Annotated in this window: 110 protein-coding genes and 1 pseudogene (2 of these 111 cut by a window edge); 49 read left to right on the forward strand and 62 right to left on the reverse strand. The window is 57.2% G+C overall.

Features of this window, described 5'->3' with window-relative positions; translation table 11 throughout:
- Window positions 1–263: the beginning of a cation:proton antiporter gene (locus tag VSQ83_RS23645; protein WP_219261967.1), read on the reverse strand. It extends 1,498 nt beyond the left edge of the window; the window shows 263 of its 1,761 coding nt (coding positions 1–263); the start codon lies at window positions 261–263; the stop codon falls past the left edge of the window.
- A gap of 287 nt (window positions 264–550) precedes the next feature.
- On the opposite strand from VSQ83_RS23645, the gene VSQ83_RS23650 reads away from it, so the two are divergent.
- Window positions 551–1,036 carry an acyl-CoA thioesterase gene (locus VSQ83_RS23650; RefSeq protein ID WP_019826917.1) on the forward strand — a complete coding sequence of 162 codons (486 nt, stop codon included), beginning with the start codon at window positions 551–553 and terminating at the stop codon, window positions 1,034–1,036.
- A 46-nt stretch (window positions 1,037–1,082) separates the two neighbouring features.
- Here VSQ83_RS23650 and pdxY read toward each other — a convergent pair whose 3' ends face one another.
- Window positions 1,083–1,955, reverse strand: coding sequence for a pyridoxal kinase PdxY (gene pdxY / locus VSQ83_RS23655; protein ID WP_133074923.1), 873 nt, complete (start codon window positions 1,953–1,955; stop codon window positions 1,083–1,085).
- A gap of 113 nt (window positions 1,956–2,068) precedes the next feature.
- Here pdxY and VSQ83_RS23660 point away from each other — a divergent pair, with 113 nt between their 5' ends.
- Window positions 2,069–2,470 (forward strand): DUF3301 domain-containing protein, encoded by a 402-nt coding sequence (locus VSQ83_RS23660; protein WP_019826913.1) that lies wholly within the window; start codon window positions 2,069–2,071, stop codon window positions 2,468–2,470.
- A gap of 198 nt (window positions 2,471–2,668) precedes the next feature.
- Here VSQ83_RS23660 and VSQ83_RS23665 read toward each other — a convergent pair whose 3' ends face one another.
- Genes VSQ83_RS23665 through zigA form a run of 3 tightly spaced genes read right to left on the reverse strand, consistent with a single transcriptional unit; the run spans window position 2,669 to window position 5,541 of the window.
- Entirely contained in the window at window positions 2,669–3,643 is a 975-nt protein-coding gene (locus VSQ83_RS23665; RefSeq protein WP_133074924.1) for a CobW family GTP-binding protein, read from the reverse strand.
- Between the two features lie 39 nt (window positions 3,644–3,682).
- Entirely contained in the window at window positions 3,683–4,336 is a 654-nt protein-coding gene (locus tag VSQ83_RS23670) for a DUF1826 domain-containing protein (RefSeq protein ID WP_326427633.1), read from the reverse strand.
- On the reverse strand, window positions 4,333–5,541 hold the full coding sequence (gene zigA, locus VSQ83_RS23675; protein ID WP_133074926.1) for a zinc metallochaperone GTPase ZigA: 1,209 nt from the start codon (window positions 5,539–5,541) through the stop codon (window positions 4,333–4,335). The genes VSQ83_RS23670 and zigA overlap by 4 nt, the downstream gene beginning before the upstream one ends.
- Before the next feature lie 148 nt (window positions 5,542–5,689).
- Here zigA and folE2 point away from each other — a divergent pair, with 148 nt between their 5' ends.
- Both folE2 and VSQ83_RS23685 read left to right on the forward strand, forming a co-directional pair.
- Window positions 5,690–6,586 (forward strand): GTP cyclohydrolase FolE2, encoded by an 897-nt coding sequence (folE2, locus tag VSQ83_RS23680; protein ID WP_133074927.1) that lies wholly within the window; start codon window positions 5,690–5,692, stop codon window positions 6,584–6,586.
- Window positions 6,583–7,143 carry a gamma carbonic anhydrase family protein gene (locus VSQ83_RS23685; protein WP_133074928.1) on the forward strand — a complete coding sequence of 187 codons (561 nt, stop codon included), beginning with the start codon at window positions 6,583–6,585 and terminating at the stop codon, window positions 7,141–7,143. The genes folE2 and VSQ83_RS23685 overlap by 4 nt, the downstream gene beginning before the upstream one ends.
- Here the strand turns inward: VSQ83_RS23685 and VSQ83_RS23690 are convergent, their stop codons facing one another.
- Complete coding sequence (locus tag VSQ83_RS23690) at window positions 7,144–7,662, reverse strand: DUF3617 domain-containing protein (RefSeq protein WP_133074929.1); 519 nt, start codon at window positions 7,660–7,662, stop codon at window positions 7,144–7,146. It lies immediately after the preceding gene.
- A gap of 135 nt (window positions 7,663–7,797) precedes the next feature.
- Here VSQ83_RS23690 and cls point away from each other — a divergent pair, with 135 nt between their 5' ends.
- Together cls and VSQ83_RS23700 are read left to right on the forward strand one after the other, a co-directional pair.
- Window positions 7,798–9,237, forward strand: coding sequence for a cardiolipin synthase (gene cls / locus VSQ83_RS23695; protein WP_219261970.1), 1,440 nt, complete (start codon window positions 7,798–7,800; stop codon window positions 9,235–9,237).
- Between the two features lie 108 nt (window positions 9,238–9,345).
- Entirely contained in the window at window positions 9,346–9,837 is a 492-nt protein-coding gene (locus tag VSQ83_RS23700; RefSeq protein WP_133074931.1) for a hypothetical protein, read from the forward strand.
- Here the strand turns inward: VSQ83_RS23700 and cfaB are convergent.
- Both cfaB and VSQ83_RS23710 read right to left on the reverse strand, forming a co-directional pair.
- Window positions 9,828–11,012, reverse strand: coding sequence for a C17 cyclopropane fatty acid synthase CfaB (cfaB, locus tag VSQ83_RS23705; protein ID WP_133074932.1), 1,185 nt, complete (start codon window positions 11,010–11,012; stop codon window positions 9,828–9,830). The genes VSQ83_RS23700 and cfaB overlap by 10 nt on opposite strands.
- A 125-nt stretch (window positions 11,013–11,137) precedes the next feature.
- The gene (locus tag VSQ83_RS23710) at window positions 11,138–12,472 is read right to left on the reverse strand and encodes a serine hydrolase domain-containing protein (RefSeq protein WP_326427634.1); all 1,335 of its coding nucleotides are present in this window, start codon (window positions 12,470–12,472) and stop codon (window positions 11,138–11,140) included.
- Window positions 12,473–12,768: 296 nt separating this feature from the next.
- Here VSQ83_RS23710 and VSQ83_RS23715 point away from each other — a divergent pair, with 296 nt between their 5' ends.
- Window positions 12,769–13,719 carry a bifunctional GNAT family N-acetyltransferase/nucleoside diphosphate kinase regulator gene (locus tag VSQ83_RS23715; RefSeq protein WP_326427635.1) on the forward strand — a complete coding sequence of 317 codons (951 nt, stop codon included), beginning with the start codon at window positions 12,769–12,771 and terminating at the stop codon, window positions 13,717–13,719.
- Window positions 13,720–13,916: 197 nt separating this feature from the next.
- Here VSQ83_RS23715 and glmS read toward each other — a convergent pair whose 3' ends face one another.
- The 22 genes from glmS to rpmH all read right to left on the reverse strand — a co-directional run bounded on the left by glmS (window position 13,917) and on the right by rpmH (window position 36,034).
- Complete coding sequence (gene glmS, locus VSQ83_RS23720; protein ID WP_219261972.1) at window positions 13,917–15,752, reverse strand: glutamine--fructose-6-phosphate transaminase (isomerizing); 1,836 nt, start codon at window positions 15,750–15,752, stop codon at window positions 13,917–13,919.
- A 9-nt stretch (window positions 15,753–15,761) separates the two neighbouring features.
- Window positions 15,762–16,529: a DeoR/GlpR family DNA-binding transcription regulator gene (locus VSQ83_RS23725; protein WP_019828670.1), complete on the reverse strand. Its 768-nt coding sequence runs from the start codon at window positions 16,527–16,529 to the stop codon at window positions 15,762–15,764.
- Between the two features lie 266 nt (window positions 16,530–16,795).
- Entirely contained in the window at window positions 16,796–18,163 is a 1,368-nt protein-coding gene (gene glmU, locus VSQ83_RS23730) for a bifunctional UDP-N-acetylglucosamine diphosphorylase/glucosamine-1-phosphate N-acetyltransferase GlmU (protein ID WP_326427636.1), read from the reverse strand.
- A gap of 115 nt (window positions 18,164–18,278) precedes the next feature.
- Window positions 18,279–18,698 (reverse strand): F0F1 ATP synthase subunit epsilon, encoded by a 420-nt coding sequence (locus VSQ83_RS23735; protein ID WP_133075339.1) that lies wholly within the window; start codon window positions 18,696–18,698, stop codon window positions 18,279–18,281.
- Window positions 18,699–18,754: 56 nt separating this feature from the next.
- Complete coding sequence (gene atpD, locus VSQ83_RS23740) at window positions 18,755–20,134, reverse strand: F0F1 ATP synthase subunit beta (RefSeq protein ID WP_016782877.1); 1,380 nt, start codon at window positions 20,132–20,134, stop codon at window positions 18,755–18,757.
- 27 nt (window positions 20,135–20,161) lie between these two features.
- Window positions 20,162–21,022, reverse strand: a complete 861-nt coding sequence (gene atpG / locus VSQ83_RS23745; RefSeq protein WP_133074937.1) for a F0F1 ATP synthase subunit gamma — start codon at window positions 21,020–21,022, stop codon at window positions 20,162–20,164.
- A gap of 50 nt (window positions 21,023–21,072) precedes the next feature.
- Window positions 21,073–22,617, reverse strand: a complete 1,545-nt coding sequence (gene atpA / locus VSQ83_RS23750; protein ID WP_326427637.1) for a F0F1 ATP synthase subunit alpha — start codon at window positions 22,615–22,617, stop codon at window positions 21,073–21,075.
- 21 nt (window positions 22,618–22,638) lie between these two features.
- Complete coding sequence (locus tag VSQ83_RS23755) at window positions 22,639–23,175, reverse strand: F0F1 ATP synthase subunit delta (RefSeq protein ID WP_046809499.1); 537 nt, start codon at window positions 23,173–23,175, stop codon at window positions 22,639–22,641.
- A 12-nt stretch (window positions 23,176–23,187) separates the two neighbouring features.
- Window positions 23,188–23,658 carry a F0F1 ATP synthase subunit B gene (locus VSQ83_RS23760; RefSeq protein WP_016782874.1) on the reverse strand — a complete coding sequence of 157 codons (471 nt, stop codon included), beginning with the start codon at window positions 23,656–23,658 and terminating at the stop codon, window positions 23,188–23,190.
- Window positions 23,659–23,715: 57 nt separating this feature from the next.
- The gene (gene atpE, locus VSQ83_RS23765; protein WP_002555987.1) at window positions 23,716–23,973 is read right to left on the reverse strand and encodes a F0F1 ATP synthase subunit C; all 258 of its coding nucleotides are present in this window, start codon (window positions 23,971–23,973) and stop codon (window positions 23,716–23,718) included.
- Window positions 23,974–24,095: 122 nt separating this feature from the next.
- Window positions 24,096–24,965, reverse strand: a complete 870-nt coding sequence (atpB, locus tag VSQ83_RS23770; protein WP_095036260.1) for a F0F1 ATP synthase subunit A — start codon at window positions 24,963–24,965, stop codon at window positions 24,096–24,098.
- Between the two features lie 16 nt (window positions 24,966–24,981).
- Window positions 24,982–25,389, reverse strand: coding sequence for a F0F1 ATP synthase subunit I (locus VSQ83_RS23775; RefSeq protein ID WP_003437994.1), 408 nt, complete (start codon window positions 25,387–25,389; stop codon window positions 24,982–24,984).
- A 148-nt stretch (window positions 25,390–25,537) separates the two neighbouring features.
- Window positions 25,538–26,410, reverse strand: a complete 873-nt coding sequence (locus tag VSQ83_RS23780) for a ParB/RepB/Spo0J family partition protein (protein ID WP_133074938.1) — start codon at window positions 26,408–26,410, stop codon at window positions 25,538–25,540.
- Window positions 26,411–26,419: 9 nt separating this feature from the next.
- On the reverse strand, window positions 26,420–27,211 hold the full coding sequence (locus VSQ83_RS23785; RefSeq protein ID WP_046809500.1) for a ParA family protein: 792 nt from the start codon (window positions 27,209–27,211) through the stop codon (window positions 26,420–26,422).
- Window positions 27,212–27,229: 18 nt separating this feature from the next.
- Entirely contained in the window at window positions 27,230–27,874 is a 645-nt protein-coding gene (rsmG, locus tag VSQ83_RS23790) for a 16S rRNA (guanine(527)-N(7))-methyltransferase RsmG (protein ID WP_326427638.1), read from the reverse strand.
- Window positions 27,871–29,763 (reverse strand): tRNA uridine-5-carboxymethylaminomethyl(34) synthesis enzyme MnmG, encoded by a 1,893-nt coding sequence (gene mnmG / locus VSQ83_RS23795; RefSeq protein ID WP_326427639.1) that lies wholly within the window; start codon window positions 29,761–29,763, stop codon window positions 27,871–27,873. The genes rsmG and mnmG overlap by 4 nt, the downstream gene beginning before the upstream one ends.
- 504 nt (window positions 29,764–30,267) lie before the next feature.
- Window positions 30,268–31,884: an ABC-F family ATP-binding cassette domain-containing protein gene (locus VSQ83_RS23800; RefSeq protein ID WP_326427640.1), complete on the reverse strand. Its 1,617-nt coding sequence runs from the start codon at window positions 31,882–31,884 to the stop codon at window positions 30,268–30,270.
- A gap of 224 nt (window positions 31,885–32,108) precedes the next feature.
- Window positions 32,109–33,476 (reverse strand): tRNA uridine-5-carboxymethylaminomethyl(34) synthesis GTPase MnmE, encoded by a 1,368-nt coding sequence (mnmE, locus tag VSQ83_RS23805; RefSeq protein WP_133074942.1) that lies wholly within the window; start codon window positions 33,474–33,476, stop codon window positions 32,109–32,111.
- Between the two features lie 80 nt (window positions 33,477–33,556).
- Entirely contained in the window at window positions 33,557–35,242 is a 1,686-nt protein-coding gene (gene yidC / locus VSQ83_RS23810; RefSeq protein ID WP_326427641.1) for a membrane protein insertase YidC, read from the reverse strand.
- 13 nt (window positions 35,243–35,255) lie between these two features.
- Entirely contained in the window at window positions 35,256–35,489 is a 234-nt protein-coding gene (gene yidD, locus VSQ83_RS23815; RefSeq protein ID WP_019828647.1) for a membrane protein insertion efficiency factor YidD, read from the reverse strand.
- On the reverse strand, window positions 35,482–35,883 hold the full coding sequence (rnpA, locus tag VSQ83_RS23820; protein ID WP_019828646.1) for a ribonuclease P protein component: 402 nt from the start codon (window positions 35,881–35,883) through the stop codon (window positions 35,482–35,484). Before rnpA ends, yidD begins: the two co-directional genes overlap by 8 nt.
- 16 nt (window positions 35,884–35,899) lie before the next feature.
- A complete protein-coding gene (gene rpmH / locus VSQ83_RS23825) occupies window positions 35,900–36,034 on the reverse strand; it encodes a 50S ribosomal protein L34 (RefSeq protein ID WP_003213577.1) in 135 nt (44 codons plus the stop codon).
- Between the two features lie 563 nt (window positions 36,035–36,597).
- Between rpmH and dnaA the strand changes: the two genes are divergently transcribed.
- From dnaA to gyrB, 4 genes are read left to right on the forward strand one after another with little or no spacing between them, the layout of a single operon-like run.
- On the forward strand, window positions 36,598–38,106 hold the full coding sequence (gene dnaA, locus VSQ83_RS23830; RefSeq protein ID WP_133074944.1) for a chromosomal replication initiator protein DnaA: 1,509 nt from the start codon (window positions 36,598–36,600) through the stop codon (window positions 38,104–38,106).
- A gap of 38 nt (window positions 38,107–38,144) precedes the next feature.
- Window positions 38,145–39,248, forward strand: coding sequence for a DNA polymerase III subunit beta (dnaN, locus tag VSQ83_RS23835; RefSeq protein ID WP_133074945.1), 1,104 nt, complete (start codon window positions 38,145–38,147; stop codon window positions 39,246–39,248).
- Window positions 39,249–39,268: 20 nt separating this feature from the next.
- Complete coding sequence (gene recF / locus VSQ83_RS23840) at window positions 39,269–40,372, forward strand: DNA replication/repair protein RecF (RefSeq protein ID WP_019828642.1); 1,104 nt, start codon at window positions 39,269–39,271, stop codon at window positions 40,370–40,372.
- Between the two features lie 5 nt (window positions 40,373–40,377).
- On the forward strand, window positions 40,378–42,795 hold the full coding sequence (gene gyrB / locus VSQ83_RS23845) for a DNA topoisomerase (ATP-hydrolyzing) subunit B (RefSeq protein WP_219261977.1): 2,418 nt from the start codon (window positions 40,378–40,380) through the stop codon (window positions 42,793–42,795).
- A 63-nt stretch (window positions 42,796–42,858) separates the two neighbouring features.
- On the opposite strand, the gene VSQ83_RS23850 is transcribed toward gyrB, so the two are convergent.
- Window positions 42,859–43,746 (reverse strand): LysR family transcriptional regulator, encoded by an 888-nt coding sequence (locus tag VSQ83_RS23850; RefSeq protein WP_326427643.1) that lies wholly within the window; start codon window positions 43,744–43,746, stop codon window positions 42,859–42,861.
- A gap of 130 nt (window positions 43,747–43,876) precedes the next feature.
- Here VSQ83_RS23850 and VSQ83_RS23855 point away from each other — a divergent pair, with 130 nt between their 5' ends.
- Window positions 43,877–45,538 (forward strand): GMC family oxidoreductase, encoded by a 1,662-nt coding sequence (locus tag VSQ83_RS23855; RefSeq protein WP_219261979.1) that lies wholly within the window; start codon window positions 43,877–43,879, stop codon window positions 45,536–45,538.
- 91 nt (window positions 45,539–45,629) lie between these two features.
- A complete protein-coding gene (locus VSQ83_RS23860) occupies window positions 45,630–47,252 on the forward strand; it encodes an MFS transporter (protein ID WP_133074950.1) in 1,623 nt (540 codons plus the stop codon).
- Between the two features lie 253 nt (window positions 47,253–47,505).
- Here VSQ83_RS23860 and VSQ83_RS23865 read toward each other — a convergent pair whose 3' ends face one another.
- From VSQ83_RS23865 to glyQ, 4 genes are all read right to left on the reverse strand, one after another.
- Window positions 47,506–48,279: a lysophospholipid acyltransferase family protein gene (locus VSQ83_RS23865; protein ID WP_133074951.1), complete on the reverse strand. Its 774-nt coding sequence runs from the start codon at window positions 48,277–48,279 to the stop codon at window positions 47,506–47,508.
- Window positions 48,280–48,356: 77 nt separating this feature from the next.
- Window positions 48,357–48,890 carry a D-glycero-beta-D-manno-heptose 1,7-bisphosphate 7-phosphatase gene (gene gmhB, locus VSQ83_RS23870; protein ID WP_133074952.1) on the reverse strand — a complete coding sequence of 178 codons (534 nt, stop codon included), beginning with the start codon at window positions 48,888–48,890 and terminating at the stop codon, window positions 48,357–48,359.
- A gap of 10 nt (window positions 48,891–48,900) precedes the next feature.
- A complete protein-coding gene (gene glyS, locus VSQ83_RS23875; protein WP_219261980.1) occupies window positions 48,901–50,955 on the reverse strand; it encodes a glycine--tRNA ligase subunit beta in 2,055 nt (684 codons plus the stop codon).
- Window positions 50,952–51,905: a glycine--tRNA ligase subunit alpha gene (gene glyQ, locus VSQ83_RS23880; RefSeq protein WP_326427644.1), complete on the reverse strand. Its 954-nt coding sequence runs from the start codon at window positions 51,903–51,905 to the stop codon at window positions 50,952–50,954. The genes glyS and glyQ overlap by 4 nt, the downstream gene beginning before the upstream one ends.
- Before the next feature lie 81 nt (window positions 51,906–51,986).
- Between glyQ and VSQ83_RS23885 the strand changes: the two genes are divergently transcribed.
- Together VSQ83_RS23885 and VSQ83_RS23890 are read left to right on the forward strand one after the other, a co-directional pair.
- A complete protein-coding gene (locus VSQ83_RS23885; RefSeq protein WP_133074954.1) occupies window positions 51,987–52,544 on the forward strand; it encodes a DNA-3-methyladenine glycosylase I in 558 nt (185 codons plus the stop codon).
- Window positions 52,545–52,697: 153 nt separating this feature from the next.
- Window positions 52,698–53,585: a lysophospholipid acyltransferase gene (locus VSQ83_RS23890; protein ID WP_219261981.1), complete on the forward strand. Its 888-nt coding sequence runs from the start codon at window positions 52,698–52,700 to the stop codon at window positions 53,583–53,585.
- Window positions 53,586–53,699: 114 nt separating this feature from the next.
- Here the strand turns inward: VSQ83_RS23890 and VSQ83_RS23895 are convergent, their stop codons facing one another.
- The 5 genes from VSQ83_RS23895 to def all read right to left on the reverse strand — a co-directional run bounded on the left by VSQ83_RS23895 (window position 53,700) and on the right by def (window position 58,406).
- The gene (locus VSQ83_RS23895) at window positions 53,700–54,011 is read right to left on the reverse strand and encodes a tetratricopeptide repeat protein (RefSeq protein WP_133074955.1); all 312 of its coding nucleotides are present in this window, start codon (window positions 54,009–54,011) and stop codon (window positions 53,700–53,702) included.
- Window positions 54,012–54,021: 10 nt separating this feature from the next.
- Window positions 54,022–55,398: a Trk system potassium transporter TrkA gene (trkA, locus tag VSQ83_RS23900; protein WP_133074956.1), complete on the reverse strand. Its 1,377-nt coding sequence runs from the start codon at window positions 55,396–55,398 to the stop codon at window positions 54,022–54,024.
- Window positions 55,399–55,417: 19 nt separating this feature from the next.
- Entirely contained in the window at window positions 55,418–56,728 is a 1,311-nt protein-coding gene (gene rsmB / locus VSQ83_RS23905; protein WP_326427645.1) for a 16S rRNA (cytosine(967)-C(5))-methyltransferase RsmB, read from the reverse strand.
- Complete coding sequence (fmt, locus tag VSQ83_RS23910; RefSeq protein WP_133074958.1) at window positions 56,725–57,684, reverse strand: methionyl-tRNA formyltransferase; 960 nt, start codon at window positions 57,682–57,684, stop codon at window positions 56,725–56,727. Before fmt ends, rsmB begins: the two co-directional genes overlap by 4 nt.
- Before the next feature lie 215 nt (window positions 57,685–57,899).
- Window positions 57,900–58,406, reverse strand: coding sequence for a peptide deformylase (def, locus tag VSQ83_RS23915; protein ID WP_019828628.1), 507 nt, complete (start codon window positions 58,404–58,406; stop codon window positions 57,900–57,902).
- Between the two features lie 392 nt (window positions 58,407–58,798).
- On the opposite strand from def, the gene dprA reads away from it, so the two are divergent.
- Window positions 58,799–59,896 (forward strand): DNA-processing protein DprA, encoded by a 1,098-nt coding sequence (dprA, locus tag VSQ83_RS23920; RefSeq protein WP_326427647.1) that lies wholly within the window; start codon window positions 58,799–58,801, stop codon window positions 59,894–59,896.
- Window positions 59,897–59,931: 35 nt separating this feature from the next.
- Entirely contained in the window at window positions 59,932–60,489 is a 558-nt protein-coding gene (locus tag VSQ83_RS23925; protein WP_133074960.1) for an L-threonylcarbamoyladenylate synthase, read from the forward strand.
- A gap of 123 nt (window positions 60,490–60,612) precedes the next feature.
- Here the strand turns inward: VSQ83_RS23925 and VSQ83_RS23930 are convergent, their stop codons facing one another.
- Window positions 60,613–61,590: an NADPH:quinone reductase gene (locus VSQ83_RS23930; RefSeq protein ID WP_133074961.1), complete on the reverse strand. Its 978-nt coding sequence runs from the start codon at window positions 61,588–61,590 to the stop codon at window positions 60,613–60,615.
- Window positions 61,591–61,752: 162 nt separating this feature from the next.
- Here VSQ83_RS23930 and hemF point away from each other — a divergent pair, with 162 nt between their 5' ends.
- The 4 genes from hemF (at window position 61,753) to betT (ending at window position 66,252) form a co-directional block, all read left to right on the forward strand.
- The gene (gene hemF, locus VSQ83_RS23935) at window positions 61,753–62,667 is read left to right on the forward strand and encodes an oxygen-dependent coproporphyrinogen oxidase (protein ID WP_133074962.1); all 915 of its coding nucleotides are present in this window, start codon (window positions 61,753–61,755) and stop codon (window positions 62,665–62,667) included.
- 22 nt (window positions 62,668–62,689) lie between these two features.
- A complete protein-coding gene (gene aroE, locus VSQ83_RS23940) occupies window positions 62,690–63,511 on the forward strand; it encodes a shikimate dehydrogenase (RefSeq protein WP_326427648.1) in 822 nt (273 codons plus the stop codon).
- A gap of 105 nt (window positions 63,512–63,616) precedes the next feature.
- Complete coding sequence (locus tag VSQ83_RS23945) at window positions 63,617–63,943, forward strand: DOPA 4,5-dioxygenase family protein (protein WP_133074964.1); 327 nt, start codon at window positions 63,617–63,619, stop codon at window positions 63,941–63,943.
- A 350-nt stretch (window positions 63,944–64,293) separates the two neighbouring features.
- Window positions 64,294–66,252 (forward strand): choline transporter BetT, encoded by a 1,959-nt coding sequence (betT, locus tag VSQ83_RS23950; protein WP_219262037.1) that lies wholly within the window; start codon window positions 64,294–64,296, stop codon window positions 66,250–66,252.
- A 72-nt stretch (window positions 66,253–66,324) separates the two neighbouring features.
- On the opposite strand, the gene VSQ83_RS23955 is transcribed toward betT, so the two are convergent.
- The 11 genes and pseudogenes from VSQ83_RS23955 to VSQ83_RS24005 form a co-directional block, all read right to left on the reverse strand.
- Window positions 66,325–66,453: a hypothetical protein gene (locus VSQ83_RS23955; protein ID WP_257622897.1), complete on the reverse strand. Its 129-nt coding sequence runs from the start codon at window positions 66,451–66,453 to the stop codon at window positions 66,325–66,327.
- Window positions 66,450–66,719, reverse strand: a pseudogene (locus tag VSQ83_RS23960) (type II toxin-antitoxin system RelE/ParE family toxin). The gene VSQ83_RS23955 and the pseudogene VSQ83_RS23960 overlap by 4 nt, the downstream one beginning before the upstream one ends.
- Window positions 66,709–66,900, reverse strand: a complete 192-nt coding sequence (gene relB, locus VSQ83_RS23965; protein WP_326398884.1) for a type II toxin-antitoxin system RelB family antitoxin — start codon at window positions 66,898–66,900, stop codon at window positions 66,709–66,711. The pseudogene VSQ83_RS23960 and the gene relB overlap by 11 nt, the downstream one beginning before the upstream one ends.
- 149 nt (window positions 66,901–67,049) lie before the next feature.
- Window positions 67,050–67,265, reverse strand: coding sequence for a TOBE domain-containing protein (locus VSQ83_RS23970; protein ID WP_003444581.1), 216 nt, complete (start codon window positions 67,263–67,265; stop codon window positions 67,050–67,052).
- Window positions 67,266–67,299: 34 nt separating this feature from the next.
- Window positions 67,300–68,106, reverse strand: coding sequence for an aliphatic sulfonates ABC transporter ATP-binding protein (ssuB, locus tag VSQ83_RS23975; RefSeq protein WP_019828605.1), 807 nt, complete (start codon window positions 68,104–68,106; stop codon window positions 67,300–67,302).
- On the reverse strand, window positions 68,103–68,909 hold the full coding sequence (gene ssuC, locus VSQ83_RS23980; RefSeq protein ID WP_133074967.1) for an aliphatic sulfonate ABC transporter permease SsuC: 807 nt from the start codon (window positions 68,907–68,909) through the stop codon (window positions 68,103–68,105). Before ssuC ends, ssuB begins: the two co-directional genes overlap by 4 nt.
- Before the next feature lie 7 nt (window positions 68,910–68,916).
- The gene (ssuD, locus tag VSQ83_RS23985; RefSeq protein ID WP_019828602.1) at window positions 68,917–70,065 is read right to left on the reverse strand and encodes an FMNH2-dependent alkanesulfonate monooxygenase; all 1,149 of its coding nucleotides are present in this window, start codon (window positions 70,063–70,065) and stop codon (window positions 68,917–68,919) included.
- 31 nt (window positions 70,066–70,096) lie between these two features.
- On the reverse strand, window positions 70,097–71,062 hold the full coding sequence (locus VSQ83_RS23990) for a sulfonate ABC transporter substrate-binding protein (protein ID WP_133074968.1): 966 nt from the start codon (window positions 71,060–71,062) through the stop codon (window positions 70,097–70,099).
- 100 nt (window positions 71,063–71,162) lie between these two features.
- Complete coding sequence (gene ssuE / locus VSQ83_RS23995) at window positions 71,163–71,756, reverse strand: NADPH-dependent FMN reductase (RefSeq protein ID WP_133074969.1); 594 nt, start codon at window positions 71,754–71,756, stop codon at window positions 71,163–71,165.
- A gap of 305 nt (window positions 71,757–72,061) precedes the next feature.
- On the reverse strand, window positions 72,062–72,700 hold the full coding sequence (locus VSQ83_RS24000; protein WP_095027738.1) for a peroxiredoxin: 639 nt from the start codon (window positions 72,698–72,700) through the stop codon (window positions 72,062–72,064).
- A 293-nt stretch (window positions 72,701–72,993) separates the two neighbouring features.
- A complete protein-coding gene (locus VSQ83_RS24005) occupies window positions 72,994–74,352 on the reverse strand; it encodes an OprD family porin (protein WP_133074970.1) in 1,359 nt (452 codons plus the stop codon).
- A gap of 498 nt (window positions 74,353–74,850) precedes the next feature.
- Here VSQ83_RS24005 and tauA point away from each other — a divergent pair, with 498 nt between their 5' ends.
- From tauA to tauD, 4 genes are read left to right on the forward strand one after another with little or no spacing between them, the layout of a single operon-like run.
- The gene (tauA, locus tag VSQ83_RS24010; RefSeq protein WP_019828597.1) at window positions 74,851–75,834 is read left to right on the forward strand and encodes a taurine ABC transporter substrate-binding protein; all 984 of its coding nucleotides are present in this window, start codon (window positions 74,851–74,853) and stop codon (window positions 75,832–75,834) included.
- Between the two features lie 26 nt (window positions 75,835–75,860).
- On the forward strand, window positions 75,861–76,655 hold the full coding sequence (gene tauB / locus VSQ83_RS24015) for a taurine ABC transporter ATP-binding subunit (protein ID WP_133074971.1): 795 nt from the start codon (window positions 75,861–75,863) through the stop codon (window positions 76,653–76,655).
- Window positions 76,652–77,488 carry a taurine ABC transporter permease TauC gene (tauC, locus tag VSQ83_RS24020; RefSeq protein ID WP_019828595.1) on the forward strand — a complete coding sequence of 279 codons (837 nt, stop codon included), beginning with the start codon at window positions 76,652–76,654 and terminating at the stop codon, window positions 77,486–77,488. Before tauB ends, tauC begins: the two co-directional genes overlap by 4 nt.
- Before the next feature lie 50 nt (window positions 77,489–77,538).
- Window positions 77,539–78,372 (forward strand): taurine dioxygenase, encoded by an 834-nt coding sequence (gene tauD / locus VSQ83_RS24025; RefSeq protein ID WP_133074972.1) that lies wholly within the window; start codon window positions 77,539–77,541, stop codon window positions 78,370–78,372.
- Between the two features lie 157 nt (window positions 78,373–78,529).
- On the opposite strand, the gene VSQ83_RS24030 is transcribed toward tauD, so the two are convergent.
- The 3 genes from VSQ83_RS24030 to VSQ83_RS24040 all read right to left on the reverse strand — a co-directional run bounded on the left by VSQ83_RS24030 (window position 78,530) and on the right by VSQ83_RS24040 (window position 81,553).
- Window positions 78,530–79,177, reverse strand: coding sequence for a TetR/AcrR family transcriptional regulator (locus tag VSQ83_RS24030; RefSeq protein WP_133074973.1), 648 nt, complete (start codon window positions 79,175–79,177; stop codon window positions 78,530–78,532).
- Window positions 79,178–79,244: 67 nt separating this feature from the next.
- Window positions 79,245–79,988 (reverse strand): carbonic anhydrase, encoded by a 744-nt coding sequence (locus VSQ83_RS24035; protein ID WP_219261986.1) that lies wholly within the window; start codon window positions 79,986–79,988, stop codon window positions 79,245–79,247.
- A gap of 188 nt (window positions 79,989–80,176) precedes the next feature.
- A complete protein-coding gene (locus VSQ83_RS24040; protein WP_019828592.1) occupies window positions 80,177–81,553 on the reverse strand; it encodes a glutamine synthetase family protein in 1,377 nt (458 codons plus the stop codon).
- Between the two features lie 278 nt (window positions 81,554–81,831).
- On the opposite strand from VSQ83_RS24040, the gene VSQ83_RS24045 reads away from it, so the two are divergent.
- From VSQ83_RS24045 to VSQ83_RS24080, 8 genes are all read left to right on the forward strand, one after another.
- Window positions 81,832–82,608: a gamma-glutamyl-gamma-aminobutyrate hydrolase family protein gene (locus VSQ83_RS24045; RefSeq protein ID WP_326427649.1), complete on the forward strand. Its 777-nt coding sequence runs from the start codon at window positions 81,832–81,834 to the stop codon at window positions 82,606–82,608.
- A gap of 36 nt (window positions 82,609–82,644) precedes the next feature.
- Window positions 82,645–84,003: a glutamine synthetase family protein gene (locus tag VSQ83_RS24050; RefSeq protein ID WP_133074976.1), complete on the forward strand. Its 1,359-nt coding sequence runs from the start codon at window positions 82,645–82,647 to the stop codon at window positions 84,001–84,003.
- A 61-nt stretch (window positions 84,004–84,064) separates the two neighbouring features.
- Window positions 84,065–85,429 (forward strand): aspartate aminotransferase family protein, encoded by a 1,365-nt coding sequence (locus VSQ83_RS24055; protein ID WP_133074977.1) that lies wholly within the window; start codon window positions 84,065–84,067, stop codon window positions 85,427–85,429.
- 184 nt (window positions 85,430–85,613) lie between these two features.
- Window positions 85,614–86,726, forward strand: a complete 1,113-nt coding sequence (locus VSQ83_RS24060; RefSeq protein WP_133074978.1) for a polyamine ABC transporter substrate-binding protein — start codon at window positions 85,614–85,616, stop codon at window positions 86,724–86,726.
- 267 nt (window positions 86,727–86,993) lie between these two features.
- Window positions 86,994–88,088, forward strand: a complete 1,095-nt coding sequence (locus VSQ83_RS24065; protein ID WP_219261988.1) for a polyamine ABC transporter substrate-binding protein — start codon at window positions 86,994–86,996, stop codon at window positions 88,086–88,088.
- Window positions 88,089–88,157: 69 nt separating this feature from the next.
- Entirely contained in the window at window positions 88,158–89,300 is a 1,143-nt protein-coding gene (gene potA / locus VSQ83_RS24070) for a polyamine ABC transporter ATP-binding protein (protein WP_046808802.1), read from the forward strand.
- The gene (locus VSQ83_RS24075) at window positions 89,297–90,217 is read left to right on the forward strand and encodes an ABC transporter permease subunit (RefSeq protein ID WP_133074980.1); all 921 of its coding nucleotides are present in this window, start codon (window positions 89,297–89,299) and stop codon (window positions 90,215–90,217) included. Before potA ends, VSQ83_RS24075 begins: the two co-directional genes overlap by 4 nt.
- Window positions 90,214–91,104 (forward strand): ABC transporter permease subunit, encoded by an 891-nt coding sequence (locus VSQ83_RS24080; protein WP_133074981.1) that lies wholly within the window; start codon window positions 90,214–90,216, stop codon window positions 91,102–91,104. The genes VSQ83_RS24075 and VSQ83_RS24080 overlap by 4 nt, the downstream gene beginning before the upstream one ends.
- 82 nt (window positions 91,105–91,186) lie before the next feature.
- Here VSQ83_RS24080 and VSQ83_RS24085 read toward each other — a convergent pair whose 3' ends face one another.
- Window positions 91,187–91,567 (reverse strand): COG4315 family predicted lipoprotein, encoded by a 381-nt coding sequence (locus VSQ83_RS24085; RefSeq protein WP_326427651.1) that lies wholly within the window; start codon window positions 91,565–91,567, stop codon window positions 91,187–91,189.
- Between the two features lie 152 nt (window positions 91,568–91,719).
- Here VSQ83_RS24085 and phoB point away from each other — a divergent pair, with 152 nt between their 5' ends.
- From phoB to epsC, 7 genes are all read left to right on the forward strand, one after another.
- Window positions 91,720–92,412 (forward strand): phosphate regulon transcriptional regulator PhoB, encoded by a 693-nt coding sequence (phoB, locus tag VSQ83_RS24090; protein ID WP_016782809.1) that lies wholly within the window; start codon window positions 91,720–91,722, stop codon window positions 92,410–92,412.
- 44 nt (window positions 92,413–92,456) lie between these two features.
- A complete protein-coding gene (gene phoR / locus VSQ83_RS24095) occupies window positions 92,457–93,779 on the forward strand; it encodes a phosphate regulon sensor histidine kinase PhoR (protein ID WP_133074983.1) in 1,323 nt (440 codons plus the stop codon).
- Window positions 93,780–93,878: 99 nt separating this feature from the next.
- Entirely contained in the window at window positions 93,879–95,219 is a 1,341-nt protein-coding gene (locus VSQ83_RS24100; RefSeq protein WP_219261989.1) for a hemolysin family protein, read from the forward strand.
- Between the two features lie 266 nt (window positions 95,220–95,485).
- Entirely contained in the window at window positions 95,486–96,793 is a 1,308-nt protein-coding gene (locus tag VSQ83_RS24105; RefSeq protein WP_133074985.1) for a CitMHS family transporter, read from the forward strand.
- Window positions 96,794–97,038: 245 nt separating this feature from the next.
- A complete protein-coding gene (locus tag VSQ83_RS24110) occupies window positions 97,039–98,697 on the forward strand; it encodes a Na/Pi cotransporter family protein (RefSeq protein ID WP_133074986.1) in 1,659 nt (552 codons plus the stop codon).
- An 83-nt stretch (window positions 98,698–98,780) separates the two neighbouring features.
- Window positions 98,781–100,157, forward strand: a complete 1,377-nt coding sequence (locus VSQ83_RS24115) for a M16 family metallopeptidase (protein WP_326427652.1) — start codon at window positions 98,781–98,783, stop codon at window positions 100,155–100,157.
- A gap of 96 nt (window positions 100,158–100,253) precedes the next feature.
- Window positions 100,254–101,180 (forward strand): serine O-acetyltransferase EpsC, encoded by a 927-nt coding sequence (gene epsC / locus VSQ83_RS24120; RefSeq protein WP_133074988.1) that lies wholly within the window; start codon window positions 100,254–100,256, stop codon window positions 101,178–101,180.
- A gap of 67 nt (window positions 101,181–101,247) precedes the next feature.
- On the opposite strand, the gene trpA is transcribed toward epsC, so the two are convergent.
- The gene (trpA, locus tag VSQ83_RS24125) at window positions 101,248–102,054 is read right to left on the reverse strand and encodes a tryptophan synthase subunit alpha (RefSeq protein WP_219261991.1); all 807 of its coding nucleotides are present in this window, start codon (window positions 102,052–102,054) and stop codon (window positions 101,248–101,250) included.
- The gene (trpB, locus tag VSQ83_RS24130) at window positions 102,054–103,274 is read right to left on the reverse strand and encodes a tryptophan synthase subunit beta (protein ID WP_326427653.1); all 1,221 of its coding nucleotides are present in this window, start codon (window positions 103,272–103,274) and stop codon (window positions 102,054–102,056) included. Before trpB ends, trpA begins: the two co-directional genes overlap by 1 nt.
- A gap of 113 nt (window positions 103,275–103,387) precedes the next feature.
- Here trpB and VSQ83_RS24135 point away from each other — a divergent pair, with 113 nt between their 5' ends.
- Window positions 103,388–104,284 (forward strand): LysR family transcriptional regulator, encoded by an 897-nt coding sequence (locus tag VSQ83_RS24135; protein WP_326427654.1) that lies wholly within the window; start codon window positions 103,388–103,390, stop codon window positions 104,282–104,284.
- Here the strand turns inward: VSQ83_RS24135 and VSQ83_RS24140 are convergent.
- Window positions 104,281–104,607, reverse strand: a complete 327-nt coding sequence (locus VSQ83_RS24140; RefSeq protein WP_133074992.1) for a DUF883 family protein — start codon at window positions 104,605–104,607, stop codon at window positions 104,281–104,283. The two genes, VSQ83_RS24135 and VSQ83_RS24140, sit on opposite strands and share 4 nt — an antisense overlap.
- Window positions 104,608–104,761: 154 nt before the next feature.
- On the opposite strand from VSQ83_RS24140, the gene VSQ83_RS24145 reads away from it, so the two are divergent.
- Window positions 104,762–104,977: a dodecin gene (locus tag VSQ83_RS24145; protein ID WP_133074993.1), complete on the forward strand. Its 216-nt coding sequence runs from the start codon at window positions 104,762–104,764 to the stop codon at window positions 104,975–104,977.
- 121 nt (window positions 104,978–105,098) lie between these two features.
- On the forward strand, window positions 105,099–105,323 hold the full coding sequence (locus VSQ83_RS24150; protein WP_095027717.1) for a DUF1161 domain-containing protein: 225 nt from the start codon (window positions 105,099–105,101) through the stop codon (window positions 105,321–105,323).
- A 120-nt stretch (window positions 105,324–105,443) separates the two neighbouring features.
- On the opposite strand, the gene VSQ83_RS24155 is transcribed toward VSQ83_RS24150, so the two are convergent.
- Window positions 105,444–106,448 carry an LLM class flavin-dependent oxidoreductase gene (locus VSQ83_RS24155; protein ID WP_133074994.1) on the reverse strand — a complete coding sequence of 335 codons (1,005 nt, stop codon included), beginning with the start codon at window positions 106,446–106,448 and terminating at the stop codon, window positions 105,444–105,446.
- 215 nt (window positions 106,449–106,663) lie between these two features.
- Between VSQ83_RS24155 and VSQ83_RS24160 the strand changes: the two genes are divergently transcribed.
- Together VSQ83_RS24160 and VSQ83_RS24165 are read left to right on the forward strand one after the other, a co-directional pair.
- A complete protein-coding gene (locus tag VSQ83_RS24160) occupies window positions 106,664–107,095 on the forward strand; it encodes an OsmC family protein (RefSeq protein ID WP_133074995.1) in 432 nt (143 codons plus the stop codon).
- A 147-nt stretch (window positions 107,096–107,242) separates the two neighbouring features.
- Window positions 107,243–107,488, forward strand: coding sequence for a DUF1161 domain-containing protein (locus tag VSQ83_RS24165; protein ID WP_133074996.1), 246 nt, complete (start codon window positions 107,243–107,245; stop codon window positions 107,486–107,488).
- Here VSQ83_RS24165 and VSQ83_RS24170 read toward each other — a convergent pair.
- Complete coding sequence (locus VSQ83_RS24170) at window positions 107,480–107,896, reverse strand: PA0061/PA0062 family lipoprotein (protein ID WP_133074997.1); 417 nt, start codon at window positions 107,894–107,896, stop codon at window positions 107,480–107,482. The two genes, VSQ83_RS24165 and VSQ83_RS24170, sit on opposite strands and share 9 nt — an antisense overlap.
- A gap of 169 nt (window positions 107,897–108,065) precedes the next feature.
- Here VSQ83_RS24170 and VSQ83_RS24175 point away from each other — a divergent pair, with 169 nt between their 5' ends.
- The gene (locus VSQ83_RS24175; RefSeq protein WP_326427656.1) at window positions 108,066–109,115 is read left to right on the forward strand and encodes an aminopeptidase; all 1,050 of its coding nucleotides are present in this window, start codon (window positions 108,066–108,068) and stop codon (window positions 109,113–109,115) included.
- On the opposite strand, the gene VSQ83_RS24180 is transcribed toward VSQ83_RS24175, so the two are convergent.
- Window positions 109,116–109,751, reverse strand: a complete 636-nt coding sequence (locus VSQ83_RS24180) for a dual specificity protein phosphatase family protein (protein ID WP_219261993.1) — start codon at window positions 109,749–109,751, stop codon at window positions 109,116–109,118.
- Window positions 109,752–110,040: 289 nt separating this feature from the next.
- On the opposite strand from VSQ83_RS24180, the gene VSQ83_RS24185 reads away from it, so the two are divergent.
- The 3 genes in view from VSQ83_RS24185 to VSQ83_RS24195 are tightly spaced (at most 12 nt apart) and all read left to right on the forward strand, a layout consistent with a single transcriptional unit that may run on beyond the window.
- Window positions 110,041–110,778: a gluconate 2-dehydrogenase subunit 3 family protein gene (locus VSQ83_RS24185; RefSeq protein ID WP_326427657.1), complete on the forward strand. Its 738-nt coding sequence runs from the start codon at window positions 110,041–110,043 to the stop codon at window positions 110,776–110,778.
- A 2-nt stretch (window positions 110,779–110,780) separates the two neighbouring features.
- Window positions 110,781–112,565 (forward strand): GMC family oxidoreductase, encoded by a 1,785-nt coding sequence (locus VSQ83_RS24190; protein WP_326427658.1) that lies wholly within the window; start codon window positions 110,781–110,783, stop codon window positions 112,563–112,565.
- 12 nt (window positions 112,566–112,577) lie between these two features.
- Window positions 112,578–112,914: the 5' end (the start) of a c-type cytochrome gene (locus tag VSQ83_RS24195; protein ID WP_133075002.1), read on the forward strand. The gene runs 920 nt beyond the window's last position; 337 of the gene's 1,257 nt are visible here — the first part of the coding sequence; the start codon lies at window positions 112,578–112,580; the stop codon falls past the right edge of the window.

The raw sequence follows: 112,914 nt of genomic DNA on the forward strand, positions 1-112,914 counted from the left end.
GTGGCCCCGACCTTGAACAACTTGCGCAGGCTGAACTCCAGTCCCAGGCAGAACATCAAAAAAATAACCCCCAGCTCGGCCAGGGTTTTGATCGTTTCTTCATCGTGGATCAGGCCAAACGGCGGGGTGTGCGGGCCAATGATAAAACCCGCAACGATATAGCCCAGCACCACGGGTTGCTTGAACCTGTGGAAAAGAATCGTCACCACACCTGCGACCAGCATGATGACTGCCAGATCCTGGATAAAACTGATGGCATGCATGGCGTGGCGCTCCTTGTTTAATTTTCAACAGGCAACAAGACGACAGACGCCGCCTGACTGGCTGTGCGTATCGACCGTTCTAAATGTAGGAATTACCCGACTAACGGGCTTTTGCAGGTTAACACCGCGACTTCCAGCATAAAGGCGGTGCAATATATGGAAACAGATGGATATAAGCGTGACGGCAGTCAAAACGGCAACGTCCCGTTAATTACTGTTTCAAAAATCGACAAGTATCCACAGAGATACCCATTTCACTGCTGCAACACAACCACGAGCCTGCTGCTATGGAACCCGGAAACGCCCAACTGTCGATGACGGTCCTGATGACCCCGGACATGGCCAATTTTTCTGGCAATGTTCACGGCGGAACCCTGCTCAAGTACCTGGATGAAGTCGCTTACGCCTGCGCCAGCCGCTATGCGGGGCGTTATGTAGTCACCTTGTCGGTGGATCAGGTTATTTTTCGCGAACCGATTCATGTCGGTGAGCTGGTGACTTTCCTGGCATCGGTCAACTACACCGGCAACACCTCAATGGAAGTCGGCATCAAGGTCGTCACCGAAAATATCCGTGAACGCTCGGTGCGCCACACCAATAGCTGTTTCTTCACGATGGTCGCCGTGGACGACGACCGTAAACCGGCCGCTGTTCCGCCGCTGCAGCCGTTGAACAGTGAAGACAAGCGTCGTTTTATTCAGGGCAAGCAACGTCGCCAGATCCGTCAGGAACTGGAGCAGCGTTATCGCGAGCTGAAAGACGAGACGGTGTAAATGACCTGTGGGAGCAAGCTTGCTCCCACAAGGTTTTCAAGTTTGCTTACAAACTGATCGGCACGGCTTCAAACCGCACACGCGGATGAGCAATGCGGTCCTGGGCCCGGATCAACTGCAATTCGTAGCTGGTGCAGGCCTGGGTTTCCAGCAGCACCTCGTGCACCGCCGCAGCGGTGAACTCAAAAGCGGCCACCAGGCTGTCGCCCAGCAATACCCGCGCTAAAAACAGGCCTGAAGTCAGATCGCCCACACCCACAGGCTGACGCGGGAAAGCCAACAGTGGACGGCGCAAGTGCCAGTTCCCTTCTGCTGTTACCAGCAGCATCTCGAAACTTTCTGCCGGCTTGCCTGGATAAGACAAATGCTTGACCAGCACCGCTTTCGGGCCGCGGGCCAGCAAGCTGCGGGCCATCGCCAGGCAGTCGAACAACGATTGCGGATGGCGACCGCAAAAACTGTCCAGCTCCAGCTGATTGGGACACAAAAAGTCGGCCATCGCGGCCGCTTCTTCGAGCAGGAAATCACTCACTTCCTGGGGGACGATGCAGCCTTTCTCCGGGTGACCCATTACCGGGTCGCACAGATACAACGCATGGGGGTTTACGGCCTTGATACGCGCCACGCCACTCAAGATTGCCCGCCCCTGAGCCGCACTGCCCAGGTAACCGGACAAGACCGCATCACAGTTGCCCAGCTCACCGATGGCGGCAATTCCGTCAACAAGCGAAGGAATTTGCTCGGGAGCCAACACTTCGCCTGTCCACTGACCATACTGAGTGTGGTTGGAGAACTGCACCGTGTTCAGAGGCCAGACATTCACCCCCACGCGCTGCATAGGAAAAACGGCTGCGCTGTTGCCGGCATGGCCGAAAACCACGTGGGATTGGATGGCGAGTAAATGAGGTGTACGTTTCATGCCGGATTCCAGACTACGGGTGGATTCAAGCCACGCAGTATGCGACGAAACGCGGCCTGTACGACAGGTTGAAGACGCAGTTAAGCTGAGCACAATCTGTTGGAGCACATGTAATGCTGACCCTAGGAAATATGTTTGTGCTGATGCTGCTGGCCACTGGCGCAGCCTGGCTGTGGCACAACCACGGTTTGCGCGAGCGGGCGCTGGAACGCGTCAAACAGCACTGCAAAAATCTCGATATCGAGTTGCTGGATGAAAACGTGGCACTCAAAAAAATCGGCCTGATCCCCGATGCCAATGGCAACAAACGCCTGGCCCGTGTGTATAACTTCGAGTTCACGGTTACGGGAGATCAACGCCATACCGGGACCATCACCCAGTTCGGTGCCCATAGCGCAAAAATCGAACTGCCGCCCTATCCCTTCCAGACCGAGCCTGAGCCCAGCGAAATTCCCAGCGCTCAAGTGATTGAACTCAGCCAATGGCGCCAGGAACACAGCAAGACCCGCCACTGAGCCCTTCTCGCACCTTTCTGCAACGTACCTGTGGATAACTTCCCCGCATAACAGGCTAAAACCATTGAGATAGACACTTCTCTTGGTTTTTGGCCGGTGTAAATCAATGGGCACACTTAATATTGTAGGACAATTTTACCAGCACAGAATCAAGTAAAACGCCCTGTTTTCTTGCTCGCGCCCCATGCCCGCCCCCCCCTAAAAAACGTCCTCGTGCAGGCAGTTTTCCAGCCCCGAGCGAAGCACATCCAGGTCTTGCGGCTGATCAAAGATTAATTCGAGGCGTGAATCCGTACGCCACTCACTCGGCACCCACGCTGCGACTGAGTTATCCACAGAATTACTTGAAAACCAGCCTTCCGGGCCATGAATAACCACCTTCGCACGGCGCCAATTGAGGCTTTCCAGCCACTGGCGCAGCAACCCCAAGTCAAATTGCCTTGAGGCATGCCAACGCCAACCCACACTCCAGGCCTGAGGCTGAAGCTGAGTCATCACAATAGGTGTACATGGGTCTGAAAACACGCTGCCTATTTGATTAAATTCCTTACAAATCAACGAGTTATCCACAGCATGAGAGATATTCATGTCGGCTGCAGGCAGCGTATTTAAAGGGATCCGGCCATATTCGACCCATACAATCGGGCACTTTGGCAGGCTGTATGCAATCTGCTCACGTTGCTCATTCGGGACACTATTAGATTTATTCATGACCACTAAACCGGCACTTTTCAAGGCTTCTTGCTGGGCTTCAGGCAAGGGTTTGCCCTGGGCCAAGGCTTGCGCATCAAGCACCACGACGCACGGCTGCAGGGCCAGAACACCACGCCAGGGTGCCTCACTCAGCTGCTTTAAAATCTGTGCGGGATGGCCCAAGCCTGAGGGCTCAATCAATAATCGGTCGGGGCGGGCCTTGCGTAAAAGACGGCTCAAACCAATCTGGAAAGGAGCGCCATTGACGCAGCACACACAACCGCCAGCCACTTCGGCAATCGCAATTGCATCGTTCCCCTGACTCATCAGAGCCGCATCCAGACCTATTTGACCGAATTCATTCACCAATACTGCCCAGCGCTCATGGGCGGGCTTGTGCGTCATCAGGTGCTGAATCAGACTGGTTTTGCCGGCGCCAAGTGGCCCGGCAATCACGTGGGTGGGTATGTTTTGCAGCATGATCGCCAGCTTCTATGTTGATCAAAGCAGCAATATGCCTCAGGCCTGCCAATCGAGGGTCAAAATCAATCGACGCTCGCCCGGCTCCAGAGCCGGAGAACGATGGATCAAGCCCGCCCCCTCATTGCCTTGCCACTTTTCTCCCTTGAGCAAGGCCACCTCACCGGCATTCACCTGCTGAATCAACGAGCCACGGGTTGGCTCGGCCTGCGGCTGGCCCAACTGAGAACGCTCCATCACCCCTTCTTCCAGCCATTGGCTACCCACTCCCGCATAAGTGGTAATGAGTCGCACAGGTACGTGGTCCACATGAAACCGTGGGCACATGGCCTTATCCAGCGCCCTGAGACGCAGCCCAACGCGTTTTGCGCCCAACAGGCACACATAGGCGCTCACCAGCCAGGAAACGTCGGCAATGAAGCCTGCATAGCCCTCCAGATCATTAAACCTGGCGGCCAAGCCAGCCAAATTGGGCTGAGCCTTTTCGTTGGGCATATCTATCACGATGGCGTCAGCCAATGGCTCGTCTAACGCGAGTAATAAAGCCCCGAAATCGACGATATGCACAGGTAACTGACGCTGCCAGATAGCCAAGTTGACGTCTTCATCCAGAATCCGCGTCATGATTTCAGGCGTTTGCCCACGAACCTGATCGATCAACGGCTGAGCGATAAAGGTAAATGCATTCTTCATGCGGCTACCTCTTCATACCAATCACCAAAGGGATCGTTCAGTCGTTTCCAGCTTGCTTCACCCAATTCCATTTCGGCATCGCTGAGCAAACAGGCATCAAGCTCATGGGCGAGAAGTGAAAAGTCGATGTGCTGACCTATAAACACCAATTCCTGACGGCAATCTGCGGTGTCTGGCTGCCATTTTTGAAGAATTTCCGCCCTGGTTTCCGGATCTTGTGGCCATTGGTCGCTCGGCACAAAACGCCACCAGCGCCCGGCAAACCCATAGCGCATCAAGCCGCCTGCCTGGGACCAACTGCCCGCCTCCTGATATTTACTGGCCAGCCAGAAAAAGCCTTTGGAACGCAGCAATTTGCCGTTGGTCCAGGGACGCTCGATGAAATTAAAAAAACGTTCGGGATGAAACGGACGGCGAGCGCGATAGGCGCTGGAGGCGATGCCGTATTCTTCGGTTTCAGGTACATGCTCACCGCGCAGCTCTTGCAACCAGCCAGGTGCTTGGGCCGCACGCTCAAAATCAAAACGCCCGGTATCGAGAATTTTATTTAGCGGGACTTCCCCCATGACCATGGGGATTATTTCTGCATGTGTATTCAGACGCTGCAAAATGGCCATTAATTCTTGTCGGTCGGCACTGCTGATGAGGTCAATTTTGCTGATCAAGATGACGTCCGCGAACTCGACTTGCTCAATCAACAAATCGGTTATTGACCGTTCGTCTGATTCATCAAGGATTTCTCCTCGCGAATCCAGGCTCTCTGCCGCTTGATAATCCTGCAAGAAATTAAGGCCATCCACCACCGTGACCATAGTATCCAGACGGGCACTATCTGCCAGGCTCTGCCCTGCGTCATCGCGAAAAGTGAAGGTTTCTGCCACGGGAAGAGGTTCTGAAATACCCGTTGATTCGATTAATAAATAATCAAATCGACCGTCCTTCGCCAATGCACTGACCTCCTCCAGCAAATCTTCACGCAGGGTGCAGCAGATGCAGCCATTGCTCATTTCGACCAGTTTTTCTTCAGCACGATTCAAGGTCACGTCACGCTGAACTGCACCGCCATCAATATTTATTTCGCTCATGTCGTTAACGATCACCGCTACACGCAAGTTGTCGCGGTTACGCAAAATGTAATTGAGCAGAGTGCTTTTTCCCGCTCCGAGAAATCCGGACAGCACTGTCACCGGCAGACGTTTAGGCATGGGAGCTCCTCATCAGGATAGGCAGGTCAAAGCGCCCGCTTGTTGGCTCGATCATTTTTGATCGCCGATAATGATACATTATAACAATACAAAGCATTAGAATTGTTATTAAGTAACAAAACGCCAACTCCCTCGATGGAAGCCTTTTATGAATGCCCTAACCCTTCCCGACATAGCGTCACAAAACGCTCGACAAGCTATCCCACTTGAATGGGTTGGAATGTGCGGTATTGCGCTGCCAGTCTTGATTGACGGCCAGCGGCTCGCAGCAACAGCTGATGCAGGTGTAAGTCTGGATGACGGTGAAGCCCGCGGGATTCATATGTCACGACTTTATCTAGCGCTAGAAGTGCTCGAGTCGCAGGACCTGAACCCTCTCGTTTTTAAAAAAGTTTTGCAGCAATTTCTAGACAGTCATGACGATTTATCGATCTGTGCCTACCTACGAATTCACACCCACGTGCTGCTAAAACGTCCCGCTTTAGTAAGCCCACTGAGTGGCTGGAAGAGCTATCCGGTGAGTATCGATGCGTCTCTGAAAAACGGAATGTTCCACGTGGAACTAAAAATCGAGGTGGATTACTCATCGACTTGCCCATGCTCAGCTGCCTTGGCCCGTCAGTTAATCCAGCAACAATTCGTCAATGACTTCGCGAACAAGCCACTGCAGCACGCCGAAGTTTTAACCTGGCTTGGTAGTTCTCAGGGCATTGTTGCAACGCCCCATAGCCAACGAAGCACCGCCTACTTGCAGACTCGCCTCAGCACTGAGGTGCAGCAGTTTCCGATCAACCTGCTTATCGATGAAGCAGAGGGAGCATTGGGTACCGCCGTACAAACCGCAGTCAAGCGAGCAGATGAGCAAGCCTTCGCATTAGCCAACGGTCAAAACCTGATGTTCTGTGAGGATGCGGTACGCCGACTGAATGTCGCATTAAAGGTTGTACCGGGAGTGAAAGGCTTCAACCTCAAAGTGGTACACGCTGAAAGTTTGCACAGCCATGACGCGGTAGCCCAAAGCTGCTGGAACTGGAGACCACTATGATCCGTAAAAATCCGTCCGGTGATCTGCCGAAGATCGCCGAGTCAGCCTACGTTGATAGAACCGCGATTATTTGCGGCAAGGTAGTGATTGGCGAGAATGTATTTGTCGGGCCATATGCCGTGATACGCGCCGATGAAATAGACAGTGAGGGTGGCATGCTCCCGATTACTATCGGAGCCAATTCCAATATCCAGGACGGTGTGGTGATTCACTCGAAGTCCGGGGCTGCAGTCACTATTGGTGAAAACACCTCGATTGCGCACCGGTCCATCGTTCACGGACCCTGCCGTATTGGTGATCGAGTGTTTATCGGATTCAACAGTGTGCTGTTCAATTGCGAACTCGGGGACGGGTGTGTGGTGCGGCATAACTCGGTCGTCGATGGCCGCGACCTGCCGGATAAATTCTACGTACCCTCCACAACGCGTATCGGGCCAAACACTGACCTGAGCCAGTTTGCCCCGGTCAGTGTCAGCGCATCGGAGTTTTCAGAGGATGTAGCGCGCACCAATGTCGATCTGGTACGCGGCTACAAGGCGCTACAAAACGAGTTCTAATCAAGTGCGGGGTTTGACTGTTCCACAGTTTTGCCCCAACCAGACAGCACGGGTGTCCATGCTGCCCTTCTGCTGAATCCCGGTCGCGTTAAAGGTGCCATTAACCTGGGTGGTGAATTCACGATCACTGGCAAAAGTTGCCACACCTGCGCCCTGAGCTTTTGGACAACTAAAGCGAAACTTCCACTTATTTCCACTACGCTCAGTGATCTGCTGGTTACATCCCGACTTGGGATCAGTCAGCGGGATGTCATCTGTTTTCACTTGATCAGGGGTGAGGCAGACCCGAACACCTTTGCCTGCCATGGTCAGCCCTTGGCTTTCCAATTGGGCTTTTTGTTCCGGGGTCAGCATATTTTGCAATTGGCCTAACATTACCTGCAGTTCAGGTAATTGTTGGCCGTCTACCTGCATATTGCTGGAGCTCAGTTCCCAAAGCCCCGGCTGCAGCATTTGGGCCTGAGCCACCGGGATCGACAAACCACAGGCCATGAACAACCCAAGCAGACGAACATTCATCAAGTAACTCCTACGCTATTGTCAGCGTTAGACGTCAAAAAAGGGCGAGTGTTGCAACGCACCCAAATGGGGACATTCACTACAGAACGTGGTCTGTCAGTAATTGACATTGAACATTGAGGAGCAAGGATACGCATGGATTATCTAGGCCCGCACATATTTGGTTATCTGATTCTATTAATCCACAGCTTAGGCTTGATTGCTGCCGTACATGCGGTTTTAACCGTCAGGACGGCGCAAGGCTCGATCGCCTGGGCCATGTCATTATTCTTCATTCCTTACATCACACTGATCCCGTACCTGATCTTTGGCCGCAGCACATTTGACGATTACATTCGGGCCCGGCGCGATGCCAATCAGGAGATGCGAGAAGCCATTACTCACCTGAGCTGGCGGCCATGGGTAGAAGAAGCCCTCGCAGCACGCAACTCAAATGCCTATGCATCACTGCGAGCGATGCCCCGGTTAGGGCGCATGCCTTGCCTGGCAAACAACACCGTACGATTGCTGATCAATGGCACCGCTACTTTCGACGCTATTTTCGACGCCATCCGTGCAGCAAAAGAAGTCGTGCTGGTCCAGTTTTTTATCGTTCACGACGATGACCTCGGCATGAAGCTGCATGCATTGCTCCTGGAAAAAGCCGCACAAGGGGTCGCAGTGCATCTGCTCTATGACAGCATCGGCAGCCATGCACTGCCCAGTATTTACGCCGAGACCTTGCGCGCAGGCGGTGTTCAAACTTATGCGTTTGCCACACATGGCGGATGGATCAGTCGCTTCCAGGTGAACTTTCGTAACCACCGAAAAGTGGTAGTGGTAGACGGCGTGCGGGGCTTTGTTGGGGGGCACAACGTTGGGGATGAATACCTGGGCGCCAAACCGCCGCTGTCTCCGTGGCGCGATACCCACGTCGAAGTCACCGGCCCTGTGGTGGCCTGCCTGCAGGAGTCCTTTGCTGAAGACTGGTTCTGGGCCACACGCAAACTGCCCCCCCTGCTCCTGCCCCAGAGTTATCCGGACGGCGGCGTGCTCTGCCAGTTTCTGGCCAGCGGTCCAGCAGACCCGTATGAAACCTGCTCGCTGTTTTTTGTTGAAGCCATCCATGCCGCCAACCGCAGGGTGTGGATTACGACCCCCTACTTTGTTCCCGATGAGGCAGTGTTCTCCGCTTTAAGGCTGGCCGTACTGCGCGGTGTGGATGTTCGAATCCTGATACCGTCCCGCCCGGACCACAAGATTGTGTATGCCGCGTCCAGCCTGTATGCCTTTGAAGCAGTACGCGCAGGCGTGCGGATCTTCCGTTATCAACCGGGGTTTTTGCATCAAAAAGTGGTATTGGTCGACGACGAAATCAGCGCCATTGGCAGCGCCAATATGGACAACCGATCGTTCCGTCTCAACTTTGAAGTGATGTTGCTTACCGTCGACGAAGCGTTCGCCAGACAGGTTGAACATATGCTGCTCGATGACTTCGCCCTGGCCCGTGAAATCACCGAAACGGATATCAAGGCAACCCACCGTTTACAGCAGTTGGGCATGCGGGTGGCCCGGCTGGTTTCACCTGTTTTATAGGCTGTAGGAAGGGTCTGAATTACGCGGTGCAGTCAAAAGAGTCATACAAGATTGCATAAACTGAGCGGCCCGGATAACCCGGGCCGTTCAGCATAAGGAATAAAAACAATGAAATTCTCGCTCCTGGGTTTGCTCTTCAGTATCAGTACATTAGCTTCAGCTCAAGCCAAAACACCTGCTCCGGCACCCGCGCCACCATTTATCAATGTGCAAATCGGTCAACCTACGTATATCCACCGACTGCACTACAAGAAGATGTACAGCGAAAAACCTTTTGAAGAAGCCGTGCTTTATTACTACGACAACGGTCTCTACAAAATTATTTCCCCGGGCGAAAACCACTACGGCGTGTATGTGGTTGAAGGGGACTTCACTGACGACCAATACCGTATCAGCTACATCTCCCTTCCTTCTCCTGACTGGGGCGGCAACGTTGCCCGCCACGATCTTGTATTCAAAAAAGGGTCACTGACTTTCGAGCAGAAAGCTTTGGCACAGGTAGATCAAAATATTGGCCTCCAGGATGGTCGCTACGTTCTGGACAACAACCCGGTACAAGACCCGATGCCCATCACCTGGGAAAACCACACTCAGCGATAAATGTCCGCACGGGTTGGTGGCAGCTCCAACGAACCATCCGCATGGGGCTTGGTCGCTAAAATTTGATCAATGTTGATCCATCCATGAGCAAAGGCGTAAGCACACCCCGCCAGATACAGCCGCCAAATTCGCAGGGCCTGTTCCGGCACCTGCCTGGCGGCAGCCTCAAGGCTGTGCTCCAGTCGCTGGCTCCAATGCTCCAGCGTGCGCGCGTAATGCAGACGCAAACTTTCGACATCTACCACTTCCAGTCCTGCTTCGCTGATTTCGGCAGTCATCATCGACAGATGCGGCAACTCCCCGTTGGGGAATACATAACGATCGATAAAATCACCCGCCCCCCGGCCTACCTGACGACCATCGGTGTGCTTGGAGGTAATCCCGTGATTCATCACCAACCCGCCCTCACGCACAGCCCTGGACAGGATCTCGCAATACTCACGCAGGTTGGCGTGCCCCACGTGCTCGAACATCCCGACGCTGACGATTTTATCGAACCGCCCATCTTGAGGCAGGTCACGATAGTCCAGCAGTTGCAGATCAACCTTGTCTTGCAGGCCTTCGGCGTTGACCCGCTCGCGAGCAAGTGTGAGTTGCTCTTTGCTCAGGGTGATCCCGAACACCTTGACCCCGTATTCCTTCGCGGCAAAACGCGCCAGCCCACCCCAGCCACAACCAACATCCAATAAATATTCACCGGGTTTGAGTCGCAGCTTGCGACACAGCAAACGAAACTTGGCTTGCTGTGCCTCATCCAGGCTCTCTTCTCCGGTTTCAAAATATCCACAGGAGTAGGCCATGTCGCGGTCGAGCCACAACTGATAGAAGTCGTTGGACAGGTCATAGTGATAGGAAATGGACTCGGCATCTGTGGCCTTGTCGTGATGCACGCGAGGTGGCGTGGTGTCTTCATCATCGTCCAGCAATGCCTGACTCAACTCATCGCACACACGAATGGCTTCGCTGATCGAGCCTTCAAGTTCAAGTCGACCCTCAACAAAAGCGCTGCCCAAAAGGTCCAGACTGGGATGAGTAAACTGAGCCACCAGGGTCGGGTCCTTGACCACAATCGTGACGCTGGGGCTCGGGCCAAAATTGAACTCATGCCCGTCCCACAGCCTTAGCCGTAATGGAAGTTGAAGTTTCTGTAAGGCCGGCGGAAGTTGCGCGAGCATCTGTGTTCCTCCTTCAGTTCAGATCTCAAAACTATAGGTTAGACGAATAACGAACACTGTCAGTTTCGTGGACCAGAGGTGCACACAGATCGTGCGCAACCCGCTAGTGCCGCTTTAGGGTGTAATCACTCCGGGTGAGCGATCAGTTGCTTGGCCAGGGCCTCGAACGCCGGAATGGTCACCGGATCATTCGCCGAGTTGCTGGCAATCGGGTTGGAGGCATAGCGCACAATCACCATCTCGGCTTTCGGGTCGATGTAGGTGCGCTGCCCATAAACACCGCGAGCCATAAAGGCACCATCGGCGTTATGCGTTACCCACCACATGTCACGATAGCTGCTGCCTTTGAGAAGGTCATAACCGGCCTTGGCAAAAGCCGCTTTGTCGCCACCACCACGAATATCATCGATAACCGTTTTGGGCACGATTTGCTGCCCAAGGTACTGTCCGTTATTACGGATCATCTCGCCAAATCGGGCCATGTCCCGCAGCCCGGTATTCAAGCCACCGCCTGCGAACGGAGTGCCGATTGAGTCGACGGTAAAATAAGCAGCCTGTTCTGCGCCAATGCGTTGCCAGATTTTTTCGGAGAGTAACTGTGCAACGTTGCGCCCTGTCACCCGTGCAATCACCCAGCCCAGTACATCGGTGTTAACTGTTTTATAGGCGAATGCCTGGCCGTGCTCACCTTCTGGCTCAACTGTCTGCAAATATTCCATATAGGTTTGCGGGCCGGTGTAGCCCTTGGGTTTTGGCAGCGGGTTACCGGCCTGGGCATGCTTCCAGACTTCAGCATTGGGGTCGGCATAATCCTCGCTGTATTTGAGCCCCGTGGTCATGTCCAGCACCTGACGCAAGGTGGCGTTGCCAAAAGCCGACTTGGCCAGCTCCGGCACATACTCTGCAATTTTTTTATTGGCATCCAGCGTGCCGTCAGCCACCAGCATGGCACCCATGGTGCCAACCACCGATTTGGTCATCGACATTGCGCCGTGCTGACCTTCGGGGTTCAGGACGCCAAAGTAGCGCTCATAAATTATTTTTCCGCGATGCAATACAACAATGCCGTCGGTGTAGTTCGCCGCCAGAGATTGCTCCCAGGTCATCGGTTGCTCGCTGCCCAGTGGCACAAAGGTCAACCCGTCGATATCCGTGCGCAAGGCTTGAGCCAGCGGTACCGGTGCGCCCAGACCACGTGAAACATTGGTGGTGGGCATCAATTGGCGAAAGTTGGAAACACTCCAGCGCATGGCCGGAAACTGGAAATAACTGCCATCGGCAAACCGCACAATGCGATCAGGCGGTGGCGGCGCGCCGACCATCCAGCCCATTTTCGCCGGGTCGCTGGCGGCAGCATCCGGGTAAGTGGTTTTTTCAGTGGCACAGGCAATAGAGGCAGCCAGGCAAGACAGTAAAAAAACTGCGCCGGTACGGGCAGGTTTAAAAAATTGTTTAAACATCGAATATTCCTTTTCAGTTCAAGGCCGCACACCACCTTGCGATAGAAGTGACTGATCTGTATAGCTCATATCCCTCTTATCCACAGCCCGAAAACAACTCGACCCGCAGCGCGGGTCGAGTTGTTGCTACAGAATTTAGAGCATTAAAACTGTTGCAGCTGCTAATGACACGACATCCACGTACGGTCGGATAAAGGGGAAAAAACGGTGGTTTCCTCGAAAATTCCAGGCTATTCGGCATTAGTCGCGTTATGTCTTAAAATAGCCGGTTGCCGAAGAACCGTCATGACCCTGCCATGAAGGGCTTCCATTCTTTACAAATAAGTGTGGTCAAGATGAACAAGCCTTTCATTTCGCTGTGCCCTGAAATTACTCGTGCACACGCGCTGACGTTGATGGATTGGTTGGAGGATGAACGCGTTACCTGCTATCTGAGCGATTCACGTCATGTCTCCCGCTCCATTGAGCAAGCCATTGATCGGACTCAATTGCCGATCCTGACCCATCTATTCAACCAGGGTGGCCGGTTCTTCATGGCCTTTGATAGGCATGACGCCCCAGTGGGTTTTGTCCGTCTAATCAAAACCGGCTCAAATTGCGAGATCGTTCTGGTCATCGGAGACAGCGACAAATGGGGCCGAAACCTTGGTGCCCGCACGATCCGCGAAGGCATGAAACTGGCCTTCCTCGACATGCGGGCCAAGAAGCTCATCGCCAAGATCCACCCGGACAACGCGCGCTCGCTGAAAGCCTTTCTACGCAGCGGCTTTGTGCTTGAGAGCGAATCGCCGACATTGAAGTCATTTTCCATGACGGCGGGGCGCTATCTCAAGCTCTTGCGAGAAGGTGCCGTTGGCGACTCCACCAGGATCTACATCACCGAAATCGACAAGGCCAGGCTCGAGAGTCTGATCGCGCTCGAGCAAGGCCCGGTCGTTGTTGAACTCGAACATGAGCTTGAGCGTGCCATTGTCGTCAAGCCGCAACAGGTGGCGTGCAATGTCGTCACGATGAACTCCAGGGCCTTGCTGCAACTGGACGACGAAGAGATCGAAGTGGCCTTGGTCTACCCTGAAGATGCGGACAGCAACGCAGGAAAGCATTCCGTGTATTCCGACATCGGCGCCGCCATTCTGGGCTATCAGGAGGGGGATACTATCGACTGGCGAATTTCTGATCGGACCCGCCGGATTGAGATCAGGAAAGTGCTTTACCAGCCGGAGGCTGCAGGTCACTTCCACCTGTAATTGAGCCGTTGGCTCAGTGTGCGTCTATCAGCGCGAGGATCCCGGACGGGGCCTCGCATTCCGTGCCTGAACGGCCCGTTGGATGGTCAAGGGTAAGAGCGGAGCCAGATACGAAAGCAGGAGGCGGTAGGACAGACCTGGCCGGCTCCTGCGACAGTTTTAGTTTTCTAAAACACTGCCTGTTATCGCACTGCCACTTATTCCACAGTCACGGATTTAGCCAGGTTACGTGGCTGGTCGACGTCAGTGCCTTTAAGCACGGCCACGTAGTACGACAGCAATTGCAGCGGGATGGTGTAGAGGATCGGTGCCAGCACATCATGGATATGCGGCATGTTGATCACATGGGTGCCTTCGCCATTGGTCATGCCTGCCTGTTCATCTGCAAACACGATCAGCTCACCACCACGGGCACGAACTTCTTGAAGGTTGGATTTCAGTTTTTCCAACAATTCATTGTTCGGTGCAACAGTCACTACCGGCATGTCGTTATCCACAAGCGCCAGAGGGCCGTGCTTCAACTCGCCCGCTGGATACGCTTCAGCGTGGATGTACGAAATTTCCTTGAGCTTGAGTGCACCTTCCATTGCCACCGGGAACTGAGCGCCACGACCCAGGAACAGGGTGTGGTGTTTGTCGGCGAACAATTCAGCCACTTTTTCGACAACCGAGTCCATCGCCAGGGCTTCGCCCAAACGTGCCGGCAAACGACGCAATTCTTCAACCAGCTGAGCTTCAACGCCCGCTTCCAGGGTGCCGCGCACTTGACCTAGTGACAGCGTCAACAGCAACAGGCCTACAAGCTGGGTGGTAAAGGCTTTCGTGGAAGCCACGCCAATTTCACGACCTGCTTGGGTCAGCAGCGTCAGATCAGACTCACGCACCAGCGAGCTGATACCTACGTTGCAAATCGCCAGGCTGCCAAGGAAGCCCAGTTCTTTTGCATTACGCAGAGCGGCCAGGGTGTCTGCGGTTTCGCCCGACTGAGAGATCGAAACAAACAAGGTATCTGGCTGCACCACGACTTTGCGATAACGGAATTCGCTCGCCACTTCGACTTGGCAAGGAATACCGGCCAGGCTTTCAAGCCAGTAACGAGCCACCATCCCGGCGTGGTAGCTGGTGCCACAGGCTACGATCTGAACATTGCGTACTTTGGCGAACAATTCCTTGGCCTGTGGACCGAAGGCTTGTACCAGCACATGGTCCTGACCCAAGCGGTTTTCCAGGGTGCGCTGCACCACTGCTGGCTGCTCGTGGATTTCCTTGAGCATGTAGTGGCGGTATTCACCCTTGTCAGCCGCTTCAGCGCCATCGCTGTACTGCACGGTTTCACGCTGAACGCTGTGGCCATCTATATCCCAGATCTGAACGCTGTCACGATGAATTTCAGCGATATCGCCTTCTTCCAGGTACATGAAGCGGTCAGTTACCTGGCGCAATGCCAATTGGTCGGAAGCCAGGAAGTTTTCACCCAGACCCAGGCCGATCACCAGCGGGCTACCGCTGCGGGCAGCAACCAGACGATCCGGTTGTTTGGCGCTGATCACGGCCAGACCGTACGCACCGTGCAACTCTTTAACAGTGGCTTTGAGGGCAGCAGTCAGGTCGTTGTGGTCTTTGAGTTTGTGCTCAAGCAGGTGGGCAATGACTTCAGTATCAGTGTCCGAAGTAAAAACGTAACCCAGGCCTTTAAGTTGCTCGCGCAAGGCTTCATGGTTTTCGATGATACCGTTATGAACCACAGCCAGATCGGAACCGGAGAAATGCGGGTGAGCGTTACGCTCGCAAGGCGCGCCGTGAGTTGCCCAACGGGTGTGAGCGATGCCCAGTCGCCCTGCCAGTGGTTCACCGGCCAGCGCTTGCTCAAGCTCAGCAACTTTACCGTTGCGGCGCATGCGTTCCAGGGTGCCGTTGTTGGTGAAAACAGCAACACCTGCACTGTCGTAGCCACGGTATTCAAGTCGTTTCAGGCCTTCAAGCAAAATGGCCGTGATGTTGCGTTCAGCGACTGCGCCTACAATTCCGCACATAAAATTCTCCTAGCTTAGGGCCGCGCATAACAGTGTTATGCCCCGGGCCTGAATCTGTTCGCGTGCCTCCAGCGGCAGGCGATCATCGGTAATAAGGGTGTGGACGCTGCTCCAGGGCAGTTCCAGGTTGGGTATCTTGCGACCAATCTTGTCCGACTCGACCATTACGATCACTTCTCGCGCGACGTCAGCCATGACCCGGCTCAGACCCAACAACTCGTTAAAAGTTGTCGTGCCGCGCTGCAGGTCTATGCCGTCAGCACCGATGAATAGTTGATCGAAGTCGTAGGATCGCAACACCTGTTCGGCAACCTGCCCCTGAAAGGATTCAGAGTGCGGATCCCAGGTGCCCCCGGTCATCAGCAACACAGGCTCGTGTTCAAGTTCACTGAGTGCATTGGCGACGTGCAGGGAGTTGGTCATCACCACCAGGCCCGGCTGCAGGCCCAATTGTGGAATCATCGCAGCCGTGGTGCTGCCGCTGTCGATGATGATGCGCGCATGCTCTTTAATCAGGCCAACCGCCGCGCGGGCAATGGCTTGCTTATAAAGTGAAACCGGTTGGGGAACATCACTGACCAGTTCTTGCGGCATGGTGATAGCACCACCGTAACGACGTAAAAGCAGACCGTTACTTTCGAGTGCAGCCAAATCCTTGCGGATCGTAACCTCGGAGGTTTCGAAGCGCTTGGCCAGCTCATCCACACTGACTTCGCCTTGCTCTGCAAGCATGGCCAGGATGTTGTGTCTGCGTTGTGGTGTATTGCGTTTGGACATAACGGCTTAAGTTTCGTTTCGAAAGATAACGAAAGCAATGAAACCTTATCTCGAAATCCCCGTCAAGAAAATGTTGCAGGTTTTTTCTGTGAATAACTCAATGTCGCCCTGTATTAATGGGACCTATCGTTATTCAAAGCGGATAAAAATAAAGCCTTATCCACAGGATGTAGATAAAGCTTTAGGTAACTTATTGATTTTAAACAGTTATAGGATGACTTGTTGATAACCACAGATCGCCAAGCCGATCTGTGGATAAGTTGACATCAAGCCTTTGGCTGCTTAACCGGACGCTTCCAGCCGTCAATATTTCGCTGGCGCGCACGACCGACTGCCAGTTGCTCAGGGGCAACATCCTGGCTGATGGTTGAGCCCGCTGCGGTGGTTGCACCGTTGGAGATATCCACAGGCGCTACCAGAGAGTTGTTCGAACCGATAAACACATCGGCCCCCAACACGGTTTTCCACTTGTTGGCGCCATCGTAGTTACAGGTAATCGTGCCCGCGCCAATGTTGGTGCGTGGCCCGACCTCGGCATCCCCCAGGTAAGTCAGATGGCCGCACTTGGCATCTTCACCCAGGTGGGCATTTTTCAATTCGACAAAGTTACCCACATGGGCACGGGCATCCAGCACGCTACCCGGGCGCAAACGAGCGAATGGGCCGGCATCGCTGTTTTCACCCATCACGGCGCCGTCGATATGGCTGTTGGCTTTAACTACCACGCCTTTGCGCAAGGTGCTGTCTTTGATCACGCAATTGGGGCCAATCACCACGTCATCTTCGATGACCACACGGCCTTCCAGAATCACGTTGATATCGATCAGCACGTCACGACCCACCGTCACTTCACCGCGCACATCGAAACGGGCCGGGTCACGCAAGGTCACACCCAATGCCATCAAGCGTCGGGCTTCGCGTAGCTGGTAATGACGCTCCAGCTCACTGAGTTGCTTGCGATCATTGGCGCCCTGCACTTCCATCGGGTCGTGTGCATGTTCGGTAGCCACGACCAGACCATCATTCACTGCCATCGCAATCACGTCGGTCAGGTAATACTCGCCCTGGACGTTATTGTTCGAAAGGCGGCTCATCCAGTCACCCAGGTGCTGGGTCGGCAACGCCAAAATCCCGGTGTTTCCTTCACTGATGGCACGTTCGGCTTCGGTCGCATCCTTATGCTCAACGATGGCACTGACGTTGCCGTTGGCGTCACGCACGATCCGGCCATAACCGGTCGGGTCGGCCAGGTTCACAGTCAGCAGACCCAATTGCTCAGGGCCGACTTGCTTGAGCAAACGCTGCAAGGTCTCAACTTCGATCAGCGGCACATCCCCATAAAGGATCAGCACATTTTGAGCTGTCAAAAATGGCAATGCCTGGGCCACGGCATGGCCAGTCCCCAATTGCTTGTCTTGCAGCACAAAGTTCAGATCATCAGCTGCCAAACGCTCGCGGACCAGTTCGGCACCGTGCCCGATAACGACGTGGATGCCGGTCGGCATGAGCTGGCGAGCGCTGTGGATAACATGGCCGAGCATGGAGTTACCTGCCACGGGATGCAGAACCTTTGGCACGGATGAACGCATGCGGGTGCCCTGACCTGCAGCGAGAATAACGATATCGAGAGACATGACTGGCTACCAATCCTGGGTGGTCAGCGGTTGCGACCAAAAAGTATTTCGCGGAAAAAGAAAAAGGGTAGCCGAGGCTACCCTTTTTAATCAATCACACAATGAAGCAGGAGGCTTAGCCGCCAAACTTTTTGCGGATTTGCTGAACGGTGCGCAGCTGAGCTGCAGCCTCGGCCAGTCGTGCAGCAGCAGATCCGTAATCGAATTCTGCGCCTCTTTCGTTCAGGGCCTTCTCGGCAGCCTTGACGGCTTCCTGAGCGGAGGCTTCATCCAGGTCGGCAGCACGTTGCACGGTGTCGGCAAGAACCTTGACCATGTTCGGCTGAACCTCGAGGTAACCACCGGAGATGTAAAACACCTCGGCTTCACCACCCAATTTGATCAGGCGGATCGGACCTGGCTTGAGTTCAGTGATCAGCGGAGCATGACCCAGAGCGATACCAAGATCACCCAGGCTGCCGTGCGCAATCACCATCTCGACCTGACCGGAAAAGATTTCTCCTTCCGCACTGACGATATCGCAATGGACTGTCATCATATTAGCCATCTGATTGCCTCAACCTGATTAGCGCCCGTTGCCGGGCGCCGGAATTACAGTTTCTTGGCTTTCTCGATCGCTTCTTCGATGCCGCCGACCATGTAGAACGCTTGTTCTGGCAGGTGGTCGTAGTCACCGTTGAGGATGCCTTTGAAGCCAGCAATGGTGTCTTTCAGGGAAACGTATTTACCCGAAGCGCCAGTGAAGACCTCTGCCACGAAGAACGGCTGAGACAAGAAACGCTGGATCTTACGAGCGCGGGATACCAACTGCTTGTCGGTTTCCGACAGCTCGTCCATACCCAGGATCGCAATGATGTCCTTCAGTTCTTTGTAACGCTGCAACACGTACTGAACGCCGCGAGCGGTGTCGTAGTGTTCCTGGCCGATAACGTTCGGATCCAGCTGGCGCGAAGTCGAATCCAGTGGATCTACTGCTGGGTAGATACCCAGGGAAGCGATGTCACGGGACAGAACGACGGTAGCGTCCAAGTGGGCAAACGTGGTCGCAGGCGACGGGTCAGTCAAGTCATCCGCAGGTACGTATACCGCTTGGATCGAAGTGATCGAACCGTTCTTGGTCGAAGTGATGCGCTCTTGCAGAGTACCCATCTCTTCAGCCAGAGTCGGCTGGTAACCTACTGCCGAAGGCATACGGCCCAGCAGTGCGGATACTTCAGTACCGGCCAAGGTGTAACGGTAGATGTTGTCAACGAACAACAGTACGTCGTTACCTTCGTCACGGAACTTCTCGGCCATGGTCAGGCCAGTCAGTGCCACGCGCAGACGGTTACCCGGCGGCTCGTTCATCTGACCGTAAACCAGTGCCACTTTGTCCAGTACGCTGGAATCCTTCATCTCGTGGTAGAAGTCGTTACCCTCACGGGTACGCTCGCCCACACCAGCAAACACAGAGTAACCGCTGTGTTCCATGGCGATGTTACGGATCAGTTCCATCATGTTTACGGTTTTGCCTACACCGGCACCACCGAACAGACCAACCTTACCGCCTTTAGCAAACGGGCAGATCAGGTCGATAACCTTGATGCCTGTTTCCAGAAGGTCGTTGCCGCCAGCTTGCTCAGCGAAGGACGGTGCTGGGCGGTGAATGCCCCAACGCTCTTCGGTGTCAATCGGGCCAGCTTCGTCGATCGGGTTGCCCAGAACGTCCATGATCCGGCCCAGAGTCGCTTTACCGACTGGAACGGAAATGGCTGCGCCAGAGTCGGTGACTTCCAGACCGCGCTTCAAGCCCTCGGTGGAACCCATCGCAATGGTACGAACCACGCCGTCGCCCAGCTGTTGCTGAACTTCCAGAGTGGTTCCGGCCGCGCTTTGTACTTTCAGCGCGTTGTAGATGCTCGGTACGTTTTCGCGTGGAAATTCCACGTCGATCACGGCGCCGATGATTTGAACGATACGTCCGCTACTCATAGCTGGATCCTCTGAATATTTGAACCGTTAAACCGCGGCAGCGCCGCCGACGATTTCCGAGATCTCTTGGGTGATCGCAGCCTGACGCGCCTTGTTGTAGATCAGCTGCAAATCGCTGATCAAGTCACCGGCGTTATCAGTGGCGTTCTTCATTGCGATCATCCGCGCAGCTTGTTCAGCTGCACTGTTCTCGACCACCGCCTGGTACACCTGCGACTCCACGTAACGCACCATCAAGCCGTCTAGCAGCTCTTTGGCATCCGGTTCGTAGAGATAGTCCCAGTGGTGCTTGAGTTTTTGATCCGGGGTCGCCACCAGTGGAATCAACTGCTCCACAGTAGGCTGTTGCGTCATGGTGTTGACGAACTTGTTGGATACCACGGACAGGCGGTCAATACGGCCTTCCAGGTAAGCATCCAGCATCACCTTAACGCTGCCGATCAAGTCATTGATCGACGGTTCTTCACCCAGATGGCTGATAGCAGCGACGACGTTACCGCCGAAGTTACGGAAAAATGCCGCACCTTTGCTGCCGACCACGCACAGATCAATCTCGACGCCGTTTTCACGGTTTACCGCCATGTCCTTGACCAAAGCCTTGAACAGGTTGGTATTCAAACCACCGCACAAACCACGGTCACTGCTCACAACCACATAACCCACACGCTTAACTTCGCGGTCGATCATGAATGGGTGGCGGTATTCCGGGTTGGCGTTAGCCAAATGCCCAATAACCTGGCGAATACGCTCCGCATAAGGACGGCTAGCAGCCATGCGCATTTGTGCCTTGCGCATTTTGCTGACCGCCACTTTTTCCATGGCGCTGGTAATCTTTTGCGTGCTTTTGATGCTCGCAATCTTACTGCGAATCTCTTTTGCGCCTGCCATGTAACACCTATCAGGTTAGCAAGCGGGAGCCTTGCGGCTCCCGCTGCGGCTTACCAGGTTTGGGTGGCCTTGAACTTCTCGATACCGGCTTTGATGCCAGAATCGATTTCGTCATTGAAGTCACCTTTAACGTTGATCTTCGCCATTAGTTCGGCGTGATCGCGGTTGAAGTAAGCAATCAGCGCTTGTTCAAAGCTACCGACCTTGGTGATTTCGACGTCAGTCAGGAACCCACGCTCAGCGGCATACAGCGACAGCGCCATGTCAGCGATCGACATTGGTGCGTATTGCTTCTGCTTCATCAGCTCGGTAACGCGCTGACCATGCTCAAGTTGCTTACGGGTCGCTTCGTCCAGGTCAGATGCGAACTGGGCAAATGCTGCCAGTTCACGGTACTGAGCCAGAGCGGTACGGATACCACCGGACAGCTTCTTGATGATCTTGGTCTGAGCGGCACCACCCACACGGGATACCGAAACACCGGCGTTCACTGCAGGACGGATCCCGGAGTTGAACATGGCCGATTCCAGGAAGATCTGACCGTCGGTGATGGAAATCACGTTGGTCGGAACGAACGCGGAAACGTCGCCAGCCTGGGTTTCGATGATCGGCAGTGCGGTCAGGGAACCGGTTTTGCCGGTCACTGCGCCGTTGGTGAACTTCTCTACGTACTCTTCGGATACGCGGGATGCGCGCTCCAGAAGACGAGAGTGGAGATAGAACACGTCGCCTGGGTAAGCTTCACGGCCTGGTGGACGGCGCAGCAGCAGGGAAATCTGGCGGTAAGCCACTGCTTGCTTGGACAGATCGTCATAAACGATCAGTGCGTCTTCACCGCGGTCGCGGAAGTATTCGCCCATGGTGCAACCGGAGTACGGTGCCAGGAACTGCAGCGCTGCGGATTCGGAAGCACTGGCAGCAACGACGATGGTGTTAGCCAACGCGCCGTTTTCTTCCAGCTTGCGAACCACGTTGGCGATAGTCGATTGCTTCTGACCGATCGCTACGTATACACAGAAAATGCCGCTGTTCTTCTGGTTGATGATCGCGTCGATCGCCAGAGCGGTTTTACCGATCTGACGGTCACCGATGATCAGCTCACGCTGGCCACGGCCGACAGGGATCATGGCATCGACAGCCTTGTAGCCAGTCTGTACAGGCTGGTCTACCGACTTACGCCAGATCACGCCTGGAGCAACTTTCTCGACTGCATCAGTCTCGGTGTTGCCCAGTGGACCTTTGCCATCAACTGGGTTACCCAGTGCGTCGACAACGCGACCCAGCAGTTCCTTACCAACCGGAACTTCCAGGATGCGGCCAGTGCACTTGGCGCTCATGCCTTCAGCCAGAGTCGTGTATGCGCCCAATACTACGGCACCTACAGAGTCTTGCTCCAGGTTGAGAGCCATACCGAAGACGCTGCCCGGAAACTCGATCATCTCGCCGTACATTACGTCGGCCAGACCGTGAATCCGCACAATACCGTCAGATACGCTGACGACAGTGCCTTCGTTACGGGCTTGGGAGGTCACATCGAATTTTTCGATGCGGCCCTTGATAATTTCACTTATTTCGGAAGGATTGAGTTGCTGCATTGCTCTGCTGCCCCTTCAAACTCAAGATTTCAATGCTTCGGCAAGGCTTGCGAGTTTTCCGCGAACCGAGCCATCGATAACCAGGTCGCCGGCGCGGATGATGACACCACCTATAAGGCTGGCATCCTCCGCAACTTGCAGGCGCACTTCCCGGTTGAGTCGTGCACTGAGAACCTTGGCGAGTTTGTCTTGCTGTTCTTGGTCCAATGTAAAAGCGCTGGTCACTTCTACGTCTACCGACTTCTCTTGTTCAGCCTTGTACAGGTCAAACAGAGCGGCGATCTCCGGCAATAGCGGGAGACGGTCGTTTTCGGCAACGACGTTGATGAAGTTCTGTGCTTCTACAGTGAACTTGTCGCCGCACACGTCAATAAACGTGGCGGCCTTTTCTGCGCTCGTCAGTCGCGGGGCCTTGAGCACGCGCTGCATAGTGTCGTCTTGCGACACTGCTGCAGCCAGGCCGAGCATGGCTGACCAAGAGGCCAGTTGCTGGTGGGCCTGGGCGTGCTCGAAGGCTGCCTTAGCGTAAGGTCGGGCCAACGTGGTCAATTCTGCCATGATCGCCCTCGCTTAAATTTCAGCAGCCAGTTTAGTAACCAGCTCCGCGTGCGCGTTTTGATCGATTGTGGCACCCAGGATCTTCTCTGCGCCTTCAACAGCCAAGCTACCCAATTGGGCACGCAGGGCGTCTTTAACGCTGTTCAGTTCCTGTTCGATCTCGGCCTGAGCCTGAGCCTTCACACGGTCAGCTTCAACGCGAGCCTGTTCACGGGCTTCGTCTACGATCTGAGTACCGCGTTTCTTGGCTTGCTCAATGATTTCAGCTGCTTGAGCCTTAGCTTCGCGCAGTTGTTGACCCGCTTTATCTTGGGCCAACTCCAGGTCGCGAGCTGCTCGGTTAGCAGCGTCCAGTCCAGCCGCAATCTTCTTCTGACGTTCTTGCAATGCCGCGATGACCGGAGGCCACACGAACTTCATGCAAAACAGTACAAAAATGAAGAACGCAACGGACTGGCCAATCAGGGTTGCATTAATGTTCACGCCAACACCTCGCTCGTTCGTTGTCCATCACTCTAATCAACTCGAAAATTCGAGTGATTAGCCAGCGAGTTGACCAACGAAGGGGTTCGCGAAGGTGAAGAACAGTGCGATACCAACACCGATCATGGTTACGGCGTCGAGCAGACCGGCAACGATGAACATTTTAACTTGCAGCATTGGAACCATTTCTGGTTGACGCGCTGCGCCTTCCAGGAACTTGCCACCCAACAGGCCGAAACCAATTGCGGTACCCAGTGCGCCCAGGCCGATCAACAGTGCAACAGCGATAGCGGTTAGACCAACTACAGTTTCCATCTTTCCTCCCGACTTTTACGTCGTATGGTTTAGGTTTTTAGATTAAAGCGGTAAAACAAAATCATTTTGCGACGCCCTCTCACCCGAAGGTGAGAGGAGCACCAGACTCGCCGAAGCGGATCTTAGTGGTTATCTTCGTGTGCCATCGACAGATAGACGATGGTCAACATCATGAAGATGAACGCTTGCAAGGTGATGATCAGGATGTGGAATACAGCCCACGCCCATTGCAGCACCACGCCCAGACCGCTAAGCCAAAGCAGGCCGCTGCCGAACATCACGGCGATCAGGATAAACACCAGTTCGCCAGCGTACATGTTGCCGAACAGACGCAGAGCCAACGAAATAGGCTTGGCAATCAACGTCACGAATTCGAGCAGGAAGTTCACCGGAATCAGCAGCGCTTGAACAAAAATGTTCTTGCTGCCAAACGGGTGCAGGGTCAGTTCGCCGATAAAACCGCCGATGCCCTTGATTTTGATGCTGTAGAAGATGATCAGCGCGAATACCGACAGGGCCATGCCCATGGTCGCGTTTGGATCAGTCGTCGGTACGGCACGGAACGGGAAGTGCTCATCGCCAGTGATCAGGATCGCCAACTGAGGAATCCAGTCAACCGGAACCAGGTCGATGGCGTTCATCAGGAACACCCACACGAAAATGGTCAGCGCCAGCGGTGCGATAACTGCACTGCGACCGTGGAAACTGTCTTTTACGCTGCCATCGACGAATTCCACCAGTACTTCAACGAAGTTCTGCAGTGCGCCTGGTTGACCGGAAGTTGCCTTCTTGGCCGCCATGCGGAATACGAGGATGAAGATCAGACCTACAAAAAGCGACCAGCCGAGGGTATCGACGTGGAAAGCCCAAAAACCCATTGCTTTAGCTTCTGCAACGGTGTGAGCAAAGCCCCAGCCGCCATCAGGTAGCTGCCCAAAGGTCAGGTTCTGTAAGTGGTGCTGGATATAGCCCGAAGCGGTTGTTTCTGCCATGGTTGCCTCAAACGCCCTAAGGTCTCGAAAGTGTTGTTCTCATTAGCAGGGGAGCGAACCAGCTGACCAGTTGGGTCAACACGAAGACGCCGAATACTGCTAACGGCGCCAATGGCTTCACACCTGCAAACGTCAGCGCGAACAGCACTGCCGTCAAAATTAACTTGCCCGCCTCGCCAGCGTAAAACGACCGGACGATGGCTTGCGCTGCTCGGGCGCCGGAAAACCGAAAAGCCCTGTGAGCAAAATACACATTGGGTAGCAAAGCTATCAGGCCTCCGCAGAGTCCTGAATATCCGGCGACGACTCCATGCCATTGCCAGAGCCCCAGAGCAGCCAGCAATAAAACGACAAATTGAGCCAGCAAAACCGGAAAAACCGCCAAGCGATGGAACGGCAAGCGGTTTGGCGTGCGGGTTTCCATCACAACTGCTCCTCAAAGGTCGGCTACCAAAAACAGAAAACTTGGCATAATTTGTGCCGACAAAATGCGCGCAGAGTATAGGGGCGCTTAAGCCCCTATTCAACTGTCAGGTAGTGATTTCCGACTGCACGCTACATGGGGAATTGTTTCAGCGGATGTGAGCAAGCACTCCTTGAAGCTCATCCAGAGAATTGTAACCAATCACTAACTGGCCTTTTCCCTTCTTTCCGTGGCGAATCTGCACCGCAGAGCCTAGGCGCTCTGCCAGACGCTGTTCGAGCCTGGCAATGTCCGGATCTGGTTTAACCGGTTCAGCAGGCTCTTGTTTGCCACTCAACCACTGGCGAACAAGTGCTTCGGTCTGACGTACTGTCAGACCTCGTGCGACAACGTGTCGCGCCCCTTCAACCTGCTGAGTTTCAGGCAAACCGAGCAATGCCCGCGCATGACCCATTTCAAGGTCACCGTGGGACAGCATGGTTTTGATGACTTCCGGCAAGGAAATCAATCGCAACAAGTTAGCCACAGACACCCGGGACTTACCCACAGCGTCGGCAACTTGCTGCTGAGTCAGCTGGAACTCTTGCTGCAAGCGTTGCAAGGCAACGGCTTCTTCAATCGGATTGAGATCTTCGCGCTGAATGTTTTCGATCAGCGCCATCGCGATGGCGGTTTCATCCGGCACATCTCGCACCATCGCCGGGATGGTGTCCTTGCCTGCCTGTTGGCTGGCGCGCCAGCGACGTTCACCGGCGATGATCTCAAAGCGGTTGCCATCAATCGGGCGAACCACGATTGGCTGCATCACGCCTTGGGTCCTGATCGAGCTGGCCAGCTCTTCAAGCGCCTGGGGATCCATGTCGCGACGAGGCTGATACTTGCCGCGCTGGATCAGGTCCAGTGGCAAGTGTTGCAGTTCGCTTTGATCAACCTTGACCGCTTGCTCTTCCAGCGAGCTGACCGTTGGACCACTAAGGAGTGCATCCAGTCCGCGTCCGAGACCTCGTTTCTTGACGGCCATGGAATTTCCTTAAGTTGGCTGAGGCGTGCGGGTGGTACGACGTTGACGACGAACCAGCTCGCCCGCCAGGGCAAGGTAAGCAATCGCGCCACGGGAATTTTTGTCATACGCCAGCGCCGGCATGCCGTAACTCGGCGCTTCGGCCAAGCGGATGTTGCGCGGAATCACCGTGTCGTAGAGCTGCTCGCCGAAGTGTTCCTTGAGCTGAGCCGATACATCGTTCATCAGGCTCAGACGCGGGTCGTACATGGTCCGCAGCAGGCCTTCGATCTTCAGGTTCGGGTTCAGGAGTTCGGCAATGCGCTTGATGTTATCCACAAGATCGCTCAAGCCTTCGAGTGCGAAGTACTCACACTGCATGGGGATAATGACCCCATCGGCAGCAACCAGAGCGTTCAGGGTCAGCATCGACAGAGACGGCGGGCAATCGATCAGAATGTAATCGTAGCTCTCGCGAACCGGCGCCAGTGCAGTACGCAGTCGGCTTTCTTTCATCTGCATTTCGAGCAATACAACTTCAGCTGCCGTCAAATCACGGTTTGCAGGCAGAAGCTGGTACCCACCGTGTTCGGAGATGTGCATGGCCTGGGCCAGATCACATTCACCGATCAACAGGTCGTAGACCGAATTCTCGAGACCATGTTTATCCACACCGCTACCCATGGTGGCGTTGCCTTGTGGATCGAGGTCGATCAGAAGCACGCGGCGCTTGGTCGCGACCAGCGATGCTGCGAGGTTGATACAGGTGGTGGTTTTACCCACACCACCCTTTTGGTTCGCTATTGCGAATACCTTAGCCATTCTTGCTTGCGTTCCCAATCATGCCGTGCGGCGCAGTATCAGCAGATGGCGTTGGCCTTGGCAACCTGGAACAGTCAAGGCGTGTTCGCTATCTAGACGAAAATCAGACGGCAATGCTACCAGCTCATCAGCCGGATGAACGCCCTTCATTGCCAACCAGCGCGTTTCACTGTTGCCCAGATGACGTGTCCAGTTGCTGAAGTTCTCCATGCTGCTGAAAGCCCTGGAAACAATTCCATTGAATGGCAGCTCTGGCTGAAACTCTTCAACGCGATTGTGGATAACTTGCAAGTTATCCAGCTTGAGCTCGAGTTTCACCTGGGTCAGAAAACGGGTTTTCTTGCCGTTGCTGTCCAAGCAGGTCACTTGGGACTCGGGAAACAGGATCGCCAGGGGAATGCCCGGCATGCCGCCGCCGCTGCCCACATCCAGCCAACGGCCATTTTCGATGAAGGGCATCACGCTGAGGCTGTCGAGCAAATGGCGCGAAACCATTTCGTCCGGGTTACGCACAGCCGTGAGGTTGTAGGCCTTGTTCCATTTGATCAACAGGGCCAAATAACCCAGCAATAGCTGATGCTGGTTTTCGGACAGTGCTACGCCCAATTGGCGTGCACCTGTGGATAACTCTTCGGCGTGTTGCGCGGTAACCAGCGAACTCAAGCGTTTTGCTCCAACGTGCGGCCAGCGCCGCGCTTTTTCAGGTGAATCATCAACAGGGAAATCGCCGCAGGCGTCACACCTGGAATACGCGAAGCCTGCCCCAAGGTCTCGGGACGGGTTGCGCCCAGCTTGCTCTGGATCTCTTTCGACAGCCCGGAGATGATCGTGTAATCGATATCCACAGGCAGTTTGGTGTTCTCACTGGCGCGCAGACGGGCAATTTCGTCTTGTTGACGATCGATATAACCGGCGTACTTGGTTTTGATCTCAACCTGCTCGGCGACCAACGGATCCTCTGCGCCTTGTCCGGTCACTTCAACCAGACCGGCGTAGTCAATTTCGGGGCGTGTCAGCAGGTTCAGCAAATTGTATTCATGGGTCAGCGGCGTGCCGAATTTTGCTGCAATGGCATCGCCCTGCTCAGTGCCCGGGCGAACCCAAGTGCTTTTCAGGCGCTGTTCTTCTTGCGCGATGCTTTCACGCTTGGTGCAGAAAGCGGCCCAACGGGCATCATCGACCAGGCCCAATTCGCGACCTTTTTCGGTCAAGCGCATGTCGGCGTTGTCTTCGCGCAGGATCAGCCGGTATTCGGCACGGGATGTAAACATCCGGTACGGCTCTTGAGTACCCAAGGTAATCAGGTCGTCGACCAATACTCCGATGTACGCCTCGTCGCGACGCGGGCACCAGCTTTCCTTGCCCTGTGCGAGCAATGCCGCGTTGGCGCCAGCCAGCAAACCTTGGGCCCCGGCTTCTTCGTAACCGGTAGTGCCGTTGATTTGCCCTGCGAAGAACAAGCCGCCGATTACCTTGGTTTCAAGGCTGTATTTCAGGTCCCGCGGATCGAAGTAGTCGTATTCGATGGCATAGCCGGGCCGCACGATATGGGCGTTTTCCATGCCGCGAATCGATTGCACGATCTGGATTTGCACGTCGAACGGCAAGGATGTGGAGATCCCGTTCGGGTACAGCTCGTGAGTGGTCAAACCTTCCGGCTCGATGAAAACCTGATGGCTTTCCTTATCGGCAAAGCGGTGAATCTTGTCTTCGATCGACGGGCAGTAACGCGGGCCAATCCCTTCGATTACGCCCGAGTACATCGGTGAGCGGTCGAGGTTGGACGCGATGATTTCGTGAGTACGGGCGTTGGTATGGGTAATCCAGCAACTGACCTGAGCCGGATGCTGTTCTTTGTTGCCCATGAACGACATCACTGGAATCGGTGTATCGCCTGGTTGCTCGGTCATGACCGAGAAATCTACAGAGCGGCCATCGATACGCGGTGGTGTACCGGTTTTCAGGCGACCAACTCGCAGGGGCAGTTCACGCAGGCGGTGTGCCAGGGCGATCGAAGGAGGATCACCGGCTCGGCCACCCGAGTAATTCTGCATCCCGATGTGGATAAGTCCACCGAGGAAAGTACCTGTGGTCAAAACCACAGCATCAGCCATAAAACGCAGACCCATTTGGGTCACTACGCCACGCACTTGATCCTGTTCAACGATCAGGTCATCAGCAGCCTGTTGAAATATCCACAGGTTGGGCTGGTTTTCCAGCGTTTCGCGAATTGCCGCCTTGTACAGAATGCGGTCGGCCTGTGCACGGGTTGCCCGTACTGCCGGGCCTTTACGCCCATTAAGTACACGGAACTGGATGCCGCCTTTATCGGTAGCCATTGCCATCGCGCCGCCCAGGGCGTCGATTTCTTTAACCAGATGGCTTTTACCAATCCCGCCAATCGCAGGATTGCAGCTCATTTGCCCGAGGGTTTCCACGTTGTGGGTCAACAGCAGGGTTTTTACGCCCATGCGTGCTGAAGCAAGTGCAGCCTCGGTTCCGGCGTGACCGCCGCCGATGACGATCACTGCAAAACGGGAAGGGAAATTCACCACGCACCTCGTGCCTGTTACTAGGGGGTTTTTGGATAGACCGCGAAGTATAGGGACTTCGCCCTTCTTAAAGAACCCTTTGCACAAAATTTAACCAGCTGTGGATAAAGGCAAGATAGATAAATAAATAGAGAAGAAATTTATAAAGCTTTGTTTTTATGTTTATTTCTACTGAGCCACCTTTCTGTGGATAGATTGCTACAAGCTATATTCTACGTACTGTACAGAGATTCAAAAGTCTGTGGTTATGCACCGATGAGGGGTTGGGATAAGTGCTTTAAGCCTGTGGGTAAAACAGGTGCTTATCCACAGGGGTGGTTATCTTCAGTTTTCAGGCCTACTTACCCACTGACCTGAGGGCCAGTTATACACAGAGCTTATTCAACGATTTATGCGGTTTTTGGCCAATAAACAGGCAGCCGAAAACCGCTGGAATGGCTAATCCATCAAGCGGTCGTACAATCGGTGAGTCATAAAAGTGATAAACGGTACAAGCCTGTCTCATCAGACGGGCTGGTTCAGCCACCCTGTGGGTGATGCCTGCAGTCTGTGGGTAACCCCGATTGCAGCCAAAAACACCTCATTGTGTGAGGTGACAATCAGAGTTCCCGAATACTGCTCAAGCATGTCCTGCAGGGCCAGAACCGAAGGCAGATCCAGGTGATTGGCCGGTTCATCGAGCAATAGCAGGTGCGGCGGTGAAGCGGCATAGAACACGCAAGCCATGGCGGCTTTCAGGCGCTCACCGCCACTCAGTCGATGGCATGGCTGGTTGACTCGATCGGCATTGAGACCCAATTGCGCCAGTCGGGTGCGTAATTCTCCTGCATTGAGCTGCCGATTTTGAGACAGCAATTGCTCAAGTACGGACTGCTCAGGTTTTAACAGCCCCAGATCCTGGTCGAGATAAGCAGTGGTTACGAAGGTCCTGGCCTGGCCTGAAATGACCGACAGTTGACCGGCCAGTACCTTGAGCAGAGTCGACTTGCCGCAGCCATTCGCCCCCACCAGGGCAATACGCTGGCCACGAGTCAGTGTGAGATTGATCGTGCGTAAATGCTCAGCCCCCTGGGGCAGACGAGCATCGATCAACTCAGCTATTTGCAACGGTGCGCTTTGGCAAGCATGGGGCGGATAAACAAAGATGGGCTGTTGTTCTTCTACCTGACTCGCAGCCTGGCGTACCAGGGCAGACAAATGTTCCCGTGCAGCGTCTTGTTGTACTCGCTGCTTGCCGCTACTAGCCTGGCTGCGCTCCTTTTGCCGGCCCAGCAAAATGTTAGCCTGATTGGCATCACTGGCCTGTTTGTGGCCGCGGGATTGGCTGCGTTCAAGGCGTTCTTTGTGTTCACGCATGGCGTGTTCCTGACGCTTGCGCTCTAGCTTGGCTGACGCCAGTTGTTGCTGCGCCGCTTGTAGTTGCTCGGCTTTTGCCTGTGCATAAAACGAAAAACCACCGCCATAACTGATGAGCCCTTGGGATGACAATTCAACAATACGCTCCATGTGTTCCAACAAATCGCGGTCATGGCTGATCACGAGCAAACCGTTGGGCCAGTTCTGCAACTGCTCATGGAGCGCATCACGGTGCTGGCGATCCAGATGATTGGTGGGCTCATCCAGTATCAACAGGTCAGCTTGAGACAAGAAGGCCCCCATCAGGGCCACGCGCATGGCTTCGCCTCCGCTGAGGGCTGAGGTGGGGGTAGAAGGCGTCAAGTGTGCAAGGTTGTTCTGGGCCAACTGGTCGAGTAATTGCTGACGGATACCCCAGCGTTCGCCGATGCAGTCGAAGTCTGCTTGCTCAGTGCTGCCCTGCTCGATGTGCTCAAGGGCCCTGATGATGTGCTGTACGCCGGCAAGGTCTGCAACGGTGTGACCGGGGTCGGGGCTGACATACTGGGCCAGGTAATACACCGTGCCGTTTCGGGTGCAATGGCCTGTTGAAGGGAAGATATCCCCGGTTATCAGGCGTGCCAAAACGCTTTTACCTGCACCATTGCGCCCCACCAGAGCAGTACGTCGCTGGTCGAGATGCAGATCAAGGTCCGAGAAGAGAGCACTGCCATCGGGCAGGTGAAAAGAAACGCCTTTGAGCGTTACAGAGGTAACGAGAGTCATACGCACTCCAGAGATGCACAGATCTACCCCCTGTTGCAGGGGAATCAAGAACTGGCCGCAAACATCGCGGCGGCATCAATGGCGCATTGGACTAACACCTCGTATGAATGTGAATAACTGTAGCAGTGTGACACGTTGTAGTCGCTGCCGAGGAACGAAGGCTGCGAGCGGTTTGCAGGTTATCGCAGCCTTCGTTCCTCGGCAGCGACTACAGACGTGTGCTGTTACTTGCCGATGCAGAAGCTGGAGAAGATCCGTCCCAGCAGATCATCAGAGCTGAATGCGCCGGTAATCTCACCAAGGGAATGCTGCGCCTGACGCAAGTCCTCAGCCAGCAACTCCCCTGCGCCCGCCAGGGTCAGTTGCGCCCTGCCGTGCTCAAGTGCCCGGCTGGCGTGCTGCAACGCCTCCAGGTGCCGACGGCGTGCGCTGAAGCTGCTTTCAGACGTTTGCTCGTATCCCATGCAAGCCTTGAGGTGTTCACGCAGCAGGTCCAGCCCATCCGTTGATCTGGCGCTAAGGCTAATCGTCACGTGGCCATCGTCACACACCTGCAGGGCAATATTCTCGCCGCTCAGATCTGCCTTGTTACGGATCAAGGTCACTTTCGAAGGATCTGGACGCTGCTCAAGAAACTCTGGCCATAGCGCAAACGGGTCATCCGCTTCCGGAGCCGTGGCATCGACCACCAAGAGCACCCGATCGGCTTCGCCAATGGCCTTGAGTGCCCGTTGTACACCGATTTTTTCCACATGGTCGTCTGTATCACGCAGACCCGCGGTGTCGACCACATGCAACGGCATGCCATCGATGTGGATATGTTCACGCAATACGTCCCGGGTGGTACCGGCAATTTCGGTCACGATGGCCGCTTCGCGCCCGGCCAGGGCATTGAGCAAACTCGACTTGCCGGCGTTTGGACGGCCCGCGATAACCACGGTCATGCCATCGCGCAGCAAAGCACCCTGCCCGGCCTCGCGTTGAACGGTGGATAACTCTTCGCGAACCTTATCCAGCATGCCAAGCACATGGCCATCGGCCAAAAAGTCGATTTCTTCTTCCGGGAAATCAATCGCCGCTTCGACATAGATACGCAAACTGATCAATTGCTCAGTCAAGTTATGCACACGCTGTGAGAAAGCGCCTTGCAAGGAACGCAATGCGTTACGTGCAGCTTGTGCAGAACTTGCCTCGATCAGGTCGGCAATTGCCTCGGCTTGCGCCAGGTCGAGTTTGTCATTCAAAAATGCCCGCTCGCTGAATTCCCCCGGACGAGCCAGGCGGCAACCTAGCTGGATGCAGCGCTGGAGCAGCATATCGAGAACAATCGGGCCACCGTGGCCTTGAAGTTCCAGTACGTCTTCGCCGGTAAAGGAGTTGGGGCCGGGGAAGTACAGCGCAATCCCCTCATCCAGCACTTCACGGTTTTCGCCGTAAAAAGGGCCGTAATGGGCGTAGCGCGGTTTCAGCTCGCGTTCGCTGAACGCTTGCGCCGCAACACTGGCAAGCGGGCCGGAAATACGCACGATTCCCACACCACCTCGGCCTTGGGCGGTCGCTACTGCGGCAATGGTCTCAGCCGGAACACTCATAAAACAGGCCTCAAAACAAAAGTGACGGATAGCAAAACGCCCCACTAGGGGGCGTTTTGAGTGGTGCTCACCAGAGTAGGTTACTCGGCTGCTTTTTTGGTAGCAGCTTCAACTTTACGGGTGATGTACCACTGTTGAGCGATGGACAGGCAGTTGTTCACAACCCAGTACAGCACCAGACCAGCAGGGAACCACAGGAAGAAGAAGGTGAAGATGATTGGCATCAGCTTCATTACCTTGGCCTGCATCGGGTCCGGCGGAGTCGGGTTCAGACGCTGCTGGATGAACATGGTTGCGCCCATGATGATCGGCAGAATGAAGAACGGGTCTTTGATCGACAGGTCGGTAATCCAGAGCATGAACGGCGCCTGGCGCATTTCAACACTTTCCAGAAGTACCCAGTACAAGGACAGGAAGACCGGCATCTGCACCAGAATCGGCAAGCAGCCGCCCAGTGGATTGATCTTCTCTTTCTTGTACAGCTCCATCATTGCTTGCGACATTTTCTGGCGATCATCACCGAACTGCTCTTTCAGAGCAGCCAGTTTTGGTGCCACGGCGCGCATGCGGGCCATCGACTTGTAGCTGGCGGCCGACAGAGGGAAGAAGATCCCTTTGATCAGCATGGTCAGGAAGATAATCGACCAGCCCCAGTTACCGACCAGGCTGTGGATATGTTGCAGCAGCCAGAAAATAGGCTGGGCAATGAACCACAGAATGCCGTAGTCGACAGTCAGTTCCAGACCTGGGGATAACTCTTTGAGTACACCCTGGCTTTTTGGACCGGCGTACAACGTAGCGCTGGTTTCAGCTGTTTTGCCCGGCTCAATGGTCAAGGTTGGGCCAGTAAAACCGATGATGTAGTTGCCCTGGTTGTCTTTGCGGGTCTGAACGACGTTGTTATCGCCTTTCTGTGGAATCCACGCCGTCACAAAATAGTGTTGCAACCAGGCAACCCAGCCGCCTTGAACGGTTTCTTTCAGCTGAGCCTTGTCGATATCTTTCATCGACACTTTTTTGTACGGCTCCGAACTTGTCCACAGGGCAGCGCCCAGGTAAGTAGCAGTGCCGGTGGCGGTGCTGGAAGAAGGATCGGAGCTGGCGTCACGCTTCAATTGCGCGAACAGGTTGCCATTCCACGGCTTGCCGCTCTCGTTATCAATCAAATAGCTGACTTGTACATCGTACAAACCACGCTTGAGCGTGAAACGCTTGATGTAGTTGATGCCGTTTTCGCTGAATTTCAGATCAACAACCAGTTGATCCTGGCCTGGGGCCAGTTCGAAATTCTTTTTCTCAGCGCTGAAAACAGGACGACCTGACGGACGGGCGTCCGGGCCATCAACGCCTGTCAGGCCACTTTGTGCCAGATAGGTGCGTTCGTTGCCGTTATCGAACAACTGGAAAGGAACATCCGGGTGATCCTGGCGACGTGGATAAAGCGGCAGACGCAGCTGGGCAATATCACCACCCTGTGGATCGATCGCGATGTCCAGAACATCCGTTTTTACGTGGATGAGGTCTTTGCTTGCAGCCACCGGAGTTTCAGTCGGTGTGCTGGTATCTGTATTGGCGCTGGGTACATCGGCACTGTTTGAAGCGTTGTTACCTGAAACCGTATCGGGCAAAGCCGGCGCGGTTGTGCTGCTGGCGGCAACATTCTGAGTCGGCAGGGCAGCTTGGCCGTAATCCTGGTTCCATTTCAGAACCATAACGTAGGACACGACTGCTAGAGCGACGATCAGGATCGTGCGTTTAATATCCATGATTACTCGGCCATCAAGAAGAACGGGAGGTAGGGATAGGCGGAACCGGGTCGTAACCACCGGGATTCCACGGGTGACAGCGACCTAAACGACGAAAGGTCAGCCAGCCGCCGCGCAGAAGGCCATGATTTTCGATGGCTTCCAACGCGTAGCAGGAACAACTGGGGTAGAAACGGCAGTGGCTGGCCATCAAAGGACTAATGGCATAGCGATAAAACTGGATCGGAACGAGCGCCAGTTTACGCATCAGGACTGCCTACCCCTACAGTTTCGGTTTTAACTGCTGGAACTGGCGTGTTACGGGCCAGACGCTTCCAGAGTTTGCCGAAATGCTGAATCAATTCGGGGTTCTCTACGTCACCCAAACCTTTGCGCGCGACGATAACGATATCCCAACCAACCAGTAAATCCTGGTGGAGACGAAACGATTCACGCATCAAACGCTTAAGGCGATTGCGCTCAACGGAGAGCTTTACGCTCTTTTTCCCGATCACTAACCCCAGGCGGGGGTGATCAAGATCGTTGCTACGCGCAAGGAGCAGGAGATTTTTCCCCGGAACCTTGCCGGTGGGGGAGTCAAAGACTGCCTTGAAGTGTCGGGGAGTGAGTAACCGCTTTTCCCGACTGAAGTCCTGACTCACCACCATTGTCTGATTATCAAACTGCCAGACGTGCACGGCCTTTGGCGCGGCGACGCGACAGGACTGCACGGCCGTTTTTAGTAGCCATGCGTGCACGGAAACCGTGAGTGCGGGCGCGTTTGATAGTGCTTGGTTGGAAAGTACGTTTCATGTCGTGCTACCTGGTTCGTCCACAACGGGCCGGAATGGCCCCCGTTTTAAGAGACCGGCGATTCTAGAGAAAGCAAGCCAATAGGTCAATTTCCAACCAGCGTTTACCGCTAAATAGATGTTTGCCCTTTCGCACCTGTCTTGCACCTGCCAACTATAGAAATAAAAAAACGAAGTATTTAAAGCTCTTTTATAAAGCTTATTAAACTTAGGGAAGCGATCTTCTGTGGATAACTAGCTTAAGGCCATATAAAACAAGGCGTACAGAAGATGACAACACTGTCGAGAAGCCGTGCTCCACCTGTGCTGCACCCTCGGATAAGCTGTGCATGAAAGGGGCTTTTATCCACAGGCGACTTATGCACAGACTTTCGACCCCACTTGTGCAACGAGCTTAGGCCCGCTTATCCACAGAGCTTATGCACATACCATTTGTCGCTTTGTTCACAGTAAAAAGCCGGATCTCTCCTTATATGCACGTCACCTACATGTGGATAAGTGGGGCCACGGTCGCTACAATGGCGCCTGTTTTTGCCTCACCGGCTTTCAACTTAGGGGATATCCGTGTCAGTGGAACTTTGGCAGCAGTGCGTGGAGCTTTTGCGCGATGAGCTGCCTGCCCAGCAATTCAACACCTGGATCCGTCCACTACAGGTCGAAGCCGAAGGCGACGAGTTGCGTGTGTATGCACCCAACCGATTCGTTCTCGACTGGGTCAACGAAAAATACCTGAGCCGTTTGCTTGAACTGTTGAACGAGCACAGCAATGGCATGGCGCCTGCGTTGTCCTTGTTAATAGGCAGCAAACGCAGCTCGGCGCCTCGTGCTGCCCCTAATGCGCCATTGGCTGCAGCGGCCTCTCAGGCCCCGGCGCCCAGCGCACCTGTCAACACAGCAGCGGCACCCGCTCCTGCACCCGCGCCAAAACAGTCCGGGCATGCCAGCGAAGAACCTTCGCGGGCCAGCTTCGACCCAATGGCCGGTGCAAGCTCGCAGCAAGCGCCAGTGCGCGCCGAACAGCGCACCGTCCAGGTCGAGGGTGCGCTCAAGCACACCAGCTACCTGAACCGAACCTTTACCTTCGAAAACTTCGTTGAGGGCAAGTCCAACCAACTGGCTCGCGCTGCGGCGTGGCAGGTGGCAGATAACCCCAAGCACGGTTACAACCCGCTCTTCCTTTATGGCGGCGTTGGTCTGGGTAAAACTCACTTGATGCACGCGGTGGGCAACCACCTGTTAAAGAAGAATCCGAATGCCAAGGTCGTGTACCTGCATTCCGAGCGTTTTGTAGCCGACATGGTTAAAGCCTTGCAGCTCAACGCCATCAACGAGTTCAAGCGCTTCTACCGTTCGGTAGACGCCTTGCTTATCGATGACATTCAATTCTTTGCGCGCAAGGAACGGTCCCAGGAAGAGTTCTTCCACACCTTCAACGCCCTGCTTGAAGGCGGTCAGCAAGTGATTCTGACCAGTGACCGTTACCCGAAAGAAATCGAAGGCCTTGAAGAGCGTCTCAAATCACGCTTTGGCTGGGGTTTGACGGTTGCCGTCGAGCCGCCAGAGCTTGAGACCCGTGTTGCGATCCTGATGAAGAAGGCCGATCAGGCCAAGGTCGATCTGCCTCACGATGCCGCCTTCTTTATTGCCCAGCGCATTCGCTCCAACGTGCGTGAACTCGAAGGCGCGCTCAAGCGTGTTATCGCTCACTCGCACTTTATGGGCCGCGACATCACCATCGAGCTGATCCGCGAATCCCTTAAAGACCTGCTGGCGCTGCAAGACAAACTCGTCTCTGTGGATAACATCCAGCGCACAGTGGCTGAGTACTACAAGATCAAAATTTCGGACTTGCTGTCCAAGCGCCGTTCGCGCTCGGTGGCGCGACCACGCCAGGTGGCGATGGCGTTGTCCAAAGAGCTGACCAACCACAGCCTGCCGGAGATCGGCGATGTGTTTGGCGGTCGCGATCACACCACGGTCTTGCACGCATGCCGCAAGATCAACGAACTCAAGGAATCCGACGCGGACATCCGTGAGGACTACAAGAACCTGCTGCGTACACTGACAACCTGATGACACCAGCGCAGCTTATTAAGGCAAGGGACTAGACCATGCATTTCACCATTCAACGCGAAGCCCTGTTGAAACCCCTGCAACTGGTCGCAGGCGTCGTTGAACGCCGCCAGACCTTGCCGGTATTGTCCAACGTGCTGTTGGTTGTCGAAGGCCAGCAACTGTCGCTGACCGGTACCGACCTTGAAGTCGAACTGGTTGGTCGAGTGCAACTTGAAGAGCCGGCTGAGCCAGGCGAAATCACCGTGCCTGCGCGCAAGCTGATGGATATCTGCAAAAGCCTGCCCAACGACGCACTGATTGACATCAAACTCGATGACAACAAGCTGGTAGTCAAGGCAGGCCGTAGCCGCTTTACCTTGTCCACCCTGCCTGCCAACGACTTCCCGACGGTTGAAGAAGGCCCGGGCTCGCTGACGTGCAGCTTGCAGCAGAGCAAATTGCGTCGTCTGATCGAGCGCACCAGCTTTGCCATGGCGCAGCAGGACGTTCGTTACTACCTCAATGGCATGCTGCTGGAAGTATCGGCAGGCATCATCCGTGCTGTGGCAACCGACGGTCACCGTCTGGCCATGTGCTCGATGAAAGCCGACATCGGCCAGCCAGACCGTCATCAAGTGATCGTTCCGCGCAAGGGTATTCTTGAGTTGGCGCGCTTGCTGACTGAGCCGGACGGCGAAGTGAGCATCGTTCTGGGCGCACACCACATCCGTGCCACCACCGGCGAGTTCACCTTCACGTCCAAGCTGGTTGATGGCAAGTTCCCGGACTACGAGCGTGTGCTGCCTAAAGGTGGTGACAAGGTCGTTATCGGTGACCGTCAGGCATTGCGCGAAGCGTTCAGTCGTACCGCGATCCTGTCCAACGAGAAATATCGTGGCATCCGTCTGCAATTGGCCAATGGCCAGCTGAAAATCCAGGCGAACAACCCGGAGCAGGAAGAAGCGGAAGAAGAAGTGGGCGTTGAGTACAACGGCGGTTCACTGGAGATCGGCTTCAACGTGAGCTACCTGCTGGACGTGCTGGGGGTCATGACCACGGAACAAGTGCGTCTGATCCTGTCGGACTCCAACAGCAGCGCTCTGGTGCAAGAGTCGGACAACGACGACTCGGCCTACGTTGTTATGCCGATGCGCCTGTAACCATGCACAGCCCACGCTAGATGTCCCTCAGTCGTGTCACAGTCACCGCGGTGCGTAACCTGCACCCGGTGACCTTCTCCCCCTCTCCCCGCATCAATATCCTGTACGGCGCCAACGGCAGCGGAAAAACCAGCGTGCTGGAAGCTATCCACTTGCTGGGGCTGGCGCGTTCGTTTCGCAGTGTGCGGCTCAATCCCGTGATCCAGCACGAGCAGCAGAGCTGTACGGTTTTTGGTCAGGTTGAACTGGCTGAAGGCGGGCACAGCGCGCTCGGTATCTCGCGGGACCGGCAAGGGGAGTTCCAGATCCGTATCGACGGCCAAAATGCGCGCAGTGCTGCGCAGCTGGCCGAGATCCTGCCGTTGCAATTGATTAACCCTGACAGCTTCCGCTTGCTGGAAGGTGCCCCAAAGATCCGCAGGCAGTTTCTCGATTGGGGGGTGTTCCATGTTGAGCCCCGCTTCATGTCGACCTGGCAGCGGCTACAGAAGGCCCTGCGGCAGCGGAACTCATGGCTGCGGCATGGTACACTCGACGCCGTTTCACAAGCGGCCTGGGACCGGGAACTTTGCCTGGCCAGTGCTGAAATTGATGAATACCGCCGCGCCTACATCAAAGCCTTGAAACCAGTCTTTGAGCAGACCTTGAGTGAGCTACTTGATCTCGAAGGGTTAACGCTGAGCTATTACCGTGGTTGGGACAAAGACCGTGAGCTGAGTGCTGTACTCGCCGCGTCTGTCCACCGGGACCAGCAAATGGGGCATACCCAGGCAGGGCCACAACGTGCTGATTTGCGTCTCAAGTTGGGTGCAAACAACGCAGCAGATATTTTGTCGCGGGGTCAGCAGAAGTTGGTGGTCTGCGCGCTGCGCATTGCTCAAGGGCATTTGGTCAGCCAAGCCCGGCGTGGCCAATGTATTTATCTAGTAGATGACTTGCCTTCCGAACTGGATGAGCAGCATCGCAACGCATTGTGTCGCTTGTTGGAAGACTTACGCTGCCAGGTATTCATTACCTGTGTAGACCACGAATTATTGAGGGAAGGCTGGCAGACGGAAACGCCAGTTGCCCTGTTCCACGTGGAACAGGGCTGTATCACCCAGACCCACGACCATCGGGAGTGAAGGCATTGAGCGAAGAAAACACGTACGACTCAACGAGCATTAAAGTGCTGAAAGGCCTTGATGCCGTACGCAAACGTCCCGGTATGTACATTGGTGATACTGACGATGGCAGCGGTCTGCACCACATGGTGTTCGAAGTAGTCGACAACTCCATCGACGAAGCGCTGGCTGGCCATTGCGACGACATCACCATTACGATCCACCCGGACGAGTCCATCACCGTGCGCGACAACGGCCGCGGTATTCCGGTGGACGTGCATAAAGAAGAAGGCGTTTCTGCAGCCGAGGTCATCATGACCGTACTGCACGCTGGCGGTAAGTTCGATGACAACTCCTACAAGGTATCCGGCGGATTGCACGGCGTAGGTGTTTCGGTGGTAAACGCCCTGTCCGAACTGCTGGTCCTGACTGTACGTCGCAGCGGCAAGATCTGGGAACAGACCTACGTCCACGGTGTTCCTCAAGCGCCTATGGCCATCGTTGGCGAGAGCGAAACTACCGGCACTCAGATCCACTTCAAACCGTCTGACCAGACTTTCAAGAATATCCACTTCAGCTGGGACATCCTGGCCAAGCGTATTCGTGAGCTGTCCTTCCTGAACTCCGGTGTGGGTATCGTCCTCAAGGACGAGCGCAGCGGCAAGGAAGAGCTGTTCAAGTACGAAGGCGGCTTGCGTGCATTCGTTGACTACCTGAACACCAACAAGACCCCGGTCAACCAGGTGTTTCACTTCAATGTTCAACGTGAAGACGGTATCGGCGTAGAAATCGCCTTGCAGTGGAACGACAGCTTCAACGAGAACCTGTTGTGCTTCACCAACAACATTCCTCAGCGCGATGGCGGTACGCACCTGGTGGGCTTCCGCTCTGCCCTGACGCGTAACCTCAACACCTACATCGAAGCTGAAGGCCTGGCCAAAAAGCACAAAGTCGCCACTACCGGTGATGACGCCCGTGAAGGCCTGACTGCAATCATCTCGGTGAAAGTACCGGATCCGAAGTTCAGCTCCCAGACCAAAGACAAGCTGGTTTCTTCCGAAGTGAAGACCGCTGTTGAACAGGAAATGGGTAAGTTCTTCTCCGACTTCCTGCTGGAAAACCCGAACGAAGCCAAGCTGATTGTCGGCAAGATGATCGACGCCGCCCGTGCCCGTGAGGCCGCGCGCAAAGCCCGTGAGATGACTCGTCGTAAAGGCGCTCTGGACATCGCAGGCTTGCCGGGCAAACTGGCCGACTGCCAGGAAAAAGACCCGGCGCTGTCCGAACTGTATCTCGTGGAAGGTGACTCTGCTGGCGGTTCCGCCAAGCAGGGCCGCAACCGTCGTACCCAGGCCATCCTGCCGTTGAAGGGTAAAATCCTCAACGTCGAGAAAGCCCGCTTTGACAAGATGATCTCTTCGCAAGAAGTAGGCACCTTGATCACCGCCTTGGGCTGTGGCATTGGCCGCGATGAATACAACATCGACAAACTGCGCTATCACAACATCATCATCATGACCGATGCTGACGTTGACGGTTCGCACATCCGTACCCTGCTACTGACCTTCTTCTTCCGTCAGTTGCCGGAGCTGATTGAGCGTGGCTATATCTACATTGCTCAGCCGCCGTTGTACAAAGTGAAAAAAGGCAAGCAAGAGCAATACATCAAAGACGACGAGGCCATGGAAGAGTACATGACCCAGTCGGCCCTTGAAGACGCCAGCCTGCACTTGAACGAAGAAGCCCCGGGCATCTCGGGTGAGGCGCTGGAGCGTCTGGTGTACGACTTCCGCATGGTGATGAAGACCCTCAAGCGTTTGTCGCGCCTGTACCCGCAGGAGCTGACCGAGCACTTCATCTACCTGCCAGCCGTTACTCTGGAGCAGCTGGGCGATCACGCGGCCATGCAAGACTGGATGGCCAAGTTTGAAGAGCGTCTGCGTCTGGTTGAGAAATCGGGCCTGGTTTACAAAGCCAGCCTGCGTGAAGACCGTGAGCGTAATGTCTGGTTGCCAGAGGTCGAACTGATCTCCCACGGCCACTCGACCTTCATCACCTTCAACCGCGACTTCTTCGGCAGCAACGACTACAAAACCGTTGTGACCCTGGGCGCTCAGCTGAGCACTCTGCTGGACGACGGTGCATACATCCAGCGTGGCGAACGTCGCAAGCAAGTGACCGAGTTCAAGGAAGCACTGGAATGGTTGATGGCAGAAAGCACCAAGCGCCATACCATCCAGCGCTACAAAGGTCTGGGCGAAATGAACCCGGATCAGCTCTGGGAAACCACGATGGACCCAAGCGTGCGCCGCATGCTGAAAGTCACCATTGAAGACGCGATCGGCGCCGATCAGATCTTCAACACCTTGATGGGCGACGCCGTAGAACCGCGCCGTGAGTTCATCGAGAACAACGCACTGGCAGTGTCCAACCTGGACTTCTGATGGTGTAGTGCAGTTAAAAAAGGCCAACGCTTAGCGTTGGCCTTTTTTTTGGTAAAAAATCACCTACGGCGCCAGCAAAACCCCCTGCTCTTCCTGGCACAGCTCCAGCAAAAAATCCCACACAACCCTCAGCCTTACGGACTTGTGCAGCTCACGGCGGGTGCTGATCCAGTAGCTGCGCTGGACCGACTCTTCGGGCAGTACGCGCACCAGTTCCGGGTCATGGCTGGCCATGTAGTTGGGCAGTACGGCGATGCCGAGCCCTGCTCTCGCCGCTTGCTGCTGGGCAATGACGCTGGTGCTGCGAAAGGTCACGGTCGGGGTACGGCAGAAGTTGTTGAGAAACAGCAGTTCCTGACTGAACAGCAAGTCGTCGACGTAGCCGATCCAGTAGTGATTGGCCAGGTCATCGCGGTTGTTCAAGGGCCGTGCCTTGTCGAGGTAAACGCGGCTGGCGTAGAGCGCCAGGCGGTAGTCGGTGAGTTTGCGAGTGATCAACAGGTCAGCGTTGGGGCGTTCCAGGTGGATGCTGATTTCAGCCTCGCGGTTGAGGATGCTGACAAAGCGCGGCACCGCCACCAGCTCCACTTCCAGCCCAGGGTAGCGTTCAAACAACCCGCGTAGTCGCGACGTGATGAACATGATCCCAATCCCTTCAGTGACCCCAAGCCGGATCTTGCCCATGGGAGCGATGGCCTGGGTGATTTCCTCTTGCGCCAGCAATGCGACGTTTTCCATGGCTTCAGCGTGTTTGAGCAATGCCTGGCCTGCGGGCGTCAGTTCGTAACCTTGTGCATGTTGCACGAACAGCGCAGCGCCGAGGTGCTGCTCGATGCTCTCGATATGCCGGGCGACAGTGCTGTGGGTTGTATTCAGGCGTTTGGCGGCGGCAAGCAAGCGACCACTGCGTTGCAGTTCCAGAAAGTATCGCAGGTCATTCCAGTCAAACATGTCAGCCCCCCAGCACGATTGATAATCAGCTGTGCAAAAACGCACAAGCCATGGGTGAAATCACGCGTTTCAAACTCGAAATTAATCAATAGGATGGTGTAGGACAAGAACAATAAAGGCGAGGTGATCAATGCCATCAGCCAGTAAGGTGTACGACTACATCATTGTGGGCGCCGGGCCTGCGGGTTCAGTGCTGGCGAATCGGCTGTCTGCCGATCCACGTCACAACGTGTTGCTGCTCGAAGCGGGTGGGCAAGATAACTACCCGTGGATCCATATTCCCGTCGGTTACCTGTATTGCATCGGCAACCCGCGCACCGACTGGTGCTTCAAAACCGAAGCGCAGGTCGGCTTGCAAGGTCGCAGCCTGAGCTATCCGCGGGGCAAGGTATTGGGCGGCAGCTCGTCGATCAACGGCATGATCTACATGCGCGGTCAGGCGGGCGATTACGACCGTTGGGCCGAGCAAGGCAATGCGGGCTGGGCCTGGAAAGACGTCCTGCCGCTATTCAAACGCAGCGAAAAACACTTTGCCGGCAACTCCGACCTGCATGGCGCTGATGGCGAATGGCGGGTTGAACAGCAGCGTTATACCTGGCCGATTCTGGATGCCTTTCGCAACGCGGCCGCCGAAAGCGGAGTTGCCAGCGTCAGCGACTTCAACGGTGGCGACAACCAGGGCTGTGGATACTTTCAGGTCAACCAGCGATCCGGTGTGCGCTGGAATGCTTCCAAGGCTTTTTTGCGGCCAGTGCTCAAGCGTACGAACCTGACCGTGTTGACTGATGTTCAGGTCGATAAAGTGCTGCTTGAAAATGGCCGTGCGACGCAGGTCAGTGCCCGCTGGCAAGGCGCTGAGCATGTTTTCTCGGCCGGTCGCGAGATCATCTTGTGTGCGGGTTCGATTGGCTCTCCTGGGATCTTGCAGCGCTCGGGTATTGGCCCCCGCCCCCTGCTGGAAAGCCTGGGGATAACCGTTCAACACGAATTGCCCGGTGTGGGTGGAAATCTGCAGGACCATCTGCAACTGCGCCTGATCTTCAAACTGACCAAGGCGCGCACCCTTAATCAGGTGGCCAACAGCCTGTGGGGCAAGATCGGCATGGGCCTGCGGTATGCCTACGACCGTAGCGGCCCATTGGCCATGGCACCCAGCCAGTTGGGCGCATTCGTGAAGTCCGATCCCGATCAACCCTCGGCCAACTTGCAGTACCACGTCCAGCCGTTGTCCCTTGAGCGTTTTGGCGAACCGCTGCACACCTTTCCCGCATTCACGGCGTCGGTGTGTAACTTGCGCCCAAAAAGCCGTGGTCGGGTCGATATCCGCTCTGCCAATCCGGATGACGCGCCGCTGATCGATCCCAATTACCTGAGCCATCCTGACGATTTGAAAGTCGCAGCGGATGCGATTCGCCTGACCCGGCGCATCGTGTCCAGTGCGGCCTTGCAGGCGTTTACGCCAGAGGAGTACTTGCCTGGCAAGGACCTGCAAACCGAGCAAGAGCTGTATGAAGCTGCCGCCCGCATCGGGACGACCATTTTTCACCCTGTGGGCACCTGCCGCATGGGCCAGGACGCCGAGGCAGTGGTCGATGACCAGTTGTGCGTTCATGGCGTACCGGGGTTGAGGGTGGCAGACGCTTCAATCATGCCCAGCATCGTGTCGGGTAATACCTGTTCACCGACCTTGATGATTGGCGAAAAAGCCGCGCAGTTAATCCTGCAGGCGTCACTTGACTCACTGGAGCACGCAACTGAGGTCAATCGCGCGGTAGCAACACCGGTCGCTTGAGTGCGATCGTGGTTTCGGGCGCAGTCATCCGGAACCGGCAGTGGACAAAAACAATAATCACTGTGGCCCAACAGGGCTGAGGACATTGAACATGTCAGACGCAATTGCAGAACAAGCAGCTCCCGCCAAGGGAACAACCGGTCGTGAAGAACGGAAAATCATTTTTGCGTCATCCCTCGGGACGGTTTTCGAGTGGTATGACTTTTTCTTGTATGGCGCTTTGGCAACCGTGCTCAGCAAGCAGTTCTTTGCGGGTGTAAACGACACCACGGCGTTCATTTTTGCCTTGATGGCTTTTGCCGCAGGCTTTTTGGTCAGACCCTTCGGAGCACTGGTTTTTGGCCGGTTGGGTGACATGATCGGGCGCAAATACACCTTCCTCATGACCATCATTCTGATGGGCCTTTCGACCTTTGCTGTCGGTCTGTTGCCGACTTACGCCAGTATCGGCATTGCGGCCCCGATCATGCTCGTGGTGTTGCGCATGCTTCAAGGGCTGGCGCTGGGGGGTGAGTATGGCGGTGCGGCCACCTATGTGGCAGAGCACGCAGCTCCCGGCAAACGCGGCTTTAACACCAGCTGGATTCAATCCACCGCGACCCTGGGCTTGTTGCTGTCGCTGGTGGTTGTATTGAGCTGCCGTTACCTGACCGGTGATCAGTTTGAAGTGTGGGGCTGGCGCCTGCCGTTCCTGCTGTCCATCGTGCTGCTGGGCATCTCGACCTGGATTCGCATGAGCATGCACGAGTCACCTGCTTTCGTGAAAATGAAAGCCGAAGGTAAAACCAGTAAATCGCCGATCCGCGAGTCGTTCGGTAAATGGGAAAACCTTAAAATTGTTCTGATTGCGCTGTTCGGCATCAACGCGGGCCAGGCGGTGACCTTCTATACCGCGCAGTTCTATGTGCTGTTCTTCCTCACGCAGATGCTCAGAATTGACCCGGCCCAGGCCAACATGTTGCTGATTATCAGCGTGATCATCGGTGCGCCGTTCTTTATCTTCTTCGGCTGGCTATCGGACAAGGTGGGGCGCAAGCCGATCCTGATGCTCGGCCTGTTGCTCGCCACCGTGTTGTACTTCCCGCTGTTCAAAGCATTGAGCCATTACGCCAACCCGCAGATTGATACTGCCAGCCGTCAGTCACCGATTGTGGTGATGGCTGACCCGGCCACGTGCACCTTCCAGTTTGACCCGGTGGGCAAGGCTCGTTTTGACAGCCCGTGCGACAAGGTCAAAACCTTTCTGGTGAAACAGGGCTTGCCGTACACCTCGCAGTCAGTTGCAGCAGGCACCGAGGTTCAGGTGTCCGTGGGCGAGAAGAAAATCAGCGGTTTCGACGAAGCCGCCATGCGCGCTGCAGTCACTGAAGCGGGCTACCCGGCCAAGGCCGACCCAAGCTCGGTCAATCAGCCGATGGTCGTGCTGATCATGGTATTGCTGACCCTCATCGCCACCATGACCTATGGCCCGCTGGCGGCGGTGATGGTCGAGCTGTTCCCGACCCGCATCCGTTACACCTCCATGTCCCTGCCCTACCACATTGGCAATGGCTGGTTTGGTGGGTTCCTGCCAACGGTATCGTTTGCGCTGGTGGTCTTCACCGGGGATATCTTCTATGGCCTGTGGTATCCGGTGGTGATTACCGGGGTCAGCCTGGTGGTGGGCATGATCTTCCTCAAGGAAACCAGGAACGTGAACATCGACAAGGTCTAGCCCATCGCGAGCAAGCCTGCTCCCACAGAATTGTTCGGTGGGAGCGGGGCTTGTCCGCGATGTCAACACGGCGGTCAGTCAGACTGTCAGACACAAAAAAACCGGCTGGAATAAGCCGGTTTTTTTATGTTCCAAGAAAAACTTATGCACGGTTTTCGGTAAAAAGTCTGAAATAGAAATAACTATTTAAATCATCGACTTACAGATGATTTTTGAAAAATATCAAAATCTTGTGCACACCTTATCCACAATTTTACTGACCCACGGCGGTGGTGATGGGTGCCGCCACTGGAGGCAGTGAACCCATGTCACGCTGAGCCTGTTCGTTCCAGGCTTGAACACGGTCGTTCAGCTCGGCAATCGCCCGTGGTCCAGTGCCGTTGGCGTACATCGGCTCACCAATGACCAGCTCGATCGTACCGGGCTTTTTAGCCCAGCCGGTCTTTGGCCAGTACTTGCCAGCATTGTGGGCAATTGGCAGTACCGGCAACTCGGCGTTGACCGCCAGGGCCGTACCGCCACGGGAAAACTTGCCCACCTGGCCAAACGGGACGCGGGTCCCTTCCGGGAAGATCAGCACCCAAATATTGTCCTTGAGCAGCTCATCACCTTTTTTGGCGATGTGCTTGAGCGCCGCCTTCGGGTTGTCACGGTCGATGGCAATCGGACGCAGCATCGCCATCGCCCAGCCAAAGAACGGTACATACAGCAGCTCACGCTTGAGAACCTGGCTCAACGGCTGAAAGTAAGCCGAGAGGAAGAACGTCTCCCAGGTACTTTGGTGGTTGGCCAGAATCACGCAAGGTCGTTGCGGGATGTTTTCAGCACCCGTCACGTTGACGTGAATGTTCAGAAACACTCGCGTCAGCCACAGCGCACAGCGGCACCAGTACACGTTGATAAACCGATAACGCGCACGGAACGGCAAAAAGGGGGCGACAAAAAAGCTCAGCGAGCACCACAGCAGAGAGCTGGTGCCCAGCAGCAGGTAAAAGAAGAAGGTTCTGATGGCCTGCAGGATCGACATAGCGACTTTTACCGTTGCGGATAGAGCACGACTGAACAACCCGATCCACCGTGTGATGGGGCGTGTTCAAACCTGCTCTATTTGTGGATAAGTTCTGCGGCAACTGCCGCCAGATCGTCAAATATTAGGGTATTAACCGGTAGAACTTTGGCCAAAGTTTGTAGGCCTTTTCCGGTTTTTACCAAAACGGGCTGAGAATCGACGGCTTGCGCAGCCTGCAAGTCACCCAAACTGTCACCGACAAACCAACATTGGGTCAAATCGGCGCCGTAATGCGCGGCAATCGTCTGGAGCATGCCTGGTTTGGGCTTGCGGCAAGCGCAGCCCTCATCAGGACCATGGGGGCAATAAACGATCAGCCCGACCTCGCCACCCTGCTGCGCCACCAACGCCCGTAAACGGGCGTGCATGGCGTCGAGTGTGGCGACATCGTAATAGCCGCGGGCAATGCCGGACTGGTTGGTCGCGATGGCGACGGTCCAGCCGGCTTTGCTCAACTGCGCAATGGCCTCGATCGCGCCGGGCAGTGGAATCCACTCCTCGACTGACTTGATGTAAGCGTCGGAGTCGACATTGATCACTCCGTCCCGATCGAGAATCAGCAGTTTCAACGGTAACCCCTCAGCCCAGCAGTGAAATATCGGCAACGCCCAGGAACAGGCCACGCAGACGTGCCAGCAATGCATAGCGGTTAGCTCGCACGCTCGCATCTTCAGCGTTGATCATCACCGCTTCGAAGAACGCATCCACCGGCTCGCGCAGGGAGGCCAGACGGGTCAGCGCTTCGTTGTACTGACGGGCAGCAGCCATTGGCTGTACCGCTTCGTCAGCCTTCTGGATGGCCGAGAACAACGAGAATTCACTGGCATTGTCGAAATAGCGGGCTTCAACGTGAGTTGAAACCGTGCCTTCAACCTTGCTCAGCAGATTCGATACACGCTTGTTCACGGCGGCCAGTGCAGCGGCTTCCGGCAATTGACGGAACGCCTGCACGGCTTGCACACGTTGATCGAAGTCCAGCGCCGATTTTGGATTGAGGGCACGTACCGACAGGTAAGTGGCAACGTCCACGCCTTCATCTTCATAACGCGCACGCAGGCGGTCGAAGATGAATTCCAGGACCTGGTCGGCCAAACCGGCCGACTTGATCTTGGCACCGAACGCGCTGACAGCGAAGTTCACCGCTTCAGTCAGGTCGAGGTCGAGTTTCTTGTCGATCAGAATGCGCAGGATACCCAGCGCGGCACGACGCAGTGCGTACGGGTCTTTGCTGCCGGTCGGCAACATGCCGATGCCGAAAATCCCTACGAGGGTGTCCAGCTTGTCAGCGATGGCCACTGCAGCGCCGGTCAGGGTGCTTGGCAACTCGGCGCCAGCGCCACGGGGCATGTATTGCTCGTTCAACGCCAGGGCGACGTCTTCAGGCTCACCGTCGTTCAGCGCGTAGTAGTAACCGGCAATGCCTTGCATTTCCGGGAACTCGCCGACCATTTCCGTGGCCAGGTCGCACTTGGACAGCAAACCGGCACGGGCTGCACGCGAAGCATCGCCGCCAATGCGCGGGGCAATGAATGCCGCCAGTTTGGACACGCGTTCGGCCTTGTCGTAAACGCTGCCCAGTTGAGCCTGGAACACTACGTTTTGCAGGCGCAGGTTGAAGCTTTCGAGTGTCTGCTTTTTGTCTTGCTTGAAGAAGAACTCGGCATCGGTCAGACGTGGGCGAACCACTTTCTCGTTACCCGAAATGATCTGCTTCGGATCTTTGCTCTCGATGTTGGCCACGGTAATAAAGCGCGGCAGCAACTTGCCATCAACGTCCAGCAGGCAGAAATACTTCTGGTTGTCCTGCATGGTGGTGATCAGGGCTTCTTGCGGCACATCCAGGAAGCGCTCTTCAAACGAGCACACCAGTGGCACCGGCCATTCAACCAGCGCGGTGACTTCGTCGAGCAGGCTTGGCGGCACGATTGCAGTACCTTCCTGCATCGTCGCCAGCTCGGCTACACGCTTGGAAATCAGCTCACGACGCTCATTGAAGTCTGCCAGCACGTAGGCTTTGCGCAGGTCTTCGAGGTAGTTGGCCGGTGCTGTGATGGTGACGTTTTCCGGATGATGGAAACGGTGACCACGGGAGTCGCGCCCCGATTTTTGCGCCAGGATCGTACAGTCGATCACTTCATCGCCCAGCAGCATCACCAGCCATTGGGTTGGACGCACGAACTCGACCTTGCGGGCACCCCAGCGCATGCGCTTGGGGATAGGCAGGTCGTTGAGCGAATCTTCAACGATGGTCGGCAGCAGGGTGGCGGTCGGCTTGCCGACGATCACCTGGCTGAAACGCAGCTTTGGGCCGCTCTGATCGATTTCGCTCAGCTCAACGCCGCACTTCTTGGCGAAGCCAAGGGCTGCCTGGGTCGGGTTGCCTTCAGCGTCGAAGGCTGCCTGACGTGGCGGGCCATCGATATTGATGCTGCGGTCCGGTTGCTGGGTATCGAGCTGGGTCAGCAGCACGGCCAGGCGACGCGGCGCGGCGTAAACCTTCTTCGCGCTGAAGTTCAGACCTGCGCCTTGCAAACCTTTTTCAATCCCGGCGAGAAACGCATCAGCCAGGGTATTGAGGGCTTTTGGCGGCAGTTCTTCAGTGCCCAGTTCAACCAGAAAATCTTGAGCACTCATTGTGCAGCCTCCAACTTAGCCAACACTTCATCACGCAAATCAGGTGGAGCCATCGGGAAGCCCAGCTTGGCGCGAGCTTCGAGATAGGCCTGAGCCACCGCACGGGCCAGGGTACGCACACGCAGGATGTACTGCTGACGCGCTGTCACGGAAATGGCGCGACGGGCATCAAGCAGGTTGAAGGTGTGCGACGCCTTGAGCACCATTTCATAGCTTGGCAACGGCAGCGGCTGCTCCAGTTCGATCAGGCGCTTGGCTTCGCTTTCATAGAAATCGAACAGCTCGAACAGCTTGTCGACGTTGGCGTGTTCGAAGTTGTAGGTCGATTGCTCGACTTCGTTCTGATGGAACACATCGCCGTAGGTCACTTTGCCGAACGGGCCGTCAGTCCATACCAAGTCGTAGACGGAATCTACGCCTTGCAGGTACATCGCCAGGCGCTCAAGGCCGTAGGTGATTTCGCCAGTTACCGGGTAGCACTCAATGCCGCCGACTTGCTGGAAGTAGGTGAACTGGGTGACTTCCATACCGTTAAGCCAGATTTCCCAGCCCAGACCCCAGGCGCCCAGAGTTGGCGATTCCCAGTTGTCTTCGACGAAACGGATGTCGTGTACCAGAGGGTCCAGGCCGATGTGTTTCAGCGAACCCAGGTACAGCTCCTGGAAGTTTGGCGGGTTTGGCTTCAAGACTACCTGGAACTGGTAGTAGTGCTGCAAACGGTTAGGGTTTTCGCCGTAGCGGCCGTCAGTCGGGCGACGACTGGGCTGCACATAAGCGGCGTTCCAGGTTTCCGGGCCCAGAGAGCGCAAAAACGTGGCGGTATGGAATGTGCCGGCGCCCACTTCCATATCGTAGGGCTGAAGCACCACACAACCTTGCTCGGCCCAGTATTGCTGGAGGGCGAGGATCAAGTCTTGGAAGGTACGCACTGCTGGCGTAGGCTGGCTCACAAATTCACCTGTTTCTTGGGCTGCGATTTAAAGAGCGGGAGTATACCCGATTCGGTCGCCCCTCCACCCCCTGGAGCCTATATGGCACGTTGCTTCTGGTGTTCAGACGATCCGCTGTACACCGCTTATCACGATCAAGAGTGGGGAGTGCCGTTGCGCGATGCGCATGGGCTGTTCGAGTTGTTATTGCTCGAAGGGTTCCAGGCGGGTTTGTCCTGGATCACGGTTTTAAAGAAGCGCGAGCATTATCGCAAGGTCATGTTCGGCTTCGATGTGCAGCGTTTGGCGATCATGAGCGACGCCGAAATAGAAGCGTTGCTGCAAGATCCCGGGATCATCCGCAACCGGCTCAAGGTGGCTGGAGCACGGCGTAATGCCCAGGCCTGGCTGGCGCTGGACAACCCCGTCGAGTTTTTATGGTCGTTCGTGGGCGGCAAGCCGAAGATCAACCACTTCACCGAACGCCATGAATTTCCGGCCGTGACACCTGAGGCCGAAGCCATGAGCAAAGGCCTGAAAAAAGCCGGATTCACGTTCGTCGGCCCGACCATTTGCTACGCCTTTATGCAGGCCAGCGGCATGGTCATGGACCACGCCACCTATTGCGACCGTTACGCCGAACTGGCAAACGGCGGTTAGAATGCTGGCCTATTGCATTAAATCCTGTAGTCGCTGCCGAAGGCTGCGATAAGGTCCGAAGGACCTTCAACAATGGGGCTGCTGCGCAACCCATCGCAGCCTCGTACCTCGTCAGCGACTACAAAGCCGTTTTGTTTTGAATGGGATAACCCTGTGGAAAAGTTTAAAGGCGCCTTGCTGGTCGGGGCTTTGCGATTGTTTGCCATGCTCCCGTGGGGCGCGGTGCAGCGCGTGGGGTCGGCCATTGGCTGGTTGATGTGGAAACTGCCTAACCGATCGCGCGATGTAGTGCGTATCAACCTGGCCAAGTGTTTCCCCGAGATGGACCCGGTAGCCCGTGAGCAACTGGTGGGCCAAACCCTCAAGGACATCGGCAAAAGCCTGACCGAGAGCGCTTGCGCCTGGATCTGGCCCGCCCAGCGTTCCATTGATCTGGTGCGTGAAGTCGAAGGCCTGGACGTGCTCAAGGCCGCTTTGGCCTCCGGCAAGGGCGTAGTGGGCATCACCAGCCACCTGGGTAACTGGGAAGTGCTCAACCACTTCTACTGCAGCCAGTGCAAACCGATCATTTTTTATCGCCCGCCCAAGCTCAAGGCGGTAGACGAACTGCTGCAAAAACAACGTGTGCAACTGGGCAACCGCGTGGCCGCATCGACCAAAGAAGGCATTTTGAGTGTCATCAAGGAAGTGCGAAAAGGCGGTCAGGTCGGGATTCCGGCCGACCCGGAGCCAGCAGAGTCAGCCGGTATCTTTGTACCGTTCCTCGGCACGATGGCCCTGACCAGCAAGTTTGTGCCCAACATGCTGGCGGGTGGCAAGGCAGTGGGCGTGTTCCTGCACGCACTGCGCCTGCCGGACGGTTCGGGCTTTAAAGTGATTCTGGAAGCGGCGCCCGAAGAGATGTACAGCACCGACACGGCAACCTCGTGTGCGGCCATGAGCAAGGTGGTCGAAAAATATGTGCGGGCGTACCCGAGCCAGTACATGTGGAGCATGAAGCGCTTCAAAAAGCGTCCGCCGGGAGAGGCGCGCTGGTACTAAAGCCACTCACCCCTGTGGGAGCGGGCTTGCTCGCGATTGCATCGACGCGGTTTTAAAACTGAACCGCGCTGTCTGCATCGCGAGCAAGCCCGCTCTCACATTGGATGGGCAGTGTCAGGAGACTTTATCGAGTTTCTTCAAAAACACGGTCATTTCTTTCTCGGCCTGTTTGTCGCCATGGGCCTGGGCTGCTGCAATCCCTTGCTCCCATGCCGTGCGCGCGGCCACACGATCGCCCGCCGCCAGTTGCGCCTTGCCCAGCAGCTTCCAGGCTGCGGAATACTTGGGGTCAAACGCCACACAGCGTTGCAGGTGCTCCGCCGCCTTGAGGTTATCCCCAAGGTCGAGATAACCCTTGCCCAGGCCAAAGCGCAGCAATGAGTTATCCACACCCTTGGCCAGCATTTTTTCCAGTGACTCCAGCATTCCTGACTCCTTAGAAAAAGCTCAATCCCACGTGGAACAGCTTCTCTACGTCGCGAATATGCTTTTTATCCACAAGGAACAAGATCACGTGGTCGCCAGCATTGATCACAGTAGAGTCGTGGGCAATCAGTACTTCTTCGTCGCGAATAATCGCGCCAATCGTAGTGCCCGGCGGCAGATTGATCTCGCCGATACGACGACCAATCACTTTGCTTGACCTCGAATCACCGTGGGCAATCGCCTCGATCGCCTCGGCCGCTCCACGGCGCAATGAGTGCACGCTGACGATATCGCCACGGCGCACGTGGGCCAGCAAGGTGCCGATGGTGGCCAACTGGGGGCTGATGGCGATATCGATCTCGCCGCCCTGGATCAGATCCACGTAGGCCGGGTTGTTGATGATGGTCATCACCTTTTTTGCACCCAGGCGCTTGGCCAGCAGCGAGGACATGATATTGGCCTCGTCGTCGTTGGTCAGGGCCAAAAATACGTCGGCGTCCGCAATGTTCTCTTCGAGCATCAAATCGCGGTCAGAAGCGCTGCCTTGCAGCACCACAGTGCTGTCGAGGGTGTCGGACAAATAACGGCAACGTGCCGGGTTCATCTCGATGATCTTGACCTGATACCGGCTTTCAATCGCCTCGGCCAAACGCTCACCGATCTGCCCGCCACCGGCGATCACAATGCGCTTGTAGCTTTCGTCGAGACGGCGCATTTCGCTCATTACGGCGCGAATGTTGGCCTTGGCGGCGATGAAAAAGACCTCATCGTCAGCCTCAATCACCGTATCGCCACGGGGGGTGATCGGCCGGTCACGTCGGAAAATCGCTGCTACTCGCGTATCCACATTCGGCATGTGTTCACGGAGCTGGCGCAGTTGCTGACCAATCAACGGGCCGCCGTAGTACGCCTTGACCGCCACCAGTTGTGCCTTGCCTTCGGCAAAGTCGATGACCTGCAAGGCGCCGGGGTGTTCGATCAGGCGCTTGATGTAATTGGTTACTACCTGCTCGGGGCTGATCAACACGTCGACCGGGATTGCGTCGTTGTCGAACAACTCCTGGCCGCGTGTCAGATAAGCCGCCTCGCGGACCCGGGCGATTTTGGTCGGGGTATGAAACAGCGTGTAGGCCACCTGGCACGCGACCATATTGGTCTCGTCGCTGTTGGTGACCGCCACCAGCATGTCGGCGTCATCCGCCCCCGCCTGACGCAGCACATTGGGCAGCGAGGCTCGGCCCTGCACGGTCCGAATATCGAGGCGATCACCGAGGTCGCGCAGGCGCTCACCATCAGTGTCGACCACGGTGATGTCGTTGGCTTCGCTGGCCAAATGTTCTGCCAGCGTACCGCCGACCTGGCCTGCGCCGAGGATGATGATTTTCATGCCTGCAATCCCTAATCAGTTAGCCGCGAGCGGCTGCGATTTTGATCAATTTGGCGTAGTAGAAGCCGTCGTGCCCGCCCTCTTGCGCCAGCAACTGGCGGCCGTGGGGTTGCTTGAGACCGAACTGCCCGGCGATATCCAGCTCTCGGGCGCCCGGGGTACGGGCGAGAAAGGCTTCGATCACGTCGGTGTTTTCAGTCGGCAACGTCGAGCAGGTGGCATAGAGCAAGATGCCACCAACTTCCAGAGTTGGCCACATCGCGTCCAGCAGTTCGCCTTGCAAGGCTGCGAGCGCGGCAATGTCATCGGGTTGGCGGGTCAGCTTGATGTCCGGGTGACGGCGGATAACACCGGTCGCCGAACACGGCGCATCCAGCAGGATGCGCTGGAAGGGCTTGCCGTCCCACCAGGTGGCAGTGTCGCGGCCATCGGCAGCGATCAGCTCGGCGCTCAGGCCCAGACGCTCAAGGTTTTCGCGCACGCGCACCAGACGCTTGGCTTCCAGGTCGACCGCCACTACGCCCGCCAGTGCAGGTTCGACTTCCAGGATGTGGCAGGTTTTACCGCCCGGTGCGCAGCAGGCGTCAAGCACACGCTGGCCCGGCGCCAGATCCAGAAGGTTGGCGGCCAGTTGCGCGGCCTCGTCCTGCACGCTGATCCATCCTTCGGCAAAGCCCGGCAGATTGCGTACATCGCAGGCTTGGGCCAGCACGATCCCGTCCTGGCTGTAGACACACGGCTGGGCCTCGATCCCGGCCTCGACCAGCAACTGCAGATACCCATCGCGGCTGTGGTGACGACGGTTAACCCGAAGAATCATCGGCGGGTGGGCATTGTTGGCCGCGCAAATAGCTTCCCACTGCTCAGGCCAGAAGGCCTTCAGGGATTTTTGCAGCCAGCGCGGGTGGGCGGTACGCACCACGGGATCATGCTCCAGCTCGGCCAGCAAGGCTTCGCTCTCGCGCTGGGCGTTGCGCAGCACGGCGTTGAGCAGGGCTTTGGCCCACGGCTTTTTCAGCTTGTCGGCGCAGCCTACGGTTTCGCCGATGGCAGCGTGGGCCGGAATACGGGTGTAGAGCAGTTGATACAGACCGACCAGCAGCAGCGCCTCGACGTCCGCATCCGCAGCCTTGAACGGCTTTTGCAGCAGCTTGTTGGCCAGCGCCGACAGGCGCGGCTGCCAGCGGGCAGTACCGAACGCCAGGTCCTGGGTCAGGCCGCGATCGCGCACCTCAACCTTGTCCAGTTGCAGAGGCAAGGAGCTGTTGAGCGATGCTTTGCCGTTCAACACGGCAGTCAGTGCCTTGGCAGCGGCCAGACGAGGGTTCATTGCGCGTTTTCCGTTTGACCGAGGGTGATGCCGACAGCGAATTTCTCACGGCGACTGTTGAAAAAATCACTGAAGTTCAGTGCTTTGCCGCCAGGTAATTGCAGACGTGTCAGGCATAGCGCGCCTTCACCGCAGCCAACGATCAGGCCGTCTTTGCTCGCGGCAATAATCTGCCCCGGCGCGCCCTTGGCGTCAGCAATGGTAGCGGCCAGCACCTTGAGGGCTTCACCACTGAGCGTGCTGTGGCAAATCGGCCAGGGGTTGAAGGCGCGAATCAGACGCTCCAACTCAACAGCCGGGCGGCTCCAGTCGATGCGTGCTTCGTCTTTATTGAGCTTGTGGGCGTAGGTCGCCAGGCTGTCGTCCTGCACGTCGCCTTGCAGCGTGCCCGCAGCCAGCCCGGCTATGGCCTGGATAACGGCCGGTGGGCCCAACTCTGCCAGACGGTCGTGCAGGCTGCCGCCGGTGTCGTCGGCAGTGATCGGGGTGACAGACTTGAGCAGCATGGGGCCGGTATCCAGACCCGCCTCCATGCGCATCACGGTCACACCGCTTTCACTGTCGCCTGCTTCGATGGCGCGTTGAATCGGCGCCGCTCCACGCCAGCGTGGCAACAAGGACGCGTGGCTGTTGATGCAGCCCAGACGCGGAATATCCAGCACCACTTGAGGCAGGATCAGGCCGTATGCCACCACCACCAGCAAGTCCGGCTTGAGCGCGGCCAGTTCGGCTTGAGCCTCGGGTGCGCGCAGGGTTGGCGGCTGCATGACCGGGATGTTGTGTTCCAGGGCCAGTTGCTTGACCGGGCTTGGCATCAGCTTTTGCCCGCGCCCGGCCGGACGATCCGGTTGGGTGTAGACCGCGACGATCTCGTAAGGGGTGCTTAGCAGCGCCTTGAGGTGTTCGGCGGCGAATTCTGGGGTGCCAGCAAAGACGATGCGCAGTGGCTCAGTCATGGATTACTCACTTGGAATAGGGGGGAGAGTCCTGCGAGATACCTGTAGCCGCTGACGAGGAACGAGGCTGCGATCGGGTGCGAAGCGGCCGTAAATTCAGACGACGCGGTGTGTCAGCGGCATTCAGGGCGCGGGTTTTACGGCTGCTACGCACCCGATCGCAGCCTCGTTCCTCGTCAGCGGCTACAAGAGCAGCGCTGACCTCAGGCAATTGATCAAGCGTTCTGGCGGTGCAGTTTTTCCAGCTTCTTCTTGATCCGGTCACGCTTGAGCGTAGACAGGTAATCCACGAACAGCTTGCCGTTGAGGTGGTCGCATTCGTGCTGAATGCACACCGCCAGCAGGCCTTCGGCGATCATTTCGAAAGGCTTGCCGTCACGGTCCAGCGCCTTGATCTTGACACGCTGTGGGCGATCGACGTTTTCGTAGTAACCCGGTACCGAGAGGCAGCCTTCCTGATACTGGCCCATCTCGTCGGACAGGATCTCGAACTCCGGGTTGATAAACACCATGGGTTCGCTGCGGTCTTCGCTCAGATCCATGACCACGATGCGTTTGTGCACGTTGATCTGAGTGGCGGCCAGACCGATGCCCGGCGCCTCGTACATGGTTTCAAACATGTCATCGATCAACTGACGGACTTCGTCGTCCACAACCGCCACGGGTTTGGCGATGGTACGCAGACGCGAGTCTGGGAATTCGAGGATGTTCAAAATAGCCATAAGTTTGATTGGTGCACTGTGTGAAAGATTCAAAAACGGTTGTCAGGTGGGTCCTGTGGACTCGAGCAACCTGTGCAAAACGTCTCCTTCAGAGAGAACCCGCTCGGGCTCTGGCGTTTCACGCGAGTACACATAATAAAGGGATTCACCCGCGGATGAAACGACTAGCTGCCGGGCTGCACGCGCAGGTGGCCGGTGCATGTCTCAATTTGAAACCTGTGAGATCAGCCTCTTGGCAGCGTTCAACTAATGTTGGGTTTCTACGTACGGTTTCAAGGTCCGGCCGGTGGCTCAATCGTACCGTTCTCATCGTTTCCCAAACAACTTGTCAACAGACTTATCCACAGCTTGTTCCTTATGTTCAGATGGAATAACCGATCAAGGATGATCCTATGCCGTTGTCAGAAATATCCCCGGCTGAACTCGAAGCCCGTTTGCGTTTGCACCGCCTGCCCGAGATTGGGCCACGGCGTTACTACACCCTTTTCAGGGCCTTCGGTTCGGCCAGTTCGGCGCTCAGTGCGCCTGCCTCCGCCTGGCATGCATTGGGGCTGCCCGCAGCCTGTGCCCAGGCGCGACGCAGCCCTGAGGTTCGCGAGGGTGCCAGCGCTGCATTGCGCTGGCTTGAGCGCTCCGGGCAGCACGTGCTGTTCCATGACCAGGCCGATTACCCTGCTTTATTGAGTGAACTCAGCGATGCTCCCCCCGTGTTATTCGTGGCTGGGGCCCCTTCTATTCTGGAAAAGCCGCAGCTGGCGATGGTCGGTAGCCGACGCGCTTCACGCCCGGGCCTGGACACCACAGCAGCCTTTTCCCGCAGCCTTGCCGGAGCCGGTTTTGTAATTACCAGCGGGCTGGCGCTGGGGGTAGACGGCGCGGCGCATCAAGCCGCTCTGGACGTTGGCGGACAGACGGTGGGCGTATTGGGTACCGGTTTGCAAAAACTTTATCCACAGCGCCATCGCGCCCTGGCAGACGCAATGATTGCCAGCGGCAGCGCGGTGGTTTCGGAGTTCCCTCTGGACGCCGGCCCGCTACCGGCCAACTTCCCGCGGCGTAACCGAATCATCAGCGGTTTATCCCTTGGCGTGCTGGTGGTGGAGGCCAGTGTGGCCAGCGGCTCGCTGATCACCGCCCGCCTGGCGGCCGAACAGGGGCGCGAGGTGTACGCCATGCCCGGCTCTATCCACCATCCGGGGGCACGGGGTTGTCATCAGTTGATCCGCGATGGCGCCACTCTGGTCGAGACCGTGGAGCATATTCTGGAAGGCCTGCGTGGCTGGCGCTCATTGCCGTTATCCACAAGCGATTTATTTACACCAAGCTGTCATCCATTAGTGCAATTGTTGCAGGCAGCGCCTCAAACCAGCGAAGCACTGGTCACTGCCAGTGGTTGGGATTTACCTCGATTGCTGGCGGCAATGACCGAACTCGAACTGGCGGGGCACGTCGTGCTGGAGGGCGGGCGTTGGTTTGCGCGGCCCAGCTAAGTACACTGCGTGTAGTACATATCTGGAGACATTCAATGATCAGCACCTGGCGCGTCCAACAAGCTGCAAGAGCCATTCGCGCAGGCGCGGTGATTGCCTATCCAACCGAGGCGGTCTGGGGTTTGGGCTGCGACCCGTGGGATGAGGAAGCGGTCGAGCGGTTGCTGGCGATCAAGTCGCGGCCTGTGGATAAAGGCCTGATTGTGGTGGCAGACAACATCCACCAATTCGACTTTCTGTTTGAAGACTTCCCCCAGGAATGGATCGACCGTATGGCCAGCACCTGGCCGGGGCCGAACACCTGGCTGGTGCCGCATCAGGGCTTGTTGCCCGAGTGGATCACCGGCGTGCATGACACCGTGGCGCTGCGTGTGAGTGATCACCCGCTGGTGCGTGAGCTGTGTGCGTTGGTGGGGCCTATCGTGTCGACGTCCGCCAACCCGGCGGGCTTGCCCGCTGCGCGTACCCGGTTAAAAGTTGAGCAGTATTTCCGTGGGCAAATTGATCATGTACTGGGCGGCAATCTGGGCGGGCGTAAAAACCCGAGCCTGATCCGCGATCTGGCGAGCGGCAAGGTGGTTCGCCCGGCGTAGGCACACAGGCTTTTCTGTTGTGTGGGAGCGGGCTTGCTCGCGATTGAGGCACTACGGTGTGTCAGTTACACCGCAGCGATTCCATTGCGAGCAAGCCCGCTCCCACAGGGATGGACGCTTGTTTTAAGGCAACAAAATCGTAGAACCCGTCGTACGGCGTGCCGACAACTCAGTCTGTGCCCTGGCGGCATCACTCAGCGCAAAACGCTGGCTGATATCAACCTTGATTGCACCACTGCGAATCATCGCAAACAGCTCATCGGCCATCGCTTGCAGGTTTTCGGCGCTATTGGCGTAGGACGCCAGTGTTGGGCGGGTCACGTACAGCGAGCCCTTCTGCGACAAAATCCCCAGGTTAACCCCGGTCACCGCCCCCGATGCGTTGCCAAAGCTGACCATAAGACCACGGGGTGCCACGCAATCGAGCGAGGTCAGCCAGGTGTCTTTGCCCACGCCGTCATACACCACCGGGCACTTCTTGCCGTCGGTCAATTCCAGCACACGCTTGGCCACATCCTCATGGCTATAGTCGATGGTTTCCCATGCGCCCAGCGCTTTGGCATGGGCCGCTTTTTCGGCTGAACTGACGGTGCCGATCAGCTTTACGCCCAGCGCTTTTGCCCATTGGCAGGCAATCGAACCGACGCCACCGGCGGCAGCGTGAAACAGGATTGTTTCGCCACCTTTGAGTTCATAGGTCTGACGCAGCAAGTATTGGGTTGTCAGCCCCTTGAGCATCACGGCGGCGGCCTGCTCAAAGGAAATATCATCGGGCAGTTTCACCACATTCGCGGCGGGCAACACATGCAACTCGCTGTATGCGCCCAAGGGGCCGGTGCCGTAGGCCACGCGATCTCCGACCTTAACGGTACGCACTTCACTGCCCACCGCTTCAACAACCCCTGCGCCCTCATTGCCCAGCCCGGACGGCAGCTCAGCCAGCGGGTACAAGCCGCCACGGTAATAGGTATCGATGAAATTCAGACCGATGGCCTGATTGCGTACCCGCACGTGCTGCGGGCCCGGCTCGGCGGGTTGGAAGTCGACATACTCAAGCACTTCAGGGCCGCCGTGGGCCCGAAACTGGATACGCTTAGCCATCTGCACTTTCCTTGCTGAATTGACGAAGCCGCTATCCAACGCTTAAGCGTGATCTTCGTCAACTGCGGTGATGCGCAGGGCGATGTTATGCTAGCGGCCCTTTGCCGCCGGCCCCGCTCTGATGGACGTGCCGCGTCGCTTTGCCCGATTTAAGGTGATGTCATGACTACTCGCACCGAGGCTGTAAAAGCCTATCTGCTCGACCTTCAAGACCGCATTTGCAACGCACTGCAAACTGAAGACGGCGGCACTCAATTCGTTGAAGACGCCTGGCAGCGCCCGGCGGGCGGTGGCGGTCGTACCCGTGTAATTGAAAACGGCCACGTGATTGAGAAAGGCGGCGTCAACTTTTCCCACGTTTTTGGCAGCGGTTTGCCGCCATCCGCCAGCGCCCATCGCCCAGAATTGGCGGGCCGTGGCTTTGAAGCCCTGGGTGTGTCGCTGGTGATCCACCCGCACAACCCGCATGTGCCAACATCCCACGCCAACGTGCGCTTTTTCATCGCTGAAAAAGAAGGTGAAGAGCCGGTCTGGTGGTTCGGTGGCGGCTTTGACCTCACGCCCTACTACGCCGTTGAAGAAGACTGCGTGCACTGGCATCGCGTGGCCGAGCAGGCGTGTGCGCCGTTTGGCACCGATGTGTACCCGCGCTACAAGGCCTGGTGCGACACCTACTTCCATATCAAGCATCGCAACGAGCCACGGGGCATTGGCGGCCTGTTTTTCGATGACTTGAACGAGTGGGATTTCGATACCTGTTTCGCCTTTATTCGTGCCATTGGCGACGCCTATATCGACGCCTACCTTCCGATCGTTCAGCGCCGCAAAAACGACGAATACACCGCCCAGCAGCGTGAATTCCAGGAATTCCGCCGTGGCCGCTACGTGGAATTCAACCTGGTCTATGACCGTGGCACCCTGTTTGGCCTGCAATCGGGCGGTCGCACCGAGTCGATCCTGATGTCGCTGCCGCCGCAAGTTCGCTGGGGCTACGACTGGAAAGCCGAGCCGGGCAGCCCGGAAGCGCGTCTGACGGATTACTTCCTGCAAGACCGCGACTGGTTAGCCAACGCCTGACATTGCCCGAGGAGCTTGCCTGATGGACCGTTACGTCGTTTTTGGTAACCCGATTGCCCACAGCAAATCCCCGGTACTGCATCGCCTGTTTGCCGAGCAAACCGGTCAAGTCATGCAATACGACACCTTGCTCGCGCCGCTGGATGATTTTTCCGGCTGTGCCACGGCGTTCTTTCAAGAGGGGCGCGGCGCAAACGTCACCGTGCCATTCAAAGAAGATGCCTACCGCCTGGCCGATCAACTGACCGCCCGCGCGCAACGGGCCGGTGCCGTCAATACGCTGAGCAAGCTGGCCGACGGCAGTTTGCTGGGGGACAACACCGACGGCGCGGGGCTGGTGCGCGACCTGACAGTCAATGCCAGTTTCAGCCTCAAGGGCAAACGCATCCTGGTACTGGGCGCGGGCGGTGCGGTGCGGGGTGCGCTGGAGCCGCTGCTGGCTGAAGGGCCGGCCTCGGTCACCATCGCCAACCGCACCGTTGAAAAAGCCGAGTTACTGGCCGAGTTGTTCAGCGACCTGGGCCCGGTGGCTGCAAGCGGTTTTGACTGGCTGCACGAGCCGGTCGACCTGATCATCAATGCCACCTCGGCCAGCTTGAGCGGCGAACTGCCACCTATTGCCAGCAGCCTGATCGAGCCGGGTAAAACCCTGTGCTACGACATGATGTACGGCAAGGAGCCGACGCCTTTTTGCGTGTGGGCCAGCGGGCATGGTGCGGGTCAGGTGATGGACGGTTTGGGGATGCTCGCTGAACAGGCGGGTGAGGCGTTTTACCTGTGGCGCGGTGTGCGGCCGGACACGGCCCCGGCGTTGGCTGAGTTGCGGCGGTTGCTGGCGCTTTAACTGTGTGTGGGTTTGCTTGCGATTCGGCTGGTGCGGTGTATCAGCAACCCTGTGCCGATCCCATCGCGAGCAAGCCCGCTCCCACATCACCCGTACGAGAGCGATATGCAGAGAATCAAGGGCTACCACGCTCACATCTATTTCGACGCCTCGACCATCGATCAGGCGCGGGCCTTGTGTGAAGAGGCGAAGCAACTGTTTGGCGTCACCATGGGCCGCGTCCACGAACGCCTGGTCGGCCCGCACCCGGACTGGAGCTGCCAGCTGGCGTTCGGCCCGGAGCTCGTGGGTATCGTCCTGCCGTGGCTGGCGCTCTATCGCCACGGGCTGGTGGTGTTTATGCACCCCGATACCGGTAATGACCTGCTGGACCACACCGACCATGCGATCTGGATGGGCGCGATTCGGCCACTGGATTTGTCTGTTTTTTGATTAATTTAGCAGGGGGTAAATTTTTTTTCGGCTCTCCCTGGTCCTGCTGTTCCCAACCACCTCCCACCCCCCTGACAGCCCCACCCCACAACGGCTGAACGTTGATCATGGCCATGTGTCATACCCAGTCATGAGCTAACGTATCAGACGTGTAGCCGTGGGCAGCGATTAGTGCTGAAAGGCCATCCATGTTTAACTTGAATGCTCGTTCAACTTAAACCGGTGGTCCGCTGCCCGCTCACAACAGGAGGCTAACCCTTGCCGAATCCGCTCTTTTTGATCCCGTTTTACCTCTATAAGGTGCACATCCAATGAGTGTACCGATCACGCCTGAAACGTCTTCGATCCGCATGAACCCGCCGGTATTTTACTTTGCCGCCGTGTTTATCCTGATCTTTGGCCTGGTGGTCATCGCCATGCCACAAGCGGCCGGTGAATGGCTGCTGGCCGCACAGAACTGGGCGGCCAATACGGTCGGCTGGTACTACATGTTAGCGATGACCCTGTATCTGATCTTCGTGGTCGTCACCGCCTTGTCCGGCTACGGCAAGATCAAGCTCGGTGCCGACCACGACGAACCCGAGTTCAGTTACCTGTCCTGGGCGGGCATGCTGTTCGCCGCCGGGATCAGCATCACGCTATTTTTCTTCTGTGTGTCCGAACCCCTGACCCATATGCTCGCCCCGCCCCAAGGCCCGGCCGGTACGTCAGAGGCTGCGCGCCAGGGCATGCAGCTGCTGTTCTTGCACTGGGGCCTGCATGGCTGGGGCGTGTTCGCCTTTGTGGGCATGGCGCTGGCCTACTTCGCCTACCGTCACAACCTGCCGCTGGCGCTGCGCTCGGCGCTCTACCCGCTGATCGGCAAGCGCATCAACGGGCCTATCGGCTATGCGGTGGATGGCTTCGGCATCATCGCCACCGTGTTTGGCCTGGGCGCCGACATGGGCTTTGGGGTGTTGCACCTCAACTCCGGGCTCGACTACCTGTTCGGCCTGCCGCATACCCAATGGGTGCAAGTGGGCCTGATCACGCTGATGATGGGCGCGGCGATCCTGGTGGCCATTGCGGGCGTCGATAAAGGCGTGCGGGTGATGTCCGACATCAACATGCTGCTGGCATGCGCGCTGCTACTGTTTGTGCTGTTCGCAGGCCCCACCCAGCATTTGCTCAACACCCTGGTGCAAAACATCGGTGACTATCTTGGCGCCTTGCCGACCAAGAGTTTCGACGTGTACGCCTATGACAAACCAAGCGACTGGCTGGGCGGCTGGACGGTGTTCTACTGGGCCTGGTGGATCGCATGGTCGCCGTTTGTGGGCCTGTTCATTGCGCGTATTTCACGGGGCCGTACCATCCGCGAGTTCGTGTTCGGCGTACTGCTGATTCCGTTGGGCTTCACCCTGGCGTGGATGTCGATTTTCGGCAACAGCGCCATTGATCAGGTGCTCAACCACGGCATGGTTGCCCTCGGCCAGTCTGCCATCGACGACCCGTCGCGCACGCTGTACCTGCTGCTGGAGACCTACCCGTGGAGCCGGACCGTGATTGCGGTGACGGTGTTTATCAGCTTTGTGTTCTTTGTGACCTCGGCCGACTCCGGCACCGTGGTGCTGTCCACCCTCTCGGCGCGTGGCAATAACGCGGATGAAGACGGCCCTAAATGGCTGCGGGTGTTCTGGGGTGCGATGACGGCGCTGGTTACCAGTGCGCTGCTGTTCTCGGGCAGTATCGATGCGCTCAAGTCAGCGGTGGTGCTGACCTCGCTGCCGTTCTCGCTGATTTTGCTGCTGATGATGTGGGGCCTGCATAAGGCGTTCTACCTTGAGTCGCAAAAGCAGATTGCGCAGATGCACTCCCTGGCGCCGGTTTCGCACTCCCGTCGCGGCGGTTGGCGTCAGCGCTTGAGCCAGGCCGTGCACTTCCCGTCCCGTGACGAGGTGTATCGCTTCATGGATACCACCGTGCGCCCGGCGATTGAAGAAGTGAGCGCGGTGTTCCTGGAAAAAGGCCTGAATGTCGTCACCCAGCCGGACCCGGCCAACGACAACGTGAGCCTGGAAATCGGCCACGGCGACGAACATCCGTTCATCTACCAGGTGCAGATGCGTGGCTACTTCACGCCTTCCTTCGCCCGTGGTGGCTTTGGCAAAAAAGAGCAACTGCGAAACCGCCGTTACTACCGCGCTGAGGTGCATTTGGCCGAAGGCAGTCAGGATTACGACCTGACGGGCTACACCAAAGAGCAAATCATCAACGACATCCTCGACCAGTACGAACGTCATATGCAGTTTTTGCATTTGGTGCGGTGACAGCCAGGGCCCGCCTGCAATGGGCGGGCCTTGATTTTGTAGTTGCTGCTACGGGGGGCGACTCTAAAGAAATTACAGGGATAGCGATCTGACAGTTTCATCGCGTTTTGGCAGATCCAGTTCCACGTATCCGGCTTTCTCGAAGCGTTTATGGATACGGCTGCCCAGCCCTCTGTTCTGCTGCTTGTTGTTTTTGCTCATGGATATTCCTGCCTTGCGTGCAGAGCGGTGACTATCTCGATCCGATTCGTGACTCTGTAGACCACCAGGTAATTGGGATGCACGACAATTTCCCGAGTCCCGGGTACTCGACCGAATCTATACAAATAGGGATGCTGAGGTAGAGCGGATATAGCAGCTTCAATGTTCTTTTAGAGCTCACTGGCCGCGACAAGATTGCGGTCGCTGATGTACTCAAGGATCTCGCTGAGTTGAGCCCGAGCAAGGGGCCGCCACTCAACCAGCATCGCGCTCTTTGCGTTTTGACTCGATCAGGGCCTGCATCTGGGCCATTACTTGATCGTGGGGGATACCCGGGCGCGGATCATCAAGTGCGGCCTGTACCTTGGCTCGGAACCAGCGATCATAACTGGCGGCCTGCTCTTCGGTTTCGAACTCTGAAACGATCGGGGAAAGGTGGGCGCTCATGGAGACCTCCTGCGTGGGTGCCTTTGAGTCTAATCCGTCCACCGCTTGCTGTCTTTGTAGCCACGACGAAGTGCACCTCAAGGGGTGTTTTTCAGCCACAAAAAACCCCGAAGGGCTCACACCTTTCGGGGTTGTGGATAAACCACGGTTTACAGCTTGGCGATGGACACTTCGGTGGATTTTACAAACGCGATCACTTCGCTGCCGACCACCAGTTCCAGCTCTTTGACCGAGCGGGTGGTGATCACGGAGGTCACGATGCCCGATGCGGTCTGTACGTCGATTTCCGACAGCACGTCGCCCAGCACGATTTCCTTGATGTGGCCTTTGAACTGGTTGCGAACGTTGATGGCTTTAATGGTCATGGTGTCGATTCCTGTCTTGGGATAGAAAGTGGTTTTATTGCGCCCAGCGCAGTTGCGTAGGCAGCGGTGCAACGGGTTCCGGCTCAGGTGGCGAGCCAGGCAGTGCGAGAACACGGTTCAGTACTTCGGTTTCCAGTGCGGCCAGGCGGTGCGAGCCGCGTACCCGAGGGCGTTGCAGATCGACGGTGAGGTCCAGCCCCACCTGCCCTTCTTCAATCAAAATCACCCGGTCAGCAATCGCGACGGCTTCGCTGACGTCGTGTGTCACCAGCAACACGGTAAAACCATGCTGGCGCCACAGGCGTTCGATCAGGTCCTGCATTTCAATTCGGGTCAGGGCATCCAGTGCGCCCAGCGGTTCGTCGAGCAGCAGCAAGCGCGGCTGGTGGATCAGGGCGCGGGCCAGGGCCACACGCTGTTTTTGCCCGCCCGACAGTGCTGCTGGCCATTCATTGGCGCGTTCGGCCAGGCCGACTTCTTCCAGTGCCTTGAGCGCTTTGGGGCGCCAGTCGCCTTTAAGGCCAAGGCCCACGTTGTCGATGACTTTTTTCCAGGGCAGCAAACGTGCTTCCTGAAACATCAGTCGCGTGTCTTCACGGGCCGCTTGCAGCGGTGCGCTACCGGCCAGCAATTGGCCTGCGGTGGGCTGGTCGAGCCCGGCCAGCAGGCGCATCAAGGTGCTTTTGCCGCAACCGCTGCGCCCGACAATGGCGACAAATTGCCCCGCCGGGATATGCAGATTGATATCTCGCAGCACCAGCCGCTCGCCGAAGGCTTTTTGCAGGCCGTTGATGGCCAGCGGGATGCCCTGGCGCAAACGTGGAGGTTGTTGAGCTGTCATGCTGCACCGCCTTTAACGACTTGATACGCCGGGTGCCAGCGCAACCAGATGCGCTCCAGACCACGGGCCGCGGTATCGGCCAGCTTGCCGAGCACGGCGTACAAAACAATTGCCAGCACCACCACGTCGGTTTGCAGGAACTCCCGGGCGTTCATCGCCAGGTAGCCGATGCCGGAGCTGGCGGAGATGGTTTCGGCCACGATCAACGTCAGCCACATAAAGCCCAGGGCAAAGCGCACGCCCACCAGGATCGAAGGCAACGCCCCCGGCAAGATCACCTGCCAGAACAGGCTGAAACCGGACAACCCGTAGTTGCGCGCCATCTCGACCAGCGCCGGGTCGACGTTGCGGATGCCGTGGTAGGTGTTGAGGTAGATCGGGAATAAAGTCCCCAGTGCTACCAGAAAAATCTTCGCAGACTCATCGATACCGAACCACAGGATGACCAGCGGAATCAGCGCCAGGTGCGGCACGTTGCGGATCATTTGTACCGAGCTGTCGAGCAGGCGTTCGCCCCATTTCGACAGGCCGGTAATAAAGCCCAGCGCCAGGCCGATGCTGCCGCCGATGGCAAAGCCCAATCCGGCACGCCAGCCGCTGATGGCCAGGTGTTTCCAGATTTCGCCACTGCGTACCAGCTCGATCCCGGCCGTGATCACGGCACTGGGGGCGGGCAGGATGCGTGTCGACAACCAGCCCGCCGACACGGACAGCTGCCATACCGCCAGCAGCAACACAGGCAAGGCCCAGGGCGCCAGGGTGTGACCGATTTTATTGAGGCCCGAGGCCTTGCCTGAACTCATGGCGACCTCAGCTCTGCGACGCGGCTTTAGGGAGAATGTCATTGGCGACCATTTCGCCAAACGGGCTCACGTAGCTGGCGCCTTTTGGCAGTTCCGGGCGCTCGATATCCAGGTGCGGGAACAGCAGTTCGGCAACGCGGTACGACTCTTCCAGGTGGGGATAACCCGAGAAGATAAAGGTGTCGATGCCAAGGTCGGCGTATTCCTGAACCCGGGCTGCCACGGTTGGGCCGTCACCGACCAGTGCCGTGCCGGCACCGCCACGCACCAGGCCCACGCCGGCCCACAGGTTGGGGCTGACTTCGAGGTTGTCGCGGCTACCGCCATGCAGGGCGGCCATGCGTTGCTGGCCGACCGAGTCGAAGCGCGACAGCGAGGCTTGAGCGCGGGCGATGGTGTCGTCGTCCAGATGGGAAATAAGTTTGTCGGCGGCTTTCCATGCCTCTTCGTTGGTTTCACGCACGATCACGTGCAGACGAATGCCGAAGCGTACGGTGCGGCCCAGCTTGGCGGCCTTGGCACGTACCTGTTCGATTTTTTCGGCGACGGCGGCCGGTGGCTCGCCCCAGGTCAGCACCATTTCAACTTGTTCGGCAGCCAGGTCTTGCGCAGCTTCCGACGATCCACCGAAGTACAGCGGCGGGCGCGGTTGCTGGATCGGTGGGTAAAGCAGTTTTGCGCCTTTGACGGTGATGTGTTCGCCGTCGTAGTCCACGGTTTCGCCTTCGAGCACACGACGCCAGATGCGGGTGAACTCCACCGAGGCCTGATAACGCTCTTCATGGCTGAGGAACAGGCCATCACCGGCCAGTTCTTCCGGGTCGCCGCCAGTCACCAGGTTAAACAGTGCGCGGCCACCGGACAGACGGTCCAGGGTCGCGGCCTGACGTGCCGCCACCGTGGGCGAGACAATGCCAGGGCGCAGGGCCACCAGAAACTTCAGGCGCTGGGTAACGGGGATCAGCGCTGCGGCCACCAACCAGGAGTCTTCGCACGAACGCCCTGTCGGAATCAGTACTCCGCCAAAGCCCAGACGGTCTGCGGCCTGTGCGACTTGTTGCAGGTAGCCGTAGTCAACGGCACGAGCGCCTTCGGAGGTGCCAAGGTAATGGCCGTCACCGTGGGTAGGCAGGAACCAGAAAATATTGAGGCTCATGGAGTGGTCTCCTAAATGGGGGCAGCAAGCGTTAGTTGGCTTTGGCCAGATTGGCCGGGGGCGTCCAGATCACGTCTTTCACAACCAGCGGCTTGGGGATCAACTTGAGTTGGTAAAAGGTGTCAGCGATTTTTTGCTGCGCGTTGACCACTTCAGGGGTCAGAAACTGTGCCCCATAGCCTTGGCGTTTGACCGCTGTCAGGGTGATTTCAGGAGACAGGCCCAACAGGGGCGCGACTTGTTGGGTCACGTCGTCAGGGTGGGCTTTGGCCCATTCGCCAATGTTGCGCACTTCATCGACCAGGGTTTCGATCACCTTGGGATGCTGTTCGGCATAAGGCTTGGTGGCCAGATAGAACTGATGGTTGTCGGCGATACCGCTGGCGTCACGCAGGGTGCGCGCTTGCAGCTGTTGTTCGGCGGCGGCCTGGTACGGGTCCCAGATCACCCAGGCATCGACACTGCCGCGCTCGAAAGCGGCGCGGGCATCGGCGGGTGGCAGGAACACGGTCTGGATATCGGTGTATTTCAGGCCAGCGTCTTCAAGGGCCCGCACCAGCAGGTAGTGAACGTTGGAGCCTTTGTTGAGCACGACCTTTTTGCCTTTGAGGTCTTTGACCGAGGTGATCGGTGAGTCCTTGGGCACCAGAATCGCTTCGCTGGTAGGGGCTGGTGGCTCGTAGGCCACGTAGAGCAGGTCGGCGCCGGCGGCCTGGGCGAACACGGGCGGGGTTTCGCCGGTCACGCCGAAGTCGATGGAGCCCACGTTCAGGCCCTCAAGCAGTTGCGGGCCGCCGGGGAATTCGGTCCATTGCACGTCAACGCCCTGCTCGGCCAGACGCTTGTCCAGCGTGCCTTTGGCCTTGAGCAGCATCAGCGTGCCGTATTTTTGATAACCGATGCGCAGGGTATCGGCTTGAGCCTGGGTAACAGCGCCGAAGGACACAGCCGCAGCTAACAGTGCGACCAGACCGCGACGCAAAATGACAGGGCGCATGGCGCTCTCCTTTTGAGGTTCGAGATTCGGGTAGCACCTGCCGAGCCGTTAGCGGATCAGTAAGGTGGTGAAGCGTGTTGCTGTCTGTGGGGATCTTGCTTTAAATGCTCCAGCGAGCCGTGACCAGGCGCTCGTTGAGGATGCCGGGATCCAGTGGTTTGGGGCGTCGCGCCAGGGCGCTGTAGAACTGTTCAAGGGATTCGTTCATGCGCTGTTCCAGCACGGGCACCAGTTGCGCTTGTGCGCTGCCTTCGCCGTAAGCGATCTGGCTGTCTTCGGCAAAAATGCCGTGCAGCATTTCCTGAGCCTTGAGCGCCGACAGTACGGGCTTGAGTGCGTAGTCCACGGCCAGCATATGGGCGATGCTGCCACCGGTGGCGATGGGCAACACCACTTTGTGGCTCAGGGCGCGCTCGGGCAGCAAGTCGAGTACGGTTTTGAGTGCGCCGCTGAACGAGGCCTTGTAAACCGGCGTCGCAATCACCAGGCCGTCGGCGTTTTCAATCTGTTGCAGCAGGTCGATAATTTTTGGGCTGTCGAAGCGTGCGTGCAGCAAGTCTTCGGCCGGGAAATCACGTACCTGATAACTCACCACTTCGACGCCTTGCTGGTTGAGCCAGCGTTTGGCGTGCTCCAGCAACACTCCCGAACGGGATCGTTGGCTTGGGCTTCCTCCGAGTGTCACGACCAGCATCTAGACGTTTCCTTGAATGAATATGTGCAATTCGCTGTCAGCGTTTTCGCTTGAGTGAACAGACCTTAACAGGTGATTTATATATCTATAAATCATATTTATTCATTTGTTTATTCTTAAAATGCATATGCGATTTTGTTAAATGAAACGCAAAAAAAAGGCCGTCGAAACGGCCAAAAACCCTGTGGAAGACACTGGCAAACTGAGTAGTCGCTGCCGTAGGCTGCGAAGGATTGCGCAGCAACCCGTTTATCCGAGTCGCCTCAGTCCTTCGCAGCCTGCGGCAGCGACTACGGGTGTAGGGATTACTTATTGGGCTGTGGCGTGAGGCGCAGGTAGGGCTTCACGGCGCGGTAGCCCTTGGGGAAGCGTTTCTTGATTTCGTCTTCGTCCTTGAGCGATGGCACGATGACCACCTCGTCGCCGTCCTGCCAGTTGGCCGGTGTCGCGACTTTGTGGCTGTCCGTCAGTTGCAGGGAATCAATCACCCGCAGAATTTCGTTGAAGTTGCGCCCGGTGCTGGCCGGATAGGTGATGGTCAGGCGGATTTTTTTGTTCGGGTCAATCACGAACAGCGAGCGCACAGTCAGGGTGTCGCTGGCATTGGGGTGGATCAGGTCGTAGAGGTCGGACACCTTGCGATCGGCATCGGCCAGGATCGGGAAGTTGACCACGGTGTTCTGGGTCTCGTTGATGTCTTCGATCCACTTGTGGTGCGAATCCACCGGGTCTACCGACAGCGCGATGGCTTTGACGCCACGCTTGGCAAACTCATCCTTGAGCTTGGCGGTAAAGCCCAGTTCGGTGGTGCACACCGGGGTGAAGTCCGCCGGGTGCGAGAACAACACGCCCCAGCTGTCGCCCAGCCATTCATGGAAGTGAATCTTGCCAGCGCTGGAATCCTGTTCGAAATCGGGGGCGATGTCGCCGAGTCTGAGGCTCATGGTGCAGTTCCTTTTTATAGGGAATGGCAGGGCGTGATGGCTTTACTCTGCCTGCGTCACGAGTTAATTAAAAAGAATAAATATCGATTTGGTTAGGTCTGAATGGAATATTAAAAACTGTTTCATTGGACGCAACAATGCACCAGGTCCAGTCTGGACTCAGTTGGGCAAGGGGAGCGGCAGGGAGCTGCGACATTTGAATGTGTTGCGAATTGACCGTTCAGGTCTTCGGTAAACACCCTGCCCGGCATTGCGCCGGGCAGGATTTTTCTAAACTTTGATCTACACCAGGCTTACAGCAACGGGATCGAGTAGCTGACGATCAGACGGTTTTCGTCTTGATCACGCTGGCCAGCGATGTCGTTGCGCCACATGGCGTTTTTCCACATGAAGCCCAGGTTTTTCAGCGTGCCTTCCTGGATAACGTAAGCCACGGTGATATCGCGTTCCCACTCGGAAGCGCCATTGCTGGTCTGCACACGGTTGGCGTTATAGGTGTCGATGTTATCGCCACGCAGGTAAACCGCACCCGCCGTCAGGCCAGGAACGCCCACTTTAGCGAAGTCATACGAGTAGCGTGCCTGCCAGGTGCGTTCGCCAGCACGGGCAAATTTCGAGATCTGCATGTCGGTAGGGATGTAAGCCGATGCACCGTCGCCCTGGTTCAGGAACGGGAAGTCGCTGCTGCCGTTGCTGACCTGATAACCGCCACCGAAGGTGTGACCTTCAACGGTGTACAGGAACAGGCCGCTGATCAGGTTGTTGTCGACCTTGCCCTTGCCGTTGGCCTGGGTGTGGTAATCGCCTGTGGTGTAGTAGGCCGGCTCGTTACCGTTCTTGCCGTCGTCGGAGCTGTTGAAGTAACGCAGGTCAGATTTCAACACGCCCGGGCCAATGGACCAGTTGTGGGTCAGACCCAGAAAGTGTTGCTTGTAGAAGTCTTCCAGGTTGCCGTAGTAGTACTGCAGCAACAGGTCTTTGTTGAGTTTGTAGTCAACGCCGCCGTAGTAGAACTTGTTAACGAACTTGCCCGCGCTGTAGTTCGAGCTACCGTTGGCACCGCCAAGCGACAGGCCTTCGTTGTTGCTGGAGTTACGACCCTTGGCGTGTTCGATCTGGCCGCCGGTGAAGGTCAGGTCCTTGAACTCGCTGGAGGTGATCTGGCCACCCTGGAAGGTTTGCGGCAGCAAACGACCGTCGTTGCTGACGATAACCGGCAGTTTTGGCTGCAGGGTACCGATGCGCAGTTCGGTCTGGGAAATCTTGGCTTTAGCGGTCAGGCCCAGGCTGGAGAAATCGTCTACAGCGTGGTTGCCGTCGCTTGGGAATACCGAGCCGCCAGCATTCAGACCCGTTGGGTTGCCGTGTTTGGCTGCGCTGGAGTCAAGTTTGACGCCCAGCAGGCCAATGGCGTCCACACCAAAGCCGACTGTGCCCTGGGTGAAACCCGAGGTGTAGTCCAGCTGGAAGCCTTGGCCCCATTCAGCGGTGTAGTTGGAGTTTTTCGGCGCACCCGAATCACGGTTGTCGTTGTTGATGTAGAAGTTACGCAGTTTCAGCGTGGCTTTGCTGTCTTCAATGAAGCCTGCAGCGCTTGCTTGTTGTGCCAACAACCCTACGGCCACAGCGATGGCCAAGGTGGACTTGTTCATTGTGTTGCTCCTTTGCGTTTCTAATTTTTGTATTTCATTAGCCCCGGATCTGAGGTCTGGGTGCTGCAGATGCGCGATTAGCGCCAGACGGTGACTGGCAAGTCAATCGTAACCAATCATGTCTACGACCTTTGTCTAGTCTCCCGTCGTTTGTGCGCAGATTAATGGCTATTTAATAAACCTAAAAAGAATTATTTATGATCTTTTAAGATCGAATAGGCATAAAGCAGGATATTTCCTACGCGCACGAAAAGGAATGCTATCGGTCTTTCGTCTAATTCCTAAACATAATTTCATGAATCTTTTAATAGCGTTTGGTTCTTAAACCCTGGCTTCGATCACAGACAGGGAAAATGCCTTGGCATCTGTGGCACGAGCCTGCCTGCGGATGTCGCGGAACTACATAAGCTAATGCTTAAAAGTTATTTATTTAGAGTTTCTTAGATCATTTAACCTCGCATTCTGCCGATATCCGGCCGCCTGCCGAGGAGCTTCCTGATGAAATTGCATTCTCCCTTACGCCTTCTGGCTGCTTTGTCTCTGGCGGGTGCCAGCTTCTTTGCGCAGGCCGCCAGCACGGATGTCACCGTGGCTTACCAGACCACCGTGGACCCGGCAAAAGTTGCCCAGGCCGATGGCGCCTACGAGAAAGCCACGGGGGCCAAGATCAACTGGCGCAAGTTCGATAACGGTGCCGACATCATTGCCGCCATCGCCTCGGGAGATGTGCAGATTGCTTACCTGGGCTCAAGCCCGCTGACGGCAGCAGTGACTCGCAACGTTCCGGTTGAAACCTTTCTGATCGCTACCCAGCTGGGCGGCTCTGAAGCTCTGGTCGCTCGCGACGGTTCCGGCATCAACGGCCCGCAGGATCTGGTCGGCAAAAAAGTGGCCGTGCCCTTTGTGTCCACCGGTCATTACAGCCTGCTGGCTGCTTTGAAGCACTGGAACATCGACCCTTCGAAAGTACAGATTCTGAACCTGGCGCCACCGGCCATCGTGGCGGCCTGGAAGCGTGGCGATATCGATGCCACCTACGTGTGGGATCCGGCACTGGGTACGGCCAAGGAAAACGGCAAGGTGCTGATTACTTCGGGTGAGCTGGGCAAGCTGGGCGCACCGACCTTTGATGCCTGGATCGTGCGCAAGGACTACGCCGCCAAGCACCCGGAAGTGGTCAAGCAGTTCGCCAAGGTGACGCTGGATGCCTATGCCGACTACCACAAGGATCCAAAAGCCTGGCTGGCCAATCAGAGCAACATCGACAAGGTGGTGAAACTGTCGGGCGCCAAGGCAACGGATATCCCTCTGTTGCTGCAGGGCAACGTGTACCCGCTGGCGGCTGACCAGGTTGTCTTGCTGGGCGCACCGACCACCAAAGCCCTGGCCGACACCGCTGCCTTCTTGAAAGAGCAGAAAAAAGTCGACGCCGTACTGCCGGACTACGCGCCGTCGGTCAACGCCACTTTTGTTACTCAATAATCAACGCAGCTGAGGAGTCGACGGTCATGGCCTTGTTATCGCTGGAGCGCATCAGCGCACAGTATCCTGGCGCCGCTGAGCCGGTGCTGTCGGACATCTCCGTCAGCCTCGGCCCTCAGCAACTGCTGGTCGCCCTCGGCCCTTCGGGCAGCGGTAAAACCTCGTTGCTGAATTTGATTGCAGGCTTTGTCGAGCCCAGCAGTGGTCGAATCACCCTGGATGGCGTGCCGGTACATGGCCCCAGCGCAGAGCGCGGCGTCGTGTTTCAGGATGATGTGTTGCTGCCGTGGCAAGACGTGCTGGCGAACGTGGCCTTTGGCCTTGAACTGGCCGGTGTCCCGCGCAGCAAACGCGAAGCCCGCGCCCGTGAAATGCTTGCGCTGGTGGATTTGTCCGGTTTTGAGAAGCGCCGGGTGTGGGAGCTGTCGGGCGGGCAAAAACAGCGTGTGGGCCTGGCCCGAGCGCTGGCTGCCGACCCCCGTGTGTTGCTGATGGACGAACCGTTCGGCGCCCTCGATGCCTTTACCCGTGAGCAAATGCAGGAGCTGCTGCTGCAAGTGTGCCGTCGCACCGACAAGCCCGTTTTCCTGATTACCCACGACATTGAAGAAGCGGTGTTTCTGGCCACGGATCTGATTTTGCTGGCGCCCAACCCGGGTCGCATTGTTGAACGGTTGACCCTGGATTTTGGCCAGCGCTACAACGCGGGCGAGTCTGCCCGCTCGATCAAGTCCGACCCTCGTTTTATCGAAACCCGTGAACATGTGCTTGAGCGCGTGTTTTCACAACGCGGTGCCGCCCAGCGGCAGGAGCGCGCATGAGCAGTTATGAAGCCGTTACTGGCGCCCCCGTTGCCGTGCCCCACGCACCGCGCCCGGTTAAACGCAGCCTGAGCACGCGCTGGATCAGCGTCCTGACCCTCGTCACTCTGATCGCCGTCTGGTGGGCTGTCACTGCGGGCGGATGGATCGAGCCGCTGTTTTTGCCACCGCCCTCTGCCGTGCTGCAAAAAGGCTGGTTGCTCGCGACCGCTGGCTATATGGACTCCACCCTGTGGCAACACCTGGGCGCGAGTTTGAGCCGTATCGGGCTGGGGCTGGGCTTTGCGATTCTGACGGCAGTGCCGGTGGGTATCGCCATTGGTCACAACCGGATTGCACGTGGCATTTTCGACCCGCTGATCGAGTTCTACCGCCCGATACCGCCTTTGGCCTATTTGCCGCTGATCGTGATCTGGTGCGGGATTGGCGAGTTGTCGAAAGTGTTGCTGATTTACCTGGCGATCTTTGCCCCTATCGCCATTGCTACCGCCACGGGCGTACGCACGGTCGACCCGGCCAAAGTGCGCGCGGCGCAGTCGTTGGGCGCCACGCGCTGGCAGCTGATTCGCCATGTGATTTTGCCGAGTGCCTTGCCGGATATTTTGACTGGAGTACGCATTGGTCTGGGCGTGGGCTGGTCGACCCTGGTGGCCGCCGAGCTGATCGCCGCCACCAGTGGCCTGGGCTTCATGGTGCAGTCCGCTGCGCAATTTCTGGTCACCGATGTGGTGGTGCTGGGGATTCTGGTGATCGCCATCATCGCCTTTGCCATGGAAATGGGCCTGCGGGCCCTGCAACGCAAGCTGGTGCCGTGGCACGGCCAGGCTCACTAATTAACAGAACTCGACGCTGATTAATCGGCGCGCTGATAAAGAGACAGATCATGAGCCTGACCATTACCCCGATTAGCTCTGCCCTTGGCGCCCAGATTGACGGCGTTGACCTGACTCAGCCCCTGAGTCTTGAGTACCGTGATGCCATCGAGCAAGCGTTGTTGGCGCATCATGTGGTGTTCTTCAGGAATCAGTCGATTACACCCCAGCAGCAGGCACGTTTTGCCGCCAACTTTGGCGATCTGCATATTCATCCGATTTATCCCAACGTGCCGGAGCAGCCTGAAGTGCTGGTGCTGGACACGGCCGTGACCGACGTGCGCGACAATGCGGTGTGGCACACCGACGTGACTTTTTTGCCGACGCCGGCCATGGGCGCGGTGTTGAGTGCCAAGCAACTGCCGGCGTTTGGTGGCGATACATTGTGGGCGGCCGGGATCGCGGCTTTTGAAGGGTTGTCCGGGCCGCTGCAAGTGCTGCTGGAGGGGTTGACGGCCACCCATGACTTCACCAAGTCGTTCCCGCTGGAGCGTTTTGGATCGACCCCTGAAGACCTGGCGCGCTGGGAGCAAACCCGCAAGAACAATCCGCCGTTGTCGCACCCGGTGATCCGTACGCACCCGGTGAGCGGGCGCAAATCGCTGTTCGTCAACGAAGGCTTTACCACGCGGATCAATGAGCTGTCTGAAGCCGAAAGCGAAGCGATCCTGAAGCTGCTGTTCGCCCATGCCACCCGCCCGGAATACACCATCCGCTGGCGCTGGCAGGAAAACGACGTGGCATTTTGGGACAACCGCGTGACCCAGCATTACGCCGTGGATGACTACCGCCCTAACCGCCGCGTGATGCATCGTGCGACCATTTTGGGTGATGCGCCGTTCTGATGAACACACGCATGGTGTGTAGTCGCTGTCGAGGCACGAGGCTGCGATCGGCGACAAGGTCGTCGTAAATTCAGGTGATGATGCGTATCAGTTGGTTCCGGGGCTCAGGTTTTGCGATCGCTTCGCAATCGATCGCAGCCTCGTGCCTCGACAGCGGCTACAGGTTCCCTGCGGGGATCTCGCGCTTGGGCAAAAAAGTCGGCAAGTACAGTCCCAGATAAGCATCCACCACGCGCATCCCTTCTTCGGCCATGCGCGGGGTGATGCAGTCGTGCAACTGGATGGAGCGCGCATACACGCGGTCGCCCAGTTCCATCGCCAAGGCAAATACGTCCACGTCCTGTGGCAGTACTGGCAGCTCAAAATGACGCATAAACAAACCATGCATCAGTTGGCCCAGTTCAAGGTCGTGCTGGCGGTCGGCCCGGGTGACTTCGGTGAGGCCATGCTGGGCCAGGATCAGTTGCCGGGCGGCAGCATCTTCGCTGTAGATCGTCAGCATGCGCTGCTCAATAATGCGCGACAAATCTCCCCAACCCTTTAAGCCGTCATGTTCGATCGGCACCTGCAGGCAGGCGCGGAATGCGCCATGCACGTCACCGGTCAGCGCTTCGAGGAGCGCGGGCACTCCCGCAAAGAAGTGATAGACCGATGACGGCGGGATTTGCGCGCGTTCGGCCACGCTGTAAATCGACAGGCTGGACACCCCTTCTTCTGCCAGCAATGTGCGGGCAGCATTGAGTATCAAATCGATCCGGACCTGGCTGCGGGCGCGTGACTTTCGAGGGGTGGCAAGGCGCGTCATGGGTGTCTCCTGCGGGGCAGTCGGCATTGTACGAGCCGGGTCCGAGGTTGTCTGTAAACCCGCAGCGTTAGCCCGCGAACTTCACCATGCGATCGTTAGTCGGCTGGATTGGGCGCGCATTCATCGGGAACAACTGCTTGAAGGCATTGAGTTGTTGTTGGGATACCGTGCCCGGCACCTTCAACACCTGCCAGCGAACGCCTTCGGTACAGGGCGGAGTCGTCAGCGATCCCATGAACGTGAAGTAATCCAGCTTTTCAGGAAACAGGCTCTGCAGATCCAGGTTGTTCAAGGTCACTGAGTCACCGTCATGACGCGGCAGGCTTGAAAACAGGGAGTCCAAGGCTTTGTTCTTTGCTCCGACGTCAAACAACAGGGCAATGACTGCCAGGTTGCCAACGGCATCACGGTGTACCAAATGAGCGCTAAATGGGTACTTTCGGCCATCGATTTGCATTTCAGCGGGGGTATGGAAGTGCATTTGCACGAAGTCATGGGTTCCTGACGCCAAGGTCACATCGCCTTTTGATTCAGTGGTGACTTCCAGGCTATGACCATTATGTTTCACCACGGCCGGGCCAGCCGGGTAGTGAATGGCCAGGGCAGGCAGAACTGCGGGGGTGTTGGCCTTGATATTGATCGGAGATTGCTGGGTGCCAACGCTGCACAGGGCGTGCTCTTCGTGCAGGTCGCCCCACTCGTCAGGCCCTGTGGGCGACAGGTAATTCCAGTGCGTGTGGCTGGTCGGGGCAGCGGTTACGGGGCCAAGGCCGATGGCAAACAGGGCGATGCCCAGGTAATGGAGTTTCATGAGTGTGTCTTCGTGGACGGTGGCTGGTAAGGACAGCCGGGAAAACATTTTGAAACAATCTGTGCGGTGTTTATGTAGGGGGTTTCTGGAGGAGCGGGTAGGAAAATACGATTCGATGGGTGGTCGATGCCCATAAAAAAACGCCGCAGGCCGTGAGGCCTGTGGCGTTCTTTGTGGATCGCAATTGCTTACACGGTATGCAAGTACCAGTTGTATTCGAGGTCGGAGATGGAGTGTTCAAACTCTTCCAGCTCGCTCTCTTTACAGGCGACAAAAATATCGATGTATTTCGGATCGATGTATTTGGCCATGACTTCGCTGTCATCCAGCTCGCGCAACGCATCGCGCAGGTTGTTTGGCAGGCTTTGCTCGTTCTGCTCGTAGCTGTTGCCTTCGACTGGCGCACCCGGTTCGATCTTGTTGGTCAGACCGTGGTGAACACCGGCCAGCACAGAGGCCATCAACAGGTACGGGTTGGCATCGGCACCGGCAACCCGGTGTTCGATACGTACCGAGTCGGACGAGCCGGTGGGTACGCGAATGGCCACGGTACGGTTGTCCAGGCCCCAGCACGGCGAGTTCGGCACGTAGAACTGTGCGCCGAAACGACGGTAGGAGTTGACGTTCGGGCAAAGGAAGGCCATCTGCGCTGGCAGGGTCTCCAGCACACCGCCGATCGCGTGACGCAATGCGGCGTTCTGCTCGGGATCCTCGCTGGCAAAAATATTTTTGCCCTCTTTGTCCAGAATCGATATGTGAACGTGTAGTCCGTTGCCTGCCTGGCCCGGGTAAGGCTTGGCCATGAAGGTGGTGTCCATCTCATGGTCGTAGGCGATGTTTTTGATCAGACGCTTGAGCAGTACCGCGTAGTCGCAGGCCTTGATCGGGTCGGCAACGTGGTGCAGGTTCACTTCGAATTGCGCCGGGGCACTTTCTTTAACGATGGCGTCAGCCGGGATGCCTTGCTCTTTGGCACCTTCCAGAATGTCCTGGAGGCAGTCGACGTATTCATCGAGGTCGTCGATCAGGTAAACCTGAGTGGAGTGCGGACGTTTGCCGGAGATCGGCGAACGTGGAGGCTGTGGGCGACCGTTAACGTTCTCCTGGTCAATCAGGTAGAACTCCAGCTCGAAAGCCGCGCAGATGGTCAGGCCCATTTCGTCAAATTTGGTAACAACTTGACGGAGCACTTCCCGTGGGTCGGCGAAGAAAGGTTCGCCTTCAAGCTCGTGCATGGTCATCAGCAGTTGCGCGGTTGGGCGCTTTTGCCAAGGCTCGTTGCACAGGGTGTCGGGGATGGGATAACAGATTCTGTCTGCGTCACCGATATCCAGACCCAGGCCGGTGCTTTCCACCGTTGAGCCATTGATATCAAGGGCAAATAGAGAGGCCGGCAGGTTGATGCCTTTCTCGTAAACCTTGTGCAGGCTGGTGCGTTCGATGCGCTTACCGCGCACCACACCATTCATATCCGCAATGAGAAGGTCTACGTACAGAACCTCAGGATGATCCTTAAGGAACGCGTTCGCTTCGTTAAGCTGAACGGCACGCGGGGGTACCGACATGATGCAACACCTTTGTTGTTAAAAATATCAATCATTGAGCGCTACGGGTTTCAGTCAACCCGAACGGCATACCGAAGTCAAGCAGCCTCTTTTATGCCCTTAAAAAGCGCCGAAAGGCCATTTTTGACGCTTTTTGGGGCGTGTTTGGCCTGTTTCAATTCTTGCCGACCGCGGGCTTGAGCGGACCGTGTTGTATTTTTTACGGGGGTGTTGTGTAAAAAAATGAACAAGGCTAAGCTCGATTCAAACCCATAACAGCAATAATACCGGGGTGTTACATGTCACGCCTGCCGTTAATCGGCGTTACCGCCTGCACCAAGCAGATCGGTTTGCATCCTTATCACATCACTGGCGATAAGTACGTGCGAGCAGTTGCAGTGGCTGCCAAAGGCTTGCCTCTGATCATTCCGTCATTGGCGCAACTGATTGATCCGACCGATATTCTTGACGGTCTGGACGGCATTCTCTTTACCGGATCGCCCTCCAATATTGAACCCCATCTCTATGGCGGTACCGCCAGTGTGCCAGGCACGTTGCATGATCCTGAACGTGATCTGACTACCCTCCCCTTGATTCGTGCTGCGTTGGCGGCTGGTGTTCCGGTGCTCGGTATTTGCCGCGGCTTTCAGGAATTGAATGTAGCTCTGGGTGGCTCACTTCACCAGAAATTGCACGAAGTCGAAGGCTTTATTGAGCATCGCGAAGATCCCAGCGCCCCGGTTGAAGTGCAATACGCGCCGAGCCACGCCATGCACGTTCAACCCGGCGGCGTCCTGGAAGGCCTGGGCTTGCCTGCGGAGTTCGAGGTCAATTCGATTCATACCCAGGGCATCGAGCGGGTAGCGCCGGGCCTGCGGGTTGAAGCGATTGCCCCGGACGGTCTGGTTGAGGCGGTGTCGGTGGAGGGCGGCAAGGCTTTTGCTTTAGCGGTTCAGTGGCACCCCGAATGGCAGGTAAGCTCTAACCCGATTTATCTCGCCCTCTTCCAGGCATTTGGAGATGCCTGCAGAAGGCGCGCAACACAACGCGACGCGGATGCGTCAGTAAACGCCTGACTTATTCAAGTCAGGACACTCAGCCCAGAGGCATTTATGAGTAACAACCTCGACCAGCTCACCGATTGGTTGAAAGACCACAAGATCACAGAAGTCGAATGCATGATCGCCGACCTCACCGGGATTACTCGCGGGAAGATTTCGCCGACCAACAAGTTCATTGCTGAAAAAGGCATGCGCCTGCCCGAAAGCGTCCTGCTGCAAACCGTAACGGGCGACTATGTCGAAGACGACATCTATTACGAGCTTCTGGATCCGGCCGATATCGACATGATCTGCCGCCCTGACCAGAACGCAGTCTTTGTGGTGCCGTGGGCGATTGAGCCGACCGCTCAGGTGATTCACGACACCTACGACAAGCAGGGCAACCCGATTGAGTTGTCGCCGCGCAACGTGCTTAAAAAAGTGCTCAAACTCTATGCCGACCACGGCTGGCAGCCGATTGTGGCGCCAGAAATGGAGTTTTACCTGACCAAGCGCAGCGACGACCCGGATTACCCGTTGCAGCCGCCAGTCGGTCGCTCCGGTCGCCCTGAAACCGGTCGTCAGTCCTTCTCCATTGAAGCGGCCAACGAATTCGATCCGCTGTTCGAAGACGTTTACGACTGGTGCGAGCTGCAAGAGCTGGATCTGGACACGCTGATCCATGAAGACGGCACGGCGCAGATGGAAATCAACTTCCGTCATGGCGACGCACTGTCGCTGGCCGACCAGATCCTGGTGTTCAAGCGCACGATGCGCGAAGCCGCACTCAAGCACGACGTAGCCGCCACGTTCATGGCCAAACCCATGACCGGTGAGCCTGGCAGCGCCATGCATTTGCACCAGAGCATTATCGACATCAACACGGGCAAGAACATCTTCTCCAATGAAGACGGGACCATGAGCCAGTTGTTCCTCAATCACATCGGCGGGTTGCAGAAGTTCATTCCAGAACTGCTGCCCCTGTTCGCGCCGAACGTGAACTCCTTCCGCCGCTTCCTGCCGGACACCTCGGCACCGGTAAACGTGGAATGGGGCGAAGAGAACCGCACCGTGGGCTTGCGTGTGCCGGATGCAGGCCCGCAAAACCGCCGGGTTGAAAACCGTTTGCCGGGCGCCGACGCCAACCCGTACCTGGCCATTGCGGCCAGCTTGCTGTGTGGCTACATCGGTATGGTCGAGGGCATCAATCCGAGTGCGCCAGTGGTCGGGCGTGGTTATGAGCGTCGTAATTTGCGTCTGCCTCTGACCCTCGAAGAGGCATTGGCCCGCATGGAAAGCAGCAAGACTGTCGAGAAGTACCTGGGCACCAAGTTCATTGCAGGCTACGTGGCCGTCAAACGTGCCGAGCATGAAAACTTCAAGCGCGTCATCAGTTCGTGGGAGCGGGAATTCCTGCTGTTCGCCGTCTGACACGCCGAGGGGCTGCGCCTTGGAGGCGCGCCCCTCCTCTACTGAATAAAAGGAGAGCTGTATGACTAACAAGAACCCGCAAACCCTTCAATGGCAACAACTGAGTAACGACCACCACCTGGCACCATTCAGCGACTTCAAACAGTTGAAGGAAGTGGGCCCACGTATCATCACGCACGCCAAGGGCGTGTATCTGTGGGACAGCGAAGGCCACAAGATTCTCGACGGCATGGCCGGCCTGTGGTGTGTTGCCATCGGTTATGGCCGTGACGAGCTGGCCGAAGCTGCCAGCAAGCAAATGCGCGAGCTGCCGTACTACAACCTGTTTTTCATGACCGCGCACCCGCCGGTGCTCGAGCTGTCCAAAGCCATCGCCGAGATCGCGCCTGAAGGCATGAATCACGTGTTCTTCACCGGCTCAGGCTCTGAAGGCAACGACACCATGTTGCGTATGGTTCGCCACTACTGGGCGATCAAGGGCCAGCCCAACAAGAAAACCATCATCAGCCGCAAAAACGGCTACCACGGTTCCACCGTGGCCGGCGCCAGCCTGGGCGGCATGACCTACATGCACGAACAGGGTGACTTGCCGATCCCGGGCATTACCCACATCCCGCAGCCGTACTGGTTCGGTGAAGGTGGCGACATGTCCCCGGAAGAGTTCGGCATCTGGGCTGCCAATCAGCTTGAAGAAAAAATCCTCGAACTGGGCGTCGATAATGTCGGTGCCTTCATTGCCGAGCCGATCCAGGGCGCAGGCGGCGTGATTGTGCCGCCCGCCACTTACTGGCCACGCATCAAGGAAATCCTGGCCAAGTACGACATTCTCTTTGTTGCCGATGAAGTGATTTGTGGTTTTGGTCGCACCGGCGAGTGGTTCGGCAGTGATTTTTACGACCTCAAGCCGGACATGATGACCATCGCCAAGGGCTTGACCTCGGGCTACATCCCGATGGGCGGCCTGATCGTGCGCGACGAGGTGGTTGCCGTGCTCAACGAAGGTGGCGATTTCAACCACGGCTTCACCTACTCGGGACATCCGGTGGCAGCGGCAGTGGCACTGGAAAACATCCGCATCCTGCGCGAAGAAAAAATTATCGAGAAGGTCCACGCTGAAACGGCACCGTATTTGCAAAAGCGTTTACGTGAACTGAACGATCACCCGTTGGTGGGCGAAGTGCGTGGTGTAGGCCTGTTGGGTGCCATTGAACTGGTGCAGGACAAAGCCACCCGCAAACGTTACGAAGGCCGTGGTGTTGGCATGATCTGCCGCCAATTCTGCTTCGCTAACGGTCTGATCATGCGTGCCGTAGGTGACACCATGATCATCTCGCCGCCTCTGGTGATCAGCAAAGACGAGATCGACGAGCTGGTGACCAAGGCGCGTAAGTGCCTGGATCTGACCTTGGAAACATTGCAAGGTTAACTGCTAGGCTTTGGGCGCAAGACAACTTCGGTTTTAAAGTAGGCAATTGCGCTCAGAGCCTTAAGAATCAAGGCTCTTTCCTTGAAAGCCTGCCCCAGATCTTGCCAGACTAGCCTCCGGCTTTAGTCACCTTGAGATCAGGTCGCTGAATCGGTGGTTTAAAAGAACAATTGGAGCATTACAGATGACGGCATCCGGATTTAAAAAAGCTGGCAAGACACTTCTCGCTCTCTCCTTGATGGGCGTGATGGCTGGGGCAGCTCAAGCTGCGGACAAGGTTCTGCACATTTACAACTGGTCCGATTACATCGCACCCGACACCGTTAAAAAATTCGAAGACCAAACCGGTATCAAGGTGGTCTACGACGTGTTCGACAGCAACGAGACCCTTGAGGCCAAGCTGCTGGCGGGCAAGTCCGGCTACGACATCGTCGTGCCGTCCAACAATTTCCTGGCCAAGCAGATCAAGGCCGGGGTTTACCAGGAGCTGGACCGTTCCAAGCTCCCTGACTGGAAAAACCTCGATCCTGCGTTGCTCAAGGCCGTTGGCGATGCCAGCGACAAAGACAACAAACATGCGTTCCCCTACATGTGGGGCACCATCGGTATTGGCTACAACCCTGAGAAGGTCAAGGCTGCCCTGGGCGTCGACACCATCGATTCCTGGGACGTGCTGTTCAAGCCAGAGAACGCTGCCAAGCTCAAGAGCTGCGGCATAAGCTTCCTCGATTCGCCGACCGAAATGATCCCGGCCGCCCTGCACTACCTGGGCTACCCGACCGATTCCCAAGACAAGAAGCAACTGGCTGAAGCCGAAGCGCTGTTCTTGAAAATTCGTCCTTCGGTTGGCTACTTCCACTCCTCCAAGTACATCTCCGACCTTGCCAACGGCAACATCTGCGTCGCAGTGGGTTACTCGGGTGACCTGGAGCAGTCCATCTCCCGCGCCAAAGAAGCCGGTGACAAGGTCAAGCTCAAGTACGTGATTCCTAAAGAAGGTGCTGGCAGCTTCTACGACATGGTCGCCATTCCCAAGGATGCCGAAAACGTTGACGCCGCTTACGCCTGGATGAACTTCCTGATGCAGCCAGAAGTCATGGCCGAGATCACCAACAGCGTGCGCTTCCCGAACGGTAACAAGGCTGCAACGCCACTGGTGAATAAAGACATCTCTGGCGACCCGAGCATTTATCCGTCCGATGAAGTGAAAGCCAAGCTGTACGCCATCAGCGATCTGCCACCTACAACGTTGCGTTTGCTGACGCGCAGCTGGACCAAGATCAAGTCCGGTAAATAACCAAGCGCTGTGTAGTCGCTGCCGAAGGCTGCGAAGGGTTGCGTAGCAACCCGTTGTCCCAAAGGCCCCGCGATCCCCTCGCAGCCTGAAGCAGCGGCTACAGAATCTTGGATAAACGGATACAAATCAGGGCTTTACGGTAATTAATCGCGGAAAACTTTGCTGTGTCGGTTTATCGAGGGTAAGTTGCGCGCCGGTTTTGTCTTTGGCGGTTCGACTGCCGTGTGACGCGGGCAACTCAGGCCCACCTATTTAGAGGACCATCACGTGTCTATATCTTTGTTTCGCAAGACCTTGTTGGTCGGGGCCGGTTTGACGCTCGCCGTCAGCGTGCAAGCGGCACCTACGGTGCATATTTACAACTGGTCGGATTACATCGCGCCGAACACGCTGGCTGATTTTGAGGCCGCTACCGGCATCAAGCCCGTGTATGACGTCTTCGATTCCAACGAAACCCTGGAAGGCAAACTGCTGGCCGGGCGTACCGGTTATGACGTGGTCGTTCCGTCTAACCACTTCCTGGGCAAGCAGATCAAGGCGGGTGCGTTCCAGAAGCTCGACCTGTCGCAACTGCCGAACTATTCCAATCTCGACCCGGCCTTGCTCAAGCGTCTTCAGGCCAATGATCCCGGTAACCACTATGCCGTGCCGTATCTGTGGGGCACCAATGGCATTGGTTACAACGTCGACAAAGTAAAAGAAGTACTGGGCGTCGACAGCATCGACTCCTGGGATGTGGTGTTTAAACCCGAGAACATGGAAAAGCTCTCCAAGTGCGGCGTGGCCTTCCTGGATTCGGCGGATGAAATGCTGCCTACCGTACTCAACTACCTGGGCCTGGATGCCAACAGCACCAACCCCAAGGACTACAAGAAAGCTGAAGAAACACTGATGTCGGTGCGTCCATACGTCACCTACTTCCACTCTTCCAAATACATTTCCGACCTGGCCAACGGCAACATCTGTGTTGCGATCGGTTTTTCCGGTGATGTATTCCAGGCCAAGGCCCGCGCCGAGGATGCCAAAAAAGGCGTGAACATCGCCTATATCGTGCCCAAGGAAGGCGGCGCCCTGTGGTTTGACATGCTGGCCATTCCCAAGGACTCCGGCAACGTCAAGGAGGCCCACACGTTCATCAACTACTTGCTCAAGCCTGAAGTGATTGCTCAGGTCAGCGACTATGTCGGTTACGCCAACCCAAACCCTGCGGCCGACAAAGTGATGGATGAGTCCATTCGTACCGATGAAGCGGTTTACCCGACCCAGGCGGTGCTGGACAAGACTTACGTATCAATCGAGCTGCCCGCGAAAATACAGCGTCTGATGACGCGTACGTGGACCAAGGTCAAGACGGGCAAGTAATCTCGCAAGACCACCTATCCAAGGCCCGACCATCTAGGTCGGGCTGCTAAATTTGTTGGGAGTTTCGTAATGGCTGTTGCCTCCGGCGCCTATAAGAAAGCCCTCGAGGGCGACCAGACACCTAAAAAGGTGTTGGTCAAAATCGACCGGGTCACGAAAAAATTCGACGAGACGATTGCCGTGGACGATGTGTCCCTGGAAATCAACAAGGGCGAAATCTTCGCCCTGCTCGGCGGATCGGGATCGGGCAAATCGACTTTGCTGCGCATGCTCGCCGGTTTCGAGCGCCCAACAGAGGGCCGTATTTTCCTCGACGGTGTAGACATCACTGACATGCCGCCCTACGAGCGGCCGATCAACATGATGTTCCAGTCCTATGCCCTGTTCCCGCATATGACCGTGGCCCAGAACATCGCCTTCGGCCTCAAGCAGGACAAAATGTCCAATGCCGAGATCGATGCCCGCGTGGGCGAAATGCTCAAGCTGGTCCACATGAGCCAGTACGCCAAACGCAAGCCCCATCAGTTGTCCGGTGGTCAGCGTCAGCGTGTGGCCCTGGCCCGTTCGCTGGCCAAGCGTCCGAAACTGCTGCTGCTCGATGAGCCGATGGGCGCACTGGACAAAAAACTGCGTTCGCAGATGCAGCTTGAACTGGTGGAAATCATCGAGCGCGTCGGCGTGACCTGCGTCATGGTGACCCACGATCAGGAAGAGGCCATGACCATGGCCCAGCGAATCGCGATCATGCACCTGGGCTGGATCGCCCAGATCGGCAGCCCGATCGACATTTACGAGACACCGGTCAGCCGTCTGGTGTGCGAGTTCATCGGTAACGTCAACCTGTTCGACGGTGAGGTGGTCGACGACGCTGAAGGCTATGCGCGCATCAAGTGCCCGGAGCTGGAGAACGACATTTACGTCGGTCACGGCGTCAGCACTTCGGTGGAAGACAAACACACCACCTACGCCATCCGCCCTGAAAAAATGCTCGTCACCACCGAAAAACCGGCCTGTGAGTACAACTGGTCGCGGGGCAAGGTGCATGACATCGCCTACCTGGGTGGTCACTCGGTGTTTTACGTCGAATTGCCGAGCGGCAAGCTGGTGCAGTCCTTTGTGGCCAACGCCGAACGCCGTGGCGCGCGCCCTACCTGGGACGACGAAGTCTACGTGTGGTGGGAAGACGACAGCGGCGTGGTACTGCGCTCATGAACATGCGGAAGCTCAAACGCCGACTGCAACGAATAACCCCCGGTGGCCGTCATGTGGTCATCGGGATTCCATTCCTGTGGCTGTTTCTGTTTTTCATGCTGCCGTTCTTCATCGTCTTGAAGATCAGTTTTGCCGAAGCTGATGTCGCGATTCCGCCGTATACCGAGATCTACAGCTACGTTGACCAGAAAATCCAGCTGCTGCTGAACCTGGGCAACTACGCCATGCTGGGCGACGACGAGCTGTACATCGCCGCCTACCTGGGCTCGCTGAAGATGGCCTTTTTCAGCACGGCGTTGTGCCTGCTGATCGGTTATCCAATGGCCTATGCCATCGCCAATGCGCGCAAAGAGATGCAGACCGTGCTGGTGCTGCTGATCATGATGCCGACCTGGACCGCGATCCTGATCCGGGTGTATGCCTGGATGGGCATCCTCAGCAACAACGGCCTGCTCAATGGTTTCCTGATGTCGATGGGCTGGATCAGCGAACCGCTGCAGATCCTCAACACCAACATCGCGGTGTACATCGGCATCGTCTATTCGTACCTGCCGTTCATGATCCTGCCGCTGTACGCCAACCTTGTGAAGCACGACACCAGCCTGCTGGAAGCCGCGTCTGACCTGGGTTCGAGCACGTTCAACAGCTTCTGGAAAATCACGGTCCCGTTGTCGAAAAACGGCATCATTGCCGGCTGCATGCTGGTGTTTATCCCGGTAGTGGGCGAGTTCGTGATTCCGGAACTGCTCGGCGGCCCGGAAACCCTGATGATCGGTAAAGTGTTGTGGCAAGAGTTCTTCAACAACCGTGACTGGCCGGTAGCGTCTGCGCTTGCCGTGGTCATGCTGGCGATCCTGATCGTGCCCATCATTCTGTTCAACCGCAGCCAGGCTAAAGAGCTGGAGGGCAAGATATGAATCGCATCCGTTTTTCTAGCTTCATGTTGGTCGCGGGGTTGCTGTTCATCTACCTGCCGATGCTGATCCTGGTGATCTACTCGTTCAACGCCTCCAAGCTGGTCACGGTGTGGGGCGGCTGGTCGCTGAAGTGGTATGTGGGCCTGCTGGACAACACGCAACTGATGGGCTCGGTGATGCGCTCGCTGGAGATCGCGCTGTACACGGCGATTGCAGCGGTGGCGCTGGGGACGTTGGCAGCATTCGTGCTGACCCGTATCAGTCGCTTCAAGGGCCGTACGTTGTTTGGCGGCCTGGTGACGGCGCCGCTGGTGATGCCTGAAGTGATCACCGGTCTGTCGCTGTTGCTGCTGTTCGTGGCCATGGCGCAGATGATCGGCTGGCCGCAAGAGCGTGGCCTGGTCACTATCTGGATCGCCCACACCACGTTCTGTTCGGCCTATGTGGCCGTGGTGGTGTCGTCGCGTCTGCGTGAGCTGGACCTGTCGATCGAGGAAGCGGCGATGGACCTGGGTGCCAAGCCGTGGAAGGTGTTCTTTCTGATCACCATCCCGATGATCGCGCCATCGCTGGCCGCAGGCGCCATGATGTCCTTTGCCCTGTCGCTGGACGACTTGGTACTGGCCAGCTTCGTGTCGGGGCCGGGTTCCACAACCTTGCCGATGGAAGTGTTCTCGGCGGTGCGCCTGGGGGTCAAACCCGAGATCAACGCCGTGGCCAGCCTGATCCTGCTGGCGGTATCGCTGGTGACCTTCATGGTGTGGTTCTTCAGCCGTCGTGCTGAAGAGCACCGCAAAAAGGCCATTCAGCAAGCCATCGACGAATCGGCGGCAGAGTCCTGGAAGCAACCTGATGTGCGTCGTGCACAGTCGACAAACGCGGTTTAAGCCTGCGTCATAAAAAAACCTCGCCTCCTGTGACAGGGTGGCGAGGTTTTTTTATGGGCCAGGGTGAGGGCTTTTGATCCTTCTAAGGCTTGGCCACCATCCAGGCTCCGTCCATTTTGCCGTCACCGGTGGCGTCGCCAGCCTTTTTGTCCATGACAAAGGTATACAGCGGCTTGCCGTCATAGGCCCACTGCATGGTGCCGTCATCACGCTTGATCATGGTCCATTTGCCCATGTCTTTGTGGTCGCCACTGACCATCAGAGGTGGCCAGTTAGCTGCGCACTTGTCATTGCACATGGATTTACCGCCCGCATCCTTGGCGAAGGTGTAGAGCGTCATACCGTTGTGGTCGACAAGCATGCCATCCTTGGTCATCGCCGGATCAGCCGCAAATGCCAGACCTGGCAAGGTAAAGGCTGCAGCTAACAGCAATGTCTTTAGGGAAAACGAGCTAGAAGTCATCGGAATCGTCCTCTTTGTGGTTGTACGATTTGCACTCAAAGCGTAGTTCACTAACCGCTAGCGCGCGTTCCAACCCCAAAGCTGTCACACGACTGCAATAATTCCGTTATCTAATGCGCCACAAGACAGTTAAATGACACGAGGATTACGGCATGGTTGGCAGGAGCATTTTGATCGTTGATGACGAGGCGCCGATTCGCGAGATGATCGCCGTGGCCTTGGAAATGGCGGGCTACGACTGCCTTGAAGCCGATAATGCTCAGGACGCCCACGCCATCATCGTGGACCGCAAGCCGGACCTTATCCTGCTCGACTGGATGCTGCCTGGTGGCACTTCGGGGATCGAACTGGCCCGACGTCTCAAGCGTGAAGAGCTGACCAGCGATATTCCGATCATCATGCTCACGGCCAAGGGCGAAGAAGACAACAAGATCCAGGGGCTCGAAGTGGGCGCTGATGACTACATCACCAAGCCATTTTCCCCCCGTGAACTGGTTGCCCGCCTCAAGGCCGTGCTGCGCCGTGCAGGCCCTGCCGATGCCGAATCCCCTATCGAGATCGGCGGCTTGTTGCTCGACCCCATCAGCCACCGCGTGACCATCGACGGCACCCCCGCCGAAATGGGCCCTACCGAATACCGCCTGCTGCAGTTCTTCATGACCCACCAGGAACGTGCCTACACCCGCGGCCAATTGCTCGACCAGGTCTGGGGCGGCAACGTGTACGTGGAGGAGCGCACCGTGGACGTGCACATCCGCCGCCTGCGCAAAGCCCTCGGTGAGGCTTATGAAAATCTGGTACAAACCGTGCGTGGCACCGGTTACCGGTTTTCGACCAAGGCCTGATCCCGGCTTTATCTGATCCAACGGCAAGCAAGGACCCGCGCGACGTGAATCAAAACTGGCATGGCACTCTGATTCGTCATTTGTTGCTTCTGGTCGCCGGCTGCCTGGTGGTCGGGCTGCTCAGTGGCTATTACGGCTGGAGCCTGGCCATTGGCCTGGCGTTCTATCTGGGCTGGACACTCAAGCAGTTGTTGCGTTTGCACGAATGGCTGCGCCAGCACAAACCCGACGAAGCCCCCCCCGATGGCTACGGCCTGTGGGGCGAAGTGTTCGACAGCATCTACCATCTGCAACGCCGCGATCAGCGTGTGCGCGGGCGTCTGCAAGCAGTGATCGATCGGGTACAAGAGTCTACGGCCGCCCTGCAGGACGCCGTGGTGATGCTCGACAGTGATGGCAATCTGGAATGGTGGAACCGCGCGGCAGAGACCCTGCTGGGGCTCAAGACGCCCCAGGACAGCGGCCAGCCTGTGAGCAATCTGGTGCGTCACCCGCGCTTCAAGGAATATTTCGAGCTGGGCAATTACGTTGAACCGCTGGATATCCCTTCACCGGTCAACGACCACCTGCGCATCCAGCTCTACATCACGCGCTATGGCAACAACGAACACCTGATGCTGGTGCGCGACGTGACGCGGATTCATCAGCTGGAGCAAATGCGCAAAGACTTTATCGCCAACGTGTCCCACGAACTGCGTACGCCGTTGACGGTGATCTGCGGCTATCTGGAAACCCTGCTCGATAATGTCGAAGACGTGAACCCGCGCTGGAAACGGCCCTTGTCGCAAATGCAGCAACAGGGCGAGCGCATGCAGACCCTGCTCAACGACTTGCTGCTTCTGGCCAAGCTCGAAGCCACGGACTACCCCTCGGACAACCAGCCGGTGGCCGTCGACCTGTTACTGCGCTCGATCAAAAGCGACGCCCAGGCGTTGTCCGGGCAGCGCAACCAGACGATTACCCTGGACGTCGAAGCCGATTGTGCCCTCAAAGGCAGTGAAGCCGAATTGCGCAGCGCGTTTTCCAATCTGGTCTTTAACGCGGTCAAATACACCCCCGATGGTGGCAGCGTGCGCATTCGCTGGTGGGCGGACAGCAGCGGAGCGCACCTGAGCGTGCAGGACTCGGGCGTGGGCATCGACAACAAGCACTTGTCGCGCCTGACCGAACGCTTCTACCGCGTGGACTCCAGCCGTAACGCCAGCACTGGCGGCACCGGGTTGGGGCTGGCCATCGTCAAACATGTCTTGTTGCGCCATCGTGCGCGCCTGGAGATCAGCAGTGTGTTGGGCCACGGCAGCACCTTCACCTGCCATTTCGCGCCGACCCAAGTGACAAAATCATCGCCCGGTACGCTGATCGACTAGGCCCTGCGGCCTTTGCCCACTAGGCAAGGGCCACATCAGCCGTTACATTGTTTGGCCATATCTCCCCATTTGTAACGACGGAACCCGTAAAACTCCATCATGGACCCTTCCCCTGGCTTGACCCTCGCGACACTCTTCGCCGACTTCGGCATGATTCTTTTTGCTCTGATCCTGGTTTTGCTCAACGGTTTTTTCGTTGCGGCCGAATTCGCCATGGTCAAATTGCGCTCGACCCGTGTCGAAGCGATTGCCGAGGACAACGGCTGGCGCGGACAGATCCTGCGCACCGTTCATAACCAGCTCGACGCCTACCTTTCGGCTTGCCAACTGGGTATCACCCTGGCATCGCTGGGTCTGGGCTGGGTCGGTGAGCCGGCGTTCGCCCACATACTGGAGCCGCTGCTGGGCGCCGTCGGTGTCGAATCGCCTGAAGTGATCAAGGGCGTATCGTTCTTTACCGCCTTCTTCATCATTTCGTACCTGCACATCGTGGTCGGCGAACTGGCCCCCAAATCCTGGGCCATTCGCAAGCCAGAGACCCTGTCGCTGTGGACCGCCGTGCCGCTGTACCTCTTTTACTGGGCCATGTACCCGGCGATCTACCTGCTCAACGCCAGCGCCAACGCCATTTTGCGCATTGCTGGCCAAGGTGAGCCCGGTGCCCATCACGATCACGCCTACAGCCGCGAAGAACTCAAACTGATCCTTCACTCCAGCCGCGGTCAGGACCCGAGTGACCAGGGCATGCGTGTACTGGCTTCGGCGGTGGAAATGGGTGAACTGGAAGTGGTCGACTGGGCCAACTCCCGGGAAGACCTCGTGACCCTGGACTCCAAGGCCCCGCTCAAGGAAATCCTGGCGCTGTTCCGTCGTCACAAATTCAGCCGCTACCCGGTCTATGACGCAGACACCAATACCTTCGTCGGTCTGCTGCACATCAAAGACCTGCTGCTCGAACTGGCTGATCTGGATCACTTGCCCGAGACCTTCAACCTTGAAGAGCTGACCCGGCCGCTGGAACGCGTGTCGCGCCACATGCCGCTGTCGCAATTGCTGGAGCAGTTCCGCAAGGGCGGTGCTCACTTTGCCCTGGTTGAAGAAGCGGACGGCAAGGTGGTGGGCTACCTGACCATGGAAGACGTGCTGGAAGTACTGGTCGGCGATATCCAGGACGAACACCGCAAGGCCGAGCGCGGCATCCTGTCTTATCAGCCCGGCAAGCTGCTGGTGCGTGGCGACACGCCGTTGTTCAAGATCGAACGCCTGTTGGGTGTTGACCTTGACCACATTGAAGCCGAGACCATTGCAGGCCTGATCTACGACACCCTCAAGCGGGTGCCCGAAGAAGAAGAGCAGCTGGAAGTCGAAGGCCTGCGCATCATCATCAAAAAGATGAAAGGCCCGAAAATCGTCTTGGCTAAAGTCCTGAAGATGGATTAAAGCCCGTATGACTCGTAGTCGCTGACGAGGAACGAAGGCTGCGAGCTTTTAGCAATCAAAAGCTCGCAGCCTTCGTTCCTCGTCAGCGGCTACAGGGTTTGTTTTACCCAGCAACCATTCCCCTCCGTCTGTAAGAACTTTTACCAGCGAAAGCTGGTTGAAAGGATTCCCCTCTAGCATCGAGTCATTACCGGCAACAGACCGGTTGGCCTGCCACGCGAACAACACGCGGTCAGCGCCCTACTACAACAATAATGGTGACTTTTATGCTGACCTTCCTTGGCTTTGCCATGGTCATTACATTTATGTACCTGATCATGACCAAGCGTCTTTCCGCCCTGATCGCCCTGATTCTGGTTCCCATCCTGTTTGCCGTGTTTGGCGGTTTTGCGCCAAAAATCGGCCCGATGATGCTCGAAGGCATCACCAAGCTTGCCCCGACCGGGGTGATGCTGATGTTCGCCATTCTCTACTTTGCCCTGATGATCGACTCCGGCCTGTTTGACCCGGCAGTGCGCAAGATCCTCAAGCTGGTCAAGGGCGACCCGCTCAAGATCTCGGTAGGCACTGCGGTGCTGGCCCTGGTGGTTTCTCTGGACGGTGACGGCGCGACCACTTACATGATTTGCGTGGCCGCCATGCTGCCGCTCTACAGCCGCATCGGCATGAGCCCGCGGATCATGGCCGGCCTGATCATTCTGGCCGGTGGCGTGATGAACATGACGCCCTGGGGCGGCCCGACCGCCCGGGCGGCCAGCGCCCTGCACGTCGACCCTTCGGACATTTTTGTACCGATGATCCCGGCAATGCTCGCAGGCTGCGCAGCGATCCTGGTGATTGCCTGGTTCTACGGCAAGCGTGAGCGTGCGCGTCTGGGTGAACTGCACCTGCATGGCGATGAAATCGACCACAGCGAAATCAGCGTCTCGCAATACCCGGATGCCCGTCGGCCAAAACTGATCTGGTTCAACGGTGCCCTGACCCTGGCGCTGATGGTTGCCCTGATCGCCGGTTTGCTGCCTCTGCCTGTCCTGTTCATGGTCGCGTTCAGCATCGCAATGATCGTTAACTACCCTTGCCTGCAACAGCAAAAAGACCGCGTTGCGGCCCATGCTGGCAGCGTACTTGCGGTGGTCGGATTGATTTTTGCGGCGGGTATTTTTACCGGAATCCTGTCGGGCACCGGCATGGTCGACGCCATGTCCAAAAGCCTGCTGGCGGTGATCCCGCCTGCGCTGGGACCGTATCTGGCCGTGATTACCGCACTGGTGAGCATGCCGTTTACCTTCTTCATGTCCAACGATGCGTTCTACTACGGCGTACTGCCGGTACTGGCCGAAGCCGCCAGCCACTACGGCATCACTGCCGCTGAAATGGCCCGTGCTTCGATTGTTGGCCAGCCTGTGCATTTGCTGAGCCCATTGGTGCCATCGACTTACCTGCTGGTGGCGCTGGCCGGTATCGAGTTCGGCGATCACCAGCGCTTCACCCTCAAGTGGGCCATCCTGGTGTGCCTGGTCATCATGGTTGCGGCGCTGCTGCTGGGGACGTTCCCGCTGTTCAGCACGCTTTAACCCCCTCCGGTGTGGGAGCGGGCTTGCTCGCGATGCAAACGACGCGGTGTTTGAGTTAAACCGTGTCGAAGCCATCGCGAGCAAGCCCGCTCCCACAATGCCATCATCGTCCCCAAGTGTTTCAACCTTCCCCCCGCTATGCGATGCTGGCGCTCTGCTCAATTGCCGACTACATCTTAAGAAACATCTGTAGGAACGGCCCGCAGCTATCTGATCCTTAGACACATCTATTACAGGGAGCCAGCATGCTGACCCTGCTCAATTTGCTTTCTGCTGTTGCCTTGCTGATCTGGGGCACTCACATCGTCCGAACCGGCATTTTGCGGGTCTACGGCACCAACCTGCGTCATGTCATCGGGCAAAACGTCTCCAGACGCATGTTCGCCTTTGTCGCCGGGATTGTGGTCACGGCCATGGTGCAGAGCAGCAACGCCACGGCCATGCTGGTCACTTCATTCGTCGGTCAGGGGCTGATGGCCCTGACTCCCGCCCTGGCGACCATGCTTGGGGCCGATGTCGGTACGGCCTTGATGGCCCGGGTGCTGACCTTCGACCTCTCGTGGTTGTCGCCGCTGTTGATTTTTCTGGGTGTGATTTTCTTTCTGACACGCAAGCAAACCCGCGCCGGGCAACTGGGCCGGGTGGGGATTGGTTTGGGCCTGATCATTCTGGCGCTGCAACTGATCGTCGAAGCGGCTGCGCCCATCACCCACGCCCAGGGCGTGAAGGTGATCTTTGCCTCGCTGACCGGCGATATCCTGCTTGATGCCCTGGTCGGTGCCCTTTTCGCGATGGTCTCCTACTCAAGCCTGGCGGCCGTACTGTTGACCGCAACACTGGCCGGCGCAGGCGTGATCAGCCTGCACGTGGCAATCGGCCTGGTGATTGGTGCCAACATTGGCAGCGGTGTGCTGGCCTTTCTCAGCACCAACATGCAAAACGCCGCCGGGCGTCAGGTGGCATTGGGCAGCCTGCTGTACAAGCTCATCGGCCTGTTGCTGATCATGCCCGTGCTCAACCCGCTGGTGGCCTGGATGGACAGCCTGAGCTATAGCGCCCAGGAACTGGTCATCGGTTTTCACCTGCTCTACAACACCGTTCGCTGCTTCTTGATGCTGCCCACCGTGGGCGTGATGGCGCGAATTTGTGCCTGGCTATTGCCCGAGCGCGCGCAAGCGAACGGCGTGGTCAAGCCGCGCCACCTGGACCCGGCAGCCCTCGATACGCCGAGCCTGGCCCTCACCAACGCCGTGCGCGAAACCCTGCGCATTGGCGACCTGATCGACACCATGTTGGTCAATATGCTCGACGTTCTGCGCGGCAAGCAAACCGCTGTCACCCAGGAAATGCGTACCCTGAGTGATGAAGTCGAGGTGCTCTACAGCGCGGTCAAACTGTACCTGGCACAGATGCCCCGGGAGGACTTGAGCGAACAGGACAGCCGGCGCTGGGCAGAGATCATTGAACTGGCGATTAACCTCAAACTCGCCAGCGATGTGATCGAACGCATGCTGCGCAAAGTCCAGCAGCAGAAAACCTCCCAGCGCCGATCGTTTTCAGAAACAGGGCTGGAGGAGCTGGTGGGCTTGCAAACCCAACTGATCGAAAACCTGCGGCTGGGGCTGACCGTGTTTCTGAGTTCAGACCCGCAAAGCGCCCGCCAACTGCTGCGCGAGAAGCGCCGCTTCCGCGCCCAGGAACGGCGACTGGCCCACGCCCACGTGAGTCGTTTGCAGCGCAAGGTCACGCAAAGTATCGAGACCAGCTCGATGCACCTGGAGCTGATCGCTGACATGAAACGCTTGAACTCGCTGTTTTGCGGCAGTGCCTACGTGGTCCTTGAAACCTCTGAAACCGGCGCGCTGGAGCTGGATGACGCAGCGGACACGCAACATTTCCCTTGAACGTTGTAGGTCGGGGTGTTGTCAGCCGGTATGCAGCGACTAAGCTGCACCGGCTCAAGGACTCGAGAATTCAGGGATTTTTTATGCGTTGCCTGCTGTTCATCTTTTTACTGCTTGGCGCGACTCAGGGCTTTGCCCTCGATCGTTACAGCGTCGAGGGTTATCAACTCCCCAACGGTCTGCAACTCATCCTCAAGCCCGGTAATGATCGCGGGCACGTGGCGATTCGGCTGGTGGTGGGCGTAGGGCTGGATGACTTTTCATGCGCCGATCAGCAATTGCCGCACCTGCTGGAGCATCTGCTTTTCAGCGGCACCGATGACACCGGTGAAGGCGGCCTGGAGGAGCGCATGCAGGCGCTGGGTGGCGAGTGGAACGCCTTTACCAGTCACGCCGACACCACATTCGTGATCGAGGCACCGGCTAAAAATCAGCGCAAAATCCTCGACCTGCTCCTGGGGTTGCTGACCCGCACGCAACTTACCGAGCAACGTATCAGCGATGCCAAGCAAGTGGTTGAGCGTGAAGACGGTGGCCATTATTCGCACTTGCAGCGTTGGCTGGATCGCCAGGATCTGGGCCACAGCGCGAGTAATCAACTGGCGGTCGAACTGGGGCTCAAATGCGCTGAGCGGGCCGAAGTGCATGACCTTACGCGCCAACAGCTGGAGGCCGTGCGCCAGAACTGGTACGCGCCCAACAACATGACGCTGATTATCGTGGGTGATCTGGACCGGTTGCTGCCGGCCTATCTGGAGCGCACCTACGGCGCCCTCGAACCGGTTGAGCCCAGCGAGCACAGGCCCCTGGCCGCGATCGATGCCAAGGCCCAGGCTGAGCGTGAACTGGTGCGCGGGGTGGTGGGTGACACCGCGACCCTGCACTGGGTGTTGCCGGAGCCGGTGATCGAGGGGCAGTCCGATGAAACCTGGAGCTTGCTGCGCGATTATCTGGAGTGGGCGCTGTACAGCGAGCTGCGGCTCAAGCACGGGTTGTCTTACGGGCCCTGGGCTGAGCGCGAAGTGTTTGGCGGTGTGAGTTTTTTGAGCCTGAATGCGGATCTTGAGCGCGAAAATGTACCTCAAGCCCGGCAGGTGATTGAGCATCTCAAGGCCCGGCTTCTCAAGGACGGCCTGGACCCGCAGGTGTTTGCCCGGCTCAAGAACGCCGCGATTGCCCGTCAGGCGTGGGCGGTGCAAGGCAACAGCGCGCTGGCCGATTACTATTGGGCTTCACTGGGTGACTACGATGAGGGGCACTTCGCCGATCCGGCCAAGCAGCTACAGGCCATCAGCCTTGAACAGGCCAATACGGCACTGCGCGAGTTGCTTGCAGAGCCGGGTTATATCCGCATCGAGAAGCCATTGTTCGGTTATCACAGCTTGAGCATGGCCATTCTGGGTGCGCTGGCGTTACTGATTATCGTCGCGGTGAGCTGGCGTGCATGGCGTCGACGTTAAGCGGTCATTTGCGCCACTGCGAAACTCTTTGATACCGTAAAATCATTGCCAATTCGCGGCTGGTTGATCCGGCCGCCAGCGTGCGGAGTATTCATCGTGAGTGATCGTTCCAATCCTTGGCAATTGCAGGCCATCGTCTGCCAACTGCGCGCGGCGCGAAATCAGTGGCGCACGCAAAACGGGCGGGTCAGTGGTGAGCAGGGTGGCCGCGAGCTGCCTTCGCGTGCCGCGATGGCCGATATCCTTGAGGCCCTGTGCGGTGCGTTGTTCCCCATGCGTCTGGGCCCGGTGGACCTGCGTGAGGAAAGTGAAGACTTCTACGTGGGCCACACGCTCGATGTTGCGCTCAACGCGCTGTTGACCCAGGCCCGGCTGGAGCTGCGCTACGCGGCCCGCCAAGGTGGCCTGCCCGATGAGGGCGTGGATGCGACCGCGACCTTGCTGATTCAGGACTTTGCCCTGGCTTTGCCGGGCTTGCGCAGCATTCTGGATACCGACGTATTGGCGGCGTACCACGGTGATCCGGCGGCACGTAGCGTGGATGAAGTGCTGTTGTGCTATCCGGGGATTCTGGCGGTGATTCATCACCGGCTGGCCCATCACCTGTATCGCGCCGGGTTGCCTTTGCTGGCGCGGATCAGCGCAGAGATTGCGCACTCGGCCACCGGCATTGATATACACCCCGGCGCGCAGATCGGGCCGAGTTTCTTCATCGATCACGGGACAGGTGTTGTGATCGGAGAAACCGCGATCATCGGCGAGCGTGTGAGGATCTACCAGGCCGTGACCCTTGGGGCCAAGCGTTTCCCGGCAGATGAATCGGGGCAACTGCAAAAAGGTCATCCACGCCATCCGATCGTTGAGGATGATGTGGTGATCTACGCGGGGGCGACCATTCTGGGGCGTATCACCATTGGTCAGGGATCAACCATTGGCGGCAACGTGTGGCTGACCCGCAGCGTACCGGCGGGCAGCAACCTGACCCAGGCCAACTTGCTGCACGATGACGGGACGCAGAAGTAAGATCGGGTGACACCTTGCCCCTCACCACGCCTCTTCCGAGGGCGAAACGTGGTGAGGGGTTCTTGATTTAGCGAGCGTTGCGCACGCCTTCAGCCAGTGCTGCGCACAGGCTCAGTACACCATCCACCGCCTGTTCAGGGGTCGCGGCATTTTCGATCTTGTCGATCAATGCCGAGCCGACCACCACGCCATCGGCCAGTCGTGCAATCGCTGCCGCCTGTTCAGGGGTGCGAATGCCAAAGCCCACGCTGATTGGCAGGTCGGTATGGCGACGCAGGCGCTCGATGGCCGCGCTCACCTGTTCAGTGGTAGCTGAACCTGCTCCGGTCACGCCTGCCACCGATACGTAGTACACAAAGCCCGAGCTGCCAGCCAGTACGGTCGGCAAGCGCCCGTCGTCAGTGGTCGGCGTGGTCAGGCGGATAAAGTCGATGCCTGCGGTCTGCGCGGGGTCGCACAGCTCGCTGTTGTGCTCGGGTGGCATGTCGACCACGATCAGGCCGTCTACGCCTGCCGCAACGGCGTCGGCAATGAACGCGGGCACACCGTAATGATGGATCGGGTTGTAGTAACCCATCAGCACCAGCGGCGTGTCGCTGTTGCCTTCACGAAACTCGCGAACCATCTGCAGGGTTTTTGCCAGGTTTTGCTTGGCGCCCAGTGCACGGATATTGGCCAGCTGAATCGCCGGGCCATCGGCCATCGGATCGGTGAAGGGCATGCCCAGCTCGATCACGTCGGCGCCCGCCGCAGGCAAGCCCTTGAGGATCGCCAGCGAGGTGGCGTAATCCGGGTCACCTGCGGTGATGAAGGTCACCAGGGCCGCGCGGTTTTGTTCCTTGAGTTCGGTAAAGCGCGTTTGCAGGCGGCTCATCAGTGTTGCTCCTGTTGAGACTGTTCCATGTGGTGCATCACGGTTTGCATGTCCTTGTCGCCTCGCCCCGAAAGGTTGACCACCATCAGGTGATCGGCCGGCAGGGTCGGTGCGCGCTTGAATACTTCAGCCAGGGCGTGGGCGCTCTCAAGGGCCGGGATGATGCCTTCAAGGCGGCAGCACTTGTGGAAGGCATCCAGGGCTTCGTCGTCCGTCACCGAGGTGTATTCGACGCGACGGATGTCGTGCAACCAGGCGTGCTCAGGGCCGATGCCAGGGTAGTCGAGACCGGCGGAAATGGAGTGGGCGTCGATGATCTGGCCATCGTCGTCCTGCAGCAGGAAGGTGCGGTTGCCGTGCAGCACGCCCGGTTCGCCGCCGTTGAGGCTGGCCGCGTGCTTGCCGGTTTCGATGCCGTAACCCGCCGCTTCCACGCCGATGATTTCAACGCTGGTGTCATCCAGGAACGGATGGAACAGGCCCATCGCGTTGGAACCGCCGCCGATGCATGCCACCAGGCTGTCCGGCAGGCGGCCTTCCTGGGCTTGCATCTGGTCGCGGGTTTCCTTGCCGATCACGGCCTGGAAGTCGCGCACCATCGCCGGATACGGGTGTGGGCCAGCCACGGTGCCGATCAGGTAGAAGGTGCTGTCAACGTTCGTCACCCAGTCGCGCAGGGCTTCGTTCATGGCGTCTTTGAGGGTGCCGGTACCCGCTACAACCGGGATCACTTCAGCACCCAGCAGTTTCATGCGGAACACGTTTGCCTGCTGGCGCTCGATGTCGGTGGTGCCCATGTAGATCACGCACTGCAGACCAAAGCGGGCCGCCACGGTGGCGGTGGCCACACCGTGCATCCCGGCACCGGTCTCGGCGATGATGCGTTTTTTGCCCATGCGCCGCGCCAGCAGGATCTGGCCGATGCAGTTGTTGATCTTGTGCGCGCCAGTGTGGTTCAGCTCTTCGCGCTTGAGGTAAATCTTGGCGCCGCCACAGAACTCGGTGAGCCGCTCGGCGAAGTACAGCGGGCTTGGGCGGCCCACGTAGTCGCGCTGGAAGTAGGCCAGTTCCTTGATGAACTCAGGGTCTTTTTTGGCCAGCTCGTACTCGCGATCCAGATCAAGGATCAGCGGCATCAGGGTCTCGGCTACGTAACGGCCGCCGAATGAGCCAAACATGCCATTGGCGTCAGGGCCGGTACGTAAAGTGGATTGAGTCATGTGACGCTCCAGATAAAAAGTTACGAAGGTCGATGGGCCAGACTTTACCCGCGACAGCCCGGGATGAAAACCGATAAGATCGCCACAAAATGTCAGGAAAACTCACAGATACCATGAGTCGAGATCTCCCGCCCCTGAATGCCCTGCGCGCATTCGAAGCCGCCGCCCGCCTGAGCAGTGTCAGCCAGGCCGCCGAGCAGTTGAACGTCACCCACGGCGCTGTCAGTCGACAGTTGAAAGTGCTTGAAGAGCACTTGGGCGTGAGCCTGTTCGTAAAGGAAGGCCGCGGCCTGAAGCTCACTGGCGCCGGAATCCGCCTGCGTGACGCCAGCAGCGAGGCGTTCGATCGCTTGCGTAATCTGTGCGCAGAACTCACGCAAAGCCAGGTCAATGCCCCTTTTGTGCTCGGTTGCTCGGGCAGTTTGCTGGCGCGCTGGTTTATTCCGCGCCTGGGTCGATTGAATGCCGATTTACCGGACTTGCGCTTGCACCTGTCCGCCGGTGAGGGTGATCTGGACCCCCGCCGTCCCGGGCTGGACGCCTTGCTGGTGTTTGCCGAGCCACCGTGGCCCGCCGATATGCAGGTGTATGAGTTGGCCAGCGAGCGTATTGGCCCGGTGGTCAGCCCGCGCTATGTCCGTTATGCGCAACTGTGTGGTGCGCCCGCCAGCGCCTTGCTCGATGAATCATTGCTGCACACCACCTCGCGGCCCCAGGCATGGCCAAGCTGGGCACAGCAGAACGCCATCGAGGCGAAGGATTTGAAATACGGGCAGGGGTTTGAGCACTTGTATTACTTGCTTGAAGCCGCCGTTGCGGGGCTGGGTGTGGCGATCGCTCCCGAGCCGCTGGTGGCGCAGGACCTGCAAGCCGGACGTCTGGCTGCGCCCTGGGGCTTCAACGAAACCCCGGCGCAGCTGACGTTATGGTTGCCCAAGCGCGCCGCAGACGGGCGCGCCGGGCAACTGGCGCAATGGCTCAAGGCTGAGCTTGCGCGCAGCGCAGATTAGTTGCCGCGCTTGCACAACAGGAAAGCAGCCAGCAGACCCAGCGCACCGATGGCAACGCCAGCGGTGGCGTACGGATGCTCCTGGGCGTACTCACGGGTAGCGATCGCGGTTTCGCGAGTCTTGTCTTTCACTTCTTCGTAGGCGTCGCTGAGCAGGTGGCGCGAATGCTTGAGTGCGTTTTCGGCATTGTTCTTAAGGATGCCAAGGGTCTTTTTGGACTCGTCTGAAGCGTCGTGCTTGAGGCTTTCCAGAGACTTGAGCAGGCTCTCGATCTCTGCTTCCATGCTTTGCAATGAGGCTTTACGTAGGGAATTGCTAGCCATTAGGGCTCTCCTGCATTGATGAGTGAGGTGCTTGTTAAGTCCGACTACAGAGATTTCAGAAAGTGCAGTTGGCCTGAACTTTTCCGTTCAAATTGCCTACAAAGTATTTAGCACAATCGCTGCTAGGCTTTGATCTACGACAAAGGAGAACGTTATGTCTGACCATCACACCTACAAGAAAGTTGAACTGGTAGGCTCGTCCCCGAGCAGCATAGAAGACGCCATCAGTAATGCACTGGCCGAGGCCAACAAAAGCATCAAACACCTGGAATGGTTCGAGGTGGTCGACACCCGTGGGCACATCAAGGACGGTAAAGTTGCGCACTATCAGGTGACGCTCAAGGTCGGATTTCGGATTGCCAGCAGCTAAAGAGTGATGGCGTTTTGAACTTACTGGCTGGCCGTTTGCCATAAACTCGGCTACACCGTCTGGGTGCAGCACGGCACATGCCGCGTTGCACCCTTTTCGTTTTGACCGGGGAATGTCACCGATGAAAAAGATTTTATTGGCTGTAGGTTTGCTGAGTCTGGCAGGAACGGCGTTTGCAGCGGGCAAGCCATGCGAAGAGTTGAAAAGCGAAATCGCGGCGAAGATTGAGGCCAATGGCGCCAAGCATTATTCGCTGACTGCTGTAGAGAAAGGCACTTCGGCTGACGGCAAAGTGGTGGGTACCTGTGAAGGCGGTACCAAGGAAATCGTGTACAAGCGCGGGTAAGTCCAGCGCAGTAGTAAATCTTGTGGGAGCGGGCTTGCTCGCGATGTGCACGCCGCGGTGTTTCAGATCAATCGCGTCGATACCATCGCGAGCAAGCCCGCTCCCACACTTCCCTTTGCGTCAGGCCCCTTTCATCACCTGCGACAGCAATTCATATGAATGAATGCGGTCTGCGTGTTCATACAAATCACAGGTAAAGATCAGCTCGTCAGCCTGTGTCTGCTCCACCAGCACGTCCAGCTTGGCCTTTATTTTCTGCGGGCTGCCGACCATCGCCAGGCCCAGGAAGCTCATCACCGCCTCTTTTTCGTGGGGCAGCCACAACCCGTCCATGGTCTCCACCGGTGGGCGCTGCACCAGGCTCTGCCCACGCATCAACGCCAGAATCCGCTGTTGTACGGAGGTCGCCAGGTACTCGGCCTGTTCATCGGTATCGGCCGCCACCAGCGGGATACCGAGCATCACATAGGGCTTGTCGAGGGTCGCTGATGGCTTGAAGTGATTGCGATAGACGCGAATCGCTTCGTGCATCAAACGCGGTGCGAAATGCGAGGCAAAGGCGTAAGGCAAACCAAGTTCACCGGCCAGTTGCGCGCTGAACAAGCTGGAGCCCAGCAGCCAGACAGGAACGTTGGTTCCTGTGCCCGGCATGGCGATGATCCGTTGGTCCGGGGTGCGGGGGCCGAGGTAGCGCATCAGTTCAGCCACATCTTCGGGGAACTCATCGGCACTGCCCGAGCGCTCGCGGCGCAGGGCGCGGGCGGTCATCTGGTCTGAACCCGGTGCACGGCCCAGGCCCAGGTCGATGCGTCCCGGGTACAGGCTTTCGAGGGTGCCAAACTGCTCGGCAATGACCAGCGGCGCATGGTTGGGCAGCATGACACCGCCCGAACCCACGCGAATGGTCGAGGTGCCGCCTGCCAGATAGCCAATCAAAACGGAGGTAGCCGAACTGGCGATGCCGTCCATGTTGTGGTGCTCAGCCACCCAAAAGCGGTTATAGCCAAACTTTTCTACGTGCTGTGCCAGATCCAGCGAATTGCGCAACGACTGGGCCGCGCTGCCATTTTCGCGCACAGGCACCAGGTCGAGGGTCGAGAATTTGATGTCAGACAATCGTTTCATCAGCCGGCTACTCCAGGTGGGGTGCAGGTCAAGGTGCTCGCATAACCTGCCAGTGATTACAGAAATATGGGCATATACCCGAGTTTCAATGGCAGTCCGGGAATTGAGTGACTAAAAAAGACGACTGGTCCGACAAGATGAACTTTGTGGAGCCGACTACCCTCACAACCTTAGTCATGGCGTGAAACCTTCACGCCGCTCTTCAGGAGGCACGCATGAGTATCAAAAAGAAAGCATCGGCTCATTGGGCAGGCGACCTTAAAACCGGTATCGGCTCCATCTCCACTGAAACCGGGGTACTGCGCGACGCGCCGTATGGTTTCAAGGCGCGGTTTGAAGGCGGCAAGGGCACCAACCCCGAAGAGCTTATTGGCGCAGCCCATGCAGGCTGTTTTTCGATGGCGTTGTCGATGATTCTCGGTGATGCCGGGCTCAAGGCCGACAGCATCGACACCACGGCTGAAGTAACGCTCGACCAGGTGGACGGCGGCTTTGCAATCACTGCCGTGCATCTGGTGCTCAAGGCCAAAGTGCCCGGCGCAACCCAGGCGCAGTTCGACGAGCTGACCACCAAGGCCAAAGAAGGCTGCCCGGTGTCCAAAGTGCTGAACGCAAAAATCACCCTCGACGCTACGCTGGTGAGCTGACGACATCCCTGTGCCCCGCTTGCCGCAAGCGGGGTACAGTTGATGCCCGGCTGCGACAGATCAGTCTTGCGCTGCGCCAGATGTGATCGAATGATCACCACTCGCGTCAGATCATGACTTAGCGTTCTGCCTCAAGGGAGTCTCACCATGAAACGTTTTGCTTTGGCTGTAGTTTGCTGTGCAATGGCCACCTCGGCTTTGGCGGCCCCGAAACCGTGTGAAGAACTGAAAGCCGAAATCGAAGCCAAGATCCAGGCCAACAACGTGTCGTCCTATACGCTTGAAATCGTGGCCAATGAAGAAGTCCATGACGAGAACATGGTGGTAGGGTCGTGCGAATACGGCAGCAAAAAAATCATCTACCAGAACAACGACCGCCAGGTTTCACGGTAAGCAATTGACCAGCCGCTCCTCGGCAATCACCTTGCCCGCTGCGTTGTACAGTCGGGCGTAGGCGTTGAAGCCCAGTGAGCGCGCTTGCAACCGGTAACGTTGGCCTGGCTGGAAGTTGTCGTAATTCAGGGTGACGTAGCACAGGCGTTCCTGCGGGTCGCTGAACATGCCCATACCGCCTACAAACACCTCGAAATCGAAGCGCACCATCAATTCGTGACTGCCCGGCGTGACTTGAAAATAGCGACCGTCGGTCATGCGCTGGTTGTCCAGGCGCTCGGCCATCACCAGCTTGCCGGTTTGCGTTTCAAGGTCGACCCAAGCCATTTTCGGGTCAGCCGAAGGCAATGGCGTGCTGGCGCAAGCGCTCAGCAGGCACGCGGTCAACACAAGCAAGAAAGTGCGCATGATGATTTCCAGATAATTTGTTACATAAGCATAGCGTGCAATGCGGCTTTGCGGCTCTGCGCTGTGTGGGAGCCGGGCGATGTGGTTTGCCTGAAGGACCGTGCTGCCTGTATCGCGGGCAAGCCCGTTCCCACACTATTTATTGTCACTTTACCGCCGGGATCGCTTTATGACGCCGCGTGTTCGCTGCCTGCTTGCCATAGCCCTGATACCGCTGATCAATGGCTGTTCCAGTGCGTCGTATTACTCGCAACTGGCGGGAGGGCAATGGCAGATATTGCAGGCTCGCGAGCCGGTGAGCACGGTCATTGCCGACCCGCAGCGCCCGGTTGTATTGCGTGAGCAATTGGTAAAAGCCCAGGCCGCACGAAACTTCGCCAGTCAGCATTTGTACTTGCCGGATAACCAGAGCTATCGGCTGTACGCCGACCTGAAGCGGCCTTACGTCGTGTGGAACGTGTTCGCCACACCGGAGTTTTCCCTCACCCCCGTGACCCATTGCTTCCCGATTGCCGGGTGCGTGGCCTACCGTGGTTATTATTCTCAGGGGGCGGCGCGAGGGGAAGCAGCCCTGCAGCGTCAGGACGGCAAGGACGTGTTTGTCAGCGGGGTTGAGGCCTACTCGACATTGGGCTGGTTCGATGACCCCATTCTCAACAGCATGCTCACCTGGGGCGATGAACGGCTGGCCACCCTGATTTTTCACGAACTGGCCCATCAGCGTTTTTATGTGAAGGACGACAGCGAGTTCAATGAGTCTTTCGCCAGCTTCGTCGAACAGGAAGGCACTCGCCAATGGCGCGCCCACCAGGGCCTTTCACCGGCCAGCGACAATGGTTTGCAGCAGCGAAAGCAATTTATCGCGTTGGTACTCGACACCCGCCAACGGCTGCAAGACCTCTACGCCCAGCCTTTGCCCGCCGATGAAATGCGTCAGCGCAAAGCGGCTGAATTTGAACGCATGCGCCACGAGTACCGTCAGTTACGGGATCAGCAATGGGGTGGGAACAAGCGCTTCGATGGGTGGGTCAATTCGCCGATGACCAACGCCAAGCTGCTGCCTTTCGGGCTGTATGACCAGTGGGTGCCAGCATTCACCGCGCTGTTTGAATCCGTTGACGGCAACTGGCCGAACTTCTATCGCGAGGTAGAGCAACTGGCAAAACTGCCACTGCAACAGCGCAAGGCGGCGTTACAGCAGTGGATTGCGCGCCACTAGTCAACTGGACTTGAGCCAGCCCTTCACGGCGCAGATGGCAAAGGGGCTGGTGCTGCATGCACCGCTGCTCAGGGCTGCGCGCAATTGCGTGATATCAGCTTTCATCATGTAGCTCGCGCCATCCTTGAAATGTGAGTTTTGGCCAAAGCCGCCTTCGGTCATTTCCTTCAGCGCGTCTTCTTTGCTCCAGTCCTGTACCACTACGCGGTACATCGCCGCCATCAGGCCGGTGCGGTCCACGCCGTGCTTGCAGTGCATCAGCACCGGGCCTTTGGCTTGTGCCGTCTGGATGGCGCGCAGGGCGGCCAGTACGTCGGTGTCATCCACATGGTTGGTGCGATAAGGCAACTGGACCTGTGCTACATCGGGGCTCTTGAGCCAGGAGGCATCGGCCTCAGGCAAGAAGTTGATCACCGTGGCGATCTGCAGTTTTTCCAGCAACGGCTGTGCAGCGCTGTCAGGCAAGGCGCTGCGGTACAGGGTTGGGGACATTTGATACAGGTTGTACTGTGCGGCGACAGGTTGAGCCCACTGTGCAGGGCGAGCCTGGGTTGTTTCGTCGGCCTGAGCCTGGGGCAATGCAAACGCTGCCAGCAATGTCAGGCACAGGGCGGGGAAAAACCGGGCTTTGGGCATATTCAGTTCGACCACTTCAACAGGGATTATCAGGAGGTGGCGGCAGATTGAGTGATTTGTGATCAAAACCCTGTGAGCCATTTGTTAAAAAAACGTGAAGGCGCAAAAGGCAGGTGCGGCAAAATTACGCATGAAACGATTCACCTGGGCGCCCGGCCTGTTAGTATTTGTAACCAAAGTTTGCAAGCGTGTTGTTTTCCTTCGGTCAACATCGACCCGTATCGCTGCCAAAACGAAAAGCTGCCCATGAGCGGCTGTAATCCGTGACTGCCTGATGAGGTGCCCCCGCATGTCTGAGCAAGACAACCCCCGGCGTGAGTTTTTGCGCAAAACCCTGACCCTGATTCCAGTGGTCACTGTCGCCAGCACCGGTCTGGGTAGCACGGTGATGATGGCCACGCCTGCGGTCGCCGCGCCTGAACCTGCACAGCGCCCTTCGAGCCCTGGCAAAGCGTATGAGCCGACGTACTTCACGGCTGAGGAGTGGGCGTTCGTAAACGCCGCTGTCGCACGCCTGATCCCTGCAGACGAACAAGGCCCAGGCGCTTTGGAAGCCGGTGTACCGGAATATATCGACCGCCAGATGAACACGCCTTACGCCAGCGGTGCGCTGTGGTTCATGCAAGGCCCGTTCAATGCCGACGCGCCACCCGAGATGGGCTGGCAGAGCAAACTGGTACCAAAACAGATCTATCGCTTGGGCATCGCTGCCACGGAGGAGCTCTGCAAAAAAGCCTATAACTCAACATTTGCTGAGCTAGACAGCGCTACCCGAGACGAAGTGCTCAAACAACTGGAGGCCGGTACGCCTAAATTCGATAGCGTTCCGGCCAAGATGTTTTTCAGCTTTTTGCTGCAAAACACCAAGGAAGGCTTCTTTTGCGACCCTATTCACGGTGGCAACAAAGGCATGGTCGGCTGGACCATGATCGGCTTCCCCGGCGCGCGCGCTGATTTCATGGACTGGGTCGAACGCAACGAGCAGTACCCCTTCCCGGCAGTTTCCATTCGCGGCGAGAGGGCTTGAGCATGTCGACCGTTATGAAAAAAGTTGATGCAGTTATCGTCGGTTTCGGTTGGACAGGCGCGATCATGGCCAAAGAGCTGACCGAAGCTGGCCTGAATGTTGTGGCCCTTGAGCGCGGCTCAATGCAGGACACCTACCCGGATGGTAACTATCCACAGGTGATTGATGAGCTCACCTACAGCGTGCGTAAAAAGCTCTTTCAGGACGTCTCCAAAGAAACCGTCACCATCCGCCATAGTGTCAATGACGTGGCCTTGCCCAACCGCCAGCTGGGCGCGTTTTTGCCTGGCAACGGTGTGGGCGGCGCGGGTTTGCACTGGTCGGGCGTGCACTTTCGGGTCGATCCGATGGAGCTGCGCATGCGCAGTCATTACGAAGAGCGCTACGGTAAAAACTTTATCCCCAAGGACATGACCATCCAGGACTTCGGCGTCAGCTATGAAGAGCTGGAGCCGTTTTTCGACTACGCCGAGAAAGTCTTCGGAACGTCGGGCCAGGCCTGGACCGTAAACGGCCAATTGGTCGGTGAAGGCAAGGGTGGCAACCCTTATGCAGCGGATCGCTCCGATCACTTCCCGCTGGTGTCGCAGAAGAACACCTACTCGGCACAGCTGTTTCAGAAGGCGGCCAATGAAGTGGGCTACAAGCCTTACAACCTGCCGTCAGCCAACACCTCGGGGCCTTATACCAACCCTTATGGCGCGCAGATGGGCCCGTGCAACTTCTGCGGCTTTTGCAGTGGTTATGTCTGCTACATGTACTCCAAGGCATCGCCCAACGTAAATATTCTGCCAGCGCTCAAGCCGCTGCCGAATTTTGAGCTGCGCCCTGACGCCCATGTCATCCGGGTCAATCTGGACAGCACCAAGAGCAAAGCCACCGGTGTGACCTACATCGATGCACTGGGCCGTGAGATCGAACAACCGGCCGATCTGGTGATCCTGGGTGCATTCCAGCTGCATAACGTGCGTTTGATGCTGCTGTCGGGGATTGGCAAACCCTATGACCCGAAAACCGGTGAAGGTGTGGTGGGCAAAAACTTCGCCTACCAGAACATGGCCACCATCAAGGCGTACTTCGACAAAGACGTACACACCAACAACTTCATCGGCGCTGGCGGCAATGGCGTGGCGATCGATGATTTCAATGCGGATAACTTCGACCACGGGCCGCACGGCTTTGTCGGCGGTTCGCCGATGTGGGTCAACCAGGCGGGTAGCCGGCCGATTGCCGGAACTTCAAACCCGCCGGGCACCCCGGCCTGGGGCAGTGCCTGGAAGCGTGCAACCGCCGATTACTACACCCACCAAGTGTCGATGGATGCCCACGGTGCGCATCAGTCCTACCGTAGCAACTACCTCGATCTGGACCCGGTGTATCGCGATTCCTTCGGCCAGCCGCTGCTGCGCATGACGTTCGACTGGCAAGAAAACGACATCAAAATGAACCGTTTCATGATGGGGAAAATGGGCAAGATCGCCGAAGCGATGAACCCGAAAGCCATTGCCCGGATCGGCAAGCAAGTCGGTGATCACTTCAATACGGCCTCCTACCAGACCACTCACCTTAACGGTGGCGCGATCATGGGCACGAATCCGAAAACCAGTGCACTGAACCGTTACCTGCAGAGCTGGGACGTGCACAACGTGTTTGTGCCGGGTGCGTCTGCCTTCCCGCAAGGCTTGGGATACAACCCGACAGGTCTGGTTGCTGCGTTGACCTATTGGTCGGCTCGGGCGATCCGCGAGCAGTACCTGAAAAACCCCGGCCCACTGGTTCAGGCATAAGGAGCGATGACCATGAAAGCATTTGTTATCGCGACCCTGACACTCTTCGCCAGCCTCTCGGCGGTGGCTGCAGACAGTGACCCGCAAGCGTTGGTCAAGCAAGGTGAATACCTGGCTCGCGCCGGTGACTGTGTGGCCTGCCACACCGCCAAGGACGGCAAGCCGTTCGCCGGTGGCCTGGCGATGGAAACCCCGATCGGTACGATTTATTCGACCAACATCACGCCGGGCAAAAGCGGCATTGGCAGCTACAGCTTTGAAGATTTCGACAAAGCCGTGCGCCACGGCGTCGCGCAAAATGGCAGCACCTTGTATCCGGCCATGCCGTATCCGTCCTATGCGCGGGTCA

This window comes from Pseudomonas sp. DSV-1 (assembly GCF_035830915.1).
In the GTDB taxonomy this organism is placed as follows: Bacteria; Pseudomonadota; Gammaproteobacteria; order Pseudomonadales; family Pseudomonadaceae; genus Aquipseudomonas.

What these genes read in the sequence shown, in the direction of transcription:
- VSQ83_RS23650 (WP_019826917.1), top strand. Translation starts at nt 551, where the DNA reads ATGGAACCCGGAAACGCCCAACTGTCGATGACGGTCCTGATGACCCCG.
- pdxY (WP_133074923.1), bottom strand. Translation starts at nt 1,955, where the DNA reads ATGAAACGTACACCTCATTTACTCGCCATCCAATCCCACGTGGTTTTC.
- VSQ83_RS23660 (WP_019826913.1), top strand. Translation starts at nt 2,069, where the DNA reads ATGCTGACCCTAGGAAATATGTTTGTGCTGATGCTGCTGGCCACTGGC.
- VSQ83_RS23665 (WP_133074924.1), bottom strand. Translation starts at nt 3,643, where the DNA reads ATGCTGCAAAACATACCCACCCACGTGATTGCCGGGCCACTTGGCGCC.
- VSQ83_RS23670 (WP_326427633.1), bottom strand. Translation starts at nt 4,336, where the DNA reads ATGAAGAATGCATTTACCTTTATCGCTCAGCCGTTGATCGATCAGGTT.
- zigA (WP_133074926.1), bottom strand. Translation starts at nt 5,541, where the DNA reads ATGCCTAAACGTCTGCCGGTGACAGTGCTGTCCGGATTTCTCGGAGCG.
- folE2 (WP_133074927.1), top strand. Translation starts at nt 5,690, where the DNA reads ATGAATGCCCTAACCCTTCCCGACATAGCGTCACAAAACGCTCGACAA.
- VSQ83_RS23685 (WP_133074928.1), top strand. Translation starts at nt 6,583, where the DNA reads ATGATCCGTAAAAATCCGTCCGGTGATCTGCCGAAGATCGCCGAGTCA.
- VSQ83_RS23690 (WP_133074929.1), bottom strand. Translation starts at nt 7,662, where the DNA reads ATGAATGTTCGTCTGCTTGGGTTGTTCATGGCCTGTGGTTTGTCGATC.
- cls (WP_219261970.1), top strand. Translation starts at nt 7,798, where the DNA reads ATGGATTATCTAGGCCCGCACATATTTGGTTATCTGATTCTATTAATC.
- VSQ83_RS23700 (WP_133074931.1), top strand. Translation starts at nt 9,346, where the DNA reads ATGAAATTCTCGCTCCTGGGTTTGCTCTTCAGTATCAGTACATTAGCT.
- cfaB (WP_133074932.1), bottom strand. Translation starts at nt 11,012, where the DNA reads ATGCTCGCGCAACTTCCGCCGGCCTTACAGAAACTTCAACTTCCATTA.
- VSQ83_RS23710 (WP_326427634.1), bottom strand. Translation starts at nt 12,472, where the DNA reads ATGTTTAAACAATTTTTTAAACCTGCCCGTACCGGCGCAGTTTTTTTA.
- VSQ83_RS23715 (WP_326427635.1), top strand. Translation starts at nt 12,769, where the DNA reads ATGAAGGGCTTCCATTCTTTACAAATAAGTGTGGTCAAGATGAACAAG.
- glmS (WP_219261972.1), bottom strand. Translation starts at nt 15,752, where the DNA reads ATGTGCGGAATTGTAGGCGCAGTCGCTGAACGCAACATCACGGCCATT.
- VSQ83_RS23725 (WP_019828670.1), bottom strand. Translation starts at nt 16,529, where the DNA reads ATGTCCAAACGCAATACACCACAACGCAGACACAACATCCTGGCCATG.
- glmU (WP_326427636.1), bottom strand. Translation starts at nt 18,163, where the DNA reads ATGTCTCTCGATATCGTTATTCTCGCTGCAGGTCAGGGCACCCGCATG.
- VSQ83_RS23735 (WP_133075339.1), bottom strand. Translation starts at nt 18,698, where the DNA reads ATGACAGTCCATTGCGATATCGTCAGTGCGGAAGGAGAAATCTTTTCC.
- atpD (WP_016782877.1), bottom strand. Translation starts at nt 20,134, where the DNA reads ATGAGTAGCGGACGTATCGTTCAAATCATCGGCGCCGTGATCGACGTG.
- atpG (WP_133074937.1), bottom strand. Translation starts at nt 21,022, where the DNA reads ATGGCAGGCGCAAAAGAGATTCGCAGTAAGATTGCGAGCATCAAAAGC.
- atpA (WP_326427637.1), bottom strand. Translation starts at nt 22,617, where the DNA reads ATGCAGCAACTCAATCCTTCCGAAATAAGTGAAATTATCAAGGGCCGC.
- VSQ83_RS23755 (WP_046809499.1), bottom strand. Translation starts at nt 23,175, where the DNA reads ATGGCAGAATTGACCACGTTGGCCCGACCTTACGCTAAGGCAGCCTTC.
- atpE (WP_002555987.1), bottom strand. Translation starts at nt 23,973, where the DNA reads ATGGAAACTGTAGTTGGTCTAACCGCTATCGCTGTTGCACTGTTGATC.
- atpB (WP_095036260.1), bottom strand. Translation starts at nt 24,965, where the DNA reads ATGGCAGAAACAACCGCTTCGGGCTATATCCAGCACCACTTACAGAAC.
- VSQ83_RS23775 (WP_003437994.1), bottom strand. Translation starts at nt 25,389, where the DNA reads ATGGAAACCCGCACGCCAAACCGCTTGCCGTTCCATCGCTTGGCGGTT.
- VSQ83_RS23780 (WP_133074938.1), bottom strand. Translation starts at nt 26,410, where the DNA reads ATGGCCGTCAAGAAACGAGGTCTCGGACGCGGACTGGATGCACTCCTT.
- VSQ83_RS23785 (WP_046809500.1), bottom strand. Translation starts at nt 27,211, where the DNA reads ATGGCTAAGGTATTCGCAATAGCGAACCAAAAGGGTGGTGTGGGTAAA.
- VSQ83_RS23800 (WP_326427640.1), bottom strand. Translation starts at nt 31,884, where the DNA reads ATGACTCTCGTTACCTCTGTAACGCTCAAAGGCGTTTCTTTTCACCTG.
- mnmE (WP_133074942.1), bottom strand. Translation starts at nt 33,476, where the DNA reads ATGAGTGTTCCGGCTGAGACCATTGCCGCAGTAGCGACCGCCCAAGGC.
- yidC (WP_326427641.1), bottom strand. Translation starts at nt 35,242, where the DNA reads ATGGATATTAAACGCACGATCCTGATCGTCGCTCTAGCAGTCGTGTCC.
- yidD (WP_019828647.1), bottom strand. Translation starts at nt 35,489, where the DNA reads ATGCGTAAACTGGCGCTCGTTCCGATCCAGTTTTATCGCTATGCCATT.
- rpmH (WP_003213577.1), bottom strand. Translation starts at nt 36,034, where the DNA reads ATGAAACGTACTTTCCAACCAAGCACTATCAAACGCGCCCGCACTCAC.
- dnaN (WP_133074945.1), top strand. Translation starts at nt 38,145, where the DNA reads ATGCATTTCACCATTCAACGCGAAGCCCTGTTGAAACCCCTGCAACTG.
- recF (WP_019828642.1), top strand. Translation starts at nt 39,269, where the DNA reads ATGTCCCTCAGTCGTGTCACAGTCACCGCGGTGCGTAACCTGCACCCG.
- VSQ83_RS23850 (WP_326427643.1), bottom strand. Translation starts at nt 43,746, where the DNA reads ATGTTTGACTGGAATGACCTGCGATACTTTCTGGAACTGCAACGCAGT.
- VSQ83_RS23855 (WP_219261979.1), top strand. Translation starts at nt 43,877, where the DNA reads ATGCCATCAGCCAGTAAGGTGTACGACTACATCATTGTGGGCGCCGGG.
- VSQ83_RS23860 (WP_133074950.1), top strand. Translation starts at nt 45,630, where the DNA reads ATGTCAGACGCAATTGCAGAACAAGCAGCTCCCGCCAAGGGAACAACC.
- VSQ83_RS23865 (WP_133074951.1), bottom strand. Translation starts at nt 48,279, where the DNA reads ATGTCGATCCTGCAGGCCATCAGAACCTTCTTCTTTTACCTGCTGCTG.
- glyS (WP_219261980.1), bottom strand. Translation starts at nt 50,955, where the DNA reads ATGAGTGCTCAAGATTTTCTGGTTGAACTGGGCACTGAAGAACTGCCG.
- VSQ83_RS23885 (WP_133074954.1), top strand. Translation starts at nt 51,987, where the DNA reads ATGGCACGTTGCTTCTGGTGTTCAGACGATCCGCTGTACACCGCTTAT.
- VSQ83_RS23895 (WP_133074955.1), bottom strand. Translation starts at nt 54,011, where the DNA reads ATGCTGGAGTCACTGGAAAAAATGCTGGCCAAGGGTGTGGATAACTCA.
- trkA (WP_133074956.1), bottom strand. Translation starts at nt 55,398, where the DNA reads ATGAAAATCATCATCCTCGGCGCAGGCCAGGTCGGCGGTACGCTGGCA.
- rsmB (WP_326427645.1), bottom strand. Translation starts at nt 56,728, where the DNA reads ATGAACCCTCGTCTGGCCGCTGCCAAGGCACTGACTGCCGTGTTGAAC.
- fmt (WP_133074958.1), bottom strand. Translation starts at nt 57,684, where the DNA reads ATGACTGAGCCACTGCGCATCGTCTTTGCTGGCACCCCAGAATTCGCC.
- def (WP_019828628.1), bottom strand. Translation starts at nt 58,406, where the DNA reads ATGGCTATTTTGAACATCCTCGAATTCCCAGACTCGCGTCTGCGTACC.
- dprA (WP_326427647.1), top strand. Translation starts at nt 58,799, where the DNA reads ATGCCGTTGTCAGAAATATCCCCGGCTGAACTCGAAGCCCGTTTGCGT.
- VSQ83_RS23925 (WP_133074960.1), top strand. Translation starts at nt 59,932, where the DNA reads ATGATCAGCACCTGGCGCGTCCAACAAGCTGCAAGAGCCATTCGCGCA.
- VSQ83_RS23930 (WP_133074961.1), bottom strand. Translation starts at nt 61,590, where the DNA reads ATGGCTAAGCGTATCCAGTTTCGGGCCCACGGCGGCCCTGAAGTGCTT.
- hemF (WP_133074962.1), top strand. Translation starts at nt 61,753, where the DNA reads ATGACTACTCGCACCGAGGCTGTAAAAGCCTATCTGCTCGACCTTCAA.
- aroE (WP_326427648.1), top strand. Translation starts at nt 62,690, where the DNA reads ATGGACCGTTACGTCGTTTTTGGTAACCCGATTGCCCACAGCAAATCC.
- VSQ83_RS23945 (WP_133074964.1), top strand. Translation starts at nt 63,617, where the DNA reads ATGCAGAGAATCAAGGGCTACCACGCTCACATCTATTTCGACGCCTCG.
- betT (WP_219262037.1), top strand. Translation starts at nt 64,294, where the DNA reads ATGAACCCGCCGGTATTTTACTTTGCCGCCGTGTTTATCCTGATCTTT.
- VSQ83_RS23955 (WP_257622897.1), bottom strand. Translation starts at nt 66,453, where the DNA reads ATGAGCAAAAACAACAAGCAGCAGAACAGAGGGCTGGGCAGCCGTATC.
- relB (WP_326398884.1), bottom strand. Translation starts at nt 66,900, where the DNA reads ATGAGCGCCCACCTTTCCCCGATCGTTTCAGAGTTCGAAACCGAAGAG.
- VSQ83_RS23970 (WP_003444581.1), bottom strand. Translation starts at nt 67,265, where the DNA reads ATGACCATTAAAGCCATCAACGTTCGCAACCAGTTCAAAGGCCACATC.
- ssuB (WP_019828605.1), bottom strand. Translation starts at nt 68,106, where the DNA reads ATGACAGCTCAACAACCTCCACGTTTGCGCCAGGGCATCCCGCTGGCC.
- ssuC (WP_133074967.1), bottom strand. Translation starts at nt 68,909, where the DNA reads ATGAGTTCAGGCAAGGCCTCGGGCCTCAATAAAATCGGTCACACCCTG.
- ssuD (WP_019828602.1), bottom strand. Translation starts at nt 70,065, where the DNA reads ATGAGCCTCAATATTTTCTGGTTCCTGCCTACCCACGGTGACGGCCAT.
- VSQ83_RS23990 (WP_133074968.1), bottom strand. Translation starts at nt 71,062, where the DNA reads ATGCGCCCTGTCATTTTGCGTCGCGGTCTGGTCGCACTGTTAGCTGCG.
- ssuE (WP_133074969.1), bottom strand. Translation starts at nt 71,756, where the DNA reads ATGCTGGTCGTGACACTCGGAGGAAGCCCAAGCCAACGATCCCGTTCG.
- VSQ83_RS24000 (WP_095027738.1), bottom strand. Translation starts at nt 72,700, where the DNA reads ATGAGCCTCAGACTCGGCGACATCGCCCCCGATTTCGAACAGGATTCC.
- VSQ83_RS24005 (WP_133074970.1), bottom strand. Translation starts at nt 74,352, where the DNA reads ATGAACAAGTCCACCTTGGCCATCGCTGTGGCCGTAGGGTTGTTGGCA.
- tauA (WP_019828597.1), top strand. Translation starts at nt 74,851, where the DNA reads ATGAAATTGCATTCTCCCTTACGCCTTCTGGCTGCTTTGTCTCTGGCG.
- tauB (WP_133074971.1), top strand. Translation starts at nt 75,861, where the DNA reads ATGGCCTTGTTATCGCTGGAGCGCATCAGCGCACAGTATCCTGGCGCC.
- tauC (WP_019828595.1), top strand. Translation starts at nt 76,652, where the DNA reads ATGAGCAGTTATGAAGCCGTTACTGGCGCCCCCGTTGCCGTGCCCCAC.
- tauD (WP_133074972.1), top strand. Translation starts at nt 77,539, where the DNA reads ATGAGCCTGACCATTACCCCGATTAGCTCTGCCCTTGGCGCCCAGATT.
- VSQ83_RS24030 (WP_133074973.1), bottom strand. Translation starts at nt 79,177, where the DNA reads ATGACGCGCCTTGCCACCCCTCGAAAGTCACGCGCCCGCAGCCAGGTC.
- VSQ83_RS24035 (WP_219261986.1), bottom strand. Translation starts at nt 79,988, where the DNA reads ATGAAACTCCATTACCTGGGCATCGCCCTGTTTGCCATCGGCCTTGGC.
- VSQ83_RS24040 (WP_019828592.1), bottom strand. Translation starts at nt 81,553, where the DNA reads ATGTCGGTACCCCCGCGTGCCGTTCAGCTTAACGAAGCGAACGCGTTC.
- VSQ83_RS24045 (WP_326427649.1), top strand. Translation starts at nt 81,832, where the DNA reads ATGTCACGCCTGCCGTTAATCGGCGTTACCGCCTGCACCAAGCAGATC.
- VSQ83_RS24050 (WP_133074976.1), top strand. Translation starts at nt 82,645, where the DNA reads ATGAGTAACAACCTCGACCAGCTCACCGATTGGTTGAAAGACCACAAG.
- VSQ83_RS24055 (WP_133074977.1), top strand. Translation starts at nt 84,065, where the DNA reads ATGACTAACAAGAACCCGCAAACCCTTCAATGGCAACAACTGAGTAAC.
- VSQ83_RS24060 (WP_133074978.1), top strand. Translation starts at nt 85,614, where the DNA reads ATGACGGCATCCGGATTTAAAAAAGCTGGCAAGACACTTCTCGCTCTC.
- potA (WP_046808802.1), top strand. Translation starts at nt 88,158, where the DNA reads ATGGCTGTTGCCTCCGGCGCCTATAAGAAAGCCCTCGAGGGCGACCAG.
- VSQ83_RS24075 (WP_133074980.1), top strand. Translation starts at nt 89,297, where the DNA reads ATGAACATGCGGAAGCTCAAACGCCGACTGCAACGAATAACCCCCGGT.
- VSQ83_RS24080 (WP_133074981.1), top strand. Translation starts at nt 90,214, where the DNA reads ATGAATCGCATCCGTTTTTCTAGCTTCATGTTGGTCGCGGGGTTGCTG.
- VSQ83_RS24085 (WP_326427651.1), bottom strand. Translation starts at nt 91,567, where the DNA reads ATGACTTCTAGCTCGTTTTCCCTAAAGACATTGCTGTTAGCTGCAGCC.
- phoB (WP_016782809.1), top strand. Translation starts at nt 91,720, where the DNA reads ATGGTTGGCAGGAGCATTTTGATCGTTGATGACGAGGCGCCGATTCGC.
- VSQ83_RS24100 (WP_219261989.1), top strand. Translation starts at nt 93,879, where the DNA reads ATGGACCCTTCCCCTGGCTTGACCCTCGCGACACTCTTCGCCGACTTC.
- VSQ83_RS24105 (WP_133074985.1), top strand. Translation starts at nt 95,486, where the DNA reads ATGCTGACCTTCCTTGGCTTTGCCATGGTCATTACATTTATGTACCTG.
- VSQ83_RS24110 (WP_133074986.1), top strand. Translation starts at nt 97,039, where the DNA reads ATGCTGACCCTGCTCAATTTGCTTTCTGCTGTTGCCTTGCTGATCTGG.
- VSQ83_RS24115 (WP_326427652.1), top strand. Translation starts at nt 98,781, where the DNA reads ATGCGTTGCCTGCTGTTCATCTTTTTACTGCTTGGCGCGACTCAGGGC.
- trpA (WP_219261991.1), bottom strand. Translation starts at nt 102,054, where the DNA reads ATGAGCCGCCTGCAAACGCGCTTTACCGAACTCAAGGAACAAAACCGC.
- trpB (WP_326427653.1), bottom strand. Translation starts at nt 103,274, where the DNA reads ATGACTCAATCCACTTTACGTACCGGCCCTGACGCCAATGGCATGTTT.
- VSQ83_RS24135 (WP_326427654.1), top strand. Translation starts at nt 103,388, where the DNA reads ATGAGTCGAGATCTCCCGCCCCTGAATGCCCTGCGCGCATTCGAAGCC.
- VSQ83_RS24140 (WP_133074992.1), bottom strand. Translation starts at nt 104,607, where the DNA reads ATGGCTAGCAATTCCCTACGTAAAGCCTCATTGCAAAGCATGGAAGCA.
- VSQ83_RS24145 (WP_133074993.1), top strand. Translation starts at nt 104,762, where the DNA reads ATGTCTGACCATCACACCTACAAGAAAGTTGAACTGGTAGGCTCGTCC.
- VSQ83_RS24150 (WP_095027717.1), top strand. Translation starts at nt 105,099, where the DNA reads ATGAAAAAGATTTTATTGGCTGTAGGTTTGCTGAGTCTGGCAGGAACG.
- VSQ83_RS24155 (WP_133074994.1), bottom strand. Translation starts at nt 106,448, where the DNA reads ATGAAACGATTGTCTGACATCAAATTCTCGACCCTCGACCTGGTGCCT.
- VSQ83_RS24160 (WP_133074995.1), top strand. Translation starts at nt 106,664, where the DNA reads ATGAGTATCAAAAAGAAAGCATCGGCTCATTGGGCAGGCGACCTTAAA.
- VSQ83_RS24165 (WP_133074996.1), top strand. Translation starts at nt 107,243, where the DNA reads ATGAAACGTTTTGCTTTGGCTGTAGTTTGCTGTGCAATGGCCACCTCG.
- VSQ83_RS24170 (WP_133074997.1), bottom strand. Translation starts at nt 107,896, where the DNA reads ATGCGCACTTTCTTGCTTGTGTTGACCGCGTGCCTGCTGAGCGCTTGC.
- VSQ83_RS24175 (WP_326427656.1), top strand. Translation starts at nt 108,066, where the DNA reads ATGACGCCGCGTGTTCGCTGCCTGCTTGCCATAGCCCTGATACCGCTG.
- VSQ83_RS24180 (WP_219261993.1), bottom strand. Translation starts at nt 109,751, where the DNA reads ATGCCCAAAGCCCGGTTTTTCCCCGCCCTGTGCCTGACATTGCTGGCA.
- VSQ83_RS24185 (WP_326427657.1), top strand. Translation starts at nt 110,041, where the DNA reads ATGTCTGAGCAAGACAACCCCCGGCGTGAGTTTTTGCGCAAAACCCTG.
- VSQ83_RS24190 (WP_326427658.1), top strand. Translation starts at nt 110,781, where the DNA reads ATGTCGACCGTTATGAAAAAAGTTGATGCAGTTATCGTCGGTTTCGGT.